This window comes from Pseudomonas sp. IPO3747 (assembly GCF_013385245.1).
GTDB classification, from domain to species: Bacteria; Pseudomonadota; Gammaproteobacteria; order Pseudomonadales; family Pseudomonadaceae; genus Aquipseudomonas; species Aquipseudomonas edaphica.
On the sequence record NZ_JACAQL010000026.1, the window covers coordinates 1 to 114,398 of the forward strand.

Below are 114,398 nucleotides of genomic sequence, written 5' to 3' on the forward strand. Positions count from 1 at the left end.
TGGCCGCTGGTTTTGCAGCAGCGGTTTTAGCAGCTGGCTTGGCCGCTGGTTTTGCAGCAGCGGTTTTAGCAGCTGGCTTGGCCGCTGGTTTTGCAGCAGCGGTTTTAGCAGCTGGCTTGGCCGCAACCTTGGCTGGAGCTTTCGACGCGGCAGCTTTTGCCGGTGTGCGGGCGCCCAATACTTTAGCCACAGCTTCTTTCACTCGACCAACGCCCTGGGCCAGTTTCAGGCTTTCCTGAGCATCTTTTTTGAGTTGGGAAATGTAAGTGCGGGTTTCAGCTTGGCGATCCTTGAGAGCGTCCAGCAGGTCCTCAAGTTCTTTGACCGCGTCTTTGGCTTTGGCTTGTGCCTTGGCTTTGCCGGCAGTCGCGGCGTCTTGCAGTTTGGTGCGGGATTTGTGCAGCTTTTCTTGCGCTTTACCGCGTTGTTTTTCCAGTTTGGCGAGCAGTTTTTCTGCATCGGCCAACGCTTGGGAACATGCGCTTTCCAGATGTTCGAGCAAGCTGCCCGAAAGTTGTTGGAGTAAATGCAACGGGGTATTAACAGGCTTCTGTTTGGCCGACATGGTTTACCTCCTGGCTGACGTGGGTGCGGCTCATACTAGCCCTCTGCTCTTACCGCCGCTAGGGCATGTTGACAGTATCGTTTGCCTTGCGTTGCACCGTGAGTAAATTCTTATCGATATAACAAAAAACTGCGGCACTTTTTGCCCACTCACACTGGCATAATCCGTCGCACTTTCGGCGGGAGAAACAGCATGTCGCGTTATCTTTTTTTAGTGCTTGGCTTGGCGATTGGCGTGGCCAATGCAGGCGAGCAATCGCCGTCCAAAACCACCGCCCCAGACCCACACGACCTTGCCTACAGTTTGGGCGCAAGCCTCGGCGAGCGCTTGCGCCAGCAGGTTCCCGACCTGCAGATCCAAGCCCTGCTCGATGGCCTCAAGCAAGCCTATCAGGGCAAGCCATTGGCGCTGGACGATGCACGCATCGAACAGATCCTTGCGCAACACGAAGCACAAAACGCTGCCGACGCCGAGGTTCCACAAAGCGAAAAAGCCCTCGCTGCCGAACAGCAGTTTTTAGCCAAGGAAAAATCCGTCAGCGGCGTGCGTGAACTGGCAGATGGCATCCTGCTAACCGAGCTGGCACCCGGCAACGGCAGCAAACCGCTGGCCAGTGATGAGGTGCACGTAAATTACGTAGGACGGCTGCCCGATGGGACAGTCTTCGACAAGAGCACTCAGCCCCAATGGTTTCGCCTGGACAGTGTGATCAGTGGTTGGAGCAGCGCGCTGCAGCAGATGCCGGTAGGCGCGAAATGGCGCTTGGTAATTCCCTCCGCCCAGGCCTATGGTGCCGACGGTGCGGGTGAGTTGATCCCGCCGTATACGCCACTGGTGTTCGAGATCGAATTGCTCGGCACTCGCCACTGACCCAATAAAAAACGGTGCGCCATGGCACCGTTTTTTTATCTCACTCTGAGGGTCAAGCCTGGGCGGCCGACTCTTCTTTGTGAGCGTTGTGCAGCACTTCGATCAGGCAGTCTTCCAACTCGAAGCGCTCATGCAGCAACCCACCCAGCTCTTTGAATTTCTCAATGACACACTTGCCGGCATCACACAGGTCGTTAAAGGCAACGAGCTTCTCAGTGATAGCCTCCAAGCGCGGATAGATAGTATCAGCCAGCTCCAACCCTCGATCATCGCCAAAGGCTTTAGCCTCCTTGGTCAGTTGATCGTAGACACCAAAGTGGCCCGTAGATACGTAATCCATCAGCACGCCGCAGAACTCTTGCAACGGTTTGCGATTCTCAGCCAGTGCCTCGGGCTTGGCGCCAAGAGCATCAAAGGCTCGAACCAGTTCGTGACGTGCCTTCAACCAGCTGTCGATCAGCTTGTGCACTCCACCCCAGCGTTCCTGAGCATTCTGACAACTTTCCAGCATGGTGATCTCTCTTCCCTATAGGGGCGCTGCCGCCTGTGCCCGCGCAACACCTCAAACATTGAGGCGGGAGCCGGACAAGGCCGCATGTCACAAACGGTTTCTATAACGCGTGCGGGCCAGATTATGCCCGCATGACTATGGCTTCAAGGTACGCAGGAGAGAAAGTTCATACAAGTGTTTAATCCCGTCCTACACATTACGGCGAATTTTCAATACCTCGCAGGGTGCAAGCGACGGCCCGGCAACAATCGTGAAAACTGCATGATGCCGAGCACCAGCATCGCCAAAAAGAACAACAGGCTCCATTCGGGCAGGCTCAGGTCAAACAGTGTCCAGTTGAGCTCTACGCAGTCCACGGTGCCTTTTACAGTCAGTTGCAGTGCTTGCCATAACGACAGGTTTTCAATCATGTAGTGAAGACTGGGCCAGCAATCACTGGCCTGCTCCGGCGCGGCATTTTGTAGCAGCACCTGGCGTACCGCAGTGATGGCCCCGAGCATTGCGCAGCCCATGCTGGCCAACCCGTATAGGTAGACCCCTGAACGTTTTGGGTTATGAATCGCCGCAGCCAGGTTAATCAGAGTGAATGCGGCCAAAAAGATGCGCTGCACCTGACACAGGAAGCAAGGACGCAAGAGCGCGCCGAACTCAAGATAAAAAGACGCACCCAACGTCAGCGCACCAGCCAAGAACGCCAGGAGAAACAGAGAGCGTGAAGGGGCCAAAGACATTGTCATCCGTACCGCAGGAGATAGACCCTTACGGTAGAGTAAAGGCCTGACTCCTTTCAATACGCGCCAGAGCAGACAATTCCGCAACAGCCTGGGGATATGCCGTCAGAACCTGGATGACTTCAAGCAGTTGGCGGTAGGAATTTGCTACGTAGAGCTTTAGCGCCCGGGTTTTACGCGATAAAGAAAGGTTGGCCCTCAGAAAGGTCCGGCCAACCTTGACCTTCATTCCTACACTCGCGCAGGCACCGGCAGCGGTGATGCCAGCAAGCGGCTGTCCAGAAGCCCCAGACCTTCCTGGAACAACTGGTTGCTGCGCTCGGTGTCGCCCAGTTGGGCCAGCAAGCGCGCCAGCTCAGCACAGGCTTCGGGATTACGCTGCACTTGCAGGCTGCTTTCCAGATAGTCGCGTGCTTTGCCCCACAGACTGTTTTGCAGACACAGGCGACCCAGTGTCAACAACAGGCTGGCATCCCCCGGATGGTCTTTGAGCCAGCCTTCGGCAAATTTCAGCTGACGGCCCGGGTCACTGCCACGCAACAAACCGTAAAGCCGGATCAGATGGCTGTCATAGCCGCGCTTGATTGCGCCACGCAGCACTTCTTCGGCCTTGGCGTCAGCACCCAGCCGACGCAGTTGCTCAGCGTAAGCCAACACCAGTTGCGGTTCCTGGCGCTGGGCGGAGGTCAGTTGCTCCCACGCTCTCTCCAAAGACTGCAACCCGGCTTCGCCCTGCTGTTCACGCTCGACCGCCAGCCCAAGGTTTTCACCCCAGGCACGGCGCTCAAGCTCAGCCAGCTCGGGAGCGGGAAGTACTTTGTCCTTTCGCAGTTCGGGTAACAAGCGAATCACCGACGGCCAATCGCCCCGCTGCTGATGCAGACGCTGCAATTGGCGCAAGACCTGCGCGTTATGTGGGTGACGCTCGTACATCGCTTGCAACGTCACCAGCGCACCTTCAGTGTCGCCACGGTCCATCTGCAGTTGCGCATGGCTCAGGGCCACAGCCAGTTCCGCCTGTGGCTGGCGTTCCAAGGCACGCTCCAGCAAACCGTCGGACTCCGCATACCGGCCCAGTTCGTTGGCAGCACGTGCGGCGCCGAGGTAGTACAACAACGGCTGACGCTCGGCTTCAGCAGCGCGATGCAGGTGACGTTCGGCGCTGGCCCAGCGGCCCTCGGCGAGGTCCATCTGGCCTTGCTCGATGGCTATCTGCACACGACGGCTGCGGTTACGCCGCGACCATGGGTTGACTACGCCACCGGAGGTGGTGAGCAAGCTGAGCAGCACACGCAGCAGGTAGATCACCAGAAAGACGGCAAACACCGCCACCAGCGTGGCCCACAGGCTAGATTCGTAATGCAGCAGATGGGGATAGGTAATCAGCACGTAGCCGGTGTGTTTCGAAATACCCACGCCCAGTGCCAGAGCGATCGCAACCGCCAACACCAGGATCACATAAAAACGCTTCATCGGCTCTACTCCTGGGTCGCCGGCGTGCCCGCCGACGCCTTGGCTTCATCGGCAGACAGATGACGGCGCTCAAGATAGGCCTGCACTGCGGCCAGGCTGCTGGCCAGGTCCGGCGTCACCACCGAAACCGCCTTGGGCTCGAGCTCGGCAATGCGCGCCAGCATCGCCTTGCTCTGCGGGTTGTCCTGATTGAAGTTGTCCTGCAGCACGCTGCGCGCTTCACCCAGCGAGCGGCTGTACACCGCCGTTTCGCCGTTAAGTGCGGCCCACTGGGCTTGCTCCAGCGCCAGGCTCAGCGCCAGGCGCACCTGATTCAGGCCTTGGCCGGCGAGCAACGGGCGAATGTTGTCATCGGGGTTGAAGTCGATTCGGAAGTAACGAGAGATCTGCTCCCACCACTGGCTCAGGCGATTTTCCGTATCGGTGGTCGAGCGCCCTTCGGATGCAGGTTCAGTGAGCTGATACTCCGGTGCGATAGCCGCAAGCGCTACGACCTGATCGCGCAGTGCCGCCAGTTGCAGGTACAAACCGGTGCGGTCGGGTTGCTCGGTACTGCGTAGCGCGGCAAGGCTCTTGGCCAACTGCTCGCGGGCGGCGTAGGCGCCTGGGTCACTCTGTTCGCGCAGAATTTCGTCAGCACCCTGGACCAGTGACTGGGCGCTGTTGATGTCCTGCAAGGCAGAGAGGCGCAAGCTGGCCAGGCGGATCAGGTGTTCGGCTTCAGCCAGGCGCCAGTCCTGGCGACTGGCGCCCAGCACGGTTTCAAGGCGTTGGCTCAGACGCTGCTGGTCACCCTGCAATTGGGCGACCAGGCGGCGGCGCTCCTCAAGCTCGTCCGCCCCAGGCAACTGCGCCAGGCGCGCCGCCAGCTGTTGCTGGCTTTGCTTGAGGGATTGGGATTGATCATCAAGGGTCTGTACCTGGCCCAACTGCTGCTGGTTGCTGGCTTGCAGGGCACGGACCTGCCAGATCCCCCAGCCACCGGCGGCGACGCCTGCGGCACCGAGCAACAGGGCCACAACCGCCAGGCCATTGCCACGGCGTGGCGCGGCGACCTGCGACTCTACCGGCGCATCAAGTGCGGGTTGGGTGTCATCTTTAGGCAAGGTTGTTTCGCTCACGTATCCGTCCTTTGCGTATCAGAGAGTGGGCGCCGCATGCCTTATGAGGCAGCGCTGCGCAACGCCACTAACAAAGCCGCGGCACTCGCGCCGCGACAATCCACAACTTTTTCTGCACCAGCGGCCCGCGCCATTTCAGACACGCGAGGGCTGGGCACGAACAACGGCAGCTGAGCCACCTTCGGCCAATCGGGGCCGGCCAGGGCTTGCAGGTGTAAAAAACCCTGCCCACTGCTGACCACCAGGCCGTTCAAGCGTTCCAACTGGATGCGTTGCATCAGCGCCCCGGCGGGGTAAGCCGGGAGGAAACGACGATACAACTCCAGATAATCGACACTAGCACCTTGCTCACGCAAACGCTCAGCCAGCAACTCCCGGCCGCCCTCGCCACGCAGGATCAACACCCGGGCACCGGGCTGCGCGGCAGCTTCGCGCAAGGCCGGCAATTGAAGCAAGGCCTCGCTGTCGTCGCCGGTTTGCGGATAGTGAACGTTGAGACCGTGATCGGCCAGTACCTGCGCAGTGGCAGCGCCCACACTGAACCACGGTAACGATGGCCAGGGCTGCTGCAATTGCTGCACAGCCAGGCGTGCAGCCGGTTTGCTCACCACAATCACCGCGCTATAGCGGCCCAGGTCAGCAAAAACAGCCCGTTGCTCGGGCGTGGCGGGCAAAGCTTCGGTATCCAGCAACGGCAGGCTGCTGCTGAAAATACCAGCTTGGGCCAACAACGCAGCCACGGCCGCCGACTCTTCAGCGGGCCGCGTCAGCAGCACGCGCCAATCGGTCACTGCGGGCCGGCCTCGCCGTAGACTTTTTGCAGAATGGCGCCGGCGCCCTTGCCCAGCAACTCTTCTGCGACCTGGATACCCAAGGCGGTCGCGTCACGTTGTGGCCCACGCACCTGGGCGGTGAGCAACGTGCCGCCGTCCGGATCACCGACCAAGCCACGCAGCCAGAGGTTTTCACCTTCAAGCACCGCGTAGCAGGCAATCGGCACTTGGCAGCCACCGTTGAGGTGCTTGTTGAGGGCACGTTCAGCAGTGACACGCACTTCGGTGTCGTGGTGGTCGAGGGGTTTGAGCAAGGCATGGATTTCGCTGTCGGCGGTGCGGCATTCAATGCCGACTGCGCCCTGCCCGCCGGCTGGCAAGCTGTCTTCGACGCTGATGGCTGAGGTGATGCGGTCTTCGAAGCCCAGGCGGATCAAGCCGGCAGCCGCAAGGATGATCGCGTCATATTCGCCGGCGTCCAACTTGGCCAATCGGGTGTTGACGTTGCCGCGCAAAAAACGAATCTGCAGGTCCGGGCGACGGGTCAGCAATTGCGCCTGACGACGCAGGCTGGAGGTGCCGACGACGCTGCCCAACGGCAGGTCATCCAGGGACACGTAGGTATTGGAGACGAAGGCATCACGCGGGTCTTCACGCTCGCAGATGCAAAAAAGGCCCAGGCCTTCGGGGAAGTCCATGGGCACGTCTTTCATCGAATGCACGGCGATGTCGGCTTGGTTTTCGAGCAGCGCGGTTTCCAGTTCCTTGACGAACAAGCCCTTGCCGCCGATCTTCGACAGGGGTGAGTCAAGCAGCTTGTCGCCGCGACTCACCATGGGCACCAGGGATACTTTGAGGCCTGGATGAGCCTGTTCAAGGCGTGCTTTGACGTATTCGGCCTGCCACAAGGCCAGGGCGCTTTTACGAGTGGCGATGCGGATTTCGCGAGAGGACATGGATCAATCCGTACTGAATAGATACGGCAGATAATAACAGCTCAGGCAAACACGCTTTGATTTGAATCAGCAAGTGCGGGGCCTCCCTGGCCACGTCGCACCGGGATATCGGAATGCAGGCCTCGCTACAGCCCTTGGGCTAAAGCTGCTGCATCATCTTGCGCACGCCGGCGACATGACGTCGGCTGACGATCAAGGCATCACCGTTAAGCCCTTTAAGGAACAACTGAAAATGCCCCAAAGGCGTGCGCTGCAAGCGTTCTATTCGCTCGCGCGCCACCAGTGCGTTGCGGTGGATGCGCACGAAGCGGTCGCCAAACTCATCTTCAAGGGCCTTGAGCGGCTCGTCGAGCAACACTTCGCCGGTCTCGTGACGCAGGGTCACGTACTTGTGATCGGCAATAAAGTAGACCACCTGGTCCAACGGGATCAGTTCGATGCCCTTGCGGGTCCGCGCGCTGATATGGCTGCGCGGCCCATTGCCACTTTGGGCGGCCGGCTGGGTCAGCGCAGCGAGTTGCACGCGGTTTGGTCGCTCGGCCTTCTTAAGGGCCTTGAGCAATGCTTCACCCGCCACCGGCTTGACGATGAAGCTGACACCGCTGGCTTCCAGGGTCTCGGTGGAAAACTCTTCTTGAGCGGCACACAGCACCACGGCAGGTGGCGATTCTCGCTCACTCAAACGGGCGGCGACTTGCAGGCCATCAAGGCCCGGCAAGCGGATATCGAGCAACACCACGTCCGGCTTGAGGCTGTCGATCAGCGTCAACGCCTCTTCGCCGTTGGTGGCGCTCGGTTCAAGGACTGTATAACCCTCGAGTTCACTGACCAAACGGCTCAGTCGCTCGCGGGCTTGGGGTTCGTCATCAACGATCAGGACATTCATATTGCGCTGGATTCCTGCGTGAGTCTCGCACAAGGATAGCGTAGACAGGTGCGGTGACTTGCGTCACAGCGATCCACGCTAAGACTAGCGCGAGCGGCAAAAAGTGCCCCGGCAGCGGCACCCAAATTTACCCGGACCTGTTCAATTGCGCCCAAGACCTGCTGCCTTTGGGCATCGTCGTAGGGTTTGCTGATACACAATCCGAATACCCCCCTTTTTTAATGGATAGTCTGGGCTATGACCGCATCACCCGACTTTGGTGCATTCACGCTCTATCAGTGCAACTGTAGACGCTCGCTGAGACGATATTGCTCAATCGTCAAATATCGTTTCAATTAACGCCTGCCCCCAGTCTCGTCCCGGATGCGTTCGGCGGCAAGGCACTTAGCCATCCTTGGCGCAAATAAAAATGCCGATCACCCGTAGCATCGCCTCAACGGGCAACCCTGTTATTATCGGCGGCACACCTCCACGCCTCTTTTTAAGCAGATCACGAGCGAATCCATGAGCACCGACAAGACCAACCAGTCCTGGGGCGGCCGCTTCAGTGAACCCGTCGACGCCTTCGTCGCGCGCTTCACCGCCTCCGTCACCTTCGACCAGCGCCTGTACCGCCACGACATCATGGGCTCGATCGCCCACGCCACGATGCTGGCCAAGGTCGGCGTGCTGACCGACGCCGAGCGCGACAGCATCATCGACGGCCTGACCACCATCCGCGGTGAGATCGAAGCCGGCACGTTCGACTGGCGCGTCGACCTGGAAGACGTGCACATGAATATCGAGGCGCGCCTCACCGACCGCATCGGTGTGACCGGCAAGAAACTGCACACCGGTCGCAGCCGTAACGACCAGGTGGCCACCGATATCCGCCTGTGGTTGCGTGACGAGATCGACCTGATCCTGGCCGAAATCACCCGCCTGCAAAAAGGTCTGCTGGAGCAGGCCGAGCGTGAGTCCGGCACCATCATGCCCGGTTTCACCCACTTGCAAACCGCGCAGCCTGTGACCTTCGGCCACCACTTGCTGGCCTGGTTCGAAATGCTCAGCCGCGACTACGAGCGCCTGGTGGACTGCCGCAAGCGCGCCAACCGCATGCCGTTGGGCAGCGCGGCATTGGCCGGCACCACTTACCCTATCGACCGCGAATACACCGCGCAGCTGTTGGGTTTCGACGCCGTGGGCGGCAACTCCCTGGACGGCGTGTCGGACCGCGACTTCGCCATCGAATTCTGCGCCGCCGCCAGCATTGCGATGATGCACCTGTCGCGCTTCTCCGAAGAGCTGGTGCTGTGGACCAGTGCGCAATTCCAGTTCATCGACCTGCCGGACCGCTTCTGCACCGGCAGCTCGATCATGCCGCAAAAGAAAAACCCCGATGTACCGGAGTTGGTGCGCGGCAAGAGCGGCCGTGTGTTCGGCGCGCTGATGGGCCTGCTGACCTTGATGAAAGGCCAACCTCTGGCCTACAACAAGGACAATCAGGAAGACAAAGAGCCGCTGTTCGACGCTGCCGACACCCTGCGCGATTCGTTGCGTGCGTTTGCAGACATGATCCCGGCGATCAAGCCCAAGCACGCGATCATGCGTGAAGCGGCATTGCGCGGTTTCTCCACTGCCACCGACCTGGCGGACTACCTGGTGCGCCGTGGCCTGCCATTTCGTGACTGCCACGAAATCGTCGGTCATGCTGTGAAGTACGGCGTGGACACCGGCAAGGACCTGGCGGAAATGAGCCTGGAAGAACTGCGCCAGTTCAGCGACCAGATCGAGCAGGACGTGTTCGCCGTGCTGACCCTTGAAGGCTCGGTGAATGCCCGTAACCACGTGGGCGGCACTGCGCCGGCGCAGGTCAAGGCAGCCGTTGTGCGCGGCCAGGCACTGCTCGCCAGCCGCTAAAAGCATCGCAGGCAAGCCAGCTCCCACACTTGAATGGGTTCACAATTCAAAATGTAGGAGCTGGCTTGCCTGCGATAGCGTCATCCCTGCCGCCAAATATCTACTTCTTGGCCGCAATCATCGCCATAAACGCCGGCATCGCTGCCTCCCTGTCCGCCGCCACCCTCTTGGCGTTGGGCATCTCATGCAAGCGCTCCAGCAAGGCCTTGGCCTTCGGCAACTGCGCCAGCAAATCCAGGCCAAACAGCTTCTCGCCCACCGCGCAGGCGAGGTTCACGCTGTACATGAAATACAGATCGGCAATCGTGAAGCTCTCACCCGCCACATACGGCGCGAACTTGCCGTGCCGGCCCAAAGAACCAACCCCCAGCAACAACTCAGCCTTGGTTTTGTCCTTGATCGCATCCGGCACCGGCATACCAAAGAACGCCTCGGCAAAACACGCGCGGGCGGGCAACTCGATATACAGCTCGATCTCCCGGCACAACGCCAGCACCTGGGCGCGCTGATACGGGTCGGCGGGTAGCAATGACGGGCCTTCCTGGGTTTGCTCGATGTACTCGAGGATCACGCTGGTTTCGTTGATAAAGCCTTGCTTGACGCCCAGCACCGGCACCTTGCCACGCGGGCTGACGGCCAGGGCTTCAGGGGTTTGGCCTGCGTAAAACGGCACTTCTTCGAACGGCAGGCCTTTCTCCAGCAGCGCCAGTTTGACCATGTTGTAGTAGTTGCTGACCGAAAATCCGTAAAGCTTGAGCATTGCGAATGCCTCCAGGCCGGGTGTGGGGTTGGCTGCAAGAGTTATAGATCCATGCAGGCCGCCTGACCAGCAGCATCAGTTGCCTGAATGGCGGTAGACTGGCGCCCTTTCCTTGAGGAGCCTGCCATGAGCGAGCCGACCGATATCGACAGCGACGAAGAAGAGTTCACCGAAAATACACTGATCGAAGCGATCGAAAATCAGATCGAAAGCGACAACCCGCCTGCCGCCAAGGCTACGTTCAACAAACTGACCCTGGTGGGTTATGAGCGTGAAGAGATCCTGAATCTCATGGCTCACGTGCTGGCTTTCGAGATCGACGCGATGCTGGACGAGGATCGCGCATTCAATACCGAATGGTACGAAACAGCACTGCGGGCGCTGCCTGAGTTGCCGCCGGAAAAGGAATAGTCCGGGCACGCAGCAACACGCTGGACAGTTCGGCAAAGTGCGTTCACCTTATGGCCTGCTAGCCTCTAATAAATTTTAGAAAGTCTGGAGTCCTTATGTCGTATACCCCTGAGTTGGTTGCCGAACTGGAAATCCTTGTACTCTTCCCCTTGGACAGCACCAAGGAAGGTCTGAAAGTCCACCAGACCGCCGCGCCTACTGCCATCGCCGCTGCCAAACGCCTTCATGCCAAAGGCCTGATCGACCAGCCGGATGGGGGCTACCTGACCAGCCTCGGCCGCGACGCTGCCGAGCAAGCGCAAACCCTGCTGACTATCCTGACTACCGCCACTACCAAAGAAGCTGCCTGACACCTTACTGTCGCCCATGGGGTCCGCCTGCTGCGGATTCCGAGGGCGTTGCTGTGGGCCGCACAAAATTCTGACGCCAAAAAGCCACATATCATCTAAACCTCCTACGCTTCTGGCTGTAAACTCCTACACGGCCGCCCACGTCGGGCTCTGCGAGCCAACGACCCAGAAATGACCCGCACCCATGAAATCCGCCCCGACTTGGACGAAGGCATCGACCGCAAGGTGCTGGCCCAGTTGCGTGCGCGCTTCATGGCCCTCAATGCAGGCCGCATGGCCCGCGCCGTCGAAGGGCTGACGCCGCGCCAACAAAGCGTGCTGACCCTGCTGCCGTTGTTTTTCCACGTCAACCACCCGCTGTTGCCCGGCTACGTCTCGAGCAGCACGCCGGCAGGCTTGTCGAATTTCGAACCCGACGCCCAGGCCCTCACCGAAGCCCAGCGCCTGACCCGCTCGTTCTCCTATAAGCCGCGCCATGGCAACCCGCCGCGGCCGATCCATGGCCTGTTCCTGATGGGCAGCCTTGGCACCCTGGCCCAGGCGGACCAGAGCGACATGGACGTGTGGGTCTGCCACGCTGCGGACCTTGGCGAGAACGAACTGGCCGAGCTGCGCAAAAAGTGCCAGTTGCTGGAAGCCTGGGCACTGACCATGGGCGCCGAGGCGCATTTCTTTCTGATCGAGCCGACGCGCTTTGTTTCAGGCGAGCGCGATACGCAACTGAGCTCTGACGATTGCGGCACCACCCAGCATTACCTGTTGTTGGATGAGTTCTACCGCACCGCCATCTGGCTCGCCGGGCGCACGCCCATCTGGTGGCTGGTGCCGGTCTATGAAGAAACCCGCTACGCCGAGTTTACCCACGCGCTGATCTCCAAACGTTTTATCCGCGCCGATGAAACCCTCGACCTCGGCCACTTGGCGCACATCCCGCCGGGCGAATTTATCGGCGCGGGGTTGTGGCAACTGTTCAAGGGCATCGAGTCGCCTTACAAATCGGTGCTCAAGCTGCTGCTGACCGAGGTGTACGCCAGCGAACACCCGAACGTGCACTGCCTGAGCCTGCGCTTCAAACGTGCGGTGTTTGCCAACCAGATGGACCTGGATGAGCTGGACCCGTACATCGTGGTCTACCGCCGCATCGAGGAATACCTCAGGGCGCGCAATGAACCCGATCGCCTGGAGCTGGTACGCCGCGCGCTGTACCTGAAGGTCAATCGCAAGCTCAGCGCCGGCCAACGCAGCACCAGCTGGCAGCGGCTGTTGCTGGAACGCCTGGCCCATGAATGGGGTTGGGACCAGCGCCAACTGGCCTTGCTGGACAGCCGCAGCCAGTGGAAAGTGCGCCAGGTGGCTTCCGAGCGCCGCGCATTGGTCAGCGAACTCAATTACAGCTACCGCTTTCTCACCCAGTTCGCTCGCACCGAGCAGACCGTCAGCCTGATCAACAAGCGCGACCTCAATGTGCTGGGTCGGCGCCTGTATGCCGCGTTTGAGCGTAAAGCCGGCAAGGTCGAGTTCATCAACCCCGGCATCGCCCCGGACCTGGCCGAAGACACCCTGACCCTGGTGCAATCGCCCAACCGCAAAGAGCCCGGCCAGCACCACTGGGGCTTGTACAACGGCAACCTCACGGCGCTGGAATGGGAGCACTTCGCGCCGATCAAGCGCAGCCGCGACCTGTTGGAAATGCTCACCTGGTGCCATCGCAACGGCGTAATCGACAGCAGCACGCGCCTGGCCTTGCACCCAGGCGTCAGCGACATGACGGAATTCGAGCTGTTCAACCTGCTGGGCTGCCTGCAACAGACCATCGCCCTGCCCCTGGCCAGCGTTGATGAAGACCGCCTGTTGCGCTCGGCGGTGCCGGAAGAGGTGCTGTTGCTGATCAACGTCGGCGTCGACCCGCTCAAGCACCACCGCGACTTGAATATCCTGATGACCACCGAGCGCACTGACTCCCTGAGCTACGCCGGTGTGCGCGACAACCTGGTGCTGACCCTGGATCAGGTCACGCTCAACAGTTGGAACGAGGTATTGGTCAGCCGCTACGACGGCCCCCATGCACTGCTCGACTGCCTGCGCGACTACCTCAACCAACTGCCGCCGAACCACCTGCCACGCCTGCGGGTGCGCTGCTTCTGCCACAACCGTGCGCAATTCATTGCCCAGCGGGTGGAAGAAATCTTCGATACCGTACAGAACCTGCTGCTGAGCCAGTCCAATCACCGCTACCTCCTGCAGGTGCAGCAGCACTATCACGTGATGGAACTGACGCCGGGCCAGGCCACTCACGTGCCACTGCTGACCCAGGATGCGCTGATCGCCTACCTCAGCGAAGAACTGGCCAGCTACAGCCCGCTGCACCTGGACGCCATGGCGCTGGAAGACCACGACCTGGCCCTGCTGCTGCCCATGGGCGTGGCTGATTGTGTGCAGGTGTTCTACCGGGTCAATGAAGGCTTCGCCGAGCTGTATGTGCTGGATGAGTTCAATGCGCTGTGGCAGCAACGCTTGCCGTTTCATGATGAGCAAAGCCTGCTGGCGCCACTGCAGCGATTCCTGCAGTCAATCATCTATCGCCGCGAAGCGCTGGCACCGCTGGACACGCAACAGCCGCTGGGTGAAGTGCAGATTTTGTATTACCAACTGTTGCCGTCAGGCAGCCACCGCGCCCGCGGCATCGAGCCTCGGCCGGTGCCGCAAAACCCGGCCAACAAGCCGTTTTATGACGTGCAGGCGATTATCGGCAAGGCCGCACCCGGCCAGGTCGGCATCACGCTGTATTGCAATCAACGGGAGTTTTCGGAGTTGGAGTTCGGCGACCAACTGTTTGCCGTGGTCGCCCAGGAAATCGTCGGGCAACGCCGGGAGACCGAGCTTTACCGCTGCTACATCACCGACCTGGACCTGTCCGGCCTGCTCGGTGATGTGCAAAGCCCGAGCAACTTGTATCTGCGTTACAAGGCCGAGCTGGAGTTGTCGCTGAATGCGGCGCTGAGCCAGATTTAGAGAGGGAAGGCGCCGCCATCTTTGGGCTGGCCTTCGACGCTGAGCAATTCAAGCTTGAGGGTTTTGCCGCCCGGCGCCGGCCAGTCGATGTGCTGGCCCACTTGCAGGCCAAGCAAGGCGCTGCCTACCGGAGCCATGATCGAAATTTTGCCTTCATCGGCGTTCGCGTGCTTCGGGTACACCAGGGTCAGGTGGTAGTCCTTGCCGCTGCCTTGCTCACGGCAATGCACGCTGGAGTTCATGGTCACGACACCCGCAGGCACTTCATCGTGGCCAACCACGTCTTCGGCGCGGTCGAGTTCGGCTTGCAACGCTTCGGCGCCGGGAGAGTCGTCGCCCAAGCGGTCGATCAATTGCTCCAGACGCTGCACGTCAAGACGGGTAAGAATGATGGAAGGTGCGGTCATGATTCAGGCAGACTCCTTTTTTCTGCACAAAAAAGCAAAACCCCGCCAGGAAAAGGCGGGGTTCTCACGGGCCTCGATGAGTTGAGGCGTACCCGGACACTACCACAGCGTCACAAATAAACAAGACGGCCTCAGGCGCGCGCCCTGCGTTGTTCGGCCTCGGCGCAGATCACCCGGCGCCGGGCATCGTCGGCGGAGCGCCATTCACGGATGTCTTCCACGTGCCGGTGGCAGCCGAGGCAGACTTTTTGCTCGTCCAGGCGACACAAACTGATACAAGGTGACGGCACTGCCGGGCTGACATTGCTGAACAGCGGCTTGGGTGGGCGTACAGGTGCAGGCTGGGTCACGATCAGATCTCGTCGAAGTCCAGCTCAGCGCCGGCTTGTTCCTGGACCAGGCGTGCGAGCATTTCGCTTAACAGCTCATCGCTGGTATCGCACTGCCAGTTTTTGTCTTCTTCGTTGTAGTCGAAGTGAAAACCACCCGAACGCGCCGCCAGCCATAGCTGACGCAGCGGCTCCTGACGGCTGAAGATCAGTTGGGTGCCGTTTTCAAACTTAACGGTCAGCACGCCAGCCGAGTTCTCCAGGTCCACATCCAGGCCGCTGTCGTCGAAAATATCTTCCAGCGCCTGCTGGGTCGAATCCACCAGGTCGTGAAAACGGGCTTCGGTCAAACTCATTGTGGGAACCTCGAAAAGTGTCTGGTCACGCTCAAGCGGCGCACGATACGGACGCGCCATGATGATTGCAAAGGATACCGATTTCATTACCCGCAGCCGCGTGAAATATCCTCATTTAGCGTAGGCCGAATCGCGACATGCTCGGCAAACCCCCGCCGGACGGGTATTACGGCGCATAGGCAAGCTGCCGGGTGGTCGGTATACTCGGGCGCAATTAATGCATATTCAAGGATTTCGCCATGAAGCGCCTGATCTCTTCCCTTGCTGCGCTCGTCGCGGTCGCTTGCCTCGTTAGTGCCTGTGGTCAAAAAGGCCCGCTGTACCTGCCCGATGACAGCAAAGACCCGAACGACCAGGCACAGTCGTCGCAAAAAGCTGCGAAAGCGCATAAGCACGACACTTACTAAGGGAACATCATGGACGCTTTTAACTACCGGGACGGCGAGCTGTTCGCGGAAGGCGTGGCGCTGTCCGCGATTGCCGAGCAGTTTGGCACCCCGACCTATGTGTACTCGCGTGCGCACATCGAAGCCCAATACCGCTCGTTCACCGACCCACTGGAAGGCGTTCCACACAGGGTGTGCTACGCGGTCAAGGCCAACTCCAACCTGGGTGTACTGAATGTCCTGGCGCGTCTTGGCGCTGGTTTTGACATCGTTTCCCGTGGCGAGCTGGAACGTGTTCTGGCTGCCGGCGGCAAGGCTGACAAGATCGTCTTCTCGGGCGTCGGCAAAAGCCGCGAAGACATGCGCCGCGCGCTCGAAGTGGGCGTGCATTGCTTCAACGTCGAATCCACCGACGAGCTGGAGCGCCTGCAAGTGGTCGCCGCCGAGATGGGCGTTCGCGCGCCGATCTCCCTGCGCGTCAACCCGGACGTCGATGCCGGCACGCACCCGTATATCTCCACCGGTCTCAAAGAGAACAAGTTCGGCATCGCCATTGCCGACGCCGAGGACGTGTACATCCGTGCCGCACAGCTGCCGAACCTGGAAGTGCTGGGTGTCGACTGCCATATCGGCTCGCAACTGACCACCCTGCCGCCGTTCCTGGACGCCCTTGATCGCCTGCTGGCGCTGACCGATCGCCTTGGCGAGTGCGGCATCTACCTGCAACACATCGACCTCGGTGGTGGCGTGGGTGTGCGTTATCGCGATGAAGAGCCGCCGCTGATCGCCGATTACATCAAGGCTGTGCGTGAGCGCACCGAAGGCCTCGGCCTGACCCTGATGTTCGAGCCGGGCCGTTACATCGTTGCCAACGCCAGCGTGCTGCTGACCCAGGTCGAGTACCTCAAGCACACCGAGCACAAGGATTTCGCCATTGTCGATGCAGCAATGAACGACCTGATTCGCCCGGCGCTGTACCAGGCATGGATGGACGTCACTGCCGTAACCCCGCGCGAGGGCGAAGGCCGCGCCTACGATATCGTCGGCCCAATCTGCGAAACCGGCGACTTCCTGGCCAAGGATCGTCAGCTTGCGCTGGAGGAAGGCGACCTGCTGGCCGTGCATTCGGCCGGTGCCTACGGGTTTGTCATGAGTTCCAACTACAACACCCGCGGCCGTGCCGCCGAGGTGCTGGTGGACGGTGATCAAGCGTTTGAAGTGCGTCGCCGCGAGACGGTAGCCGAGTTGTTTGCTGGCGAAAGCCTGCTGCCGGAGTAAGCCATGCTGCTGCGTTTTACCAAGATGCACGGGCTGGGTAATGATTTCATGGTCCTGGACCTGGTCAGCCAGCACGCGCACATCCTGCCTAAGCACGCCAAACAGTGGGGCGACCGGCACACCGGCATCGGTTTCGACCAGTTGCTGATCGTCGAGGCGCCGAGCAACCCGGAGGTGGATTTCCGTTACCGGATCTTCAACTCCGACGGCTCCGAAGTGGAACAGTGCGGCAACGGTGCGCGCTGCTTTGCGCGCTTTGTGCTGGACAAACGCTTGACTGCCAAGCGCCAGATTCGTGTCGAGACCAAAAGCGGCGTGATCGAGCTGGACATTCGCAGCGACGGCCAGATCAGCGTCAACATGGGCGCGCCACGCCTGGTGCCAGCGGATATTCCGTTTCAGGCCACCGAGCAGGCCGCCAGTTACGCGCTGGATGTAGAAGGCAAAATCGTCGACATCGCTGCCGTCTCCATGGGCAACCCCCATGCGGTACTGCGGGTCAACGACATCAACAACGCCCCGGTGCATGAGCTGGGGCCGAAGATCGAGCATCACCCGCGCTTTCCGGCACGGGTCAATGTGGGCTTTTTGCAGGTGATCGACCGTACCCGTGCGCAACTGCGTGTATGGGAACGCGGCGCCGGCGAAACCCAGGCGTGCGGCACCGGTGCTTGCGCCGCAGCCGTCGCCGCGATCAGCCAGGGGTGGATGGATTCGCCCCTATTGATCGACCTGCCGGGTGGGCGTTTGTCCATCGAGTGGGCAGGGCCTGGCCACCCGGTGATGATGACCGGGCCGGCCTCGCGTGTATACGAAGGACAGGTCCGTCTATGAGTGAGCCAAGCTAATGACCGATAAGCCTCAAGTACCCGCCCAAGCAACCCCAAGCGAAAGTCTGGAGGCCGCTGCTGTCGCGGCGTACCTTGAGGCTAATCCGGACTTCTTCGTCGAACACGAAGAACTGCTGCCCGCCCTGCGCATCCCCCACCAGCGTGGCGATACCGTGTCGCTGGTGGAGCGGCAGATGAAGATCCTGCGCGAGCGCAATATCGAAATGCGCCATCGGCTTTCACACCTGATGGATGTGGCCCGCGACAACGACCGCTTGTTCGACAAGACCCGCCGCCTGATACTGACCCTGATGGACGCCAACAGCCTGGAAGAAACGGTCATCGCCGTGGAAGACAGCCTGCGCCAGGACTTTCAGGTGCCGTTTGTCAGCCTGATTTTGTTCAGCGACAACCCGATGCCGGTGGGCCGCTGGGTCAGCGGCAGCGACGCGCAAACCGCAATCGGCGGCCTGCTCTCGGAAGGCAAGACCATCAGCGGCACCTTGCGTGAACACGAGCTGGATTTCCTGTTTGGCGCCGAACAGCGCAAGCAGATCGGCTCCACCGCCGTAGTCGCCCTCAGCCATCAAGGCTTGCACGGCGTGCTGGCGATTGCCAGCCGTGACCCTGCGCACTACAAAAGCTCGGTGGGCACGCTGTTCTTGACCTACATCGCCGAAGTGCTGGGCCGCGTCTTGCCCCGCCACACCACCACCCTGCGCGCGGTGCGCTAGCCATGGAACGGCAACTGGACGCTTATTGCGCTCACCTGCGCAACGAGCGCCAGGTGTCGCCTCACACCCTGGAAGCCTATCGACGGGACCTGAACAAGGTCCTGGCGTACTGCGAAAAACAACAGATCACCAGCTGGAAGGCGCTGGATATCCAGAGCCTGCGCAGCCTGATCGCGCGCCTGCACCAGGCGGGCCAGTCTTCGCGCAGCCTGTCGCGCCTGCTCTCAGCGGTACGCGGCCTCTATCACTACCTCAACCGTGAAGGCCTGTGCGACCACGACCCGGCCAACGGCCTGTCGCCGCCCAAGGGCGAACGGCGCCTGCCCAAGACCCTCGACACCGACCGCGCCCTGCAACTGCTGGACGGCGCCGTTGAGGATGACTTCCTGGCCCATCGTGACCAGGCGATTCTTGAGCTGTTTTATTCCTCGGGCCTGCGTTTGTCGGAGCTGACCGGCCTGAACCTGGATCAGTTGGACCTGGCGGACGGCCTGGTACAAGTGCTCGGCAAGGGCAGCAAGACCCGTGTGCTGCCGGTGGGCAGGAAGGCCCGCGAAGCCTTGCAGCTGTGGTTGCCGCTGCGCCTGTTGACCAACCCGGCCGACGATGCGGTGTTTGTCAGCCAGCAAGGCCGACGCCTGGGGCCACGGGCGATTCAGGTGCGGGTCAAGGCGGCCGGCGAGCGCGAACTGGGGCAAAACCTGCACCCTCACATGCTGCGACATTCTTTTGCCAGCCATATGCTGGAGTCGTCCCAGGACCTGCGCGCCGTGCAGGAGCTGCTCGGCCACTCCGATATCAAGACCACGCAGATCTATACCCACCTCGACTTCCAGCACCTGGCGACGGTATACGACAGCGCCCATCCACGGGCCAAACGCATCAAGGGCGGCGACTCATGAGTATCAAGCTGATCACCTTCGACCTGGACGACACGCTCTGGGACAACGTACCCGTCATCATCAACGCCGAGGCGTCGATGCGCGAATGGCTGGCACTTAACGCCTCCAAGGTTGGCGACTTGCCTCTGGAACATTTCGCCAGCCTTCGCCAGCAGGTGTTGGAGCGCCATCCAGAGCTTAAATATCGCATCAGCATCCTGCGTCACAAGGTCCTGATGCACGCGTTTGAAGAGGCGGGTTACCCACAGCCTGAGGCCACGCAGATGGCGGATGTGTGCTACGAGGCGTTTATTCACGCCCGTCACCAGCTCACGCCGTTCCCGGAAGCGGAGCCCATGCTAAAGGCGCTGCGCCAGCACTTCCTGCTGGGCGTGATCACCAACGGCAATGCCGATGTGCAACGCGTGGGGCTGGCGGATTACTTCCACTTTGCCCTGCGCGCCGAGGATATCGGCATCGCCAAGCCGGATGCGCGGCTGTTTCAGGAAGCCTTGCAGCGCGGTGGCGTGGATGCAAATCAGGCCGTGCATATTGGCGATCATCCTGGCGATGACATCGCCGGTGCGCAGCAGGCCGGGCTTCGCGCGGTGTGGTTCAACCCGACGGGCAAGGCGTGGGAAGCGGATAAGCAGCCGGATGCAGAGATTCGTAGCCTGACAGAGTTGCCGGGGCTGCTGCGCAGCTGGCAGTCACACTGAAGATTCAAAGTGGGAGCTGGCTTGCCTGCGATAGCGGTCTGTCTGACCCACCGCTATCGCAGGCAAGCCAGCTCCCACAGGGCTATGCAATGAATTTTAAGAATTTGTTTCAGGCATGAAAAAGCCCGCAGCGACGGCGGGCTTTTTCTTACAAGCAGTCTGCTGACCTCAGATAGGTCGGCTGCCGTACTTGTTATCCGGCTTCTTCGGTGGGTCTGCCACCACGTTGGCCTCGACTTCCTGCACTTTGCCGCCTTTAGCGAGGAATTCTTCCATCGCACGGGCCAGCGCATCGCGCTCTTTGTTCTTGGCTTCAACGCTCGGCAGTTCGTCTACCGAGACAGCGGCCTTGGCTTTGCCTTTGGCTGCTTTGGCAGGTGCGTCATCGCCGCCGTCATCGCCCTCGTCAGCAACGTCTTCGACTGCCGCTTCAAGACCTTCTTCAGCCTCGTCGTCGTCGCCTACTTCAAGGTCGTCGTTTTCCAGATCATCGTCGCTCATGTTCTACCTCATGACTTGCGAAAAGCAGATTAGTTATAGCCCAGCTTCACCCTCTGTCGAGGTCGCCGGAAAAAAATCACATCCACTGGATAACCAGTGGCTTATGCCCCATCACCGTGCAAGGTGGCGAGGACTTTACGAGCACCGCCATGATCACGGTGCTCGCCCAGATAAACACCTTGCCAAGTCCCTATCGCCAAGCGGCCGGCCTTGACCGGCAAACTCAACTGGCAGCCCAGCAGACTGGCCTTGAAGTGCGCCGGCAGATCATCCGGACCTTCGTCGTTATGTTCGAACCCTGCACGCCCTTGCGGCACCAGCGAGTTGAAGAAACGCTCGAAGTCACGGCGAACCGCCGGGTCGGCATTCTCGTTTATGGTCAACGAGGCCGAGGTGTGCTGCAGCCACAAATGCAACAGGCCTACTCGGCAAGCCTTTAACTCAGGCACGCCGGCAAGCAACTCATCCGTTACCAGGTGAAAGCCCCGGGGCTTGGCCCGCAGGGTAATCAGGGTCTGTTGCCACATACAGTTCTCCGCCCATCGGCGCGCATTCTAGCGCGGTCTGGGAAAAAACAAAGTGTCGAATACGCCTACATGCATGTAAGACTTTCGCATCCTCAAAAGTGCCGTGTGGATCCCATCACAAACTCGGCAAAAAACCCATCCGCCTTTAGCCACAGACAAACACCAGACAAAAAAATGCCCGGCAAGCCGGGCATCTTTTTTTCGCGTACTTACAAGTTGTAGCCGCGTTCGTTGTGTTGCGCCAGATCGAGGCCCACCGCCTCTTCTTCGTCGGTCACCCGCAGGCCCATCACCATGTCCAGCACCTTGAGGATGATGAAAGTCACGATGGCCGTGTAGATCACGGTGAAGCCCACGCCTTTGCACTGGATCCAGACTTGCGCCGCGATGTCAGTGGTGGCCGCGTTGAAGCCGCCCAGCGAAGGCGCTGCGAACACGCCGGTGAGGATCGCGCCAAGGATACCGCCGATACCGTGCACACCGAAGGCGTCCAGGGAGTCGTCGTAGCCCAGTTTGCGTTTCAGGGTCGTGGCGCAGAAGAAGCACACCACGCCCGCTGCCAGGCCGATGACCAGAGCGCCCATCGGGCCAACAGTGCCGGCAGCCGGAGTGATTGCAACCAGACCGGCTACTACGCCCGAGGCAATGCCCAGTGCGCTTGGCTTACCGTGGGTGACCCACTCGGCGAACATCCAGCCCAGTGCCGCAGCAGCGGTAGCGATCTGAGTGACCAGCATCGCCATACCGGCAGTACCGTTGGCCGCCGCAGCAGAACCTGCGTTGAAGCCGAACCAGCCAACCCACAGCATGGCTGCACCGACCAGGGTGTAACCCAGGTTATGCGGTGCCATCGGGGTGGTCGGGAAGCCTTTACGCTTGCCAAGTACCAGGCACGCCACCAGGCCAGCCACACCGGCGTTGATGTGCACCACGGTGCCGCCTGCAAAGTCCAGCACACCCCAGTCGCCCAGCAACGAGCCCGGACCGCCCCACACCATGTGGGCAATCGGCGCATAGACCAGGGTGAACCAGACGCCCATGAAGATCAGCATCGCGGAGAACTTCATACGCTCGGCGAACGCACCGACGATCAGCGCAGGGGTAATGATCGCGAAGGTCATCTGGAAGGTGACAAACACCGCCTCAGGGAACAGCGCCGCAGGGCCGGTGATGCTCGCCGGGGTTACACCCGACAGGAACAGTTTGGACAGGCCGCCCACGAACGAGTTGAGGTTGACGACGCCTGCTTCCATACCGGTGGTATCAAACGCCATGCTGTAGCCGTAAACGAACCACAGGATGGTGATCAGGCCGGTGATGGCGAAGCACTGCATCATCACGGAAAGAATGTTTTTGGAGCGCACCATGCCGCCGTAGAACAGCGCCAGGCCCGGAATGGTCATGAACAGTACCAGCGCGGTGGATGTGAGCATCCACGCTGTGTCGCCGGAATTGAGGACTGGAGCAGGGGCTGGGTCCGCCGCCAATGCCAGGGCCGGCATTACGAGGGACAACAGGGCTCCTAGCCCTGCGAATTTACGCAGAGTCATATTGTTTTCTCCTGGGGCGTTGGGGGTTTGGCGGCTTAGATAGCGTCGGTATCGGTTTCGCCGGTACGGATGCGAATAGCCTGTTCCAGATTGACCACGAAGATCTTGCCGTCACCGATCTTGCCGGTGTTGGCCGCCTTGGTTATCGCCTCGATAACCCGGTCAAGATCCTTGTCGTCAATGGCGACATCAATCTTCACCTTTGGCAGGAAATCGACCACGTATTCCGCGCCGCGATACAGCTCGGTGTGACCCTTCTGCCGACCGAAGCCTTTGACCTCAGTAACGGTAATGCCCTGCACGCCGATCTCGGACAGTGACTCGCGTACATCGTCCAACTTGAACGGCTTGATGATGGCAGTGACTAGCTTCATGAAAACTCTCTCCCGAATTGGTGGACTTGCCCCAGGAAAACAAACCCGTCTCAAGTCTAAGCGCAGTGCCTGGCTTTGTAACGCGTCGTCGCCTCGGCATTTGCCGTTGCGACGCCAGCGAACCACTGGTGACGAAACCTGTACCCCTGATCCGTCGGCGCACTGCATTCGTCACAGCGACTGCATCAGTGCATGGGTCATGATCGTCTAAGCAGAAACCTTGCCAGCTCCGTAAAAATCACTGAAATCAGTCCTTTGCCCACTTATGCCCACCTGCGGGGCGTATTGGCGGCTGCAATGCGCACAAAAACAGTGCGTAGCCGCCCAGCCCTCTGCGCGAAAAGCGTGCGCTCGCGGCCGTGAAAGGACTATAGACGCTGCGTGATACACTGCCGGCCAACAGTTTTCCGGAATATTTCCCATGCTCGCGCCCAAAGACCTCCTCGACGCCCTGAGCGGCCACGCCTCTCGCCTGTTCAGCGGCGAAACCCCGCTGCCCCGCAACGAAATCGAAAGCCAGTTCAAGGCGCTGCTGCAAAGCGGCTTCAGCAAGCTTGACCTGGTCAGCCGGGAAGAATTTGACAGCCAGATGGTCGTACTGGCCCGCACGCGTGCGCGGCTGGAGAGTCTGGAAGCGAAGGTAGCGGAGCTGGAAGCGCGGTTGACGCCACCCGCTGCTGAATAAACCCGGCCCCTGTGGGAGCTGGCTTGCCTGCGATAGCGGTGTTGAATTCACTGGCGCTATCGCAGGCAAGCCAGCTCCCACGGTGTTCTGCGTCGCTCTTTGGATACGTTCAGTAAAACCTCCCGCCCTCGAAAGCATCTCACCTCGTCTACCCTTGAAAAACCCGCAGGAAGCGGCCTCCCACTCAAGGAACGAGCATGTCCCTCGCCATCGTCCACAGCCGTGCCCAAATTGGCGTAGAAGCCCCCGCCGTTACCGTCGAAGTGCATATGGCCAATGGTCTTCCATCGCTTACCTTGGTGGGCCTGCCGGAAACCGCCGTCAAGGAAAGCAAGGACCGCGTGCGCAGCGCCATCCTCAACTGCGCGCTGCAATACCCGGCCCGCCGTATCACCCTCAACCTGGCGCCCGCCGACCTGCCCAAGGATGGTGGGCGTTTTGATTTGGCGATTGCCTTGGGCATCCTGGCCGCCAGCGTGCAGGTGCCGGCATTGATGCTCGATGACGTGGAATGCCTGGGGGAATTGGCCCTGTCCGGTGAGGTGCGGGCGGTCAAAGGTGTGCTGCCGGCCGCGCTGGCCGCACGCAAGGCCGGGCGCACCGTGATAGTGCCGCGGGCAAATGCCGAGGAGGCGTGCCTGGCGTCGGGGTTGAAGGTGATTGCAGTGGACCACCTGCTGCAAGTGGTGGCGCACCTGAATGGGCTGGTGCCGATTGAGCCGTATAAATCCGACGGCTTGCTGTACTTGAACAAGCCCTACCCGGACCTGAGTGAGGTGCAAGGCCAGCTTGCCGCCAAGCGCGCACTGCTGATTGCGGCGGCGGGCGCGCACAACCTGCTGTTCAGCGGGCCACCCGGCACCGGCAAGACCTTGCTCGCCAGCCGCCTGCCTGGTTTGCTGCCGCCCTTGAGTGAGCAGGAAGCCCTGGAAGTGGCGGCCATTCAGTCAGTGGTCAGCCTGGCGCCGTTGAGCCATTGGCCGCACCGTCCGTTTCGTCAACCGCACCATTCAGCGTCGGGGCCGGCGCTGGTGGGCGGCGGGTCAAAACCGCAGCCGGGGGAAATTACCCTGGCCCATCATGGCGTGCTGTTTCTGGATGAGCTGCCGGAGTTTGATCGCAAGGTGCTGGAAGTGCTGCGCGAGCCGCTCGAATCCGGGCATATCGTGATCTCCCGCGCCCGCGACCGGGTGAGTTTTCCGGCACGTTTTCAATTGGTGGCCGCCATGAACCCCTGCCCTTGCGGCTATTTGGGCGAACCCAGCGGGCGCTGTCGGTGTACGCCGGAGCAGATTCAGCGTTATCGCAACAAGCTCTCAGGGCCGTTGCTGGACCGGATCGACTTGCACCTGACCGTGGCACGGGAGACCACTGCGCTGAACCCGACCCAACACACTGGCGATAATACGGCGACGGCTTCGGCGCAGGTGGCAGAGGCTCGAGAACGCCAGCAAAAGCGCCAGGGCTGCGCCAATGCCTTTCTGAATCTGCCGGGGTTACGCGAGCACTGCACACTGGCAAAAGCCGATGAAGGCTGGCTGGAAAGCGCCTGCGAGCGACTGACCTTGTCCCTGCGCGCAGCCCACCGGCTGCTCAAGGTAGCGCGCACCCTGGCGGACCTTGAGCGGGTTGAAAACATTGCCCGGCATCATTTGCAGGAGGCCTTGCAGTACCGGCCTGCGGCAGTCGGCTAGCGCTTAATGAACGCAAATTCTGTGGCATGTGGGCTTTTGTGGCGAGCGGGCTTGCCTCGCGTTGGAGTGCGAAGCGCTCCTGATCCGGCCAATACGATTCAACCGGTAGAGCCGGGGCCGCAGCGCAGCCCAACGCGGGGCAAGCCCGCTCGCCACAGTGAAATGGTGTAAATACCGAGCCCTTATGCGGAGAAACCCAACAGCAGCTGCGCCACTTCCATGACCTCATCCAGTACCGCCTCGGCCGATTCCACAGACGGCTTGAGCATCAGGTCATCGGCATACCCCATCGCCAACGCGAAGATTTGCCGGGCCGCGCGTTGCGGCGAGTCGCAGCGAAAAATCCCCTCAGCCACGCCTCGCTCAATCACCTCAGCCAGCATGCCTTGCCACTGCGCGTTGATCACCAGATACGCCTGGGCCATTTGCGGGTCGTGCATGGCTTCGTCCCAGGCATCCAGCCACAACGCCCAGCCGGCATCAGCGGTGCTCGGCAGGCAATCACCTAAAAAACCCACCAGCGCCTCAAGTGGCGGAGCATCTGCCAAGGGCTCGCGCACTTCATCCAATTGCTCATTGGCAAAGCGCACAAAGGCTTCGCGACGCAGTTCGTTCCAGTCGCTGAAGTAGTGATAGACGTGGCTGCGCGACAAGCCGGCATGCTCGGCCAGGTCGCGGGTGGACACATCGGCAAAGCCCTTGCTGCGAAACAGCTCCAGGGCAGCGGCGATGATCTGGTCTTTACGGTCGATACGCGACATGGGCAATTCCTTTGGGCGCCGGTAGATAAGCGGCGCTTGCTTTTTGAGCGATCGCTCAAGGATACTTGAGCAGTCGCTCAATAATAGCGTCTATCACTCCTTTGGTGCACCCATGTCATCCGTGACCCCGCAAATCCTGATTGAAGAAAGCAAGAAAATCGGCCAGCAATCCGCCGGCCAAACGCTCAAGGCGATCGCCAAGGCATACCCCGGCAAGCTGTTCTGCACACTGTCACTGGTGGCGCTGGAGAATGCGCTGCTGTTGGCCTACCCGTTGTTTGCCGGGTTTGCGGTGGACTCGATTATCCGTGGCGATGCCACCAGCGCATTGTTCTATGCGTTGGTGGTGATGGCGTTCTGGGTGGTCGGCGCGGCGCGGCGGGCGCTGGATACGCGCACTTTTACGCGGATCTATGCCGACCTTGCGGTGCCGGTGATTCTCAACCAACGCCAGCAGAACCACAGCACCTCAAAATCCGCCGCGCGGGTGGTGCTTGCGCGCGAATTCGTCGACTTCTTTGAAAAACACGTGCCGATTATCGCCACCGCGTTGGTCTCGATTATTGGCGCAGCGGTGATGCTGATCGTGATTGAGCCGTGGGTCGGCCTGGCGTGCCTGGCCGCCCTGCTGCTGTGCGTGACGCTGCTGCCACGCTTTGCCCAGCGCAACCAGGAACTGCATGAGCGCCTGAATGATCGCCTGGAGAAAGAAATCGGCCTGGTGGAAAAAGTCGGCGCACCCACCTTGCGTCGCCACTACCACGTGCTGTCACGCCTGCGCATCTGGCTGTCTGACCGCGAGGCCGCCGCGTACCTGTTTCTCGGCACGCTGGCAGCCCTGCTGTTTGTGGTCGCGATAAGCCAGCTGGCTTTGTCGCCGGCGGTCAAGGCCGGCCACATCTACGCGGTCATGACCTACCTGTGGACCTTCGTCACCAGCATGGACGAGGCGCCTGGGATGGTCGACCAACTGGCGCGCCTCAAGGATATCGGCAAGCGCGTGGACCCAGGCCTGGGCGAGCATTAAGCCTTAACGAAAACGGTCGACCTCCTGCCGCAAGCCTGCCGCCAGGGTTTCCAGTTCCTTGGCGGTAATGGCCAGGTTCGACACCACTTCGCGCTGTTCGCTGTTAGCCAATGCGATGCTTTGCAAGTTGCTGCTCAGCACGTTGGCCGTGCTGCTCTGCTCCTGGGTCGCGGTGGTAATGGCAGCAAATTGCTGGCCTGCCGAACGGCTTTGCTCGTCGATGCGCGCCAGGGCCGAAGCGACGTCGGCGTTGCGCGACAGGCCTTCCTGCATCAACACGTTGCCGTGCTCCATGGTGCTGATGGCGTTGCCGGTTTCCTGCTGGATGCTTTGGATCATCACCGAGATTTCGTCGGTGGCCTGGCGCGTGCGCGAGGCCAGGTTGCGCACTTCGTCGGCAACCACCGCAAAGCCCCGGCCTTGTTCACCGGCCCGCGCCGCCTCGATGGCGGCGTTGAGCGCCAGCAGGTTGGTTTGCTCGGCAATCGAGGTGATCACGCCGACGATCCCGCCAATTTCCTGGGAGCGCTGGCCCAAGGTGTTGATCACCGTGGCCGTGCTGTTGAGGGCGGTGGCGATATGCTCCAGCGATGACGATGCCTCTTGCATCGAGGTGCGGCCAATACGCGTCTGCTGGGCGTTTTCCTGGGCCAATCGCTCGGTATTGCCCATGTTGTCGGCAATGTTCAGCGAGGTCGCGCTGAACTCTTCCACTGCGCCAGCCATGCTGGTGATTTCGCCGGACTGCTGCTCCATGCCCTCATAGGCACCACCCGACAGGCCGGACAACGCCTGAGCCCGGCTGTTGACCTCTTCGGCCGCTTTACGGATGTGCGAGACCATGGTCGACAGCGCTTCGCCCATCTGGTTGAAGCTGCTCGCCAACTGGCCGATTTCGTCATGGCTGGACACATTCAAGCGTGCGCTCAAATCGCCGGCGCCCAAGGCTTCGGCCTGGCGCACCAGGTCGCTCAAAGGCTGCAATTTGCTGCGCAGCAACCACACCGCTGCGCCTACTGCCAGCAACATCGCCAGCACGCTGCCGATCACCAGGCGAATGCCGACCGCCCAGGTGACTGCACGAATTTCGGACTTCGGCATGCTCGCCACCACCGACCACGGGCCGCCTTCGAACGGCACCGCGACACTGTAGAAATCTTCGTCCTTGTCGCTCCAGAAGCGGCCTTTGCCTGGGTTCTTGGCCAGATCAAGTATCACCGGGACCGCCTGATCCAACGCCTGCACACCCGCCGGTGGCACCAGCCAGTGCTTCTGTTCGTCCAGCAAGGCAAGCGAGCCAGTCTGGCCGATACGGAAGCGCTTGAGGTTGTCGAACTGGGCCTTTTGCTCATCGGTGTAATCAAAGCCGATAAACAACACGGCGATCACCTTGCCGGCGGCATCGCGCACGGGGCTGTACTGGGTCATGTAGGCGCGATCGAACAACACCGCCCGCCCGATGTAATTCTGCCCGGCCAACAGGCGCTGGTAGGCCGGATGCTGGTGATCCAGCACAGTCCCGATGGCGCGATTGCCATCTTGTTTGGTCAGGGAGGTACTGATGCGAATGAAGTCTTCGCCACTGCGCACAAACACCGTGGCCACCCCGCCGGACATCTGCTTGAACTCGTCCACCTCAGCGAAGTTGTTGTTCAACACCTCATCGCCCAACAACAGACTCGGGGTCTGCACACCGGCCACGGCGACTTGCTGGTCCGGGCGCACACTCAAGCCGGCGCCAAAGCGCTTTTCAAACAGCCCGCTCAATCGCTGAGTGCTCTCGCGCAAGGTGCTGTGGAAGGTGTTGAGTTGATCGGCCAGCAAGCGTGCCTCGCTGGCCAGGTGTTCCTCGCGGGTGTCGAGGTTGGCCGAATCCAAGGAACGCAGGGCAAAAACAGTACTGCCGCTGATGACGACCGCCAAAATAACGGCCAAGGCGAGGCCTAACTGGGAGGCGATCCGAGCGCGAGGTTGAGACATGACAGCTCCTGGCCGAGGCCAGGATCATCCTGATCTCTTAGCGCAGCTCGGCAAATTATCTGGTGGGAAACGCTGGAAAATAAGGGTTCCAGCACACCTTATTCGGCAAGCGCAGACAATACTTGAGCGATTTACAGGGGTACCGCGCAAACGATTGCACCGAAGCGCTAGGCCAGGCGTTCAACCTGGGGCAATTCCATGGCATTGACTTCGCCTTGAAGAAACTCCGCCAATCGCCGCAAACGCTCGCCACCGGGACGGGTTTTCGGCCACACCAGGTAGTAATTTTCCCCACTGGCCACCGCCGTCGGCCACGGCAGGCTCAAACGGCCCTGGGCCACATCTTCGGCCACCATCAGCAAATCGCCCATGGACACGCCGTAACCCCGCGCGGCGGCGATCATGCCCAACTCCAAGGTATCGAACACCTGCCCACCCTTGAGCGACACCTGGGACGACAACCCCATGTGCTCCAGCCAATTGCGCCAGTCACGGCGGTCGGGTGTGGGGTGCAGCAGCTCGGCGCTTGCCAGACGCGGGACGTCCCACGGCCCGTCATTGAGCAGGTTGGGCGCACCCACCGGGATCAGCAGTTCGGGGAACAGGTAGCAGGCCTCCCAATCCGCCGGAAAGTGCCCGTAGCTCAGTAATACAGCGCAGTCGAAGGGTTCCTGGTTGAAGTCCACTTCATCCACGCTCATCCATGCACTGGTCAGTTGCACTTCATTGCCAGGCTGCAAGGCGCGAAAGCGACTGAGCCGCGCCAGCAACCAGCGCATGGTCAGGGTCGATGGCGCCTTCATGCGCAGGATGTCGTCTTCGGCGTTCAGGGTGTGGCAGGCGCGTTCCAGCGCCGCGAAGCCTTCGCGCACGCCGGGCAACAGCAGGCGCGCCGCTTCGGTGAGCTGCAGGTTGCGGCCACTGCGCTGGAACAGGCGGCAGGCGAAGTGCTCTTCGAGCGTGCGGATATGCCGGCTGACAGCACTTTGCGTGATGGAAAGCTCATCCGCCGCACGGGTAAATGAGTTGTGCCGGGAGGCGGCTTCAAAGGCGCGCAAGGCATACAGCGGCGGTAGACGGCGTGCCATAGAAGAACCCCCTCAGATCAATACCCAACCCTACCATGAGTTTTAATCATGCGAATGATCGCTTTTATCCTTTTGTGTAATGCCTCGGGAGCGCCGAGAATCAGCCCTTTCCCAACCCTCTGACTTTTTGAGTGTGATGATCATGCAACATCCGGTGCGTACTGAACTCTGGGCCATTCTGCGGCTGTCGGGGCCGTTGATTGCCTCACAGTTGGCGCACATGCTGATGGTGCTGACCGACACGCTGATGATGGCCCGCCTGAGCCCCGAAGCCCTGGCCGGTGGCGGCTTGGGCGCGGCGAGCTATTCGTTCGTCGCGATCTTCTGCATCGGTGTGATTGCCGCCGTCGGCACGCTGGTCGCCATCCGTCATGGCGCCAGTGACATCGAAGGCGCCACTCGCCTGACCCAAGCAGGTCTTTGGTTGGCGTGGTTGATGGCGTTGGTGGCCGGCTTGCTGTTGTGGAATCTCAAGCCCGTGCTGCTGATGTTCGGCCAGACCGAAACCAACGTGCAGGCGGCTGGGCAATTCTTGACCATCCTGCCGTTCGCCCTGCCCGGCTACCTGAGCTTCATGGCCTTGCGCGGTTTCACCAGCGCCATCGGCAAGGCAACGCCGGTGATGGTGATCAGCCTGGGCGGCACGGTACTCAACTACTTGCTCAACCATGCCTTGATCGAAGGCATGTTCGGTCTGCCGAAGCTCGGCCTGATGGGCATCGGCCTGGTAACAGCGATCGTCGCCAACAGCATGGCCCTGGCGCTGATGTGGTACATCCGCAGCAACCGGGCTTACGCAGCCTACCCGCTCGGCGCGGGCCTGCTGCGCCTTAACACTCAGTATCTGCGTGAGCTATGGCGCCTGGGCCTGCCGATTGGCGGCACCTATGCAGTGGAGGTCGGTTTGTTTGCCTTCGCGGCGTTGTGCATGGGCACCATGGGCAGTACGCAATTGGCAGCGCATCAGATTGCCCTGCAAATCGTTTCGGTGGCGTTCATGGTGCCGGCGGGGATGTCCTACGCGATTACCATGCGCATCGGCCAGCATTACGGCGCCGGGCAATTGCTGCAGGCGCGCATGGCCGGGCGGGTCGGCATCGGTTTTGGCGCGTTGGTGATGTTGGGATTTGCCGTTGTGCTGTGGCTGTTTTCCGATGCGCTTATCGGGCTGTTTCTGGACCATAACGACCCAGCCTTCCACGACGTCATCGTGCTGGCGGTCAGCCTGTTGGCCGTGGCGGCGTGGTTTGAGTTGTTCGACGGCGTGCAAACCATTGCCATGGGCTGTATTCGCGGGCTGAAGGACGCCAAGACCACCTTCCTGGTGGGTTTGGGTTGCTATTGGCTGATCGGCGCGCCGTCTGCTTGGTTGATGGCGTTCACCCTGGGCTGGGGCCCAACGGGCGTGTGGTGGGGTTTGGCGCTTGGGCTGGCGTGTGCGGCCGTCAGCCTGACGTGGGCGTTTGAGGCGAAGATGAAGCGGATGATTCGGCAGGAGCCTGAAGTGCGCACGCAATTCCCGGCCATGCAACCAGACTAGAGAATGTACTCGGCCAATGTGGGAGCTGGCTTGCCTGCGATGGCGGTGTGTCAGGTGCCAAATTGGCTGGCTGGCCCACCGCTATCGCAGGCAAGCCAGCTCCCACATTTTTGATTGGGTTTACAACCTTCAGCCCAGCAGCGCCTGCTGGCTCTTGCCGAACGTCAAATACTCCACCAGCTCCGGCAACGGCAACGGCTTGCTGATCAGGTAACCCTGGGCCTGATCACACCCAAACAGCCGCAACAACGCCAGCTGTTCAGGGGTTTCCACCCCTTCGGCCACCACTTCCAGGTTGAGGTTGTGGGCCAGGTTGATCATGGCATGCACCAGCTTGCGGTTTTCTTCGCGCTCTTCCATGCCGCCGACGAAGCTCTTGTCGATCTTCAGCAAGGCAATTGGCAGGCTGTTGAGGTGCACGAATGAGGAAAAACCGGTGCCGAAATCATCCAGGGAAAACCGCACACCCAAACGGCCAAGGGCGTCCATGGTCTGCTTGACCAAGTCACTGCGGCGCATCACGGCGGTTTCGGTCAGCTCGAATTCCAGCCACTGGGCTTCGACACCACGCTCGGCGATCAGCCGGCTCAACGTCGAAAGCAACTGGCTGTCCTGGAATTGGCGAAACGACAGGTTGACCGCCATATGCAGCGGCGGCAGGCCGCGTTCGCGCAGGTCTTGCATATCGCGCAAGGCCCGCGAGATCACCCAGTAACCCAATGGCACAATCAGGCCACTCTGTTCGGCCAAGGGCACGAATTCGCTGGGTGGCAACAGGCCACGCTCGCCGTGGCGCCAGCGCACCAGCGCTTCCAGGCCGACGATATGCCCGTCGTCCAAATCCAGGCGCGGCTGGTAATGCAGCTCCAGTTCGTCGCGGCGCAGAGCACGGCGCAGCTCACTTTCCAGGTCGGCCAGGCTGCGGGCGTTGCGGTTGATGCGTTCGTTGAAGATGTGAAAGGTACAGCCCTGGGTACTCTTGGCCTGCTGCATGGCGATGTGCGCGTGCCACATCAGCGGGTCGGCCCCGGCGCGGGCACGGGCATGTGCCACGCCCAGGCTGCAGCCGATCAGCAGGCTTTCGCCATCCACCCAATACGGCTCGGCCATGGCTTCGGTAATGCGCTCGGCCATCCACTCGGCGCGCTGGGGCGCACGGCGGGTGTCGATCAGCAGGGCGAATTCGTCGCTGCCCAGGCGCGCCAGTTGGTCACCGGCTTCGAGTTGGCTCTTGAGCCGCGAGACCACTTGCAGGATCAAACGATCGCCGGCCTGATGGCCCAAGGCGTCGTTGGCGTGACGAAAATTGTCGAGGTCCAGATGGCCGAGGGCCAGGCCACGGCCTTCGTTTTCAGCCAGGCGCGCCGCCAGCAAGGTCTGGAAACCCTGGCGGTTGGCGATACCGGTCAGCGGGTCCTGTTCGGCCAGGCGCTGCAGGGTGTTTTCCAGCACGCCGCGCTCACGCACGTGGCGCAGGCAGCGGCGCAAGGTATCGGTATCCAATGCACCAAAGACCAGCCAATCGCTCACACCCAGCGGTGAAACCAGCGGTTCCTGCTCCAGCAGCAATATGCACGGCAGGCTGCAACGGCCTGGGCCGGGTTGCAGGCTGGGCGTGGTCAATAACACGGCACTGTGGTCGTCATCGAACAGACGACTCACCGAGTCCCAGTTGGGCGCGCTGACCAGCACAGCCCCATCGCCCATCGGCGCCAGGCACTCGCGCAACAACGCTGCCCACGCTGGCTCATCGGCCAGTAGCAGCAAACGCAAGGGTTCGACAGGCGTAGACAAGCTAGCTCCCTAGACTCTGCAAAATTTTTTGGCGGCGGGCATTATGACGCGCGGCCTGATAATCACCAATGATAAGGGTTATCAAATACGCTAACGGTATACATTCGCTGCAGTTACCCGTCACATCCTGCGGCAAAGTATCAAAACCGGCAAATTTAGATCGAGTGGTACGTCACACCGTCGTTCTAAAGCAGCAGAATCTTGCCAGCCTGTTAAAATGCCCGCCCTTTTGAACAACGACTCCCTGATTTCTGTATGTCCCGACTCAATCCCCGGCAGCAAGAAGCCGTGAACTACGTCGGCGGCCCTCTATTGGTGCTCGCCGGTGCTGGCTCCGGCAAGACCAGCGTGATCACCCGCAAGATCGCGCACCTGATCCAGAACTGCGGCATCCGTGCCCAGTACATCGTCGCCATGACCTTTACCAACAAGGCCGCGCGCGAAATGAAGGAGCGTGTCGGCACGCTGCTCAAGGGCGGCGAAGGCCGTGGCCTTACGGTGTGCACGTTCCACAACCTGGGCTTGAACATCATCCGCAAGGAGCACGTGCGGCTGGGCTACAAGCCGGGCTTCTCGATCTTCGACGAGACCGATGTGAAGTCGCTGATGACTGACATCATGCAGAAGGAATACGCAGGCGACGACGGCGTGGATGAGATCAAGAACATGATCGGCGCCTGGAAAAACGACCTGATCCTGCCGCCCCAGGCCCTGGAAAACGCGCGCAACCCCAAGGAGCAGACCGCCGCCATCGTCTACACCCACTACCAGCGCACGCTCAAGGCGTTCAACGCGGTGGACTTCGACGACCTGATCCTGCTGCCGGTAAAGCTGTTCGAGGAACACGCCGACATCCTCGAAAAATGGCAGAACAAGGTGCGCTACCTGCTGGTGGACGAATACCAGGACACCAACGCCAGCCAATACCTGCTGGTGAAAATGCTCATCGGCACGCGCAACCAGTTCACCGTGGTAGGCGACGACGACCAGTCGATCTACGCCTGGCGTGGCGCGCGCCCGGAAAACCTGATGCTGCTCAAGGACGACTACCCGTCCCTGAAAGTGGTGATGCTGGAGCAGAACTACCGCTCCACCAGCCGTATCCTGCGCTGCGCCAACGTGCTGATCTCCAACAACCCCCACGAGTTTGAAAAACAACTGTGGAGTGAGATGGGCCATGGCGACGAGATCCGCGTGATCCGCTGCCGCAATGAAGACGCCGAAGCCGAGCGCGTGGCCGTGGAAATCCTCAGCCTGCACTTGCGTACCGACCGGCCCTACAGCGATTTCGCGATCCTGTATCGCGGCAACTACCAGGCCAAGCTGATCGAGCTGAAACTGCAGCACCATCAGGTGCCGTATCGCCTGTCGGGCGGCAACAGCTTTTTCGGACGCCAGGAAGTAAAAGACCTGATGGCCTACTTCCGGCTGATCGTGAACCCGGATGACGACAACGCCTTCCTGCGCGTGATCAACGTGCCGCGTCGAGAGATCGGCTCCACCACCCTGGAAAAGCTCGGCAACTACGCCACCGAACGCAAGATCTCGATGTACGCCGCCACCGACGAAATCGGCCTGGGCGAGCACCTGGACACGCGCTTCACCGATCGCCTGTCGCGCTTCAAACGCTTCATGGACAAGGTACGCGAGCAGTGCGCCGGCGAAGACCCGATCAGCGCCCTGCGCAGCATGGTCATGGACATCGACTATGAAAACTGGCTGCGCACCAACAGTTCCAGCGACAAGGCTGCGGATTACCGCATGGGCAACGTCTGGTTCCTGATCGAGGCGTTGAAAAACACGCTGGAGAAGGACGAAGAAGGCGAGATGACCGTCGAAGACGCCATCGGCAAGCTGGTGTTGCGCGACATGCTTGAGCGCCAACAGGAAGAAGAAGACGGCGCCGAAGGCGTGCAGATGATGACCCTGCACGCGTCCAAGGGCTTGGAATTCCCTTACGTGTTCATCATGGGCATGGAAGAGGAAATCCTTCCGCACCGCTCCAGCATTGAAGCTGACACCATCGAAGAAGAACGGCGCCTGGCCTACGTGGGCATTACCCGCGCACGTCAGACACTGGCCTTCACCTTCGCCGCCAAGCGCAAGCAATACGGCGAAATCATCGATTGTGCCCCCAGCCGGTTCCTGGATGAACTGCCGCCGGACGATCTGGCCTGGGAAGGCAATGACGACACCCCGACCGAGGTGAAGGCCGTTCGCGGCAACACCGCCTTGGCGGACATACGCGCGATGTTAAAGCGCTAGAATCGACTACTTTTTAATCTACTTTCGGCGCACACCGCGCCATTAGAGGAAGCTTTCCGTGGAAGCACTGCACAAGAAAATTCGCGAAGAAGGCATCGTGCTTTCCGATCAGGTCCTCAAGGTTGATGCCTTTCTGAACCACCAGATCGACCCGGCACTGATGAAGTTGATCGGCGACGAATTCGCCGCGCTGTTCAAGGACTCGGGCATCACCAAGATCGTCACCATCGAAGCCTCGGGCATCGCCCCGGCGATCATGACCGGCCTGAACCTCGGCGTACCGGTGATCTTCGCCCGCAAGCAACAGTCTCTGACCCTGACTGAAAACCTGCTGTCGGCCACTGTGTATTCCTTCACCAAGAAGGTCGAAAGCACCGTGGCGATTTCCCCACGTCACCTGACCAGCAGCGACCGCGTGCTGGTGATCGACGACTTTTTGGCCAACGGCAAAGCGTCCCAGGCGCTGATCTCGATCATCAAGCAAGCCGGCGCGACCGTTGCAGGCTTGGGGATTGTGATTGAGAAGTCGTTCCAGGGTGGCCGTGCGGAGCTGGACGCGCAGGGTTATCGGGTTGAGTCGCTGGCGCGGGTGAAGTCGCTGGCCGGTGGCGTCGTCACCTTCATCGAGTAATCACTGCCTGAACTCGATTAAAAATGTGGGAGCTGGCTTGCCTGCGATGAGGGCCTGACAGTCGACAACTCTGTCGACTGACACTCCGCTATCGCAGGCAAGCCAGCTCCCACATTTGATTTTTGGTGCCTGTCAGTGCGCGGTGGCTTGGAGGCCAGCAAGCAGCAAGCGCTGATACAGATCCTCTTTCAACCCCTCCGGCTGATCCAGCCGCATGCGCTTCAAATGCTCGGGAAACGCCTCCGGCTCCGGTGCATCCAGTGCCGCCCGGCCCAATTCCAGAATCTCCGTCAGCTTGAATTTGCTCTTGAGCCAGTTAAGGGCGCGCAACAGGTCCCGTTCCTCATCGGTAAAATCAGTGCCCAACGGATATTCCGGAAACAACCGGCGATGCCGCGCCTGAATGCCCTTGAGCCGCTCCGGCGTATTCTCAGTAAAACGTGGGTCCAGTTCGAAGTCCTTGGCCAGCTTGCCAGCCTTTTGCGCCTGTTCGATCAGGTCGTTCTGGAAGCGCGAGTCGGTGACCTTGAGCAAGGCCTCGATCACCTTGGCATCCGTCTGACCGCGCAAGTCGGCAATGCCGTATTCGGTAATGACGATATCCCGCAGGTGCCGTGGGATGGTGCAGTGCCCGTACTCCCAGACTATATTGGAACTGACCTCACCCGCCGACTCGCGCCAGCTGCGCAGAATCAGGATTGAACGCGCGCCCTCCAGCGCATGGCCTTGCGCAACAAAGTTGTACTGCCCGCCCACGCCGCTGAGTACGCGACCGTCTTCGAGCTGGTCGGCCACGCCCGCACCGAGCAGCGTCACCATGATCGCGCTGTTGATAAAGCGCGCATCCAGGCGTTGCAGACGCTTGAGTGCTTCCTGCCCGTACAGCTCGTTGATGTAGCTGATGGCGGTCATGTTGAATTCGAGGCGTTTGGCGTGAGTCATTTCCTGCAAACGCTGGTAAAAGCTGCGCGGCCCGAGGAAGAAACCGCCGTGAATGGAAACACCGTCGGGCTGCGCGGCGTCATCCAGGGTGCCGGCGTTGGCCTGCTGCTGGGTCGTCACATCCGGGTAGACCTTGCGCCGAATAATCCCGGCATCGGCCAGCACCAGCAGGCCGTTGACGAACATTTCGCTGCATCCATAAAGGCCACGCGCAAAGGGCTCGACACCGCCTTCGCGGCTGATCAAAGGCGCCCACTGGTAAACATCCAGATCCGTCAGCAACAACCGGTAGGCTTCGTTATCGGCCTGGCGCGCCAGTAAGGCGGCGGTCAGCGCATCGCCCATAGAGCCAATGCCAATCTGCAACGTGCCGCCATCGCGCACCAGGGTGCTGGCATGCAAGCCGATAAAGTGGTCTTGAAAGCCGACCGGCATATTCGGTGTGGAGAACAACGTGGTGCTGTCCTTCTCGTCGATCAGGTAATCGAAGGCGTCCATACCCAGTTCGGCATCGCCGGGCATATAGGGCAAATCGCTGTGAACCTGGCCGACGACGAGGATGGTTTCGCCTGCTTCGCGGCGCTTGGCGATCATCGGCAGCAGGTCGAGGGTGATATCGGGGTTGCAGCTCAAGCTCAGCCGGTCGGGGTGTTCGGCGCTGCTGGCGACCAATTGCGCCACCAGGTTCAAGCCGGCGGCGTTGATATCGCGGGCAGCGTGGCTGTAGTTGCTGCTGACGTAGTCCTGCTGCGCCGACGCGCTATGCAGCAGGCTGCCGGGCTGCATGAAGAACTGCTGCACACGGATGTTCTTTGGCAGGCTGTCCTTGTGCAAATCCGCCAGGAAATCCAGCTCGGGATAGTCGCCGAATACCCGCTCGATAAAGGGTTCGAGAAAGCGCTTCTGCAAGCCGTCACCCATGGTCGGGCGGCCCAGGGCCAGTGCGGTATAGATCGTCAGCTCGCGCTCCGGCAGCTTGGCGATACGCCGGTACAGCGCATTGACGAACAGGTTGGGCTTGCCCAGACCGAGCGGCATGCCCATGTGGATATGCGCCGGCAAGCGTGCCAGTACGTCGTCAACTGCTTGCTCGATTGAACACAACTGCACCATCCGACCCTCCTGAACATTCCGTGATTAGGGGTTGGACCGAGCTTGCCGGGTCTTTGCTGCAATGAACAGCAATCAATTTGATAAGGCCATCCCTGTGCGCATGAAGAAACTGCCAAATAAAAGCCTAATTAAAACAGAAACATATCATAAAGGTTTAACCCGAGATTACGACCAAAGAAAAGCCTTACGACTCATTGAATAAAAGCCCTACGTTCATTTAGGACAAGATCAAAACACAAATTATATCCACGCACTAATATCGATTTCAGTATGAAACCGTCTTCAAAAGGCTATACACCTAACGAATACAAATACCCAAGGAAACGCAATGAAAAACATTAATCATATAATAATTATCGGTTTCGGAAGCGTCGCACAAGGCCTGCTCCCACTATTATCAAGGCATTACAATGGAGTGAAAGTGACAATTTTTGAGAAACACCTAAACGAGAGCCTTATCGAAATCACCACCGAATTTTCAGCCACCCTGGAAGAAAAGGCCATAACCGCTGAAAACTTCAAACCCATACTCTCGCCGTACTTAAACGGAAATACTTTTTTAGTGAACCTCGCAGTATCTGTCTCAAGCCTGGAGCTTTTAGAACTGGCTCAAAAGTATGACTCACTTTATCTAGACACCTGTATAGAGCCGTGGGCCTACAAAGACGAAAAATACCAGGCGCTTATCACAAACTATCAGCTTCGCGAGGTAATGAAAACGTATCAACAGAAAACTACTGGCCCAACCGCTGTTGTCGCCCATGGCGCAAATCCTGGTTTCATCTCAATTTTATTAAAGAAAGCTTTAGTAGAAATGGCCGCAGCAAACAACATAGTAGCAGAACCGAAAAACCAGATTGAATGGGCAGCGCTTGCCAACATCCTTGAAATACAAGTTATACAAATCTCCGAGCATGACTCCCAAGTCAGTGCATCAGCCCGCGCCCCCCTAAACTTCGTCTCCACATGGTCTGTGGACGGTCTCGTTACCGAATGCCTGCAAGCAGCAGAATTGGGCTGGGGCACACACGAAACAGAAATTCCTTACGGCGCAAGGAAAAATGGATATGCACTAGAAATGCTAGAGCAAGGGTGTAACGTTAGAGTTAAAAGCTGGTCACCTAACTATTTGGAATTTTCTGCCTATTTACTAACCCATAACGAAGCACTGTCAATTGCTGAATATTTGACTTTAGGCGACCCCGAGAATCCTACCTACCGCCCAACTGTTTACTATGCGTATGAACCTTGTGATCAGACACTCGATTCAATGCAACTTTTGGGTCAGAGTGAGCAATCAGAAAAAATCAAAAAAACGATTATGAAAGACGAAATTATTTCGGGAATAGATGAGCTTGGCGTTTTCCTAATCAGCAAAAAATTCCGCGCCTTCTGGTTAGGGTCAAATCTATCAATTGGTAAAGCCAGGAAAATGGCCAACTACAACAGTGCGACAAGCTTACAGGTTGCCTCCAGCATAATTGGCGGCATGAAATGGGCAGAATACTTTCCAAACGCTGGCGTTATAGAGTCGGAAAATTTGGATTGGCGTTACGTATACGACATCACTGTTAACTATTGGGAGCCCATCGTCAGTCAACAGACAGACTGGAAACCATCGGATGTCGACCACACGCTGTCTTTCAGTAACTTTTTAGTATGAAGCCGTCTACCTGAAAAATAACTTTACCAAAAGGCCGCTATCATGAATAACATGCAGAGCACCTCTAATACGCCGAAAAAATCAAGCAATGCGTCTTCAATTCTCAAGGATTTTTGCTTTCCTCCGTTAACGCTTAGCAAGGCAGAGAAGGCTACTTGGAAAGAAATTTTCTTCGACTCAATAATTACCGAATACGATGCAAGGAGGCTTTATTGGCATATCGCTGATCAGAATCCAGCTTGCATCTCTGAATTGGCAAATATCTTAAAGCCTTGGCTTAGAGATGAAATCGATCACGCGTATGGCTTCTCTCTGATTTATTCAGCCTACACAGGAATTCCGCTTGACGTTGTAGCAATGGAAGTTGAAACAAGACAATCCGACTTCAACAGCCTAGCCCCCTTTATGCAGGACCCACTTAGACTTCTCATCTTGCTTGCGTATGACGAGATAATCACGACGCACGTCTATCAGCGCAGCATAAAAAATTACGACAACTTTAGTTCCTCGCAATTGTCAGTCTGGATCAGAAAAACCAAAAGAGATGAAGCTAAGCATTTTTTCTTTTTCATAGAACAAGCTAAACAGCTATTCCCGAATAGGCTTCAAGAAGCCCCGTCCATACTTAAAGAACTTTTCACATTAGATTTTGAAAAAAAAGAATACACAGGAACCTTTGTGTTAGACCACAACACGCTTGATTATCCAATCACTAAAAAAGAAATACAAGAATCAATAATCCCAGCCATCATCAAAAAATTGGGCCATGACACTCACACATCAAACGGAGCGAAAAAATGAAACCTCCCTTCCTCAATAAGCGTCATTGGAGCTCTAGAGCGCTATTCAAAGAAATCGCCAATAGCGACTGGGTCAATCCCGGCATTGACCCAAAATACGAGGATTTCTTTTTGGCTGACTTAGTCTCTGAGTACGACGCGATAAACCTGTATCACTACCTTTATCCGAGACGCTCTGAGTTTTCCCCATACTTCGTGCAATATTTAGACTTATGGTTTTTAGATGAAAAAAATCATGCCGACGGCTTTATAGAACTGAATCGTTTGATATTTAATACAGACGAAGAAACTATCTTGGACAATTTAAAATCAAGAAACAGCGACTTTAAACCCTTTGAAGAAATTTTATCAAACGAACTAAGCTTACTTACTGTGTTTGCGTACGATGAATACATTTCAGTCAAAACATACAAGAAAGATACGTTCTATAATCAGTTTGGGCACTCGGGCTTCGACACATGGATTTGTAACTTAATCGCCGACGAAGCAACCCATTTCGCAAACGCTATAAAATTATTAAGAAACAACCACTCATCTTGTCTAGAGCTGATTGAAAAAACCTTAAACCGTATTATTCAACTTGAAAGTACCCCTTACAGAAATACTTTCTTGCTCGATCATGACGGGCCACACTTTCTTCTAGGCAATAGTGATTATGCGGAAGCTGCCGCGAGTGAAATACTAGACATCCTAACTAGAGATAAATAATGAAAAACAGTCACTATTTAATAGCCTCCATGGTGCTCATGGTGTTTGGCGAAATCCTAACTATCTATAGTGAAGTGTATGCCTCAAAACTTTCTGGACGAGTTATAGAAAACCCTGAACTTTTTATAAAACCTATTTTACTCATATGCATTGCCGGCATAAGCCTGATATTCGCTTATTGGTTAGGTTACCAAGGCACAGGGAATATATGGATCGTGACAGTGGTGTCACTCACACTGCTGCTTATATTAGAACCCATCGTCATTTATGCGATGCTAAAGGAACTACCGGGGCGCGGGGCACTCATCGGATTCATTCTTGGAGCCGTAGGGCTACTGGCGACCTTGGTACTTTAAAATATGCGAAAGCGCTCTTGTTACCCAAAGGTTAGCCCACTTTGCGGGCTAACCTTTTGTAAAGGCTTAACTTTTTACTTCAATCCAGACATCTTCTCGATTGCACCTTTAAGCTCGTCATCCGAGCAATCGGCGCATGTGCCTTTTGGCGGCATGGCGTTCAAGCCGGTGATCGCCTTGGCCAGCAGGCCGTCGAGGCCGCCCTGGTGGTCGGCGCGGTCTTTCCAGGCCGCGCTGTCACCGATCTTCGGTGCGCCCAGCAAACCCGTGCCGTGGCACGCATTGCAGTGCTTGGCAATCACGTCATCCGGCGTCTTCGCGCCACCGCCGCCGCCCGCCGCCACGGCCACTTCCATCCCTTTGCATTCCTGGCCCTGAACACAGACTTGGCCGACAGGCTCCAGGCGCTTGGCAATTTCATCATTGGTCGCAGCTTGAGCGCTGACAGCCCATAGGGCCAGTACGGTTGCTGGTGCAGCCAGCATTTTCATAATTAGGTTCACGCGTTCACCCTCAATGGTGGCTATTCACGCCTGCGGCCACGGTTTCGCAGGCGGCGAAAGTATAACGGTTAGCCCGTCATGCCGAAACAACCCTATTAAATAAAGGGAGATTCGGCCTCACGGTTACAGCAACGGGTGTGTCTGCAACGCTGGCAGCACGCCTCTTCTGTCAAAAGTTCGCAGGTGTGGCTGCGCTGATTAGCCGCGCCGGCACGTCGAACGGGTTGCGAAAACGATGCGGCTTGGTGCTTTCAAAGTAGTAGCTATCGCCGGCTTCGAGCACAAAAGTTTCAAGACCGACCACCAACTCCAGGCGACCTTCCACCAGGATCCCGGTTTCTTCGCCTTCGTGGGTGAGCATTTCTTCGCCCGTATCGGCGCCCGGCGGGTAGATCTCGTTAAGAAACGCAATCGCCCGGCTGGGGTGCGCGCGCCCGACGAGTTTCATGGTGACGGCGCCGTCCGAGATGTCGATCAGCTCATTGGCTTTATAGACGATCTGCGTCGGTTTTTCCTGGAGGATCTCTTCGGAAAAGAACTCGACCATGGACATGGGGATGCCGCCCAGCACCTTGCGCAAGGAACTGATCGAGGGGCTGACACTGTTTTTTTCGATCATCGAAATGGTGCTGTTGGTGACACCCGCGCGCTTGGCGAGCTCACGCTGGGAAAGACCTTTGAGTTTACGGATGGATTGCAGTCGTTCGCCGACGTCCAATGCAGGAGCCTCCTAGGATTCAGGCTTTGTTGTAGTTGAGCGTTATCATGGCGACAGCGTTCAGTATTTACAACACTTGGACCTAAATCCCGGTGGGCTCTGCTCGTAGGCGCTGCTTAAGCCCCGCAATAGAGCCTTGGTACGCGGCGCAGGTTGCAGAAAATCTGGTAGGGGATGGTCTCGGCAGCCGCCGCCACGTCACTGGCAAGGATATTTTTGCCCCACAGCTCCACGGTGGAACCGAGGCCGGCCTGGGGCACGTCGGTGAGGTCAACGCAGAGCATGTCCATGGACACTCGGCCCAGCAACTGGCTGCGCTGGCCTGCCACCAGCACTGGCGTGCCGGTCGGTGCATGGCGCGGGTAGCCGTCGGCATAGCCCATGGCAACCACGCCGACGCGCATCGGTTTTGGCGTGATGAACTTGGCGCCGTAACCGATCGGCTCACCGGCCGGCAATTCACGCACGCAGATGACTTTCGATTCCAGGGTCATCACCGGCTGCAAACGCGCAGCGATGGCCTGGTCCTCACCAAACGGCGTGGCACCGTAGAGCATGATGCCTGGGCGCACCCAGTCGCTGGACATATTCGGCCAGCCCATCACCGACGGCGAATTACGCAGACTGACCTCGGCCGACAACCCTTGGCGGGCCGCTTCAAACACCGCCACTTGCTCGTCACTGCGCACGCAATCGAGTTCATCGGCGCGGGCGAAGTGGCTCATCAGTACGATCCTGGCCACTTTGCCGCTGGCCAGCAGGCGCTGGTACGCCTCGTGGTAATCCTTGGGGTGCAGGCCTACGCGGTGCATGCCCGAATCGAGCTTGAGCCAAATGGTCAGCGGTTTGCTCAGCCGGGCTTGTTCGATGGCTTCCAACTGCCACAACGAATGCACCACGCACCAAAAATCATGTTCGATGATCAGCGGCAGTTCGTCAGCTTCGAAAAAACCTTCCAGCAGCAATACCGGCGCACGAATCCCGGCAGCCCGCAGCTCCAATGCCTCCTCGATGCACGCCACCGCAAACCCATCCGCCTCGGCTTCCAGCGCCTGGGCCACACGTACGGCACCATGGCCATAGGCATCCGCCTTGACCACGGCGAGGGCTTTGGCTCCCGTGACTTCACGGGCCAGTTGGTAGTTATGGCGCAGGGCTTGGAGGTCGATCAGGGCACGGGCAGGACGCATGGCGGCAGGCTTCTAGGCGGTAAAGTGAAGAAAAACCGGCGCCGACTATCAGCCACGGCGCCGGGGGAAAAAGCTACGTTTAAGGCAGCGCAGCCACCACGGACAGCTCTACCAGAATTTCCGGTTCGCACAGTTTGGCCTCAACCGTGGCACGGGCCGGGGCCACGCCTTTAGGCAGCCACTTGTCCCACACCGCGTTCATGCCGGCGAAATCGGCATCGATGTCTTTGAGGTAGATCGTCACCGACAGCAACTTGGTTTTGTCGGTGCCGGCCAGGTCCAGCAAACGCTCGATATTGGCCAGGGTTTCGCGGGTCTGCTGTTCAATCCCGGCATTCATGTCGTCGCCGACTTGGCCTGCCAGGTACACCGTACCGCTGTGAACAACGATCTGGCTCATGCGCTCATTGGTGAGCTGGCGCTGGATTGACATGTTTTGCGGACTCCTGGTGGTTACTGCCGTAACGGGAAATATCGAGACCTTCGGCGCTGATCTGCGGCGTTTTTTTCGCCATCAGGTCAGCCAGCAAACGGCCAGAGCCGCACGCCATGGTCCAGCCAAGGGTGCCGTGGCCGGTGTTCAGGAACAGGTTCTTGAACGGGGTGGCACCGACAATCGGCGTGCCGTCGGGTGTGGTCGGGCGCAGGCCGGTCCAGAAAGTGGCTTCGGTCAAATCGCCGCCCTGAGGATAAAGGTCGTTGACGATCATCTCCAGGGTTTCACGTCGACGAGGGTTCAGCGACAGGTCAAAACCGGCTATTTCAGCCATGCCGCCGACGCGGATGCGGTTGTCGAAACGGGTGATCGCGACCTTGTAGGTTTCATCAAGAATGGTCGAAGTCGGCGCCATCGCCGGGTTGGTGATCGGCACGGTCAGCGAGTAACCCTTGAGCGGGTACACCGGCGCCTTGATCCCCAGCGGCTTAAGCAACTTGGGCGAGTAACTGCCCAGGGCCAGTACGTAACGGTCGGCGGTTTCCAGCTTGCCATCGATCCACACGCCATTAACGCGATCACCGGCATAATCAAGGCGCTGGATGTCCTGTTCGAAACGGAATTCCACGCCCAATTGCTTGCACATGTCCACCAGACGCGTGGTGAACATCTGGCAGTCGCCGGTCTGGTCGTTGGGCAGGCGCAGGGCGCCGGCGAGGATATCGGTGACGCTGGCCAGGGCTGGCTCAACGCGGGCAATGCCGGCGCGGTCGAGCAGCTCGAACGGCACGCCGGATTCTTTCAATACGGCGATGTCTTTGGCCGCACCATCCAATTGCGCCTGGGTGCGGAACAACTGGGTAGTACCCAGGCTGCGGCCTTCGTAGGCGATGCCGGTTTCGGCGCGAAGTTCGTCAAGGCAGTCACGGCTGTATTCGGACAGGCGCACCATGCGCTCTTTGTTCACCGCGTAACGGCTCTGGGTGCAGTTGCGCAGCATCTGCGCCATCCACAGGTACTGATCGATATCGGCGGTGGCTTTGATCGCCAGTGGCGCGTGGCGTTGCAGTAACCACTTGATGGCCTTGAGCGGCACGCCTGGCGCGGCCCAGGGCGAGGCATAACCCGGCGACACCTGGCCTGCGTTGGCGAAACTGGTTTCCATGGCAGCGGCGGGCTGACGGTCGACCACAACCACTTCAAAGCCGGCCCGCGCCAAATAGTAGGCACTGGTCACCCCAATGACGCCGCTACCCAAGACCAGAACGCGCATTTTTATATCCTCATCACGGGCTTAGCCGCTGACGTGTGTTATTCGAGCAATGATGGGCGCAGTGTAAAAAACAATGACCAGTGCATTTCACTATATAAATGCCTATATTTGGCGACAATTCTCGGCAAAAACCCTTTTCACAGAGGCGTATCCCCTATGCGTACCAACACCCAGACCAAGCGGGAGCTGGACAAGATCGACCGCAATATCCTGCGCATCCTGCAAACCGATGGGCGTATTTCGTTTACGGAGCTGGGGGAAAAGGTCGGGCTGTCGACCACGCCGTGCACCGAGCGGGTCCGCCGCCTGGAGCGCGAAGGGATCATCATGGGCTACAACGCTCGGCTCAACCCGCAGCATTTGAAGGGGAGTTTGCTGGTATTTGTCGAGATCAGCCTGGATTACAAGTCGGGCGACACCTTTGAGGAATTCCGCCGCGCCGTGCTGAAGCTGCCCCATGTGCTGGAGTGCCACTTGGTGTCAGGCGACTTCGACTACCTGGTGAAAGCGCGGATCTCCGAGATGGCCTCGTACCGCAAATTGCTCGGCGATATCTTGCTCAAGCTGCCGCATGTGCGCGAGTCCAAGAGCTATATCGTGATGGAAGAGGTGAAAGAGAGCCTGAACCTGCCGATCCCCGACTGACCAAATGACACAATTCGGTCAAATGTGGGAGCTGGCAAGCCAGCTCCCACATTTTTTTGATCCAGTACATCCGTCAGACCAGTACTTGCCGAGTGCTCGCCATGTATTCGTGAATTTGCTTCTCAACCCTAGGGTGAATCAACTCCACCGGCCGCCGCCCATTCGGGCACGGCAACGTCTTGGTAGTGCCAAACAGCCGGCAAATCAGCGGCCGCTCGTCATACACGGTGCAGCCATTCGGCCCCAGGTGCACGCAGTTCAGCTCGTCCATGGCCGCCTCCTGCTCGGCGGCAGTCTTGCGTGGCAGGCGCGACATTTCCTCGGGTGAGGTGGTCACCGGCCCACAGCAGTCGTGGCAGCCGGGGACGCACTCGAACGAAGGTATCTGCCTGCGCAGCGCGCTGATTTTCTGGCTGTTGCAACTCATCGAAACACTTACCGAACGGCGAATAGGCGTGGATTCTGACGCAAAACGTGCTGCGCAGACAGCTTCGTCCGACCGCTGTATCCTGCGTCAAATTTTCCAAACAGGGATGCTCCCCATGACCGCCAGCGCCCGGCACACCGCTTCCTACTACGCCGCCAGCAGCGTTTCACAGCCCGACTACCCGGCGTTGATGGGCGAAGTGCGCGCCGATGTGTGCGTGATTGGCGGCGGCTATTCCGGCATAAACACAGCGCTTGAGCTGGCCGAGCGTGGCTTTAGCGTGGTGCTGCTGGAAGCGCGCAAGCTCGGCTGGGGCGCCAGCGGCCGCAACGGCGGCCAGCTGATTCGCGGTGTCGGCCACGGCCTGGACCAGTTCAGCAACGTGATCGGCAGCGACGGCGTGCGCCAGATGAAGCTGATGGGCCTGGAAGCCGTCGAGATCGTGCGCGAGCGAGTCGAGCGCTATCAGATCCCCTGCGACCTGACCTGGGGTTACTGCGACCTCGCCAACAAACCCCGCGATCTGATCGGCCTGGCCGAAGACGCCGAAGAACTGCGCAACCTCGGTTATCGCCATGAAGTACGTCTGCTGCAAGCCAACGAGATGAGCAGCGTGATCGGCTCCGAGCGCTATGTAGGCGGCATGATCGACATGGGTTCCGGCCATTTGCACCCGCTGAACCTGGCCCTCGGCGAAGCCGCCGCCGCGCAGCAGCTGGGCGTGAAGCTGTTTGAGCAGTCCGAAGTGACGCGCATCGACTACGGCCCCGAGGTCAACGTGCACACCGCCAATGGCAACGTGCGCGCCAACACCCTGGTGCTGGCCTGTAACGCCTACCTCAACGGCCTGAACCCGCAATTGAGCGGTAAGGTGCTGCCCGCCGGCAGCTACATCATCGCCACCGAACCCTTGAACGAAGCCCAGGCCGCCTGCCTGCTGCCGCAGAACATGGCGGTGTGCGATCAACGCGTGACCGTGGATTACTTCCGCCTGTCCGCCGACCGCCGCCTGCTGTTCGGCGGAGCCTGCCACTATTCCGGCCGCGACCCGCAGGACATCGGCGCCTATATGCGCCCCAAAATGCTCAAGGTGTTCCCGCAACTGGCGGACGTGAAGATCGACTACCAATGGGGCGGCATGATCGGCATCGGCGCCAACCGCCTGCCGCAGATTGGCCGGCTGGCCGACCAGCCCAACGTGTATTACGCCCAGGCCTACGCCGGCCATGGCCTCAACGCCACGCACCTGGCAGGCAAGCTGCTGGCCGAAGCCATCAGCGGCCAACAGCAGGGGCGTTTTGATTTGTTCGCCCAGGTGCCGCACATCACCTTCCCCGGCGGCAAACATCTGCGCTCGCCGCTGTTGGCGCTGGGGATGCTCTGGCACCGCTTCAAAGAGCTGCTCTGATCAGTCGCGCCAGAACGGCTTCATGCCTTCCTGGCGCGCCTGTTCGGCAGTCAACCCGACGTCACGCAGTTGCTCACCGGTCAGGTGCAGCAAGGCTTTGCGCGTGTAGCGGCGGTGCCAGAACAGACTCCAGCGGCTGATATCGCGCGGCGCCTTCGCCCGCTCCTGCCCTGCCTGCAATTGCTGACTGTGTAACATCAGCCGCACATCGCTCATGCCGTTCATCGTGTTGCCCCTCATTTGCCTGTTGCCATGAGTGACTAGGATGGGCGCGCGGGCAAAACCATTACAGATTCAACCAATCTTTATTAAATCCATACAGATACTGCCCATGAAGGGCTGAATCCTGTATTTTGCGCCTATCTGTACTGGTCCCCTCGGAGCGATCACCATGACCCTCTACGTCAACCTCGCCGAATTACTGGGCACGCGCATCGAGCAGGGCTTCTATCGCCCCGGCGATCGTTTGCCGTCCGTGCGGGCCTTGAGTGTGGAACACGGGGTGAGCCTGAGCACCGTGCAACAAGCCTATCGCTTGCTCGAAGACAACGGCCTGGCAATGCCAAAGCCCAAGTCGGGCTACTTTGTGCCGGTCGGACGCGAGTTGCCGGCGCTGCCGGAAATCGGCCGTCCGGCACAGCGTCCGGTGGAAATCTCGCAGTGGGACCAGGTGCTGGAGCTGATTCGCGCCGTGCCGCGCAAAGACGTCATACAGATGGGCCGTGGCATGCCCGATGTATTGTCGCCGACCATGAAGCCCCTGCTGCGCAGCCTGGCCCGCGTGAGCCGCCGCCAGGACCTGCCGGGGCTGTATTACGACAATATCCTTGGCTGTATGGAATTGCGTGAGCAGATCGCCCGACTGTCTCTGGATTCAGGCTGCCAGCTGACTGCCGAAGATATCGTCATCACCACCGGCTGCCATGAGGCGCTGTCCGCCAGCATTCACGCGATTTGCGAGTCTGGCGATATTGTTGCGGTCGACTCGCCAAGCTTTCACGGCGCGATGCAAACCCTCAAAGGTCTGGGCATGAAGGCCCTGGAAATCCCCACCGACCCCATCACCGGCATCAGCCTCGAAGCACTGGAGCTGGCACTGGAACAGTGGCCGATCAAGGTCATCCAGCTGACCCCCAACTGCAATAACCCGCTGGGTTACATCATGCCCGAGGCACGCAAACGCGCACTGCTAACCCTGGCCCAGCGCTTTGACGTGGCGATTATTGAAGACGATGTGTACGGCGAATTGGCCTACAGCTACCCGCGTCCGCGCACGATCAAATCTTTCGACGAAGATGGCCGTGTGCTGCTGTGCAGCTCGTTCTCGAAAACCCTGGCGCCCGGCCTGCGCATCGGCTGGGTAGCGCCAGGGCGCTATCTTGAGCGGGTGTTGCACATGAAATACATCAGCACCGGTTCCACAGCGACGCAACCGCAGATCGCCATCGCAGAGTTCCTCAAAAACGGTCACTTCGAGCCGCATTTGCGGCGGATGCGCACCCAATACCAGCGCAATCGCGACTTGATGCTCGATTGGGTCAGCCGCTATTTTCCGGCCGGCACCCGTGCCAGTCGGCCCCAAGGCAGCTTCATGCTATGGATCGAGCTGCCGGAAGGCTTTGATACCTTGAAGCTTAACCGTGTGCTGATGGAACAAGGCGTACAGGTGGCGGTGGGCAGCATCTTTTCCGCCTCCGGCAAATACCGTAATTGCCTGCGCATGAACTACGCTGCCAAGCCAACGCCGCAGATCGAAGAGGCAGTGCGCAAGGTCGGGGCCGCCGCGATGAAGATGCTTGCCGAGGTGACCGACTGACCTTTCCCCGCAATCTGCCGTCATATCCCACAACCGCCCTGACCTGGAAGCAGTGCCTTTGATGATTCGACGGCTTTTACCGTTTTTGCTGCTGGGCGCCCTGACGCTGAGTGGCTGCGCCACGGTCGATGCACCGCGCATCCCCAGCGACGCCCTGCCTGCGGCGCAATCCTCGTTCGGGCGCTCGATCCAGGCCCAGGCGGCGCCGTACCAAGGTCGTTCGGGCTTTCGCCTGTTGCCCAACAGCAGCGAAGCCTTCATGGCCCGTGCCGAACTGATCCGCAATGCTCAGAGCAGCCTCGACCTGCAGTACTACATCGTGCACGACGGCATCAGCACGCGCATGCTCGTGGATGAACTGCTCAAGGCCGCCGACCGTGGTGTGCGCATCCGTATCTTGCTGGACGACACCACCAGCGACGGCCTCGATCAGGTTATCGCCACCCTCGCCGCCCACCCGCAGATCCAGATTCGCCTGTTCAACCCGCTGCACCTGGGCCGCAGCACCGGCGTGACACGGGCGATGGGCCGGCTGTTCAACCTGTCGCTGCAACACCGGCGCATGCACAACAAGCTGTGGCTGGCGGATAACAGCGTGGCCATTGTCGGCGGGCGCAACCTGGGCGATGAGTATTTTGATGCCGAGCCCAATCTCAACTTCACCGATATCGACATGCTCAGCGTCGGCCCGGTGGCCGAGCAGCTCGGGCACAGCTTTGATCAGTACTGGAACAGCGCGCTGAGCAAGCCCATTGACGACTTCGTCTCAAGCACCCCGTCCAAGGGTGACCTGAACGCCGCACGCGCACGCCTGCAAGACTCGTTGGCTGAGTCGCGCCAGCAGAACCACGCCCTCTATAACCGCTTGCGCACTTACCAGACACAACCGCGCATGGACATCTGGCGCCGCGAGCTGATCTGGGCCTGGAACCAGGCGTTGTGGGATGCGCCGAGCAAGGTGCTGGCCAAGGCTGACCCCGATCCACGCTTACTGCTAACCACTCAGCTGGCGCCGGAGCTGGAAGGCGTCAGCCATGAGCTGATGATGATTTCGGCGTATTTCGTGCCGGGGCAACCCGGGCTGGTGTACCTGACCGGGCGCGCCGATGCGGGCGTGTCAGTCAGCCTGCTGACCAACTCCCTCGAAGCCACCGACGTGCCTGCCGTACACGGCGGCTACGCGCCCTATCGCAAGGCGTTGCTGGAACACGGCGTGAAACTCTATGAGCTGCGCCGCCAACCGGGCGATGCGGGCGGTGGCAGTGGCCCACACCTGTTTCGCCGAGGCGCCTTCCACGGCTCGGACTCCAGCCTGCACAGCAAGGCGATGATCTTTGATCGGCAAAAGTCGTTTATCGGCTCGTTCAACTTCGACCCGCGCTCGGTGCTGTGGAACACCGAAGTCGGGGTGCTGGTAGACAGCCCCGAACTGGCGGAACACGTGCGCAACCTGGCGCTGCAAGGCATGGCGCCAGCGTTGAGCTATGAGGCGAAACTGCAGAATGGCCAGGTGGTGTGGGTGACCGAGGATAACGGCCAATTGCACACACTGACACGGGAGCCGGGCAGTTGGTGGCGCAGGTTTAATGCGTGGTTCGCCACCAGTGTTGGCCTGGAGCGCATGCTGTAAGAACAACAGGGTCAACTGTGGGAGCCGGGCTTGCCCGCGATAGCGGAGTATCAGGCGCCATTTGGGCAAGCTGACACACCGCTATCGCAGGCAAGCCAGCTCCCACAGTTGATTGCATTTCAAATGCTTAGGCAGGCTGTGCGGCGCCGAATGCGCCCTGGCGCAGTAGCAACACCACCAGCCCCAGCGCCCCGGCCGCCATCAACAGCGGCAGCGCATGCCCGCTGATCCATTGGCTGCCCGCGCCCGCTACCAGAGGCCCGATCAGGCAACCGATGCCCCACAGCTGCGCTACGTGAGCATTGGCACGCACCAGCGCATCGTCGCGATAACGCTCACCGATCAGGATCAGCGACAAGGTGAACAACCCACCGGCACTCGCGCCAAAGATCACCCACACCGGCCAGATCAACTGCGTATGCAATAGCAAAGGAATCGCCAGGCTTGAGGCCAGCAACAACACCGCGCAGCTCAAGAACAAGGTGCGCCGTGGCAAGTAATCGGCCAAAGCGCCAATGGGCAATTGCAACAGCGCATCACCGACCACCACGGTGCTGACCATGGCCAAGGCAATCTCGGCGGTGAAACCCTGCTGCAGGCAATACACCGGCAGCAGCGTCAGAATCATCGCCTCGAACGCGGCGAACAAGGCGACCGCCCAGGCAATTGCCGGCAGCGTCAGGCAGAAACGCCACAGATCACTGAACGTCACGCTGAAGGACTCGGCGGTTGGGGCACCGGAACGCCCCAGCAGCAACAGCGGCGCGACCACCAACAAGCCAACGCCCACCCAGAAGCCATAGTCATGGTCAGTGCCCAGTACGCCCAGCAGCAACGGGCCCGACAATTGGCTCAAGGCATAGCTGCAACCGTACAGCGCCACCAGGCGGCCACGCCATTGCTCGACCACCAACTGGTTGATCCAGCTTTCACCCAGGATAAACACAATGGTCAGGATCACCCCGATCATCAGCCGCAGCACCAGCCACACCGGGTAGCTGGGTAGTATTGCCAGCAAGCCGATGGAGATGGCACCGGCCCACAGGCACAGCCGCATCAGGTTGGCAGTGCCCAGCCACGAGGCCAGCCGGCTGGAGACCTTCGCGCCGAGCAGTACGCCAAAAGCCGGCATGGCGGCCATCACGCCAATGGCGAAGCTGCCATAACCCCAGCCTTCGAGACGCAGGGACACCAGCGGCATGCTGACGCCCAGGGCCAGGCCGACACTGAGGACAGAGGCCAGCACGGCGAAATAAGTCGCCCAACGCATTTCCACGCTCCTGTGGATAATTATCAAGATCACACAAAACAGTGTGGGAGCGGGCTTGTGTGGGAGCCGGGCTTGCCCGCGATGCAGACACCTCGGTTTATCTGTTACACCGAGTTGATGCTATCGCAGGCAAGCCAGCTCCCACACAAACCGGCTCCCACATTTGACCTGCGGTGTTGCTTACAGCTTGATCCAGGTCGATTTCAGCTCGGTGTACTTGTCGAACGCGTGCAGCGACTTGTCGCGACCGTTACCCGACTGTTTGAAACCACCAAAGGGTGCGGTCATGTCGCCGCCGTCGTATTGGTTGACCCACACGCTACCGGCGCGCAAGGCCTTGGCAGTCAGGTGTGCCTTGGAGATATCAGCGGTCCACACGGCTGCGGCCAGGCCATAAATGGTGTCGTTGGCAATAGCGACCGCCTCTTCGGCGCTGTCGAATGTGATCACCGACAGCACTGGGCCGAAGATTTCTTCCTGGGCGATCTTCATGGCGTTGGTCACGCCGTCGAAAATCGTCGGCTCCACATAGGTGCCACCAGTTTCTTGCAGGGTGCGCTTGCCGCCCGCCACCAGCTTGGCACCGTCGGCATGGCCAGCTTCGATGTACGACAGCACGTTATTCATCTGCTGGGTGTCCACCAGGGCACCGACGTTGGTCGCCGGGTCCAGCGGGTTGCCTGGCTTCCAGCCCTTGAGAGCCTCGATCACCAGCGGCAGGAATTTATCCTTGATGGAGCGCTCGACCAGCAGGCGCGAGCCGGCGGTGCAGACCTCGCCCTGGTTGAAGGCGATGGCGCCCGCGGCAGATTCGGCGGCGGCTTGCAGGTCCGGCGCATCAGCAAACACGATATTCGGGCTCTTGCCGCCCGCTTCCAGCCATACACGCTTCATGTTCGACTCGCCGGAGCGGATCAACAGTTGCTTGGCGATTTTCGTGGAACCGGTAAACACCAGGGTGTCGACGTCCATGTGCAGCGCCAGCGCGTTGCCGACGGTGTGGCCGTAGCCCGGCAGCACGTTCAACACGCCTTTAGGGATGCCGGCCTCAACGGCCAGGGCCGCGATGCGGATGGCAGTCAGTGGGGATTTTTCGGACGGTTTGAGGATCACCGAGTTACCGGTGGACAGCGCAGGGCCGAGTTTCCAGCAGGCCATCATCAGCGGGAAGTTCCACGGCACGATGGCGCCTACTACGCCGACCGGCTCGCGGGTCACCAGACCCAACTGGTTGTGCGGGGTGGCGGCGACTTCGTCGTAGATCTTGTCGATCGCCTCGCCGCTCCAGCTAAGGGCGTTGGCGGCGCCAGGCACATCAATTCCCAGGGAGTCGGTGATCGGCTTGCCCATGTCCAGGGTTTCGAGCAGCGCCAGTTCTTCGGCATTGGCGTTGAGCAGCGCGGCGAAACGGATCATGACGGCTTTGCGTTTGGCCGGCGCCAGGCGCGACCAGACACCGGAATTGAACGTAGCGCGGGCGTTCTCGACAGCGCGCTGGGCGTCGGCGGCGTCGCAGCTGGCAACGGTAGCCAGCAGACGGCCATCGACCGGGCTGATGCATTCGAACGTGTCACCGGAAACAGCAGCGGTGTACTCACCATTGATGTAGGCGCGGCCTTCGATCTTCAGATCCTTGGCGCGTTGTTCCCAATCGGCACGGGTCAGGGTGGTCATGCGAGTGTCCTCCTCTTATTGAATACAAGGGCCAGGTGATGTCCCCCGGCAGCCTCAAAGAATTCTTGCCCGGCCAGCCTGCTGTTCGGCTCAAGGCAGCTGCCACCCTAAACCAGCGGCTGGGGGTGTTTCAATATATTTGACATAACGGCGGTAAACGCCCTTGCGATGTTCATTTTAATAAACATAGACTTTGGGCTCTCCAACCGCAGGCCAGACGGGACACGCACATGAGCATCCAGGATATCGTCGACTTCAGCCAAGCCAACACCACCCCGGACCGCTACCGCCCGGCCGCCGAAAAAATCCTCAAGGGCGATCCCGAGCAGACCATTTATAACCACTACAACAGCCCGTGCGGCCAGATGAACGCCGGCGTGTGGGAAGGTGAAGTCGGGCAGTGGAAGGTCAATTACAGCGAGCATGAGTATTGCGAGATTGTGCAGGGGGTTTCGGTACTGCGTGATGCCGATGGCAATGCCAAGACCTTGCGTGCCGGCGACCGTTTCGTGATTCCTGCCGGGTTCAGCGGCACCTGGGAAGTGCTGGAGCCGTGCCGCAAGATCTACGTGGTGTTCGAGCAGAAAGCCTGATCAGCACATTTCAGGCAAAAAAAAGCCCATCTCGTGAGAGACGGGCTTTTTTTCACAAGGAAGAAAATCAATTACTTGATTTTGCCTTCTTTGTAGATCACGTGCTTGCGAACGCGCGGGTCGAACATTTTCTTTTCGAGCTTGTCCGGGGTAGTACGCTTGTTCTTGTCGGTAGTGTAGAAGTGACCAGTACCGGCGCTAGAGATCATTCGAATCAATTCACGCATGATAAAGCTCCTTAAATCTTGCCAGCGGCGCGGATTTCGGCCAGCACGACAGTGATGCCACGCTTGTCGATGATACGCATGCCTTTGGCAGATACACGCAGGCGAACAAAACGTTTCTCTTCTTCAACCCAGAAGCGGTGATGCTGCAGGTTCGGCAGGAAACGACGACGGGTTTTGTTATTTGCGTGGGAAATGTTATTCCCAGTCACCGGACCCTTACCGGTAACTTGACAGACTCTCGACATGCCTCAGCCCTCTAAAACCACATGCCCAACCCGGCATGGGTTGGCCGCTTAATCTCTCAGTCATTTGGCGCCAGGCGCCGCGTTTCTTTAAGGGTCTTACCGGCTACACCTACAGTGAAGGAACCGGGCCCCTAGAAAAGAGCGCTGCTTTATACCAGAAAGACCCCAATGCAACAACAGCCCGTGTGTTTTTACCGGCGTAAATCTTGGCAATAGACGCCCGAACCGTTGCCAGGAGGGGCCGCTGTAACAGCCGACCACTCGTCGCACAGAATGATTTACCGCGCTCGCCCGCACACAAAAGTACAAGGCGAAACGCGCTGAGGCGCCATCAAAACAGCATTTGCGCCAAAAGCACAGGCAAAAATGGGCTAGTCATTTATCAATCAGACCACTACGGTAGGCTTTTTCCAGACTGCACTCGCAGATGGGCCTTCGATCTGCAAAGGAAACCGAATATGCGCCTCGCTGCCCTACCGCTATTGCTCGCCCCTCTATTTATCGCGCCGCTGGCCTCTGCCGCCACCAATCTGAGCGTTTGCACCGAGGCCAGCCCCGAAGGGTTCGATGTGGTGCAGTACAACTCGCTGACCACCACCAACGCCTCGGCCGACGTGCTGATGAACCGCCTGGTGGACTACGACGCCACGGCCGGCAAGCTGGTGCCGAGCCTGGCGGACAGCTGGCAAGTGTCGCCCGATGGTCTGACCTACACCTTCAAACTGCACCCGAACGTGAAGTTCCACCGCACCGAGTACTTCAATCCAAGCCGCACCCTGACTGCCGAAGACGTACGCTTCAGCTTTGAACGCATGCTCGACCCGGCCAACCCATGGCACAAGATCGCCCAGAGCGGCTTCCCCCATGCGCAGTCGCTGCAACTACCCGCATTGGTCAAGAAGATCGATGCTCTCGACCCATTAACCGTGCGCTTCACCCTGGATCACGCCGACTCCACCTTCCTCGCCGCCTTGAGCATGGGTTTTGCCTCGATCTACCCGGCCGAATACGCCGACAAACTGCTCAAGGCCGGCACGCCTGAAAAACTCAACAGCCAGCCAATCGGCACCGGCCCGTTCGTGTTTGTACGGTTCCAGAAGGATGCCGTGGTCCGCTATAAAGCCAACCCGGATTACTTTGCCGGCAAACCGGCTGTGGATAACTTGATCTTCGCCATCACCCCGGATGCCAACGTGCGCCTGCAAAAGCTGCATCGCGATGAATGCCAGATCGCCCTGTCGCCCAAGCCACTGGATGTGAGTGAAGCCGAGAAAGATCCTGCACTCAAAGTAGAAAAAACCCCGGCCTTCATGACCGCATTCGTCGCGATCAACAGCCAGCACCCGCCGCTGGACAAGCCCGAAGTGCGCCAGGCAATCAACCTGGCCTTCGACAAAGACAGCTACCTCAAGGCCGTATTTGAAGGCACCGCCGAAGCAGCCAATGGCATTTACCCACCCAATACCTGGAGTTACGCCAAGGACTTGCCAGGTTATCCACAGAACATCGCCAAGGCCAAGACGCTGCTGGAGCGCGCCGGACTCAAGAACGGCTTCAAGACCACAATCTGGACTCGCCCCACTGGCAGCCTGCTGAACCCCAACCCCAACCTCGGTGCCCAGTTGCTGCAAGCGGACCTGGCCAAAGTCGGCATCCAGGCCGAGATTCGCGTAATCGAATGGGGCGAACTGATCCGCCGCGCCAAAGCCGGCGAACATGACCTGCTGTTCATGGGCTGGGCCGGCGACAACGGCGACCCGGATAACTTCCTCACCCCGCAGTTCTCGTGCGCAGCGGTAAAATCCGGCACCAACTTCGCCCGCTACTGCGACCCGGCCCTGGACAAGCTGATCAGCGCCGGCAAGACCACCAGTGAACAAGGCGTGCGCAGCAAGTTGTACCAACAGGCCCAGGCTCAGATTCAGCAGCAGGCATTGTGGCTGCCATTGGCACACCCCACCGCATTCGCCCTGACGCGCAAGAATGTTGACGGCTACCAGGTGAGCCCGTTTGGGCGCCAGGATTTCTCCAAGGTCAGCGTCAAGCCCTAAGCTGCAAGCTGCAAGCTGCAAGCCGCTTGTGGCTTGCAGCTTCAACCTTGCAGCTGCTCCCATCCTACAACCAGCCGTATTCCGCCATCGACAGCGGGTCGCCATCTCCCACGATGATGTGGTCGAGCACCCGCACATCTACCGACACCAAGGCCTTTTGCAATATTTTGGTTAATTTTCGATCAGCCGCACTTGGCTCGACGCTCCCGGACGGATGGTTGTGGCACAGGATAAGAGCCGCCGCGTTGTAAGCGAGCGCGCGCTTGACCACTTGTCGCGGATAAACGATGGCCGCGTCGATGGTGCCCTCAAATAGCGCCTCAAAGCCCAGCACCCGGTGCTTTGAGTCAAGAAACAGGCAGCCGAATATTTCGTGGGGCTCGTGGCGCAGCAAGGCCTTGAGGTACTCACGTACGGCCAGCGGGCTTTCCAGCACCGAGTCGGCACGCAAGCGTTCGGCCATATGCCGCCGAGACATTTCCAGCACCGCCTGCAACTGGGCAAATTTCGCCGGCCCCAGCCCCAAGTGCTGGCTGAACAGCGTCTGGCTGGCCTCCAACAACGGGCGCAGGCCACCGAATTGCGCCAATAGATGGCGCGCCAGGTCGACTGCGCTTCTGCCGGAAACCCCGGTACGCAAGAAAATCGCCAACAACTCGGCATCCGACAGACTCGCCGCGCCCCATTCCAAAAGCTTCTCCCGTGGGCGTTCCGCCACAGGCCAATCGCGAATACTCATCCCGCCTCCCTCTGCACGTGCGCCGCTGTTGCCTGGCGGTCGCTGTGTTATCTTAAGCCCTCTTTTTTGCATGTGATTTCCCCTGGGGAGGGGGCATCGCAGGCGTCACTGAACTGGCATCACTGAACTGGAAAGGCAAACCAATGCAGCGTCTGTATCGGAAACGCATCGTTCTCGGCGTCGGCGGCGGCATTGCCGCCTACAAGAGCGCAGAACTGGTTCGCAGGCTCCTGGACCAGGGCGCCGAAGTGCGCGTGGTCATGACCCGTGGTGGCAGTGAGTTCATCACCCCGCTGACCATGCAGGCCTTGTCTGGGCACCCGGTTCACCTGGACCTTTTGGACCCGGCGGCCGAAGCTGCCATGGGCCACATCGAGCTGGCAAAATGGGCCGACCTGGTGTTGATCGCCCCGGCCACCGCCGACCTGATCGCCCGCCTGGCCCAAGGCATCGCCGATGACCTGCTGACCACTCTGGTACTGGCCACCGACGCCACCGTCGCCATCGCACCGGCCATGAACCAGGCCATGTGGCGCGACCCGGCCACCCAGGCCAACACCCAGCTCCTGCAAAGCCGCGGCCTTAAAGTGTTTGGCCCGGCTTCCGGCAGCCAAGCCTGTGGCGACGTGGGCATGGGCCGCATGCTTGAGGCTACTGACCTCGCGCTGTGTGCCGCCGAGTGCTTTCAGCACCTGGCTCTCACGGGCAAACATGTGCTGATTACCGCCGGCCCGACCCAGGAAAACATCGACCCGGTGCGTTACATCACCAACCATAGCTCAGGAAAAATGGGCTTTGCCTTGGCGGAAGCCGCGGTCGAGGCAGGCGCACGCGTCACCCTGATCACCGGCCCGGTGCACTTGCCAACCCCTGATCGCGTCACGCGAATCGACGTAGTCAGCGCCCGGGACATGCTGGCGGCCTGTGAAGCGGCCATTCCCTGCGACCTGTTTATCGCCTCGGCAGCGGTTGCAGACTACCGCCCGGAAGTTGTCGCCCCGCAAAAGCTTAAGAAAGACCCTACAAGCGGCGACGGCCTGCTCCTGCAAATGGTGCGCAACCCGGACATCCTGGCCACCATCGCCACGCGCCCGGACCGCCCGTTCAGTGTCGGTTTCGCCGCCGAAACCGAGCACTTGCTGGACTACGCCGCACGCAAATTGAAAGACAAAAACCTCGACCTGATCGTTGCCAATGATGTCGCCAACCCGAGCATCGGCTTCAACAGCGAGGAAAACGCCTGCAGCGTGATCGACCGCGAGCTGCACGCCACCCTTTTCGCCCAGACCAGCAAGGGCAAGATTGCCCGCCAACTGATCTCATTTATCGCCCAACGGCTGAACCAGGTTTAATTTACATGCACGCTTTGCAAGCCAAGATCCTCGACCCCCGCATCGGCAACGAATTTCCTCTGCCGGCCTATGCCACTCCGGGCTCCGCCGGCCTGGACCTGCGCGCCATGCTCAAGGAAGACACCGTCCTTGAGCCAGGCCAGACAATCCTGATTCCTACCGGCCTGTCGATCTACGTCGGCGACGCAGGCCTGGCGGCATTGATCCTGCCGCGCTCCGGCCTGGGCCACAAACATGGCATCGTGCTGGGCAACCTCGTAGGCCTGATCGATTCGGACTATCAGGGCGAATTGATGGTGTCGTGCTGGAACCGTGGCAACACCGCGTTCAACATCGCTGTCGGCGAGCGCATCGCCCAGTTGGTGCTGGTACCGGTGGTACAGGCACACTTCGAACTGGTGCAGGAGTTCGACGAAACTCAGCGCGGCGCTGGTGGTTTTGGGCATTCCGGCAGCCACTGACTAAGCTGAACCTTGCCGGATGCAGTTGTCCGGCAAGACGCCACCGCATGGCTATTCAGGATGAAGAATGTGCGGATTTATTCAGCGAGATTTCCACAATGAAATCAATGCATTACGCGTTTTCCCAAAGTGCCTCGGCACGCCGATGGCATTTTTGCACCACGAACTCTCTGCCGAAAACACCGTCATACCCTTCAGTTTGAGCCTGCCGGTCAGCCACTTTAAGGCCAGCTTTGCCCCCCTTCAGATGGAGTTCACCCCCGCGATGAGTACCGCAGCCCGAGTAGCCCCGACATTCCCCGACAGCATCTTCCGCGCCTACGACATTCGTGGCGTGGTGCCCAAGACCCTGACCGCCGAAACCGCCTACTGGATCGGCCGCGCCATCGGTGCCCAGAGCCTGGCCCAGGGCGAACCTAATGTCTCGGTAGGCCGTGATGGCCGCTTGTCCGGCCCGGAGCTGGTGGAACAACTGATCCAGGGCCTCGCCGACAGCGGTTGCCACGTCAGCGACGTCGGCCTGGTGCCGACACCAGCGCTGTACTACGCGGCCAACGTACTGGCCGGTAAGTCCGGGGTGATGCTCACCGGCAGCCATAATCCCTCGGACTACAACGGCTTCAAGATCGTGATTGCCGGTGACACCCTGGCCAACGAACAGATCCAGGCCCTGCACGACCGCCTCAAGACCAACGACCTGACCAGCGGCAAAGGCAGTGTCACCAAAGTCGACATTCTGCAGCGCTACTCTGACCAGATCACCGGCGACGTCAAATTGGCCCGCCGCCTGAAAGTGGTGGTGGACTGCGGCAACGGCGCGGCTGGCGTGATCGCTCCGCAACTGCTCGAAGCCCTCAACTGTGAAGTGATCCCGCTGTTCTGCGACGTCGACGGCAACTTCCCCAACCATCACCCGGACCCAGGCAAGCCGGAAAACCTGGTGGATTTGATCGCCAAGGTCAAGGAAACCGGCGCCGACGTGGGCCTGGCGTTCGACGGTGACGGCGACCGTGTTGGCGTGGTGACCAACACCGGCGAAAACGTGTTCGCCGACCGCCTGCTGATGCTGTTTGCCCGTGACGTGGTGGCGCGCAATGCCAACGCCGAAATCATCTTCGACGTGAAGTGCACCCGCCGCCTCACGCCGCTGATCAAGGAATATGGCGGGCGCCCGCTAATGTGGAAGACCGGTCACTCGTTGATCAAAAAGAAAATGAAGGAAACCGGCGCGCTGTTGGCCGGTGAAATGAGCGGCCACGTGTTCTTCAAAGAGCGCTGGTTCGGTTTCGACGACGGCATTTACAGCGCCGCCCGTCTGCTGGAGATCCTCAGCAAGGAAAAATCCACGGCACAGGAGCTGTTTCAGACCTTCCCGAATGATATTTCTACGCCAGAGATCAATATACATGTGACCGAGGAGAGCAAATTCAGCATCATTGACGCACTGCACGATGCGCAATGGGGTGAAGGCGCCAACCTGACCACCATTGATGGTGTGCGAGTCGATTACGCCAAAGGCTGGGGCCTGGTTCGCGCGTCCAACACCACACCGGTGCTGGTCCTGCGTTTCGAGGCGGATACCGAGGCTGAGTTGCAGCGCATCAAGGACGTGTTCCACGCCCAGTTGAAACGTGTTGCCCCTGATCTCCAATTACCGTTCTGATTTTTTACCGGAGCCCTGAATGACCCTCGAACGCGAAGCCGCTGCCAACACTGCCAAGGTCCTGTCCGAAGCGTTGCCTTACATTCGACGCTACGTCGGCAAGACGCTGGTGATCAAGTACGGCGGCAATGCCATGGAAAGCGACGAGCTGAAAACCGGTTTTGCCCGCGACATCGTGTTGATGAAAGCCGTGGGGATCAACCCGGTGGTCGTCCATGGTGGCGGCCCGCAAATCGGTGACCTGCTCAAGCGCTTGTCGATCGAGAGTCACTTCATCGATGGCATGCGCGTCACGGACGCGCAAACCATGGACGTGGTGGAGATGGTCCTTGGCGGCCAGGTCAACAAGGACATCGTTAACCTGATCAACCGCCATGGCGGCAGTGCCATCGGCCTGACCGGCAAGGACGCGGAACTGATCCGCGCGAAAAAACTGACGGTGACCCGCCAGACGCCGGAAATGACCCAGCCGGAAATCATCGACATCGGCCAGGTCGGCGAAGTGATCGGCATCAACACCGACTTGTTGAACCTGCTGGTCAAGGGCGATTTCATTCCGGTGATCGCGCCCATCGGCGTGGGCGCCAACGGTGAGTCCTACAACATCAACGCCGACCTGGTTGCCGGTAAAGTGGCTGAAGCACTGAAAGCCGAGAAGCTGATGCTGCTGACCAACATCGCCGGGCTGATGGACAAGGAAGGCAAGGTATTGACCGGTTTGACCACTCAACAAGTGGACGAGCTGATTGCCGATGGCACCATCTACGGCGGCATGCTGCCGAAGATCCGTTGCGCGCTGGAAGCCGTGCAAGGCGGCGTGGGCAGTTCGCTGATTCTGGATGGCCGCGTGCCGAATGCGATCCTGCTGGAAATCTTCACCGATACGGGTGTGGGTACGCTGATCAGTAACCGCAAGCGGCCTTAAACGCCAAAAACCAAAAGGCCCCGCTCAATCCAATTGAGCGGGGCCTTTTTTGTTTTCACAGTTCCAATGTGGGAGCTGGCTTGCCTGCGATGACGGCGGCACATTCAAGAACTGCACCGCCTGACATACCGCTATCGCGGGCAAGCCCGCTCCCACAGGGGTTCGGTGTCAGACGCCGAACTGCTCACGGTACGCACGCACTGCAGGCAAATGCTGCTTGAGCTGCGCGTCATCTTCCAGGTATTGCAGCACCTGGTTCAACGAAACAATGCTCACCACCGGAATACCGAAATCACGCTCCACTTCCTGGATTGCCGACAACTCACCGTTGCCGCGCTCCTGGCGGTTCAGCGCGATCAGCACGCCGGCGGCCTTGGCACCTTCCTGGGACGCGATGATCTGCATCACTTCACGGATGGCGGTGCCGGCGGTGATCACATCGTCGATGATCAGCACGTCGCCCTTGAGTGGCGCACCGACCAGGCTGCCGCCTTCGCCATGAGCCTTGGCCTCTTTGCGGTTGAAGCACCATGGCAAATCCAGCTCATGATGTTCAGCCAGGGCCACGGCCGTAGCGGCCGCCAGAGGGATGCCCTTGTAAGCTGGCCCGAACAACACGTCGAAGGAAATACCGCTATCGACGATGGCTGCCGCATAGAAACGACCCAGCTGAGCCAGGGCCGAACCCGAGTTGAACAGGCCTGCATTGAAGAAGTAAGGGCTGGTGCGCCCGGACTTCAAAGTGAACTCACCGAAGCGTAAAACGCCGCGATCGATGGCAAAACGAATGAAATCGCGTTGATACGCCTGCATGAAAAAAGCCTCAGATACCACGGATTTAGCTAATTAGGTAGACGGCGTGTATCATACACGCACGCGATTTTTGGGGCCATTTATGCGGATCATCAGTGTGAACGTCAATGGTATTCAGGCTGCAGTCGAGCGTGGTTTGCTCAGTTGGCTGCAAGCACAGAATGCCGACGTCATCTGCCTGCAGGACACCCGCGCCTCCGCCTTTGAACTGGACGACCCAGCCTTCCAACTGGATGGCTACTTCCTTTATGCCTGTGATGCCGAAGTCCCTGCCCAAGGTGGCGTGGCTCTGTACTCACGGTTGCAACCCAAGGCGGTCATCAGCGGCCTCGGCTTCGAGACAGCCGACCGCTACGGGCGCTACCTGCAAGCCGATTTCGACAAGGTCAGCATCGCGACCTTGCTGCTCCCTTCGGGGCAGAACGGCGATGAAGACTTGAACCAGAAGTTCAAGCTAATGGACGATTTCGCCCGTTATCTGGATAAACAGCGACGCAAACGTCGCGAGTACATTTACTGTGGCTCGCTGTACGTGGCGCAACAGAAGCTGGATATCAAGAACTGGCGTGACAGCCAGCAATCACCGGGTTTCCTGGCGCCGGAACGGGCCTGGATGGACGAGATTGTCGGCAACATGGGCTATGTGGATGCCCTGCGCGAAGTCAGCCGTGAAGGCGACCAGTACAGCTGGTGGCCGGATAACGAACAGGCTGAGATGCTCAACCTGGGCTGGCGTTTTGACTACCAGTTGCTGACCCCAGGTCTGCGCCGGTTCGTTCGCAGCGCACGTCTGCCGCGTCAGCCGCGTTTTTCGCAGCACGCGCCGCTGATCGTGGACTACGACTGGACGCTGACCATCTAAGGTCTTTTTCCGGGCACAAAAAAACCGACATCGCTGTCGGTTTTTTTGTGCCTGCTCATTATTTGACCACTCGCCAGGTCAAGGGGTAGCGATAGGCAATCCCCTTGTTGGCCTTGATGCTACCGATGATCGTCAGCACCACCGTGGCGATTGCCAGGGCAAACATCAGGAAAAACCCGATCACCGCGAAGGCCAGCACAATGCACACCATCCAGGCGATGGCTACGGTGATCTGGAAGTTCAGGGCTTCCTTGCCCTGATCATCAATGAACGGGTCCACTTCCTTCTTCATCAGCCACAGGATCAGCGGCCCCACGACACTGCCGAAAGGGAACACAAACCCCAGAAACGCCGCGAGATGACACAACATGGCTCCCTGGCGCACTTCGTAGGAAGGCGTAGGTACGGGCATTTGGCTGTCATTCATGGCGCTTCTCCTTGAGGCAGGCTCAGTCGGCCAGTGCGGCGTTCTGCAGTTCGAAGATTTCGGTCATGCCTTTCTGGGCCAGGGCGAGCATGGCGTTCAGGTCGGCTGGCTGGAATGGCGCGCCTTCGGCGGTGCCCTGCACTTCGATGAAACCACCGGTGCTGGTCATCACTACGTTCAGGTCGGTCTCGGCGGCCGAATCTTCCAGGTAGTCCAGGTCCAGCACAGGCTCGCCCTGATACATGCCAACCGACACAGCGGCGATCATCTGCTTGAGCGGGTCGCCGCCTTTGAGGCCGCCGCGCTTCTTGATCACTTTAAGCGCATCTACCAGGGCCACCATGGCGCCAGTGATGGAGGCGGTGCGGGTGCCGCCGTCAGCCTGGATCACGTCGCAGTCGACGTACAGGGTCACGTCGCCCAGCTTGGACATGTCCAGGGCTGCGCGCAGCGAGCGGCCGATAAGGCGCTGGATTTCCAGGGTGCGACCGCCTTGCTTGCCACGGCTGGCTTCACGCTGGTTACGCTCGCCGGTAGCGCGCGGCAGCATGCCGTACTCGGCAGTCAACCAACCCTGACCTTGGCCTTTAAGGAAGCGCGGCACGCCGTTTTCGACGCTGACGGTGCAGATCACTTTGGTATCGCCAAACTCGACCAGTACAGATCCCTCGGCGTGTTTGGTGTAGTTGCGGGTAATGCGGATCGAGCGGAGCTGATCGGCAGCGCGACCACTTGGACGTTTCATAGGGGATACCTGTACGAAGGACGAAAAACTGCCGAGCATTATAGAGCCGCGAACCGTTTCGGGGCACTTCTAAAAAATTCGGTTACGAATGGCCTGGTCGGCGCCCATTGTTTGGGCGCGCTCGCCCCACTGCGCTACAATCCTGCGCCTTCGCAGCCTGTCGGCTTCAAAATTTACCCATCAGCCCGCATTTGCGGGTCTGCATCGCGAGGTACTTCCATGGTGCACAGCATGACCGCCTTCGCCCGCGTCGAAAAAGCCGGCGCCCAGGGCACCCTGAGCTGGGAACTGCGCTCGGTCAACAGCCGCTACCTGGAGCCGCACCTGCGCCTGCCGGAATCCTTCCGCGACCTCGAAGGCGCCGTGCGTGAAGCGTTGCGCCAGGGTATCTCGCGGGGCAAGCTGGAATGCACCCTGCGTTTTACCGAAGAAACCACCGGAAAGCCGCTGCAGGTCGACCGCGATCGCGCCGCGCAACTGGTAGCCGCCGCCGAAACCATCGCCAGCCTGATCAAGCAACCGGCCGCGCTGAACCCGTTGGAAGTGCTGGCCTGGCCCGGCGTACTGGTGGCCGACGCCACCGACCCGCAAGCCCTCAATGCCGAAGCCCTCGCCCTGTTCACCCAAGGCTTGAAGGAACTCAAGGCCGGCCGCGAGCGCGAAGGCGCCGAACTGGCCCGCCTGATCAATGAGCGCCTGACTTCGATCGAAGAAGACGTGGTCACCCTGCGTGAGCTAGTGCCGCAGATGCTCGCCACCCAGCGCCAGAAGGTTCTGGACCGCTTCACCGACATGAAGGCCGACCTCGACCCGGTGCGCCTGGAACAGGAAATGGTGCTGCTGGCGCAAAAGAGCGACGTAGCCGAAGAACTCGACCGCCTGAGCACCCACATCCTCGAAGTGCGCCGCGTACTCAAATCAGCGGGTGCCGCCGGTCGGCGCCTGGACTTCCTGATGCAGGAACTCAACCGCGAAGCCAATACACTGGGTTCCAAGGCGTTTGATCCGCGCAGCACCACGGCTGCGGTCAACCTCAAAGTGTTGATCGAGCAGATGCGCGAACAAGTACAGAATATTGAGTAAGGCAACTTCCATGACCCACAGCACCGGCACCCTTTACATCATTTCTGCGCCATCGGGCGCGGGCAAGAGCAGCCTGGTCAAAGCCTTGACCGACGCCGACGAGCAAATCCGCATTTCGGTCTCGCACACCACCCGCGCCATGCGCCCAGGTGAAGTGAACGGCGTGCACTATCACTTCGTCGAGCGCACAGAGTTCGTCAAGATGATCGAACACGGCGACTTTCTGGAGCGCGCGGAAGTGTTCGGCAACCTCTATGGCACCTCGCAAAGCCACCTGCAGCAGACGCTGGACGAAGGCCACGACCTGATCCTGGAGATCGACTGGCAGGGCGCCGAACAAGTGCGCCAACTGATGCCCAAGGCGCGTTCCATCTTCATCCTGCCGCCGTCTTTGGAAGCGTTGCACCAGCGCCTGACCAACCGCGGCCAGGACAGCGACGAGATCATCGAAGGCCGCATGCGCGAAGCCGTCAGCGAAATGAGCCACTACGTCGACTACGACTACCTGATCATTAATGACGATTTTGCCCACGCACTGGATGACTTGAAGGCGATTTTTCGCACCAATCAGCTCCAGCAAAAGCGCCAACAGCAGCGTTTTGGCAAATTACTCGCTGAACTGCTTGGTTGATTGGCGCTTCCCAAAACCGCTGCAAGGGCTTTACATTGGCACTTGTAGCGGTTTTGCGAGGGCGCGGGGAAAATCAGCGCTTCCCTAAACGCTGGTGATTTTTTAAACTGTTTAGTCCGCTCGCCCAACCGGGCAGCGCGCATCTTGCATTCGCTCCGAGGAATACCATGGCCCGCGTAACCGTTGAAGACTGCCTAGAACACGTGGATAACCGCTTTGAGCTGGTCATGCTCTCTACCAAGCGTGCCCGTCAACTGGCCACCGGCGGCAAAGAGCCCCTGGTCCAGTGGGAAAACGACAAGCCTACCGTTGTAGCCCTGCGTGAAATCGCTGAAGGCCTTATGAGCTACGAGTTCATCGCCAACGCTGAAATCGTTGAAGACGAACCGCTGTTTGCAGCGTTCGAGGACGAGTCCAACGAGGCCGTCTAAGCCTATGCCTGGTCGACGTAGCACGGCGCGGGGTCACAGCCAACGGCAGGAGTTCATACTTTGCCGAGCATAGACGCCCTCGCCGATCGCTTATCGGCCTACCTCGGCCCAGACCAGGTCAACCTGGTCCGCCGAGCGTATTTCTACGCCGAACAAGCCCACGACGGCCAGCGCCGCCGAAGCGGCGAGGCGTATGTCACCCATCCTCTTGCGGTGGCAAATATTCTTGCCGACATGCACATGGACCATCAGAGCCTGATGGCCGCGATGCTGCATGACGTGATCGAAGACACCGGCATCGCCAAGGAAGCGCTTAGCGCGCAATTTGGTGAAACCGTGGCCGAACTGGTCGACGGGGTCAGCAAACTGACCCAGATGAACTTCGAGACCAAGGCTGAAGCCCAGGCAGAAAACTTCCAGAAAATGGCCATGGCCATGGCGCGGGATATCCGTGTGATTCTGGTCAAGCTGGCCGACCGGCTGCACAACATGCGCACGCTGGAAGTGCTGTCCGGCGAAAAACGCCGGCGCATCGCCAAGGAAACCCTGGAAATCTACGCCCCCATCGCCAATCGGCTGGGCATGCATGCCATTCGTATCGAATTCGAAGACCTCGGCTTCAAGGCCATGCACCCGATGCGCTCGGCGCGCATCTACCAGGCGGTCAAGCGCGCACGGGGCAACCGCAAGGAAATCGTCAACAAGATCGAAGAGTCGCTGAGCCACTGCCTGGCGATCGACGAGATTGAAGGCGAAGTCAGCGGCCGGCAGAAGCACATCTACGGCATCTACAAGAAGATGCGCGGCAAGCGCCGGGCCTTTAACGAGATCATGGACGTGTACGCGTTCCGGATCATCGTCGACAAGGTAGACACCTGCTACCGCGTGCTGGGTGCTGTACATAATTTGTACAAACCCCTGCCGGGGCGCTTCAAGGACTACATCGCCATTCCCAAGGCCAACGGCTATCAGTCGCTGCATACCACGCTGTTCGGTATGCACGGGGTGCCGATCGAGATCCAGATCCGCACGCGGGAAATGGAAGAGATGGCCAACAACGGCATCGCCGCCCACTGGCTATACAAATCCAGCGGTGACGAACAGCCAAAAGGCACCCACGCCCGTGCTCGCCAGTGGGTCAAAGGCGTGCTGGAAATGCAACAACGTGCCGGCAACTCCCTGGAATTCATCGAAAGCGTGAAGATCGACCTGTTCCCGGACGAGGTCTACGTGTTCACGCCCAAAGGCCGAATCATGGAGCTGCCCAAAGGCTCCACGGCGGTCGACTTTGCCTACGCGGTGCACACCGACGTCGGTAACAGCTGCATTGCCTGCCGGATCAACCGTCGCCTCGCGCCGCTGTCCGAACCGCTGCAAAGCGGCTCCACGGTCGAGATCGTCAGTGCTCCCGGCGCGCGCCCGAACCCGGCCTGGCTCAACTTCGTGGTCACCGGTAAAGCGCGGACACACATCCGCCACGCCCTGAAGTTGCAACGCCGCTCCGAATCCATCAGCCTCGGCGAACGCCTGTTGAACAAGGTCCTCAACGGTTTCGACAGTGCCCTGGACAAAATTCCGACAGAGCGCGTACAAGCGATGCTCCACGAGTATCGCCAGGAAACCATCGAAGACCTGCTGGAAGATATCGGCCTGGGCAACCGCATGGCGTATGTAGTCGCTCGCCGCCTGCTCGGCGAAGGCGAACAATTGCCAAGCCCGGAAGGTCCGCTGGCGATTCGCGGCACCGAAGGCTTGGTGCTCAGCTACGCAAAATGCTGTACGCCGATCCCGGGCGACCCGATTGTCGGCCACTTGTCGGCGGGCAAAGGCATGGTGGTGCACCTGGACAACTGCCGCAATATCACCGAAATCCGCCACAACCCGGAGAAATGCATCCAGCTCTCTTGGGCCAAGGATGTCACCGGCGAATTCAACGTCGAGCTGCGTGTGGAGCTGGAGCATCAGCGCGGCCTGATCGCACTGCTTGCCAGCAGCGTCAACGCGGCCGACGGCAATATCGAAAAAATCAGCATGGATGAACGCGATGGTCGCATCAGCGTGGTCCAGTTGGTGGTCAGCGTGCACGACCGCGTGCACCTGGCCCGCGTGATCAAGAAACTGCGCGCCCTGACCGGAGTGATCCGCATCACCCGTATGCGTGCATAGCCCCTCTCTTACAAGGAGCAACTCATGACCAAGACTGTTATCACCAGCGACAAAGCCCCGGCCGCCATCGGCACTTACTCCCAGGCGATCAAGGCGGGCAACACCGTCTACATGTCCGGCCAGATTCCGCTGGACCCAAAGACCATGGAACTGGTTGAAGGCTTCGAAGCACAAACCGTACAAGTCTTCGAAAACCTGAAATCCGTAGCCGAAGCCGCCGGCGGTTCGTTCAAGGACATCGTCAAGCTGAACATCTTCCTCACCGACCTGAGCCACTTCGCCAAGGTCAACGAGATCATGGGCAAATACTTCGAACAGCCGTACCCAGCCCGCGCTGCCATCGGCGTTGCTGCGCTGCCAAAGGGCGCACAGGTTGAGATGGACGCGATTCTGGTCATCGAGTAAAACACCCGGCGCAGCCTCAACAGGCTGCGCCGACTTCGTTTCAGAAGGATTTCATGATGCGCAAAGCGCTTGTAGCCACTTCGTTGCTCGCCCTGTTGCTCGGCGGCTGCGCCAGCAACCCCGCCGACCTGGATGTGAGTGGCACCTGGATCAACCAGGCCGCCATCAACGCGGCAGCCAAGGGCGGCCCTTTGCGCGAAGCGCTGCAGAGTTTTGGCCCGAACCTCGAATGGGAGGTCAATACCAAGGCTTTGCAGGCGCGCTACTACAACGGCTTTGAAGTCGCCGAAGGCAAGTTGCTCGGGGATAAATCCGGCGCCTGGAACGTCGAGTTCTACGGCAGCTCCGCCACCGAACTCAAGCGCAAAGGCAAACAACTGCTGCAAGTGGCCAACGATAACGAGCCCGAGCAACTGTTCGCCCGTGCCAAGGATCCCGCCCCGGAAGGTGCGCCACTGGGCGCCAACTTCGAACGGGCACTGTATGCAGCCTATATGGGCGGCGACTGGAAGATTACCGACGGCAACGGCGACGGTTCCACAGTGCAGTTCCAGGCCGACGGAAAGGTCGCCGGCCTGCCAGGCGTCGACCGCTACTCGCTGTGTCTGGCGGGCGACTGCGCCTCTATGAGCGGCGGCTACGACAGCATCTGGCTGCAATTGAACGGCCAGGGCAACCCCTGGATCTTCACGCGCAAAGGCAAGCAGTTGGCGATATTCCAAGCGATCAACACCGCGCTGGCCGACGAGGTGCCGCAGTTCACGCCCGGCCCGCGCCAATGGCTGCTTGAGAAGAAATAACCAGCATCACCCTGAAGCAAATGTGGGAGCTGGCTTGCCTGCGATGACGGTGGCTCAGTCGAGATAGAGGTCGACTGATACTTCGCTATCGCAGGCAAGCCAGCTCCCACATTTTTTGACTGCGTTTCAGCCCTTGAGAATCGCCGCATACCCTTCGCGATAAGTCGGGTAGGTCGGCACCCAGCCCAACGCCTTAGCCCGGGCGTTGCTGCATTGTTTGCTGCCGGCACGCCTTACACTGGCGTCATCCGCCCACTCCGTCACGCCCAGGTACTCGCGCAACCAGCCCACCACCTCCGCCAATGGCGCTGGGGCATCGTCGACCCCGATGTAGATTTTTTCCAGCGAGCCACCCTGCTCTACATGACGCAGCAAAAAGGCCAGCAAACCTGCCGCATCATCCGCGTGAATCCGGTTGCCATACAACGGCGGATCGATCGCCACGCGATAGCCCTGGCGTACCTGGGTCAGCAGCCATTCGCGGCCCGGGCCGTAAATCCCGGTCAAGCGCACGATACTCGCTGGGATCCCACTGTTGAGCGCGACCTGCTCGGCCTCCAGCATGACCTGGCCGGAATAGCCCGTCGCCCTGGTATCAGATGTTTCGTCGACCCACTCACCATTCTGCTGGCCATACACGCTGCTGCTGGAAACAAACAGCAGGTGCCTGGGCGCCTGGCCGTAGTCACTCAGCCACTCCAACACATGCTGCAACCCTTGCACGTATGCCGCGCGATACCCGGCCTCATCGTGGTCGGTGGCGGCCGCGCAATACACCAGGTAATCCACTGCGCCGATCGGCCAGGTCTCAGGACAATCCTTTTTGAACAGGTCGCCGGCAATGCCGATCACGCCATCGGGGAGCTTTGAAACATCACGGCGCAGGCCATGAACCTCCCAATTCGCGCCGAGCAATTGGCTAGCCAGCCGGCTCCCCACATCGCCGCAACCGGCAATCACAACAGAAGGCGCAGACATCATAAAACTCCGTTCTTAAAGGTCTAGATTAGCCCTCGCAGATGACGAGCGGCCAGAAAAAGCACAAATAAAGTTACTGTATTACTTCTGTTAACAAGAATTACTTGCAATAATAACCGCCCATTTGTCCTCGACCCTCAAGGGTCTGGCAGGACGATCACTCAATTTTTCCTCTCAGGTCCGGCCAGCATGACACGTAATACAAACCCCGCTTCGCCAACCAAGCTTCACAGCCCATCCCGCGCCTGGCGTGCGATTGCTGCGCTGCTGTTCAGCGTACTGCTGGCACCGACCGCTGCCTTCGCTGATGCCACCGCCCCAGCCGCACCGGCTGCTGCCGAGCACACCGGCGCTACGCCAGCTGCTCCTGTTGCCGCCCCGGTTGCCACAGACCCGGCCCAGGCTGCAGGCGACGTCGCACCTGCCGACGAAACCGGTGTAGTGTTGGAAGAAGACAACAGCCTGGGCATGGCCCATGACCTGTCGCCGTGGGGCATGTACCAGAACGCTGACGTCGTGGTAAAAGCCGTGATGATCGGCCTGGCCATCGCCTCGATCATCACCTGGACCATCTGGATCGCCAAGGGCTTCGAGCTGCTGGGCGCCAAGCGCCGTCTGCGCGCTGAGATCGTCCACCTGAAAAAAGCCACCACCCTCAAGGAAGCCAGCGAGAGCGCGACCAAGAAGGGCACCCTGGCCAACCTGCTGGTACACGACGCTCTGGAAGAAATGCGTCTGTCGGTCAATACCCGCGAAAAAGAAGGCATCAAGGAACGCGTCAGCTTCCGTCTCGAACGCCTGGTTGCAGCATGCGGCCGTAACATGAGCAGCGGCACCGGCGTGCTGGCCACCATCGGTTCCACCGCACCGTTTGTCGGCCTGTTCGGCACCGTGTGGGGCATCATGAACAGCTTCATCGGCATCGCAAAAACCCAGACCACCAACCTCGCCGTCGTCGCCCCCGGCATCGCCGAAGCCCTGCTGGCAACCGCGCTGGGCCTGGTTGCAGCAATCCCTGCGGTGGTGATCTACAACGTCTTCGCCCGTTCGATTGCCGGCTACAAGGCCCAGGTATCGGACGCGTCGGCAGAAGTCCTGCTGCTGGTCAGCCGCGACCTCGATCACCTGCCTACCGAGCGCAGCTCGCAACCGCACATGGTGAAAGTGGGGTAATCGGCCATGGGCCTGCATTTGAATCAAGGCGACGACGAACTCGTCGAGAACCACGAGATCAACGTCACGCCGTTTATCGACGTAATGCTCGTGCTGCTGATCATCTTCATGGTGGCCGCGCCGCTGGCGACCGTGGATATCAAGGTCGACCTGCCCGCGTCCAGCGCCAAGCCTGCGCCGCGGCCGGAGAAGCCGATTTTCCTCAGCGTCAAGGCGGACCAACGCCTGTTCCTGGGCGAAGAAGAAGTCAAAGCTGAAACCCTGGGCCCGGTGCTCGACGCCAAGACCCAAGGCAAGAAAGACACGACGATCTTCTTCCAGGCCGACAAAGGCGTGGACTACGGCGACCTGATGAGTGTGATGGATGCCCTGCGGGCAGCCGGCTACCTCAAGGTAGGCCTGGTCGGACTTGAGACGGCAGCCAAGAAATGATCACGACGCGCCACAAACTGACGCGTTATGGCACCAGCCTCGCCGTCGTGCTGGGCGTGCATGCCGTCGCGATCATCATCGCGCTCCAGTGGTCCGCGCCGCATCCGGTAACACTGCCACCGGCGGCGATGGTCATCGACCTCGCGCCGATGCCTGCACCGCCGCCGCCAGCTCCACCCAAGGTTGTCACACCGCCGCAGCCGCCTGCCCCCGTGGAAGAGCTGCCCCTGCCAAAACTGGCTGAGGCACCTAAACCAACGATCCAGGTGCCCAAGCCGGTCAAGCCAAAACCGAAGCCGCAGCCGCCCAAGCCGGTGGAAAAGAAGCCCGAGCCGCCCAAGGAAAAACCTTCCGAAGAACCGCCGAGCGAATCGCCACAAAACAATGCGCCAGCTGAAAAGTCTGCCCAGCCGGTTCCGGGCCCGTCGCCACAACAGGTCGCAGCAAAAGCGTCCTGGGAAGGCGCCCTGCTGGCGCACTTGCAGAAGTACAAGAAGTACCCGCCAGGTGCCCAACAGCGAGGCAAGGAAGGCTTGAACCGCCTGCGCTTTGTGGTCGATGCCGAAGGCAACGTGCTGTCCTACGAGTTGGTGGGCCGCTCCGGCAACGCCGATCTGGACCGTGCGACCCTGGACATGATCCGTCGAGCCCAGCCACTGCCCAAACCACCGGCCGATATGTTGAAAGGCGGCAGCGTCGAAATCGTCGCGCCATTTGTTTACAACATTGAGAAGCGCCGCCGGTAAGCGGCAAACGGTAGCCGGCTGGTGTGGGAGCTCCCACACCAGCCAGCTCCCACATTTGGTTTCACCACTTCAGCAAAATCCTCAACATTCCCCGCTCAATCCCCATCAAAGTTCTGATAACGTGCGTCTATCGATTGCAGCCGGTATGCTTGGCCCGCAACCTCATGGACGCCCGCTATGACTCTTACAGAATTACGCTACATCGTGACCCTCGCCCAAGAGCAGCACTTCGGCCACGCGGCCGAGCGTTGCCATGTCAGCCAACCGACGCTGTCGGTGGGTGTGAAGAAGCTTGAAGACGAACTCGGTGTGCTGATTTTTGAGCGCAGCAAGAGCGCCGTGCGCCTCACGCCGGTGGGCGAAGGCATCGTCGCCCAGGCCCAAAAGGTACTGGAGCAAGCCCAAAGCATCCGCGAGCTGGCCCAGGCCGGCAAGAACCAGCTGACTGCACCGCTCAAAGTCGGCGCCATCTACACCGTCGGCCCGTACCTGTTCCCGCACCTGATTCCGCAACTGCACCGCGTTGCGCCGCAGATGCCGCTGTATATCGAAGAAAACTTCACCCATGTACTGCGCGACAAACTGCGCAATGGCGAGTTGGACGCGATCATCATCGCCCTGCCGTTCAACGAAGCAGACGTGCTGACCCTGCCGCTCTACGACGAACCGTTCTACGTGTTGATGCCGGCCTCCCACCCGTGGACGCAAAAGGACACCATCGACGCCGGCCTGCTCAACGACAAGAGCTTGCTGCTGCTGGGCGAAGGTCACTGCTTCCGCGATCAGGTACTGGAAGCCTGCCCGACCCTGACCAAGGGCAACGACGGCGCCAAACATACCACCGTGGAATCCAGTTCCCTGGAAACCATTCGCCATATGGTCGCTTCCGGCCTGGGTATTTCGATCCTGCCGCTGTCGGCAGTGGACAGCCATCACTACGCCCCCGGCGTGATCGAAGTGCGCCCACTCACGCCGCCGGTGCCGTTCCGTACTGTGGCGATTGCCTGGCGCGCGAGCTTCCCGCGCCCGAAAGCCATTGAGATCCTGGCCGACTCGGTCCGTCTGTGCTCGGTGGCCAAGCCGAATGCTGCGAGCTGATTAACGGTATGACAGAGCTGTCGCAGGTGTCGGTCACCGCACTCAAAGGTGTCGGTGACGCCATGGCCGAAAAGCTGGCCAAGGTCGGCCTGGAGAACCTCCAGGACGTGCTGTTCCACCTGCCCCTGCGCTACCAGGACCGCACGCGTGTGGTGCCCATCGGCCACTTGCGCCCTGGGCAGGATGCTGTGGTCGAAGGCACCGTCAGCGGCGCCGATGTGGTGATGGGCAAGCGCCGCAGTTTAGTCGTGCGCCTGCAGGACGGCACCGGCGGCCTGAGCCTGCGTTTCTACCATTTCAGCAACGCGCAAAAGGAAGGCCTCAAGCGTGGCACCCGCGTGCGTTGCTACGGCGAAGCCCGCCCCGGTGCATCCGGCCTGGAAATCTACCACCCGGAGTACCGCGCAATCACCGGCGACGAGCCGCCTCCGGTCGATACCACTCTCACGCCGATCTACCCGCTGACCGAAGGCCTGACCCAACAACGCCTGCGCCAGCTGTGCATGCAAACGCTGACGATGCTCGGCCCCAAAAGCTTGCCCGACTGGTTGCCTCTGGAGCTGGCGCGCGACTACCAACTGGCGCCGTTGGACGATGCGATTCGCTACCTGCATAACCCACCCGCCGACGCCGACGTCGACGAACTCGCACTGGGCCATCACTGGGCCCAGCATCGCCTGGCCTTTGAAGAGCTGCTGACGCACCAACTGTCCCAGCAGCGCCTGCGCGAAAGTATGCGCTCCCTGCGCGCGCCGGCGATGCCCAAGGCCACGCGACTACCTGCGCAATACCTGGCCAACCTCGGCTTTGCGCCAACGGGGGCCCAGCAACGCGTGGGCAATGAAATCGCCTACGACCTCAGCCAGCACGAACCCATGCTGCGGCTGATCCAGGGCGACGTGGGCGCAGGTAAAACCGTGGTGGCCGCCCTCGCCGCCTTGCAGGCGTTGGAAGCCGGTTACCAAGTGGCGCTGATGGCGCCCACCGAAATTCTCGCCGAACAGCACTTCATCACCTTCAAGCGCTGGCTCGAACCGCTGGGCCTGGAAGTGGCGTGGCTGGCCGGCAAGCTCAAGGGCAAGACCCGCGCAGCGGCGCTGGAGCAGATTGCCGGTGGCGCACCGATGGTGGTGGGCACTCACGCATTGTTCCAGGACGAAGTGCAGTTCAAGAACCTCGCCTTGGTGATCATCGACGAACAGCACCGCTTCGGTGTGCAACAGCGCCTGGCCTTGCGCCAGAAAGGCGTGGGCGGGCGCATGAACCCGCACCAGTTGATCATGACCGCCACACCAATCCCGCGCACCTTGGCGATGAGCGCCTACGCCGACCTCGACACGTCGATCCTCGATGAGCTGCCGCCCGGCCGCACGCCGGTCAATACCGTGCTGGTCACCGACACGCGCCGCGTCGAGGTCATCGAACGCGTGCGCGGCGCCTGCGCCGAAGGCCGTCAGGCGTATTGGGTGTGCACGCTGATCGAAGAATCCGAAGAGCTGACCTGCCAGGCCGCCGAGACCACGTTTGAGGACCTCACCAGTGCCCTGGGCGAGCTGAAGGTCGGGCTGATCCACGGGCGCATGAAGCCTGTGGAAAAAGCCGCGGTGATGGCCGAGTTCAAAGCTGGCAACCTGCAACTGCTGGTAGCCACCACGGTGATTGAAGTCGGCGTGGACGTGCCCAACGCCAGTTTGATGATCATCGAAAACCCCGAGCGCCTGGGCCTGGCCCAACTGCACCAACTGCGCGGCCGTGTCGGCCGGGGCAGCGCCGCCAGCCACTGCGTGCTGCTGTACCACCCGCCGCTGTCCCAGATCGGCCGTCAGCGCCTGGGCATCATGCGCGAGACCAACGACGGTTTTGTCATCGCCGAAAAAGACCTCGAACTGCGCGGGCCCGGCGAAATGCTTGGTACTCGCCAGACCGGCCTGCTGCAATTCAAGGTCGCCGACCTGATGCGCGATGCCGACTTGCTGCCCGCTGTGCGTGATGCGGCGCAAGCGCTGCTGGAGCGTTGGCCGGAACATGTCAGCCCCTTGCTCGATCGCTGGCTCAGGCATGGGCAGCAATACGGCCAAGTGTGACGCCTGACTCACTTATCCAACCAACAGTTGTATCAAGCTGGTTATACTTCGGTGACTGTACGAAATTGGATCAGGCCATGTCAGAAGTTGCCCTCGCCACAGCCCGAATGACCGCCCCGCCGGTCATTCGGGCTCTGCTCGCAAAACTCGCCATCCCCTACACGGAAGTGACCGAACACGCCGGCCTGAATCCCGCACAAAAAGTCCAGGCAGTACTGCTGGAAGATGCCGTGGGCGCACTCATGGTGCTGTTCCCGCAAAGCCAGTTACTCGACCTCAACCGCCTGGCTGAACTCACCGGCCGCCGCCTCACGGCCGTGTCGCCGGACCGCATCGAGCGCATGCTGGCCAAGCACGACTTGAGCCTGTTGCCCGGCCTGCCGGTACTGACCAGTTCGCCGTGCCTGTATGAAGGCAGCCTGCTCAGCGAACCCAGCCTGTTGGTGCATTCCGGCGAAGCCGGGCTGCTGCTGGAAATCGCCAGCATCGATTTCAAGACCATGCTCACCAAGGCCAGCGCCGGGCACTTCGGCGAACCGCTGAGCAACATCCGCCCCAACCTCGATCGCCCGAACGATGACCGCGAGGAAATCACCCAGGCGATGCAGGCGTTCACCGCCCGCCGAATCCAGCAGCGTCTGGAAGCGACCATCGAGATTCCGCCGCTGGCCGACACCGCGCAGAAAATCATCAAGCTGCGCGTCGACCCCAACGCCACCATCGATGACATCACCAGCGTCGTCGAAACCGACCCAGCCCTCGCCGCCCAAGTGGTGAGCTGGGCAGCGTCGCCGTACTACGCCTCGCCGGGCAAGATTCGCTCAGTGGAGGACGCCATCGTGCGCGTGCTGGGCTTTGACCTGGTGATCAACCTGGCGCTGGGCCTGGCCCTGGGCAAAACCCTGAGCCTGCCCAAGGACCACCCGCACCAGTCCACGCCGTACTGGCACCAGTCGATCTATACCGCTGCTGTGATCGAAGGCCTGACCCGCGCCATGCCCCGCGCCCAGCGCCCGGAAGCTGGCCTGACCTACCTGGCCGGCCTGCTGCATAACTTCGGTTACTTGCTGCTGGCCCATGTGTTCCCGCCGCACTTCTCGCTGATCTGTCGCCACCTGGAGGTCAACCCGCACCTGTGCCACAGCTATGTCGAGCAGCACCTGCTGGGCATCAGCCGCGAGCAAATCGGCGCCTGGCTGATGCGCTACTGGGACATGCCGGACGAACTGTCCACCGCCCTGCGCTTTCAGCACGACCCGACCTATGACGGGCAATATGCTGAATATCCCAACCTGGTGTGCTTGGCGGTACGTTTGCTGCGCAGTCGTGGAATTGGTTCCGGGCCGGATGAGGCGATACCCGACGCCCTGATCGAACGTTTGGGCTTGAGCCGGGAAAAGGCTGAGGAAGTGGTCGGCAAGGTACTGGATGCCGAGGTGCTGCTACGCGAACTCGCGTCCCAGTTCAGCCAGGCATAAGTCTGTCGCCTGCTCCATAGCTTTCGCAGGCAAACCAGCTCTCACACTTAACTGCGTTCCAACTGTAGAACGCGGTCGAATGTGGGAGCGGGTTGCCCTGATCTGGATGGTCTGATCCTGAATCGCATCATAATGCCAGTTAATTACTCCTCGCCTTTTGAGCGGCGAAGGCGAAAGTGACATACCTACCCAACGAAATCATGGCACTCTAACAACTTACAAATATAAAGTAACATCTGATACGGAACTGTCCCGCCCAACTAATCCACATAGAGCATGTCGGTAAGTTTTCTTACCATTAAAACTCTGGATTCTGCCTATGTCTATTTCATCCACCGTTAGCAACTTTATAACTAACAACCCAATAAGCGCCTACCCTTCACCTACAGCTACCGAACCCTCTGTAAACATCAACGGCAGTCTTACACCTCGCAGAGACCAATATGGGACCGTACTGGTTGTAACGACGCCTGACCCAGGCGCACCACAAAACGTCAATGGCCGCACTTATCACCCCGCCTCCGAAGTAAGAATTTATACGGGACATGCGGATGATAAAATCGATATAAAAGTTATTAATGATCGCGTCGTCGCCATTATCAATGGGCAAGCCGTCAAGCTGGACATCGACGCCTCTAACCCCGAGGGCAATCAAGGCAAACTGTTCATAGACAGCGGCGGTGGCGATGACAGTGTAAAGATAGCCCCTGACGTCAAGACCAGTGTAACCATTCACACTGGCCCAGGCAAAGACACCGTGAGCACGGGTGGCGGCTACGCTCAAGTATATCTGGGCGACGGCAATGATACCGCTGAACTAGCCTATGGCGGCGGAGAATTATACGGTGAAAACGGCGATGATACCTTGGCAGGAGGCACAGGCAGTAACTTCATTAATGGTGGCGCGGGAAAAAACACTATAAGGGGTGGTACGCCCAGCGATTCATCTCGAACGGCGATCTCCGCCGAAGGTACAAGTGACACTATTATTGGCCGCTCTGACAACACGTATATCCAGACCAAGGCCCAATTCACCTCTATAAAACTTTACCGGCAATTTGATAGCGAAGTCGACATTCATGAAAGTGCCGGAAATACCGAAACCAACGAATATAAGAGCCGGCAACATGTGACCGATGGAGACATACGGTTTTCAGGCAGATTCGACCCAGCCAAAGACCGTCGTATACGTGTGAACCAAGAGGACTAACGACCTACTTACAGGCGCTCTCCTCGGGGTTTTCAGTGCCCCGAGGACTCCAGAAAGCTAACCAGCTGTTTTTTTACGCGGCTTCAAATACTTGGTCAGCCCCTGGAACCAGATCACCAACGCCGGGTTGCCCTTGATCTGGATCGACTTGTCCTGAATCCCCGTCATGAACGCCAGTTGCTTGTTCTTCGCCTGCATCGTGGCGAAGCCGTAGGCGGCATCTTTAAAGGCGATAGCAAAGGCTGGCGCCGGGTGAACACCTGAGCGGCTGGTGATGCGCTGGTCTTTGACGATGAAGTGACGGGCAACCTTGCCGTCGAGGGTCTGCAACTGGAACGCCAGGTCTTTATCACCCAGCTGTTGCTGAAAGGCAGGATTGGTGCGGCTGGCTTTGCCCATCATCAGGCCCAGCACCCACAGCAGAAGACGAAATTTCATGCACACAGCCTCAGTGTATTTATTAAGTGGCCGCAGCAGTGTAACGATTTACCGGCAGAACGCCACCGATCTCGCGCTTTAGCAGGAGATCGGCAGGCGTTTAACGCTTATAGCAACATGTTGCTTAAACGTTAGGGCACGGCACTGGCGCCCAGTCGGCCAGGTTCGGATCGCGGCAGGTGCCTTCGATCTGCGCCTTGCCAGCGCTGGCGACCTGCTTGCTTTCAGCCTGCTTGGTTTGCACGGTCTGAATACTCTTCTCGGTGGTCACCGCTTCTTTCGGCACGGTTGGCAGCACCGGTTTTTTGGCGACTTTGGCAGGCGTCTTGCCTTTCTTCGCCGGCACCACCTGCGGCGTCGTGTCGGCCTGGGCCACGGTCACTACGTCAGCACGCTGCACACCCACTTGTTTCAGGTCTTGCTCGTAAGCCTGGGTGTAGTTGTTCAAGTCTTCGCTGGCCTTGCCGTTCACTGCAACGATCAGGTCATTGGACTCTTTCAAGCCAGCCACGATTTCCGCCAGGCGCTTGCGGCCTTCAGTGTCGTTAACGGTCTTGGCCTTGCGGTCGGCCACCAGCTTGGTGAATGCGCTCTGATAGCACTGCTGGGACGCCTTGGCGTAGGCCGTGCTGCGGTCGATGTCGGACGCGCTTTTATTGAAGTCGGTGGAGTAGGACGCGATGCGCTGGTTGTCATCGGTGATCTGCTTCTGACGCTCGGTGTAGTAACCCGCTGCGCCACCCGCCAGGGCGCCGCCCGCTGCACCGATGGCGGCATTACGGCCACGCTTGTCGGAGTCGCCGGTCAACGCGCCCAGCAATGCACCGCCGGCTGCGCCAAGCGCCGCACCGGTGACGACCGACTTGGTCATGTTCGAATCGGTTGCACGCAAGTGCTGCACCGGCTCGTAGCAGTTGGGGTAGTACTCGACCTTGGTGCTCGACGCGACCTTGGAAGCCGGCGACGTGGCGCAACCTGTCAACACGGTGCTGAAACCTGCTGCGATCAGCAGCAGGTGACGCTTGGAAACCGCCTTACGGGAAAAAAGCATAGGTGTGTTCTCTTTTAAGTTTGACTTGCCCAGCACGGCCCACCGCCGCCTGAGTCCTTTCCAAGCTCGCCATACAACCAGCGGTCAAGACCGCTGACCGCTCGCTGCGAGCAATTCCTTCAAGATCGTTGCCGGGTCGGCCCGCTGTTGCTTGCGGTAGTTGCCGACATGGCGAACGAACAGTGTCGCGCGCGTCACCAGGCTCTTGCCGAGCACTGGCTTGCGATCCAACTCTTCCTTGATCCTTTGAAACTGGGCCTGGATCACCGCATCGGTGTAGCGCGTGCCGGTGGCCAGGTTGTCGATGTAAATCGCCACTGCGCCGTCGAGGGCGCTGCGGCCATTGGTGATGGCCATGTCGAACAGCTGCGCGCTGGCCTCATCCTTGTTGTCTTTGGCCTGTTGGCGGCTCTTCTGCAAGTTGGCCAGGCGGATGTTGTAATTGCTGATGGTCTCGGCCACCAACGCGGCCGACTGGATCAGGTTGCCCGCGGCCTCTTCGCGCTGCTGGGCGATCAATGAAACGTTGCGTTTCAGCTCTTCGTTGACCAGGCCGAGTTCGGCTTGCAGCTTGGGGTCGACACTGGCGGCAATGATGCTGTCCAGGCGCTTGGTCGGGTCCTGGGCGTCATCGATGGCGTCAGTCAGCGACGCCAGGCGGCCTTCTTTCTGCCACTGGGCGAACAGCTCCTTGTAGCGCGAGCGCGGCGCCGACAACGCGCCGATCGCTACGCGAAAACCGGTGGTTTCGTTGCTTTGTTCGGTGCCGTCAGCGGCGAATAACGGGTACTCACGGCGCATGCCGGTAAACAGCGTGCCCTCGCCTTCCAGGTAGTTGCCGCCCTTGACCACAAAGCCCCCGTAGGTGCCCTGGCGGCGCCCGGCATGCACCAGCTGGAACGATTCCTGGACCATTTCCGCTGCGTTGCCGATCACGTCAAACAGGCCGATGGGGTTGGGCAATTTGGTGCCGATGGGCATCAAGCGCGCAGCCTGACCGGTGCCGCCGGCGACCTGGTTGAACACCGCGTAATCACCCAGCGGGCCGTCGCTCTCGCTGCCGTCGACGCGGCGCGGGAACAGTCGCCCTTCCAGTTCCTGACGGCTCACCGCCTGGCCACCGCGTGCGGCGTATTCCCATTCCACTTCGGTGGGCAGGCGCACAAAACCCAGGCCGCCGTCGTCGGCCGAAGAGCCGCGGCCGCTCACCGGCAGCAGCTCACGGTGGTATTTCATCAGCCAGGCGCTGTACACCGCCGAGAAACGTTCAGCTTCGAAACGCGATAGTTTTACCTTGGGCAAACGCGCGGCCATGCCGGTCGGCGCATCACAGGCTGGAGCTGGTTCGCCGCTGGCCAGCGACTGCGCCTGGGACATCACCTGCGCATACTGGCGGGCAGTCACTTCGTACTTGCCGATGAAATACAGCATCGGCTTGAGCGGAGTTTTGGCGTCGGTTTTCGGCATCAACGGCGCGATGACTTTGTTCCAGTCCTTGGGCAGATCCTTGAGCGTGAACTGGCCGTTGATAAAGTCGCGGCGGTAGCCGGAAATAAACGATTGCTGATAACCCGCCTCGCCTTCGGCAAAGGGGTAACCGAGGCTGATCTCGCGGTCATCCAGCGTGCCTTGGGCCAGCACGTAGGCGTAGCGGAACACCATATTGCCTTCGCAGGGCAGCGGCAGGCTCACGTCATCCGGCAACGGCTTGGGGTTATCCAGTTTGTCACTCGCTTCATCGGCCCAGGCCAACGAGGCCAGGCTCAGCGCCACACAGGCGCCCAGTAACTTATACATCTCTGATTCCTTCAGAAGCCTGGATCCGCGCCACTCGCCAACCGCCACAGGCCGCCGCCACGGCGCTGACGCCGAGGATTGCAACCAGGGCCAGGACGTAGTGACGCGCCAGCAGGTGACTGGCATATTCGCCCGCCCCTTGCACAAATAGTTTATTCAAAGCAGCCTCGGCCAGGCCATACAGCCCGGCGCTTAGCACGGCGGCAAACCCCGCGCTGTAGAGCGCCTGCAACACCACAAACAACAACAGTGCGCCGGTGGAAAACCCCAACAGGCGCAACACCGACAATTCCCGCCGCTTGCGCGCGACAGCCGCCAGCGCCCCGGCGAAGATCGCTGCAAACGCCCCGACCAAGGCCAGCCCGGCAATAATCCAGAACACCAACGACAGGTTACGGCTCAACGACTGCACCTGGGCGATGGTCTGTGCCTGGGTCGACACCAACAGATTCTGCCCGGCGAAATACACCCGCAGCGGCTCCACATCAGTAAGGTTGCGTGCGTAAAGACGAAACGCCGGGTACACACGCTGCTCGTTCAACCCGACCTCATCCCCGTCCCAGCCCAACACCGGCACGGCACGGCCATCGCGGTAATCTTCCGCCGCTTCCAGCAAGCCCAAATCAGCAAACAAGCCGTCACGGGCGAAGGCTTCCAACGGCAACACCGCCAGCACCTGCAGGCGCGCGTTGCGGGCTTCGACGCGCCCCGCCACTTGCCGCGCAAAGCGGGTTTCCAGCCAATCCCCAGGCCGCGCCGCAAGCTTTTCGGCTGCGGTGTGGCTCAGCACGATCTGGTCCAGGCCCTTGGGCATTGGCAAACCACTGAGCAACGGGTCACCCGCCGCCGTCGGCAGCATTTCCAACGCCAGCGTGCCCACCTGCGCGGTCGCCGCAATTTGTCGGGTACGCGGCACGGCAAAGGCCACATCGCTGCGCCGACCTAGCTGCTGGATAAATTCGCTGCTGAATCGACCACCGCCCAATGGGATAATTTCACGGGTGGCCGGATCGGTCTCCAAGCGTTCGGTCAAACTGCCAACCAGTCCAAATTTCAGGCCGAATAACACCAGCAGCGGCGCGATCACCGCCACCAGCGCCAGCACCGAACAGGCCGACAGCCAGGCGTCATTGCGGTAATCCTGCCAGGCCAGCGAGGCCACCAAGCCGATGCGCATCAGCACACCTCCCCGAGCGTGGCCGTGACGCCGCCATCAGGGTCGCGGCGGCAACCGATGCGCCGTACCTGCAAGCCGCTGGCGCGGGCCAGGGGTTCGTCATGGGTGGCGATCACGCAGGCGGCACGGTGTTCGCGGGCCTGGGCCAGCAACGCCTGCATCACGCGCTCGGCATTCAGTGGGTCCAGCGACGCGGTCGGCTCATCCGCGAGCACCAATTGCGGCGCATGGGCCAAGGCACGGGCGCAACTCACGCGCTGGCGTTGGCCTACCGACAGGTCCGCCGGTTTCTTCGCCAACTGGTCACTGATCTCCAGCTGTTCAGCCAGGCGCGCCACGCTGCCGTCATCCTTCAAACCCAGCAATTGCCGCGACAAGGCGATATTGCCGCGCACATCGAGAAAACCCAGCAGGCCGCCGGTTTGCAGCACGTAACCCAAGTGCTGGCTGCGCAGCGCAGCCAGGGTAGATTGCTGATCGGCACGCCATAGCCCGCCGATATCGGTGTTGTCGAATTCAAACCGGCCCACCTGATCCGGCGCCAACACCAGCGCGAGCAAATCCAGCAAAGTGCTTTTGCCGCAGCCACTGGGCCCGATAATCGCCAACTGCTCACCGGCACGCAGCTGCAAGGCCGGAATCACCAGGCTGTAACGCTGGCTCCCCGTGCCCCGGCTTTTGTGCACCGCGCTCAAGTTCAGCATTACGGCAGCGTCGACAACGGTACGCGGTACAACGCATCGCCCGGCTCGGCATCGCCGAAACGGACCCAGTTGGCCACATCATTGTGAAAGGTTTCGTAGAGCCGGATTTTCGAATCCAGCTCGTCGATAAAGTCTTCCTGCTCGGCCACACTCAGCGACAACCACAAGTCCTGGGTCATGTTCAGCGACTTGCTGCGGTACGGCAGGCCTTCCAGGTACTCACCGAGCAGGCCGCCATCGGCCAGGTTACCGCCCTTGCGCAGGGCCTGCGGGTCACGGCTCATATAGGCTGAAGCGCTGGCAATTTCCTGGAAGAAATCCTTGGGCGAGGTCTGGGTTTTACGCGCGGCATCCACGATCAGTTTCAGCGATTGCTGCAGGTCGTTTAGCTGCAATTTTGTGAGCATCACGCACACCTGGAACGCCGGCAGCGCCGGGTTGGTCAGGTCACGATCGGCGGTCCAGGCGCTGACCAGTTGCGGCGCCTGGCTGGCGGTTTTACGGCCGAGGAAGTCCATGTGCATGGCGTAGCCGACTGCTGCGGATTTATCCGCCAGGCTCGGCGCGCTACTCAGCAGCGGAACCGGTTGCGGCGTGTCGCTACGGACCTGGTGCACCAGGTTGGCGAACACTGTGCCAATCTCATCAACCCGCTCGCCCAGCTTGTGTACATCACCCCCGGGCACCGGCGTGTAAAGGTCGCCGATCTGCGGGTTGGCGTCTGCGGTCAGCACGCGGTACTGGGTTTCGGCACCGGCGTGGGTTTTCTTGCCGGCATCGGTACGCAGGTGCAGGGCGTAAATCTTGATCTGCTTGCCGAGTGCCGCCTGGCGCACTTCGGCTTCGTTCATCTGGGTGGCGGCGAACGGGTCGTTCTTGCGCAGCGCGCCGGCATCGGTGACCAGCAAAATGATGCGCCCGCCGTAGCCAGACCAATCCATGCCATCGACCGCCTGCATCACCCCGGCAAACGCGTCCTCATTGAACGAGTGACTGGACACCGTGGACGCTTTGACCTGACGCGCCATATCGAGGAAGCGCTGCGGGTCGCGGCCCTGATCAAGGCTGATGAGCGTCTTGGCGACGTATTCCAAACCAGGGGTTTTCTTGATGCTGTTACGAAAGCCCACCAGCCCGAAGCTCACGCTATCAAGCTCACCGCGCTCGGCAATGCGAGTTTGCAACTCATGCACCACATCGCGAACCTGGTCGATGTAAGGCTGCATCGAAACCGTCGTGTCGACCACCAACACCACGGCCGTGCGGAAAGCGTCTGCGGCGATTGCTTTGGTGGCCGGCTTGGCCGCCGCGCTGCCCGGGTCGATGGACGCCACATTGAGCAACTGCACCGGCTGGCCGTTTTCGTCGAAGCTCTCTTTGGAATCAAAAATCGGCAGCAGGTAAAACTGGTTTTGCGGCACAGCACTGGCTGTCGGCTCAAGCGCCAGCACCTGTTGATTGTCTTCGCGGTTCTTCTGCGCCTTGGCCAACACGTTTTTGGCGGCGGCGGGATCAGCCAACAGCTTTTCCACCTCCGCCGATTGGCGCAGGAACATCACCGGCGCCCGGCCCGAGCGCTCGGTAAACTTAAGCACCAGGCTTTGCTTCCAGTCGCTGACTTGAGCGGCGGGCAACCAACCATCGCTGCGCCCATCGGTTGCGGCGCCGACACGCACCCACGGGCTGCCGTCGATGTCTTTGCGCTGGTAAACATAGAGCACCGAAAACGCCGGCAGGGCTTCGTCTGCTGCACCACCGGCATCATGGGACAGCTTGGCGCCCGGCTTGCTGAGCACGCGCTGGAACAAGGTCTTTTTACCGGCCATCAGCAACGGCCGCTGGCCGCCATCCGCCTCGGCCACCACCGGCTTTACCTCCGGCGGTGGCGTGGTCTTGGGCACCACGGCGACAGGCGGTTTGGCAGGTTCATCGCTGCCGCTCAGCCACCAGTAACTGGCGCCACCAATAGCCAGTGCAACCGCCACAGCGACAGCGGCCAGGGCCAGCACCGGGCCACGGCGCTGCTCGGACACGGCGCGGTGTTGCGTGGGAGTTACCACCGGTCGACGCACCGGTTGCGGCTGGGGTTTGTCGGTCGGAATCTCGATGGACACTGGCGTCATTCCGGCCAAGTCAAAACTCAGCGGAATCGGTAACGGCCGCACCAGCGTGGCTTCCGGCGAATCTGCGGGCAGTTGGTCGAGCGCGCGCAGCAACGCCGCCGCATCCGGAAAACGCTCGGCCGGGTCTTTGGCCAACAGCTTGCGCAGCACCTCCTGATAACGCCCGTGGTGCACCGGCAGTTCCGGCAGCGGCTCGGTCAGATGCGCCAGCGCAGTGGACAGCGCATCGGTGCCGTTGTACGGCAACTTGCCGACGAGAATTTCGTAGAGCACCACGCCCAACGCATACAGGTCGGCGCGGCCATCAATTTCCTGGCCACGCGCCTGCTCCGGGCTCATATAGCTCGGCGTGCCCACGGCAAAACCGGCTTGGGTGAACTGGGTGCGATCGTCCAGGGACTTGGCGATGCCGAAGTCCGACAGCACGGCGGTACCGTCAGCGCGAAACAGAATGTTCGCTGGTTTGACGTCGCGGTGTACCAAACCCTGTGCATGCGCATAGCCCAACGCCGAAGCGATTTGGCGAATCAGCGTCACGCCCTGCTCCGGCGTCAGGCCGGCGGCGATACGCTCCTTCAGCGTGCCGTTGGGCAGGTATTCCATGGCCATGTAGTACAGCTCACCGACATTGCCGATGTCATGGATGGTCACCGTGTGCGGATGCGACAGGCGCGCCAGGGTCTTGCCCTCGCGCAGGAAGCGCTCGCAGAAGCTCGGGTCGGCCGCCAGCGCCGCCGCCATCACCTTCAAGGCCACCTTGCGCTCCAGCGAGCGCTGGGTCGCCAGGTACACGCTGGCCATGGCGCCTTCGCCGATCTCGCCTTCGATGTCGTAGCCAGGGATCACAATGTTCATGGCGAGACCTTCACGACAATGGCAGTGATATTGTCCGGCGCGCCACGGTTGAGCCCCAGGTGCACCAGGCTGCGCACGATTTCGTCCGGCGCGTCGTGGCTCAGCACTTCACGTATTTCATGGTCTTCGACGGTCTTGTTCAGGCCATCGCTGCACAGCAGGTAGCTGTCGCCGGGGGAAATCAGCAGGTCAGTCACCGCCACTTCCAGCTGCGCCTCCACGCCCACGGCGCGGGTGACGATATTGGCGCGAGGATGCACGCGCGCGTCGGCTTCGCTGAGCAGGCCGCTGTCTTGCAGGTCCTGCACGTAGCTGTGATCGCGCGAAATGCTGTCCAACTGCCCTTCGCGCAGGCGGTACAGGCGACTGTCGCCGGCCCATAAACACACGCCACGTAGGCCACGTGCGGCGAGCACCACCACGGTGCTGCCCATCATGCTCACGCCACGGTTGGCGGTTTCTTCACGCACCGTGGCGTTGATGCGGATCAGGTCATTGCGCAAGGCCGCCGAGTATTCATCGAGAGAGCGCCCCACCGGCACGTTGCGCAGACTGTCGACGATCAAGCTGCTGACGTAATCGCCGGCCGCATGCCCGCCCATGCCATCGGCTACCACCCACAGGCGGTTTTCCGGCAGGTCCAGGCACGCGTCTTCATTGACCTGGCGCACCATGCCCACATGGCTTTTGCTCGCGGATTTAAACGTCGCCCCCATCTACACCACACCTTCTTGTCCGAGCAAAAACTGCGCAAAATCGCCGGCAGCCGGCAAACCCTGGCACCGCAATAAACCTGGGGAAATACGTTGTGAGCCACGGCCCCACCACAGGCTGGCACCCTCACAAGCCTGCTCGGCCAGTGCGGTCATGCGGCTGTGGGGCACGGTGGCGGCGACCCGCTGCAGGCCCGCGAAGCGACTGTCTACCGCGCGCGGTTCACTGGCCGGGATGCCCAGGCTGTCAACGCCATCGTTAAAGCCTTCAAACGTAGCGCCAGTATCCAGGGTGCTGAGCAACAGCTCTTCAGCCTGCTCAAACCACGTATCCGGGCCACCCACCAATGACGCCGGGTTAGTGTCGTGATCAAGCAACGCCACCACGGCCAACGGGAAATAGCGCCCGACCCGATCAATACTCGGCATCACCACGCCTGCCGCCGCGTCCGGCCCGCACACGCCCGGCGCCAGCACAAAACGCCACAACGGGCTGACCAGATAGACATTTAGCCAATCGCCACCCAGGCTGCTCTGGCTGGCGAGCAAACCTGCGGCCAGCCAGCTGTCCCACGGGCCGATAAAACTCTGGGGCAAGGCGCGGCTGACAAAGTCACCGCGGCTGGCCAACTTGCCGTAGAAGCCCAGCGTGTTCATAGCCGCTCCGGCAGGCTGAAGCCACTGAGTACGCGGCTCTTGAACGGGTTGAAGGCGCTGTTGGCGCGCAACTCGTAGGCGATGCTCGCGCCATCAACCCGCAAACGCAGGTTGAAGCGGTCCGGCGAATTGCCGGCGCTCAGGTCCGATTGCTCCAGCAGACGGAACCATGCCCATGGGCCGTCCAGGGTCACGCCGGAACGGCCACTGGCCGACGGCGGCGTGATCGAAATACGCACCACGCCAATGCTGCCGGGGTTGGGCCATTGCATCGCCACCGGGCGGCTTGGGCCGTGGTCGTAGCTCAGTTGCTGGCCGTCGAGGTCGAGCAGGAACTGGGTGATGGTCGGGTCCATCGACACCGGCTTGAGCTCGAAACGCACGATCGGCTGGGTGCCCCCCAATCTAAAGAACGCGTCACGAATAGCCGCCGCACGCTGGAAGGTTTGCAGCACGCCCGGCGCGATCCCAAGCTTCTGCGCCGCGCCCGGCTGCCAGCGCCAGGTCTGTGCGGACGTATCCACGTAAGGCTGCAGGTATTTGCGGAAATAGTTATCCATCACCCCGCCAACGCCGAAGAACTGGCCGAAGTCATCGAGCGTGGCGTCCCGCGCGCTGCCCGGCGACATCGGATAACGCCCCGCCAGAGACTGGCGATACACGTTGACCACTTCACTCACCCACGCCGCATTCAGCTGGTTACGCACCCCGCCCATCATGCTGTTGGTGGTGGAGTTGACCACCGACTTGACCATGCCCTGCACCAGCGGCGGCTGGCGCTCGGCATTCAAGCTGACCCGCGTGGCCGCAGCGGCCGCCTGGTTCTTGGCCTCGCCAAGCAAGGCGTCGCCACTGGCGCCGACCATGGCGCTGACTTGCACATACAGCGCGTTCATGTCCGCCAACAGGCCGTCGATGGCCGCCGGTTCGCCTTCGTTTTTGCTGACGATGCTATTGAGTTCGGCAAAGTGCGCGGTCACCGGATCGTCCGCCGCTTGCGGTGCATTAGCGCTTGGTTGCTCCTGGCCGAGCAGGCTGCCGAGACGTTCCTTGAGCTTGTCGACACCGCCTTCCACCGGCACGCCTTTGGCGGCCAATTGGCGTTCTTCAGCTTGCAGATCGGTCTCTTTGGCCACGGCTACCAGCAGCTTTTTAAGCGGCGAAGTGGGGCCGGAAATCACCCGCAGCACATCGGCCGCCTGGGCCACGCTGGTGATCGGCACAAAGTCGATGTCCGCGAGCAAGGCGTCCCATTGGCGCTGGTAGTCCTGGAAGTACAGGCGGCGCACGTCGGCGGCCAGGCTCACCACGTTCTGCTGATCGGCTTGCTCACGGCCCAACACCCATTGTTCTTCCGCGAGCGTGCCAGTCTGGTTCAGGCTGCTGAGCAGGAACGCCTGACGATAGCCTTTGGCAGTGAAGAACCCACTCAACGGTTCGCCCAATGGCTTTCCGCTTTTACGGCTGAACACCAACGCAGCATCACGGCCGGCGGCTTCGTTGAGGCGAAAGTCGGGGATGCCCTCGGGCAGCTTCTGGCGCTTGACCCGGTCGTACACGCGTTGCGCCACCGGCAGCTGTTGCAGTTGGCGACGCAGGTCATCGATCAGGCGTGGGTCCAGCCGCGCATTCGGCGGGTGACGGTCGAACAGCGCCTGCAAGTGCCCGGTCAACGCCTGGCGCTGATCGGCCGGCAGGTCACGCGGCAGGTTGCGGTCCCAATCCAGGGCGACCCAGGCCTTGATGAAGTCCGGGTCGTAGTGCTCGTTATCGGCGAGCATCAGGTAGGCCTTGAGGCCCTCGTAGAGGAAGTCGGAATTGCCGCCGCCATGCAGTTGCTCTTCGATGCGCGTCACTAGTCGCGGCGCGAACACGGCGATCAAGAGCTTGCGATAGACACTGGCAGATTCGGCTTCGAGCATATCGCCCTGATACAGGCCCAGGCCTTCGGACCAGCTCGGCGAATCGCCCGAGAGGTTCTTCACCGCGTTGAGCAGCGGCAACACTGCCAGCACTTCACGCTGCGCCGGGCTGAGGTTTTGTACGGTCTGGCCCAGCGGCGCAACCTTCTGGTCAACCTGGGCGATATACGCCTGGTTGGCACGATAACTCACCCACCACAGGCCACTGACCACCACCACAAGGGCGATGGTAGCGGCCAGCACACCGCGTGCAATCCACTTGCGGCGGCGCTCGACTTTCGGGTTCACACCCACCAACCCACGCTCGGCAAACGCCACGGCGGTGAACAACTTTTCGATGAAATAACTGCGCCCGGTGCCGCTCTGTCGTGCCAGGTGCTGGCGGTCCAGGTTCATGCTCTGGGCCATGGCGCCGATCAAGCGATCAATCGGGCTGCCTTCCTGGGTGCCGCTGGTGAAATAGACTCCGCGCAGCAACACGCGCTCTTCGAAGGCGTTGGGTTTGAACACGCCTTCGAGGAAACCTTGCAGGCAATCTTTCAACGCACCGAACTGCTGCGGGAAGCCGTAGATCAGGTCACGCCGCGCCGGGTCACGCTCCTGTTGCAGGCGCTCCACCAGCCGTTCATTCAGGCGCTGCTCAAGACCCGCAAACTCGCTTTGCAGATGGGCCAGCGGGCTGTCGCTGTTTTTGCCGTCGTCCAGGGCGAAGGTCATGCCCCACACCTGGGCGCGGTCTTCCTTGCTCAGGTTGTCGAAGAACTCCATGAAGCCCGGCACCAGGTCGAGCTTGGTCAGCATCAGGTAGATCGGGAAACGCACGCCCAATTGGGTGTACAGCTCCTGGATCCGCAGGCGAATCGCCGCCGCATGGGCGGCGCGTTCGGCCTCCGTACCGAGCAGCAGATCCGAGAGGCTGATGGCGATAAACGCGCCATCAATGGGCCGACGCGAACGCTGCTTTTTCAACAGATCGAGAAAGCCCAGCCACGCGGCTTTATCCACTGTGGAGTTGCTGTCCTGGGTGGTGTAGCGGCCAGCGGTATCGAGCAAAACGGCCTGGTCGGTAAACCACCAATCACAATTGCGCGTACCGCCAACGCCGCGCACAGCACCGGCGCCCAACTGCGCAGCGAGTGGAAAGTGCAGGCCGGAATTGACCAGCGCGGTGGTCTTGCCCGAACCCGGCGGCCCGATGATCACGTACCACGGCAGCTCATAGAGATTGCGGCGCTCATCACCGCCGAGCTTGGCCTTTTTCAGCAATGCCAGGGCTTCGTCCATGCGCTGGCGCAAGGTCGACAACTCTTCGGCCGTGGCGACGCTGTTGGGGTCGGCCGGGGTTTCGGCGGCGAGGCTGCGCATCACTTCGGCGGCCTGGCGGCGCGCCTGGATAATGCGCACTACGCGGTAGGCGATCCACAGCGCAAACACCAAGATAATCAACACCCAGCGCCGCCCTTCCGGCACCAGCACATCGAGCAACGGCCCCACAAACCAGATGATCAGGCTCAGGGCAATCAGGCCCAGCACGGGGATCACCCAGCGAATCATGAAACTGAAAAACGCCTTCACTCGACGCCCTCCGCCAATACGGTGATTTCAACCCGACGATTGCGGGCACGGCCTTCGGCGGTGGCGTTGGTCGCCACCGGCTCGGTGTCGCTGCGGCCTTCAGCGCTGAAGCGATCCGCCTGGCCGGTCTTGGCCGCCAGGATGTCCAGCACCGACTTGGCCCGCGCTTCGGACAATGCCCAGTTGGACGGGAAGCGCAGCGTGGCAATCGGGCGGTTATCGCTGTGCCCGGTCACGCGGACCTGGCCCTTTACCTTACGGATGGCGTCAGCGATGCGCAGCATCAGTGGCTCGAAGTCATCGCGGATGCTGGAGCTGGCAGACGCGAACAGTTCATCGCCGCGAATCGTCACCACGGAGCGGTCGACCTTGTCTTCCACGGCCACGCGGCCCGCCTTGATGTCTTCCACCAGGAAGCCGGCCAGACGCGGCCGCTCGATGACCTTGGGCTGCGCCACCGGGCGGTCGATGGCCTGCACCGGAATCTCGCCCAGGGCATGGATATTCTTGAATACCGGCTCCGCATCCGACGCCAGTTTCATGCGCAAGCCAAACAGCAACGCCAGCAGCAGCGCCAGGCCGATGGCCACAGCGATCCACGGCGGCATGAATTGCGCGAGGCGATCACGTGCCACCGTCACGCCGCGCCAATGCGGCGAGAGTTCGCGTTCGTGCTCACCACGCGCACTGCGAATCGCTGCGGCGGTGCGTTCACGCAAGGCTTCCAGCTGGCTGCGACCGTCATTCATCACGCGGTAGCGGCCTTCAAAACCCAGACACATGCACAGGTACAGCAGCTCCAGCAGGTACAGGCGCTCACGCGGGCTTTGCAGGCAATGGTCGAGCAACTGGAAGACTTTTTCGCCGCCCCAGGCTTCGTTGTGCACGGTGATCAACAAGCTCTGCTTGCCCCAGTCACTGGCACTGCCCCACGGCGTGCTGAGCACGGCTTCATCGAGCGCCGTACACAGCGCGTAACGCGCCAGCAGCACTTCGTTGCGCGCCACACCGGCGGCTTCGGCGCGCTCTTCGAACTGGCGCAGGTAGGCCAGCAACTGCGCACGCAAACTGGCCGGCGCCGGATGGGCGATGGTGTTGCGCAGGCGCGTCAACAGCGCCAACAGCGGCCCGGCGGCGCTTTCCAACGGGTTCAGGCCCTGGCTTTTGCCGGTGAGGATCGGCGCGGCCGGCATCGACAAAGGCGCCGGTTCGGCACGTGCAGGTTCCGGTGCACGACCACCTGGGCGAGGCATGAACTGGGTGCGGTCATCATCATTAGGATGCATCGCCAATTATCCTCGGATCGCCCAGAAGGCCAGGTTCAAGCCCGGGAACTGCCCGGCGATATGGAAGGCAAACCCGCCGGAGTTGTTCAGTTGCTGCCAGTGCTCGCTGCCACGGTCCAGCTCGTAATAGGTGCTGCCTGCGTGGTACGGGATCTGGCGTGGCGCAACCGGCAACGGCAGCAGGCCGATACCTGGCAATTGCAGGTTGACCATGTCGCGGATGTGCTCCACCGAGCCGACTTTGCTCTGCTGGCCGAAGCGCGCGCGCAGGGTTTCGCCGGGCACGTCGGCGCGTACCACGAGGATGAAACTGGCGCTGTCGAGCAGGGTTTTGTCGGCGAGCATGGCCACGTGGATGCCATAGGCTTTTTCCACAATCGGGATCGGCGTGGCTTTGCTGTCGATCAGCATCGACAGCGCTTCACGCAGGGCCGCCATCACCGGGGCGAAACTCAGGATCAGGTCATCGTGCTGGTATTGCGGGTATTCCTGAGGGCGGCGACCCGAGGTTGAGAAGGTCGAAAACTCACCGGCCAAGCTCACCAGCTCGCTGAAAAACCGCTCAGGGTGCAGCGGGCTTAACTGGCTCAAATGCTGGATCAGCGGCTGCGCCCGGTTGACCAACTGCAGCAGCATGAAGTCGGCAATTTCCGAAGCACCACCCGCGCCCGAGGCGACCACGCGGCCCGCCAGGGCTTCGCCGCGCTGGTGCAGCAGGCCGAGCAGTTCACTGCGAAAGGCGGTGAGTGGTTTGCTCGCGGCCACGTCCAAAACCGGTGGGATATACGTGTCGTCGAGCACCAATGCACGGTCGGCACGCTTTTCCTTGATGCGCACCAGGCCGATGGCGGCGTAGTCACTGATGCCATCCTGCGCGGTCAACAGGCGCAGCGCTCGGGAACCCACAGCCACTGGCGCGCGGTTTTCAAACGGCGCGTTGTCGTCGCGTACTTCGCGCACCTGGCTGACGTACCGTGCCGCTTCCAGCGCTTCGCCTTCATCCACCGTGTCTCGCGCACCGGCGCGCTTGAGCGGCAAGGCCAGGTACACCAGGCCGTCGCGCAGGTTGTCGTCGATATTCAGCGGGCTCGGCGCCAAGTCGTCCTGGGGAATATTGAACGGCGTGCCGTCGGGCAACAGGCCACGCGCCGACACGATCGCCAGCTTGCCCTGGGCCAGCAGGCCCTGATCAATAAGCAACTCGGAAAAGCCCCAGGCACCGGCGGACAACGGTCGGCTGCGCGCGTCGATGAGGTTTTCCAGGTAACGGTCATGCTGCTGGAAGTGCTGCGTTCCGATGAACATGCCTTCCGACCAGACCACGCGATTGTTCCAGGACATGGGGGCTCCGAGGGTTTTATTGGGCAGGGCTGGATGGGGGAACCACGACGTCGGCGCGTACGGCGCGCACATCGAGGCTGATCTGATATTCGGTGTATTGGCGCGCCGGAACCGTGAGCACCGTGCGCCATTGCGCGCGGTCCAGCTCGCGATAGCCCACCAACAAGCCGATCTGGCGTGTGGAAGGGTCAAGGTCGCGCTGGATGCTCAGTTGCTGGCCGGGTTGGATCATCACTTCATCCTGGTCCAGCAGGTCCAGGCCAAGGGTGGATTGCGCGCGATCGGCCAAGGCGAAGTAGTCGGAGCGACTGAAGGTGGCGGCGTTTTTCAGTTCGAAAATGCGCACCCGCACCGGAGCAGCCTGGCCGTTGGCGCCGGGGTTGAGCCCGGCAATGGCGTGAAAGTGCAGCTCGACGGCGGCAGTGCCCGCTTCGGCTTCAGCGGCAACCTCGGGTTTGACCGCGTCCTTGGCACACGCCGTCAGCAACAGCGCGGTGGCGGCTGCGAGTAAAAACCTGGGAATCATCCTGCGTCCTCAATGACGTACTTAGCTATCCGTTTTATCCATTATTGCGGCGCGTTTTAGCGTCGCTGTCGTGCGCTGTGTTCTTCGTATGCTCGGCTGAATTCGCGACCGAACAGGTCCTGGAAATCTTCCTGGGCCTCACGGGAAATATTGCTGTAGAGCTCGGTGAACTGCTGCCAGTACTGCGCCTGGCGAGAGCCGTTGAACAGGCTCGACAGCCCGGCGGGCTTGCCCATGCGCTCTTCCAGCTGTGCCGGTTCAAAACGCGTGAGCAGGTGTTTGATCGCCGCTTCCACACCGGCCATTACCGCCAGTTGGTGAGCGCGCAGGTCGTCGAAACTCTCGCGCACGGCGACGTCCGGCGCCATAAACGCTTGGTTGCCATGACGAAGCAGCAGCAGCAAGGCTTCGTCAGCATTCGGCGCAAATTTCAACGGATTGTTTTCAGCCGGCTGGATCATCGTCTGCTGCATGCGGAACTCGCCCTTGAGGCTCGCGCGGGCACGCAACACGTCGATCAGGCCTTCGACCATAAGGCGGTAGCTGCGGCCGATGCTTTCCATTTGTGCTTCGGCTTGAGCCTTGTCGAGGCGCAATTGGTCCAGCCCGGCGCCGCGCAGGAAGGCTTGCAGCAAGTCGGGCTGTTGGGTGATGGCCGGGGCGGTTGGCTGGACGACCGGCGCTGCTGGCGGTTCAGGTGGTGCAACCGGCTGTGGCGCTGCAACAACGGGCGCGGGCGTGTCGCCGAACAAATCCCAGTCTTCAGGAATAACCGAGCCCGACACCACGGGTTGCTCGACCACAGGCACCGCGACCGGCGTTGGCGGACGAAAATCGTGCTGCTCGCTGGGTACGTGGTCCGCCACAGTTGGCGGCGGCACGGTGGTCGGAGTGAGGAAGTCGAACAGGTCCGGCAGCGTGTCCATCGACGAGGCGCCCTGGAACTGCGGCGCGATCACAGGTGCAGGTGCAGGCTTGTTCGCCACCGCGCCCATCAGCGCTTCAAAACTGTTCGGCGAATCGCCGCTGAACGGCTGGCTATCAAGCGCCTGCACGTTGAAGTCGATACGTGCCTGGATCTCGTAATCGCCGATGCGGATCAACTCGCCATCTTGCAACGGCTCGCTGTTCCCTCTACGCATTCGGATGCCGGCGTTAACCAGCTCCACTCCGTTCGTACTGTTATCGGTTAGGTAGTAACGGCCATCTTTGTATTGAATAACGCAATGTTGCGAGGAGACTAACCGCTCTGGGTCAGGCAGTACCCAGTCATTGTCGGAATTGCGGCCAATAGCCATCACGCCCTGATCCATGGACTTTTCAGGGCATTGCCCAGGGGTAATCTTGTGATAACTAGTGATAGTCAAACACAGCGACATCTTGCCTCCTTGCTGATACATCGCGCGCGGCCTATTCCAAGGGAGGGCGCCTCCCGCAAGCGCCCTGCCAAGTCGTGCAAACGACCGTAAAATCTGCTTTTGTCAGCATGATTGCTGATCTTAACCGGCTTCTGTGACAAAAACCCTGTCCTGGGCCGCCGTCAGACCCGTCAGTCGCGCAGTGTGTTAAACACCGCACATCTGTCACAGAGGGCGAGTAGCTTACCTTGACAACGCGTAACTACTACACCAAAAATGCACAACTTCTTGAACATAAGTGATGGCGCAATAGTGGCGCACTGAGTATATGACCAAGAAAACATGCAAAGTTCATTGCGTAACTTATGCATGCATTGCCCGCCGTCTAACGGGCTGATAAGGAGATCGAATCAAGTGGATGTGCCGTTGCTGCTCGCCGCCGTTTCCGCGACTTCGCCCTGTGGTGAAGACATGGAATATGACGCGCAATTCCTTCAATTGGAACGTGACGCCAAGGGCCAACCCGAGCGCAGCATGGGCGACTCGATCCTGCCCGCCGAACCCCCGCAGTGGCGTAGCATCCAGCAGCAAAGCCTCGATTTGTTGCAACGCAGCAAAGACCTGCGCATCACCCATTTCCTGTTGCAAAGCTCCCTCTCCCTCCAGGGTGTGGCCGGGCTTGCCGAAGTCCTTACGTTGATCAACGCGCTGCTGCGCGAATACTGGGCCGACCTGTACCCGCGCCTGGATGCCGACGACGATAACGACCCCACCGTGCGCATCAACGCCCTGTCCGGCTTGACCAGCGACGCAACCATACGCTTGCTGCGCGAGAGCATCCTCACGCGCTCGCGCACGTTTGGGCCAGTGAGCCTGCGCGCGGCGCTCAACGCCAGCGGCCTGTCGAACTTCCCGGATGAACAACTCGGCGCCCAGCAACTCAACGCCGCGTTCCTCGACAGCGACCCCGAGCAGCTGCAAGCCACGCGCGACGCCTTGAGCGCCGCGCGTGCCGCCTGCGAGGCCATCGAACAACAGGTCAGCGACCAGGTCGGCTCGGCCCAGGGCGTGGACCTGAGCCTGCTGAAGCAACCGCTCAAGCAGGCGCTGCAGATCCTCAATCAAGCCGTACCCGACCCTGCAGGCAGCAGCGAACCCGAGGCTGTCAGTGAAGACAATGCCCCCTCGGTCGATTTCGCCGCCGCCCCCGCAGCACCGCGCCCAACGGGCGACATCGCCACCCGCGATGACGTGCTGCGCAGCCTCGACAAGATCCTTGCGTACTACACCCGGCACGAGCCTTCGAGCCCGCTGCCGGTGCTGTTGAACCGGGCGAAGCATCTGGTGCACGCCGACTTTGCGGCCATCGTGCGCAATCTGATCCCCGACGGCATGTCCCAATTTGAAAACCTGCGCGGCCCGGAAAGCGAATAAGCCGCCGGACTGTGCAGTAACAACACCGTCGCTCAAGCGACCAGGAGCAGCAACGTGGCGAAGCAAAGTTCTCAGAAATTCATCGCGCGCAACCGTGCGCCTCGAGTGCAGATCGAGTACGACGTCGAGCTTTACGGCGCCGAGAAAAAGGTCCAGTTACCCTTCGTGATGGGCGTGATGGCCGACCTCGCCGGCAAGCCTGCCGAGCCGCTGGCGCCTGTGGCTGATCGCAAGTTCCTTGAGGTAGACGTCGACAACTTCGACTCGCGCCTCAAGGCCATGCAGCCACGCGTAGCCTTCCACGTACCGAATGAGCTGACCGGCGAAGGCAACCTGAGCCTGGACATCACCTTCGAAAGCATGGACGACTTCAGCCCGGCCGCTGTGGCCCGCAAAGTCGATTCGCTCAAGCAACTGCTCGAAGCCCGCACCCAGTTGGCCAACCTGCTGACCTACATGGACGGCAAGACCGGCGCTGAAGAAATCATCATGAAGGCGATCAAGGACCCGGCACTGCTTCAGGCACTTGCCAGCGCGCCTAAGCCAGCAGGGGACCAGTAATCATGACCGACAATACCGCCCGCGAAGGCAGCCAGATCCTGGGTGCTACCGAAGAAGCCAGCGAGTTCGCCAACCTGCTGCTGCAAGAATTCAAACCCAAGACCGAGCGTGCCCGCGAAGCCGTGGAAACTGCCGTGCGTACCCTGGCCGAACAGGCTCTGGCGCAGACGGACCTGGTCTCCAATGACGCGATCAAATCGATCGAATCGATCATCGCCGCCATCGACGCCAAGCTCACCGCCCAGGTCAACCAGATCATCCACCACCCGGATTTCCAGCAGCTGGAAAGCGCCTGGCGTGGCCTGCACTACCTGGTCAACAACACCGAAAGCGACGAGCAACTGAAGATTCGCGTGCTCAATATCGCCAAACCTGAACTGCACAAGACCCTGAAGAAATTCAAAGGCACGGCGTGGGACCAGAGCCCGATCTTCAAGAAGATGTACGAAGAAGAATACGGCCAGTTCGGCGGCGAACCGTACGGTTGCCTGGTGGGCGATTACTACTTCGACCAGTCTCCACCGGACGTCGAGCTGCTGGGTGAGTTGTCGAAGGTCTGCGCCGCCATGCACGCGCCATTCATTGCCGCTGCTTCGCCCACCGTGATGGGCATGGGTTCGTGGCAGGAACTGTCGAACCCGCGCGACCTGACCAAGATTTTCACCACCCCGGAATACGCTGGCTGGCGCTCGCTGCGTGAATCGGAAGACTCGCGCTACATCGGCCTGACCATGCCGCGCTTCCTGGCGCGCCTGCCGTATGGCGCCAAGACCGACCCGGTGGAAGCCTTCGCCTTCGAAGAAAACACCGACGGCGCCGACAGCTCCAAGTACACCTGGGCCAACGCCGCCTACGCGATGGCGGTGAACATCAACCGCTCGTTCAAACACTACGGCTGGTGCTCGCGCATCCGTGGCGTGGAATCCGGCGGTGAAGTGGAAAACCTCCCGGCCCATACGTTCCCTACCGATGACGGTGGCGTGGATATGAAGTGCCCGACCGAAATCGCCATCAGCGACCGCCGTGAAGCAGAGTTGGCGAAGAACGGTTTCATGCCGCTGCTGCACAAGAAAAACACCGACTTCGCCGCGTTCATCGGCGCCCAGTCGTTGCAGAAACCGGCCGAATACGACGACCCGGACGCCACCGCCAACGCCAACCTGGCCGCGCGCCTGCCGTACCTGTTCGCCACCTGCCGCTTCGCCCACTACTTGAAGTGCATCGTGCGCGACAAGATCGGTTCCTTCAAAGAGAAGGACGAGATGCAGCGTTGGTTGCAGGACTGGATCCTCAACTACGTCGACGGCGACCCTGCGCACTCCACCGAAACCACCAAGGCCCAGCACCCGTTGGCCGCCGCCGAGGTGATCGTGGAAGACGTCGAAGGCAACCCGGGTTACTACAACTCCAAGTTCTACCTGCGCCCGCACTACCAGCTCGAAGGGCTGACCGTGTCGTTGCGCCTGGTATCGAAACTGCCTTCGGCAAAAAGCGCATAACTAACGGTTGAACCGGCTCTTCTGTGGGAGCCGGGCTTGCCCGCGATGCAGGCACCTCGGTTTGTCAGTCAGACCGCGGTGATGCAATCGCAGGCAAGCCAGCTCCCACAGAACAGCATTGCCCCTTTGGGCATCACCAAATTCAGTGGCCCGTGCCACACAGGGAGAAAACATGGCTGTTGATATTTTCATCAAGATCGGCGACATCAAGGGCGAGTCCATGGACAAGGCCCACAAGGACGAAATCGACGTGCTGAACTGGAGCTGGGGCATGGCCCAGTCCGGCAACATGCATGTGGGCGGCGGTGGCGGCGCGGGCAAGGTGAATATCCAGGACCTGTCGCTGACCAAGTACGTCGACAAGGCTTCGCCCAACCTGATGATGCACTGCGCCAGCGGCAAGCACATCGACAAGGTCAAGCTGACCGTGCGCAAGGCCGGCGGCGAAAGCCAGGTCGAGTACATGGTGATCAACCTGGAAGAAGTGCTGGTCACGTCCCTGAGCACCGGCGGCTCGGGCACCGATGATCGCCTGACCGAAAACGTCACCCTGAACTTCGCCCAGGTGATGGTCGACTACCAGCCGCAGAAAGCCGACGGCACCAAAGACGGCGGCGCGATCAAGTTTGGCTGGAACATCCGTTCCAACACCAAGCGCTGACAGCCCTGGCGGCCGCAGCACCGTGCTGCGGCCCCTGGCACCTTGTCCCTCTCTTAGCCCGTCCGTGGAGCTGCTTTGGTGGTAACTGAAATCGCTTCCCGCGACCGTCTGCAACCGTCCCTGCTGGACCGGCTGACCGACGATGACCCGACCAACCTCAAGGAAAGCGCCGACAAACGCGTGCTGTCCCTGACCCAATTAAAAGCCTCGGTGCTGCGTGACCTGGCGTGGTTGCTTAACACCACGTCGCTCCTCGACGCCGATGCCACGTTGCACACCCCGGCTGGCACATCGGTGGTCAATTACGGCCTGCCTGCGCTGGCGGGCAACAGCGTTTCCAGTGTGGATATCAAAGCCCTGGAAGCCTTGATCTACCAGGCGATTGCCACTTTTGAACCACGTATTTTGCGCCACACGCTGCGCGTAAAAGCCCGCGTGGGCCATGGCGAGATGAACCACAACGCGCTGAGTTTCGAGATTGAAGGCGACCTGTGGGCGCAGCCGGTGCCGTTGCGCCTGCTGCTGCAAACCGACCTCGACCTGGAGTCCGGGCATGTGCGTGTGGTCAATGCCGACCAGCGGAGGCGCCCATGAACCCGCGCCTGCTGGAGCTGTACAACCAGGAACTGCACCACGTGCGCGAAAGCGCCGCCGAGTTCGCCAAGGAATACCCGAAGATCGCCAGTCGGCTGACGTTGTCCGGCATGGACTGCGCCGACCCGTACGTCGAACGCTTGCTCGAAGGCTTTGCCTACCTGACTGCCCGGGTGCAGCTCAAGCTCGACGCAGAGTACCCGACCTTCACCCATAACCTGCTGGAAATCGCCTACCCGCACTACCTGGCACCCACGCCGTCGATGACCGTGGTGCAAATGCAGACCGACCCCGACGAAGGCTCGCTGGCCAGTGGTTTCCTATTGCCGCGCGACACAGTGTTGCGCGCCGCCTTGGGCCGCGAAACCCAGACCTGCTGCGAGTACCGCACCGCGCACCCGGTGACGCTGTGGCCGTTGCAAGTCAGTAATGCTGAGTACTTCGGCAACCCCGCCGCTGTGTTGGGACGCCTGGCCGCCAGCGAGCCCAAAGCCAAAGCCGGCCTGCGCCTGACTCTGCGCACCGGCGCCGAATTACCCTTCAACAGCCTCGACCTCGATAACCTGCCGCTGTACCTCAGCGGTGCCGATGAGCAGCCGTTTCGGCTCTACGAACAGTTACTCGGCAACGCCTGCGCCGTGTTTGCTCGCAAACCCGGTGGTGATTGGGTCGAGCGCCTGCCGCAAGACACGCTGCGCTCCCGTGGTTTTGACGATGCCGATGCGGCCATGCCGGTGGTGGCGCGCGCGTTTCAGGGTTATCGGCTACTGCAGGAATACTTCGCCCTGCCCCACCGCTTCCTGTTCGTTGAATTCGCGCAGCTGAGCCGTGCGGTGAAACGCTGCGACGGCCAGGAGTTGGAGCTGATCGTGCTGTTCGACCGTCACGAGCCGAGCCTGGAAGGCAGCGTCGGCGCGGCCCAGTTCATGCCGTTCTGCACGCCGGCGATCAACTTGTTTCCCAAACGCGTGGACCGCATTCACCTGTCGGACCGTGTCAACGAACACCATGTCATCGCCGACCGCACGCGGCCGATGGATTTCGAAATTCACTCGTTGAGCGGCATCACCGGCCATGGCACTGGGCCGGAGCAGCCGTTCCTGCCGTTCTATGCGGTGCGTGATCCATCGCGTTATGGCCGCGACCAGGCGTACTACACCCTGCGCCGTGAACCTCGCGTGTTGTCCAGCGACCAACGCCGTAACGGCCCGCGCTCTACCTATGTGGGCAGCGAAACTTTCGTCAGCCTGGTCGACAGCCAGCAAGCGCCGTACCGCCATGATTTGCGCCAGCTCGGCGTGACCGCGCTGTGTACCAACCGCGATTTGCCGCTGTTCATGAGCGTGGGCAACGGCAAGACCGACTTCACCTTGGCCGACAGCGCGCCGGTGTTGTCGGTGCGCTGCGTGGCCGGGCCGAGTCGCCCGCGTGCCAGCCATGCCCATGACGCCAAGGCCTGGCGCCTGATCAGCCAGTTGTCGCTCAACTACCTGTCGCTGAGCGAACAAGGCCAGGGCGCCGGCGCCTTGCGCGAACTGTTGCGCTTGTATGGCGACAGCAACGACGCGGCGCTGCAATTACAGATCGAAGGTTTGCGTGAGGTCAGCAGCAAAGCGGTGACCCGGCGCCTGCCGATGCCCGGCCCGATCGTATTTGGGCGCGGTCTGGAAATCACCCTGGAATTCGATGAAAACGCGTTTCGCGGCACCGGCGTGTTCCTGCTCGGTGCGGTGCTGGAACGCTTCCTGGCACGTTATGTGTCGATCAACAGCTTTACCGAGACGGTGATCCGTACCACCGAACGCGGCGAGATCATGCGATGGAAAGCCAAGCCCGGTCGACGTCCGACCCTGTGAACACACTGGATGCGATGCATCAGGAGCCCTGGGAATACGATTTCTTCCAGGCGCTGCGACGTATCGAGTGCGAATCGCCAGCGCTGCCGCGCCTGGGCCATTCCCTGCGCCTGGCCGATGACCCGCTGCGCCTGGGGCAGCAGGCGGACTGCACCTTCGCACCGGCCACATTGGCCTCGGTCGACCCTGGCGGCGATGGCAAACCAGCGCGGCTGGAGCAATTCTTTTTCGGCCTCGGCGGCCCCAACGGCCCGTTGCCGCTGCATATCACCGAGTACGTGCGCGAACGCCAGCGCAACAACGCCGACAGCACCAGCAAACAGTTTTTGGATGTGTTCCACCATCGCCTGCTCAGCCTGTTTTACCGGGCCTGGGCCGAGGCGCGACCGACCGTCAGCCACGACCGCCCGGATGATGACTACTGGTCCGCGCGCCTCGCAGCGCTGTGTGGTCGAGGCATGCCGAGCCTGCTCAACCAGGGGTTGATTCCGGATACCGCGAAGCTGCACTACAGCGGTCACCTGTCGGCGCAAACCCGCTACCCGGACGGCTTGAAGGCCATTCTCAGCGAGTACTTCGGCCTGCCGGTAGAGATTGAAGAATACGTCGGCCAGTGGCTGGAACTGCCAGAGCGCAGCCGCGTGAGTGTCAGCGCCAACCAGTTGGGCGTGGACTTTTGCCTGGGCAGCCATGTGTGGGATCGCCAGCATAAATTCCGCATCCGCCTCGGCCCGCTCAAGCTGGACGATTACATGGGCATGCTGCCCGGCAGCCAGCCGTTCAACGAGCTGGTGGCGTGGGTGGCCGAGTACCTGGGCCATGAACTGGACTGGGACTTGAACCTGGTTTTGCAACAACCCGAAGTCCCAAAGCTGCAACTTAATGGCCAATTCCGCCTGGGCTTCAACACCTGGCTCGGCCAACCCGAGCATGACGCCAACGACCTAATCCTGGCCCGGCATTACGCCGATCACGCCACTACCTCAAGGAATCCAGAGCATGGGTGAAATCAGTCGCGCCGCACTGTTCGGCAAACTCAACAGCGTGGCCTACAAGGCCATCGAAGCCGCCACCGTGTTCTGCAAACTGCGGGGCAACCCGTATGTGGAACTGGCCCACTGGTTTCACCAGTTGCTGCAACTGCAGGACTCGGACCTGCACCGTATCATCCGCCAGTTCAACGTGGAGCCGGCGCGTCTGGCCCGTGACCTGACCGAAGCGCTGGACCGCCTGCCGCGTGGTTCGACGTCGATCACCGACTTGTCGTCGCATGTGGAAGAAGCGGTAGAGCGCGGCTGGGTCTATGGCAGCCTGATGTTCGGCGAAAGCCAGGTGCGTACCGGCTACCTGGTGCTGGGTATCCTGAAGACGCCGAGCCTGCGCCATGCGCTGCTGGGCTTGTCCGCCGAGTTCGACAAGATCAAACCCGAAGCCTTGAGCGAGCGTTTTGACGAATACGTCGGCGACTCACCGGAGAATGCGTTGAGCGCCAGCGATGGCTTCAACGCCGGCGTGCCTGGCGAAGCCAGCGGTGCCATGGCGCCGAGTGCGATGGGCAAGCAGGAAGCGCTCAAGCGCTTCACCGTCGACCTGACCGAACAAGCGCGCAGTGGCAAACTCGACCCGATCGTGGGGCGTGATGAAGAGATCCGCCAACTGGTGGACATTCTGATGCGTCGACGTCAGAACAATCCGATCCTCACTGGCGAAGCCGGCGTGGGCAAGACCGCTGTAGTCGAAGGGTTCGCCCTGCGCATCGTCGCCGGTGACGTGCCGCCTGCGCTCAAGGATGTGGAACTGCGCAGCCTCGACGTGGGCCTGCTGCAAGCCGGTGCCAGCATGAAGGGCGAGTTCGAACAGCGCCTGCGCCAGGTCATCGAAGACGTGCAGGCTTCGCCCAAGCCGATCATTCTGTTTATCGACGAAGCCCACACCCTGGTAGGTGCCGGTGGCGCCGCCGGGACTGGCGATGCCGCCAACCTGCTCAAGCCTGCACTGGCCCGTGGCACCTTGCGTACCGTGGCCGCCACGACCTGGGCCGAGTACAAAAAACACATCGAGAAAGACCCCGCGCTGACCCGCCGCTTCCAGGTGGTACAGGTGGCCGAGCCGTCGGAAGACATAGCGCTGCTGATGATGCGCGGCGTGGCCTCGACCATGGAGAAACACCATCAGGTGCAGATCCTCGATGAAGCGCTGGAAGCCTCGGTGAAACTGTCGCATCGCTATATTCCGGCGCGCCAGTTGCCGGATAAATCCGTGAGCTTGTTGGACACCGCCTGCGCCCGCGTCGCCATCAGCTTGCACGCCGTACCAGCCGAAGTGGACGACAGCCGCCGTCGCATCGAAGCGCTGGAAACCGAGCTGCAAATCATCGCCCGCGAGCATGCCATCGGTATCGCCATTGGTGCGCGTCAAACCAATAGCGAAACCTTGCTGAGCGCCGAACGTGAGCGCCTGGCGACTCTGGAAAGCCGCTGGGCCGAAGAAAAAACCCTGGTTGATGAGCTATTGGCAACTCGCGCGACCTTGCGCGAAAAAGCTGGCGTGGTAGACAGCGGCAACGATGAGTTGCGCGCCCAACTGCTCGACCTGCAACAACGCCTCACTGCGCTGCAAGGCGAAACCCCGCTGATCTTGCCGACCGTGGATTACCAGGCCGTGGCCTCGGTGGTCGCCGACTGGACCGGCATCCCGGTGGGCCGCATGGCGCGCAACGAGTTGGAGACAGTGCTCAACCTCGACCAGCACCTGAAGAAACGCATCATCGGCCAGGACCATGCCTTGCAGATGATCGCCAAGCGCATCCAGACCTCCCGCGCCGGGCTCGATAACCCAAGCAAGCCGATTGGCGTGTTCATGCTCGCCGGCACCTCGGGTGTGGGCAAGACCGAAACCGCCCTGGCCCTGGCCGAAGCCATGTACGGCGGTGAGCAGAACGTCATCACCATCAACATGAGCGAGTTCCAGGAAGCCCATACCGTGTCCACACTCAAGGGCGCGCCACCGGGTTACATCGGCTACGGCGAAGGCGGCGTGCTGACCGAAGCGGTACGGCGTAAACCCTACAGCGTAGTGCTGCTGGACGAGGTGGAAAAAGCCCACCCGGATGTACACGAGATCTTCTTCCAGGTGTTCGACAAGGGCGTGATGGAGGACGGCGAAGGCCGGGTGATCGACTTCAAGAACACCCTGATCCTGCTGACCACCAACGCCGGTACCGAGCTGATTTCCCACGTGTGCAAAGACCCGGCGAACATCCCGGAGCCGGAAGAAATCGCCAAGGCGCTGCGCCAACCGCTGCTGGAGATTTTCCCGCCGGCACTGCTGGGCCGTCTGGTGACGATTCCGTATTACCCGCTGAGCGACGAAATGCTCAAGGCGATTACCCGCCTGCAACTGGGCCGCATCAAAAAGCGCGTGGAGAACACCCACAAAGTCGCCTTCGATTACGACGACGCTGTGGTCGATTTGATCGTCTCGCGCTGCACCGAAACCGAAAGTGGCGGGCGCATGATCGACACCATTCTCACCAACAGCCTGCTGCCGGACATGAGCCGTGAGTTTCTTACGCGCATGCTCGAAGGCAAGGCACTGGCGGGTGTGCGTATCAGCAGCCGGGATAATGAATTGCACTACGACTTCAGCGATTGACCTGACGAAACGCAATTCAACTGTGGGAGTGGGCTTGTGTGGGAGCTGGCTTGCCTGCGATAGCATCACCTCAGTGCGCCTGCCACACCGAGGTGCCTGCATCGCGGGCAAGCCCGGCTCCCACACAAGCCAGCTCCCACAGTTGGATTCGGTTTCTTCAGTTATTTAGGTATTTACGGGACTACCGATGCTATTCAACCAAGCCTCACGCCTGGCCAAGATCACCAGCCCGCTCGGGCCGGATGTGCTGCTGCTCAATGAAATGGGCGGCGGCGAAGAGCTGGGCAGGTTGTTCAACTATGAGCTGCGACTGACCTCTCTGGACGCCAACATCGACCTTAACCAGTTGCTGGGCAAGCCGATGAGCGTTGGCGTGCAGCTGGCGGACGGTGGCGAGCGGCACTTCCACGGCATCGTTGCGCGTTGCAGCCAGAATATCGACCAAGGCCAGTTCGCCAGTTATCAGGTGACCCTGCGCCCATGGTTCTGGCTGCTCAGCCGCACCTCGGACTGCCGGATTTTCCAGAACCTGAGCATCCCGCAGATCATCAAGCAAGTGTTCCGCGACCTGGGCTTCTCCGACTTCGAAGACGCGCTGAGCCGCCCTTATCGCGAGTGGGAATACTGCGTGCAGTACCGCGAGACCAGCTTCGATTTCGTCAGCCGCTTGATGGAACAGGAAGGTATCTACTACTTCTTCCGCCATGAACAGGACCGTCATGTGCTGGTGTTGGCCGATGCTTATGGCGCCCACACCACGGTGCCGGGCTATGCGTCGATCCCGTACTACCCCAAGGACGAGCAGCAGCGCGAACGCGACCATATGCACAACTGGCACCTGGCGCAGGAAGTGCAGCCTGGGTCGCTGGAGCTTAACGACTACGACTTCCAGCGCCCCAGCGCCAGTATCGACGTGCGCTCGGCCATGCCGCGCCCGCACACCGCCGGCGACTACCCGCTGTACGACTACCCCGGCACCTACGTGCAAAGCGCCGACGGCGAACACTATGCGCGCACCCGCATCGAAGCCCTGCAAACCCTGCATGAGCAGATCGAGTTCAACGGTAATGCGCGGGGCTTGGGCTCAGGCCATTTGTTCAGCCTCACCGGTTTCAGCCGCCAGGACCAGAACCGCGAATACCTGATCGTCGGTTGCCGCTATGCCATCGTCCAGGAAAGCCTGGAAAGCGGCGGCGGCTCGGGGTCGGCGCAGTTCGAAAGCAGCCTCACCTGTATTGACGCCCAACAAAGCTTCCGACCGCTGGCCAGCACCTATCGGCCCATCGTCAAAGGCCCGCAGACTGCGCTGGTGGTCGGCCCCAAGGGCGAGGAAATCTGGACCGACCAGTACGGCCGCGTGAAGGTGCACTTCTACTGGGACCGTCACGACCAATCCAACGAAAACAGCTCGTGCTGGATTCGTGTGTCGCAGTCCTGGGCCGGCAAGAACTGGGGTTCGATGCAAATCCCACGGATCGGCCAGGAAGTGATCGTGAGCTTTCTGGAAGGTGACCCGGACCGCCCGATCATCACCGGCCGTGTCTACAACGCCGAACAGACCGTGCCTTACGACCTGCCGGAAAACGCCACCCAGAGCGGCATGAAAAGCCGCTCCAGCAAAGGCGGCACGCCGGCCAACTTCAATGAAATCCGTATGGAGGACAAGAAGGGGCTGGAGCAGCTGTATATCCACGCCGAGCGCAATCAGGACATCGTGGTGGAGGTGGATGAAAGCCACTCGGTGGGGCATGACCGCAACAAGAGCATTGGGCATAACGAGACGGTGATGATTGGTAATAACCGCACGCGCATGGTCAAGCAGGAGGATGTGCTGGTGGTGGGCCAGCGCAAGACCGACAGCATCAGCCAGAGCTACGTGATTGAAGTGGGGGAAAACCTGCGCCTTGTGTGCGGCGAAAGCATCCTGGAGTTGAATGCCAGCGGGCAGATCAACCTCACTGGGGTGAATATCAGCTTTTATGCCAGCGGCGATGCAGAGTTCAACACCAAGGGCGTACTGCACCTGAACAACGGCCACGGCCCCGGCGCCACCCCCGAGGGCCAGGGCAACAAAAAAAGCATCGACGCCAATATAAAAGCGGTCTTCCCCGCGCCTAAAAGCTCCTGACGAGACCTGTTTGCCATGACGTACCGAATCAACGAATTCCAGTTTCAACTGCCGACCACCGAGCTGCTGGACGCGACGATCAATATCCTCAAGTTCCCCGAGCTAGGCACCTCCTTGATCATCAGCCGCAGCATGCTCACCGAAGGCGAAACCCTGCACAGCAACTTCGACGACCAGCTCAAGCGTCTGGAAAAACAGGTGCAGGACTTGCGCTGCCAGCCCGGCATCGATGTGCGCCTAGGTGCGGCACAGGAAGTCGACGCTATCGAGCTGCGCAGCCAGTTCAACAAGGGCAATGACAAGGTTTTCCAGTATCAGCTGGCGTTGGTAATACCTGGCACCCGCAAGATGCTCGCCTTGAGTTACGTAAAGGCGCAGGCGCTCGGCGATGCCGAGGCGGCGCACTGGGCATTGATAAAAAGCTCGTTGTCGTTCGACGCCATTTCTTGATGAGCCACCTGTATGTCTGACCCGTTATGGGCAGCCCGGATGGGCGATGCGCTGTCCCACACTTCGATGATGGCGGACATCCTCGGCGGTGTGCTGGAGGTGGCGGCCAATATCGCGATCACGGCTGCGGCGACGGTTGCCGTGGTGGCGGTCACCGGTATCACCGTCGCCACAGGCGGGCTTGGGTGCATCCTGCTCGGCGCGGTGGTGGGCACGATTGTCGGCCTGCTGATGAGCAAGAGCGGAGCAGACAAAGGGCTGACCCATTTATGCGACGCTTTTAGCAACGCCCTGTTTCCGCCCACGGTGCAGGCGAACATTCTCACCGGCTCCACCAACACCCTGACCAACAAGATGCCAGCCGCCCGCGCTGCGGGAGCAATCAGCTCCCATGTCGAACCGGCCGGTACCGAGCTGGAAGCCCCCCCGCCCGCACCAGAACCCAGCTTCCTGGACATGGCCGAGGGGTTCTTCTCGCAGATGTGGCGTCCTACCGTTGCCACCCCTGCGCCAGGCGCTGTGCCCAAGCCGTTGGACCTGGTGGTGTGTATGAAGCACCCGCCCATGCCGCCGCAGTTTCTGGCCGAGGGGTCGGAAAAAGTCACGGTCAACGGCCAACCCGCCGTGCGCAGTGGTGATCGCAGTACCTGCGATGCGACGGTGGTGTCGTCCGGGCTGATTTCCTCCAACGTGACCATTGGTGGCGGTTCGGTGGTGGTGCGTGAGATTCGCAGTGGCAAGACGCCCGGAGTCGGGCTGGCGGTTGCAGCGCTGTTGATGCTCAAGGGTGGCAAGGGCAAGTTCTTCAGCAAGTTGCCGTGCATGTTGGTCAGCGGCGCGACGTCGATGGCCATCAGCAGCGCGATGGGCGCTGCGGCCAACGCCGCGATGGGCTCGTCGAATCCGGTGCATGCCGCGACGGGCGCGAAGGTACTGGGTGATGTCGACGACCTGGATTTTGTGCTGCCGGGTATCCTGCCGATTGACTGGCAGCGCTTCTACAACAGCCGCGATGAACGCCCGGGCAGCCTGTTTGGCGCCGGTTGGAGCGTGCCCTACGAGGTGTGCGTCGACATTCAGCCGCATCCCGAGGGCGGAGAAACGCTGGTCTATACCGATGAGCAGGGGCGGCCCATCGACATGGGCTCGATTCCGTTGGGCGGCGCGGTGTTCAGCGCCGGTGAAGGGCTTGCGGTGCGGCGACACCTCAATGGGCAATTGCTGATCGAAAGCGACGACGGCATGTACCGCTTGTTCGAAGCTGCGCCAGCAAACCCGTCGCAACTGCGTCTGAGCCAACTGGGTGATCGTAACGACAACCGCATCTACCTCGACTATGACGAAGCCGGCCACCTGGTGCGCCTGCGCGATACGTTCGATCTGGTTCAGGTTGAGCTGATCCGCGATCAGGGCTATCTGAGCCGCATCGAACGCCTGTACCCGGATCAACGTCGCGAAGTGCTGGTGAGCTACGGCTACGACGCGGCGGGCAATCTGGCGCAAGTGCGTGATGCAACCGATCAAGTGCAGCGGCGTTTTGCCTACGATGCCGGGCGCCGAATGGTGGAGCATCAATTACCCACCGGATTGCGCTGTTTCTATGAGTGGGCGTTGATCGAAGGCCTGGAATGGCGCGTGGTTCGGCATTGGACCGATGAGGGCGACGCTTACCAGTTCGACTATGACCTGCAGGCTGGCCTCACGCGCATCATCGACGGCCTGCAGCGCGTGAGCACGCGGTACTGGAATACTCAGCATCAGATCATTCAGTACAGCGACAACCTCGGCCAGACTTGGCTTTTCGAATGGAACGACGAACGTCAGTTGCTCAGCGCGACTGATCCGCTGGGTGGGCGCTATGAGTACAGCTACGACGAGAGCGGCAACGTAATCGGCGAAACCGACCCGTTGGGCCGTAGTGATTCGACCTTGTGGCTGGAGCATTGGGCTTTGCCGCTGGTGGAAACCGACGCTGCCGACAACAGCTGGCAGTATCGCTACGACCCTCGCGGCAATTGCATCGCCGAGACCGATCCGCTGGGCTATATCACCCGTTACCGCTATGACGCCCACGGCCAGCCAGTAGAAATCATTGATGCCACTGGCAAAAGCAAACAACTGCGCTGGAATCCGTTTGGGCAGTTGGTCGAACATATCGACTGCTCGGGCTACCCGACGCGTTTCAGCTACGACGACCGTGGCTATTTGCAGGTCATCACTGATGCCTTGGGTGAACGCACGCAGTTCAGCTACGACGCCCAGGGGCGTTTGCTCAGCAGCCAATTACCGGATGGGCGCACCGAGCAGTATCAGCGCGACGCCAGCGGGCAGTTGGTGGGCTACACCGACCCCGCCGGGCACACCACACTCTACCAACACAACCGGCGAGGCCAGGTACGCCAACGCACCGATGCCCATGGGCGGCAAGTGCAGTTTGGGTATGACAGCTACGGGCGGTTGCAAGCGCTGGTCAATGAGAACGGTGAAAGCTATCGGTTTGCGTGGGACGCCGGGGATCGGCTGACCGAGCAGCAAGACCTCGACGGCAGCGCCAAACGCTACGACTACGACTTGCTCGACAACATCACGACGGTGACTGCTCATCCTGCACCTTATGGCAATGGACTGGCGGTGGTGCCCGAGACGCCACCCGCGCCCATCGTTCATCGGCTGGAGCGTGATGCGGTCGGCCGACTGGTCGCCAAAACCACCGACGATGGCCGCACCGACTACCGCTACGATGCGGTAGATCAGCTCACGGCTGTGACCTTCACTGATCTGCAAGGCAATTCCCAAGCCTTGGGTTTCGCCTACGACGCTGTCGGCCAGTTGCTTGCCGAACAGAGTGAAGGTGGCAACCTGCAACACCACTACGACGAACTCGGCAACCTGATCCAGACCCAGCTGCCGGACGGCCGCTGGCTCAACCGCCTGTACTACGGCAGCGGCCACCTGCACCAGATCAACCTCGACGGCCAGGTCATCAGCGATTT

106 protein-coding genes and 1 pseudogene (1 of these 107 running past the window's edge) are annotated in these 114,398 nt (G+C 60.5%); 56 read left to right on the plus strand and 51 right to left on the minus strand.

All coding sequences use genetic code 11. The annotated features are described in order from the left end of the window. Positions 1 to 565, minus strand: a 565-nt coding sequence (locus HX790_RS26785) for an AlgP family protein (protein WP_218174739.1), incomplete at its 3' end; no start/stop codon positions are given. A gap of 192 nt (positions 566 to 757) precedes the next feature. On the opposite strand from HX790_RS26785, the gene HX790_RS26790 reads away from it, so the two are divergent. Beyond that, positions 758 to 1,435, plus strand: a complete 678-nt coding sequence (locus HX790_RS26790; protein WP_017135008.1) for an FKBP-type peptidyl-prolyl cis-trans isomerase — start codon at positions 758 to 760, stop codon at positions 1,433 to 1,435. Between the two features lie 52 nt (positions 1,436 to 1,487). On the opposite strand, the gene HX790_RS26795 is transcribed toward HX790_RS26790, so the two are convergent. The 8 genes from HX790_RS26795 to HX790_RS26830 form a co-directional block, all read right to left on the minus strand. Further along, positions 1,488 to 1,946 carry an Rsd/AlgQ family anti-sigma factor gene (locus HX790_RS26795; protein ID WP_017135007.1) on the minus strand — a complete coding sequence of 153 codons (459 nt, stop codon included), beginning with the start codon at positions 1,944 to 1,946 and terminating at the stop codon, positions 1,488 to 1,490. Between the two features lie 209 nt (positions 1,947 to 2,155). Beyond that, entirely contained in the window at positions 2,156 to 2,677 is a 522-nt protein-coding gene (locus HX790_RS26800; protein WP_017135006.1) for a disulfide bond formation protein B, read from the minus strand. 28 nt (positions 2,678 to 2,705) lie between these two features. Beyond that, the gene (locus HX790_RS26805) at positions 2,706 to 2,906 is read right to left on the minus strand and encodes a hypothetical protein (protein WP_032865418.1); all 201 of its coding nucleotides are present in this window, start codon (positions 2,904 to 2,906) and stop codon (positions 2,706 to 2,708) included. A 2-nt stretch (positions 2,907 to 2,908) separates the two neighbouring features. Further along, positions 2,909 to 4,150, minus strand: coding sequence for a heme biosynthesis protein HemY (locus HX790_RS26810; RefSeq protein ID WP_017135005.1), 1,242 nt, complete (start codon positions 4,148 to 4,150; stop codon positions 2,909 to 2,911). Between the two features lie 5 nt (positions 4,151 to 4,155). Next, positions 4,156 to 5,271, minus strand: coding sequence for a uroporphyrinogen-III C-methyltransferase (locus HX790_RS26815; protein WP_099550279.1), 1,116 nt, complete (start codon positions 5,269 to 5,271; stop codon positions 4,156 to 4,158). Between the two features lie 41 nt (positions 5,272 to 5,312). Next, the gene (locus HX790_RS26820) at positions 5,313 to 6,062 is read right to left on the minus strand and encodes a uroporphyrinogen-III synthase (RefSeq protein ID WP_138451795.1); all 750 of its coding nucleotides are present in this window, start codon (positions 6,060 to 6,062) and stop codon (positions 5,313 to 5,315) included. Next, positions 6,059 to 7,000: a hydroxymethylbilane synthase gene (gene hemC / locus HX790_RS26825; RefSeq protein ID WP_017135003.1), complete on the minus strand. Its 942-nt coding sequence runs from the start codon at positions 6,998 to 7,000 to the stop codon at positions 6,059 to 6,061. The genes HX790_RS26820 and hemC overlap by 4 nt, the downstream gene beginning before the upstream one ends. A gap of 139 nt (positions 7,001 to 7,139) precedes the next feature. Next, positions 7,140 to 7,886, minus strand: coding sequence for a LytTR family DNA-binding domain-containing protein (locus HX790_RS26830; RefSeq protein WP_017135002.1), 747 nt, complete (start codon positions 7,884 to 7,886; stop codon positions 7,140 to 7,142). Positions 7,887 to 8,390: 504 nt separating this feature from the next. Here HX790_RS26830 and argH point away from each other — a divergent pair. After that, complete coding sequence (argH, locus tag HX790_RS26835; RefSeq protein ID WP_008439335.1) at positions 8,391 to 9,785, plus strand: argininosuccinate lyase; 1,395 nt, start codon at positions 8,391 to 8,393, stop codon at positions 9,783 to 9,785. A gap of 100 nt (positions 9,786 to 9,885) precedes the next feature. Here argH and HX790_RS26840 read toward each other — a convergent pair whose 3' ends face one another. Continuing rightward, positions 9,886 to 10,545 (minus strand): glutathione S-transferase family protein, encoded by a 660-nt coding sequence (locus HX790_RS26840; protein WP_099550276.1) that lies wholly within the window; start codon positions 10,543 to 10,545, stop codon positions 9,886 to 9,888. 126 nt (positions 10,546 to 10,671) lie between these two features. Between HX790_RS26840 and HX790_RS26845 the strand changes: the two genes are divergently transcribed. The 3 genes from HX790_RS26845 (at position 10,672) to HX790_RS26855 (ending at position 14,318) form a co-directional block, all read left to right on the plus strand. Beyond that, a complete protein-coding gene (locus HX790_RS26845) occupies positions 10,672 to 10,956 on the plus strand; it encodes a hypothetical protein (RefSeq protein WP_017135000.1) in 285 nt (94 codons plus the stop codon). Between the two features lie 95 nt (positions 10,957 to 11,051). After that, positions 11,052 to 11,306: a TIGR02647 family protein gene (locus HX790_RS26850; protein ID WP_010207442.1), complete on the plus strand. Its 255-nt coding sequence runs from the start codon at positions 11,052 to 11,054 to the stop codon at positions 11,304 to 11,306. 171 nt (positions 11,307 to 11,477) lie between these two features. Then, a complete protein-coding gene (locus tag HX790_RS26855) occupies positions 11,478 to 14,318 on the plus strand; it encodes a class I adenylate cyclase (protein ID WP_176992490.1) in 2,841 nt (946 codons plus the stop codon). On the opposite strand, the gene rnk is transcribed toward HX790_RS26855, so the two are convergent. The 3 genes from rnk to cyaY form a co-directional block, all read right to left on the minus strand. After that, the gene (gene rnk / locus HX790_RS26860) at positions 14,315 to 14,725 is read right to left on the minus strand and encodes a nucleoside diphosphate kinase regulator (protein ID WP_017134998.1); all 411 of its coding nucleotides are present in this window, start codon (positions 14,723 to 14,725) and stop codon (positions 14,315 to 14,317) included. The two genes, HX790_RS26855 and rnk, sit on opposite strands and share 4 nt — an antisense overlap. 131 nt (positions 14,726 to 14,856) lie before the next feature. Next, positions 14,857 to 15,075, minus strand: a complete 219-nt coding sequence (locus HX790_RS26865; protein WP_017134997.1) for a DUF1289 domain-containing protein — start codon at positions 15,073 to 15,075, stop codon at positions 14,857 to 14,859. A 2-nt stretch (positions 15,076 to 15,077) separates the two neighbouring features. Next, complete coding sequence (gene cyaY / locus HX790_RS26870) at positions 15,078 to 15,410, minus strand: iron donor protein CyaY (protein ID WP_099550435.1); 333 nt, start codon at positions 15,408 to 15,410, stop codon at positions 15,078 to 15,080. 239 nt (positions 15,411 to 15,649) lie between these two features. On the opposite strand from cyaY, the gene HX790_RS26875 reads away from it, so the two are divergent. From HX790_RS26875 to HX790_RS26900, 6 genes are read left to right on the plus strand one after another with little or no spacing between them, the layout of a single operon-like run. After that, the gene (locus HX790_RS26875; protein WP_017134995.1) at positions 15,650 to 15,817 is read left to right on the plus strand and encodes a lipoprotein; all 168 of its coding nucleotides are present in this window, start codon (positions 15,650 to 15,652) and stop codon (positions 15,815 to 15,817) included. 9 nt (positions 15,818 to 15,826) lie between these two features. Next, the gene (gene lysA / locus HX790_RS26880) at positions 15,827 to 17,074 is read left to right on the plus strand and encodes a diaminopimelate decarboxylase (RefSeq protein WP_017134994.1); all 1,248 of its coding nucleotides are present in this window, start codon (positions 15,827 to 15,829) and stop codon (positions 17,072 to 17,074) included. Between the two features lie 3 nt (positions 17,075 to 17,077). After that, positions 17,078 to 17,908: a diaminopimelate epimerase gene (gene dapF, locus HX790_RS26885; protein WP_017134993.1), complete on the plus strand. Its 831-nt coding sequence runs from the start codon at positions 17,078 to 17,080 to the stop codon at positions 17,906 to 17,908. Positions 17,909 to 17,921: 13 nt separating this feature from the next. Then, entirely contained in the window at positions 17,922 to 18,638 is a 717-nt protein-coding gene (locus HX790_RS26890; protein ID WP_056860805.1) for a DUF484 family protein, read from the plus strand. 2 nt (positions 18,639 to 18,640) lie between these two features. Continuing rightward, positions 18,641 to 19,540, plus strand: a complete 900-nt coding sequence (gene xerC / locus HX790_RS26895; RefSeq protein WP_017134991.1) for a tyrosine recombinase XerC — start codon at positions 18,641 to 18,643, stop codon at positions 19,538 to 19,540. After that, complete coding sequence (locus tag HX790_RS26900; RefSeq protein ID WP_176992491.1) at positions 19,537 to 20,238, plus strand: HAD family hydrolase; 702 nt, start codon at positions 19,537 to 19,539, stop codon at positions 20,236 to 20,238. Before xerC ends, HX790_RS26900 begins: the two co-directional genes overlap by 4 nt. A gap of 168 nt (positions 20,239 to 20,406) precedes the next feature. On the opposite strand, the gene sutA is transcribed toward HX790_RS26900, so the two are convergent. The 4 genes from sutA to glnK form a co-directional block, all read right to left on the minus strand. After that, the gene (sutA, locus tag HX790_RS26905; RefSeq protein ID WP_176992492.1) at positions 20,407 to 20,739 is read right to left on the minus strand and encodes a transcriptional regulator SutA; all 333 of its coding nucleotides are present in this window, start codon (positions 20,737 to 20,739) and stop codon (positions 20,407 to 20,409) included. Between the two features lie 101 nt (positions 20,740 to 20,840). Further along, positions 20,841 to 21,266: a secondary thiamine-phosphate synthase enzyme YjbQ gene (locus HX790_RS26910; protein ID WP_017135898.1), complete on the minus strand. Its 426-nt coding sequence runs from the start codon at positions 21,264 to 21,266 to the stop codon at positions 20,841 to 20,843. Positions 21,267 to 21,475: 209 nt separating this feature from the next. Next, positions 21,476 to 22,816: an ammonium transporter gene (locus tag HX790_RS26915; RefSeq protein ID WP_017135897.1), complete on the minus strand. Its 1,341-nt coding sequence runs from the start codon at positions 22,814 to 22,816 to the stop codon at positions 21,476 to 21,478. Between the two features lie 35 nt (positions 22,817 to 22,851). After that, entirely contained in the window at positions 22,852 to 23,190 is a 339-nt protein-coding gene (gene glnK, locus HX790_RS26920) for a P-II family nitrogen regulator (protein ID WP_002555808.1), read from the minus strand. 421 nt (positions 23,191 to 23,611) lie between these two features. Here glnK and HX790_RS26925 point away from each other — a divergent pair, with 421 nt between their 5' ends. Beyond that, positions 23,612 to 23,875 carry an accessory factor UbiK family protein gene (locus HX790_RS26925; protein WP_058421153.1) on the plus strand — a complete coding sequence of 88 codons (264 nt, stop codon included), beginning with the start codon at positions 23,612 to 23,614 and terminating at the stop codon, positions 23,873 to 23,875. A gap of 197 nt (positions 23,876 to 24,072) precedes the next feature. Further along, on the plus strand, positions 24,073 to 25,569 hold the full coding sequence (locus HX790_RS26930; protein ID WP_138452421.1) for a YifB family Mg chelatase-like AAA ATPase: 1,497 nt from the start codon (positions 24,073 to 24,075) through the stop codon (positions 25,567 to 25,569). 182 nt (positions 25,570 to 25,751) lie between these two features. Here the strand turns inward: HX790_RS26930 and HX790_RS26935 are convergent, their stop codons facing one another. Next, entirely contained in the window at positions 25,752 to 26,330 is a 579-nt protein-coding gene (locus tag HX790_RS26935) for a TetR/AcrR family transcriptional regulator (RefSeq protein WP_176992493.1), read from the minus strand. 112 nt (positions 26,331 to 26,442) lie between these two features. Between HX790_RS26935 and HX790_RS26940 the strand changes: the two genes are divergently transcribed. After that, the gene (locus tag HX790_RS26940) at positions 26,443 to 27,357 is read left to right on the plus strand and encodes an ABC transporter six-transmembrane domain-containing protein (RefSeq protein ID WP_169988058.1); all 915 of its coding nucleotides are present in this window, start codon (positions 26,443 to 26,445) and stop codon (positions 27,355 to 27,357) included. A 3-nt stretch (positions 27,358 to 27,360) separates the two neighbouring features. On the opposite strand, the gene HX790_RS26945 is transcribed toward HX790_RS26940, so the two are convergent. Then, positions 27,361 to 29,337, minus strand: coding sequence for a methyl-accepting chemotaxis protein (locus HX790_RS26945; protein WP_176992494.1), 1,977 nt, complete (start codon positions 29,335 to 29,337; stop codon positions 27,361 to 27,363). Positions 29,338 to 29,504: 167 nt separating this feature from the next. Then, positions 29,505 to 30,425: a LysR substrate-binding domain-containing protein gene (locus tag HX790_RS26950; RefSeq protein ID WP_176992495.1), complete on the minus strand. Its 921-nt coding sequence runs from the start codon at positions 30,423 to 30,425 to the stop codon at positions 29,505 to 29,507. Between the two features lie 136 nt (positions 30,426 to 30,561). Between HX790_RS26950 and HX790_RS26955 the strand changes: the two genes are divergently transcribed. Then, positions 30,562 to 31,965 (plus strand): NorM family multidrug efflux MATE transporter, encoded by a 1,404-nt coding sequence (locus tag HX790_RS26955; RefSeq protein ID WP_176992496.1) that lies wholly within the window; start codon positions 30,562 to 30,564, stop codon positions 31,963 to 31,965. Positions 31,966 to 32,094: 129 nt separating this feature from the next. Here HX790_RS26955 and HX790_RS26960 read toward each other — a convergent pair whose 3' ends face one another. Continuing rightward, entirely contained in the window at positions 32,095 to 33,759 is a 1,665-nt protein-coding gene (locus HX790_RS26960) for a bifunctional diguanylate cyclase/phosphodiesterase (protein WP_017135872.1), read from the minus strand. Between the two features lie 255 nt (positions 33,760 to 34,014). Between HX790_RS26960 and rep the strand changes: the two genes are divergently transcribed. Continuing rightward, entirely contained in the window at positions 34,015 to 36,024 is a 2,010-nt protein-coding gene (gene rep, locus HX790_RS26965) for a DNA helicase Rep (protein ID WP_017135871.1), read from the plus strand. A gap of 58 nt (positions 36,025 to 36,082) precedes the next feature. Then, positions 36,083 to 36,655, plus strand: a complete 573-nt coding sequence (locus tag HX790_RS26970; RefSeq protein ID WP_010207474.1) for a xanthine phosphoribosyltransferase — start codon at positions 36,083 to 36,085, stop codon at positions 36,653 to 36,655. A gap of 132 nt (positions 36,656 to 36,787) precedes the next feature. On the opposite strand, the gene HX790_RS26975 is transcribed toward HX790_RS26970, so the two are convergent. Continuing rightward, positions 36,788 to 38,710 carry an acetyl-CoA hydrolase/transferase C-terminal domain-containing protein gene (locus HX790_RS26975; RefSeq protein ID WP_017135870.1) on the minus strand — a complete coding sequence of 641 codons (1,923 nt, stop codon included), beginning with the start codon at positions 38,708 to 38,710 and terminating at the stop codon, positions 36,788 to 36,790. A 328-nt stretch (positions 38,711 to 39,038) separates the two neighbouring features. Between HX790_RS26975 and HX790_RS26980 the strand changes: the two genes are divergently transcribed. The 4 genes from HX790_RS26980 to HX790_RS26995 are packed head-to-tail and all read left to right on the plus strand — an operon-like array spanning position 39,039 to position 42,237. After that, on the plus strand, positions 39,039 to 40,373 hold the full coding sequence (locus tag HX790_RS26980) for a saccharopine dehydrogenase C-terminal domain-containing protein (protein WP_176992497.1): 1,335 nt from the start codon (positions 39,039 to 39,041) through the stop codon (positions 40,371 to 40,373). Positions 40,374 to 40,415: 42 nt separating this feature from the next. Beyond that, positions 40,416 to 41,174 carry a ferritin-like domain-containing protein gene (locus HX790_RS26985; RefSeq protein ID WP_218174740.1) on the plus strand — a complete coding sequence of 253 codons (759 nt, stop codon included), beginning with the start codon at positions 40,416 to 40,418 and terminating at the stop codon, positions 41,172 to 41,174. Then, positions 41,171 to 41,881 carry a hypothetical protein gene (locus tag HX790_RS26990; protein WP_244973003.1) on the plus strand — a complete coding sequence of 237 codons (711 nt, stop codon included), beginning with the start codon at positions 41,171 to 41,173 and terminating at the stop codon, positions 41,879 to 41,881. Before HX790_RS26985 ends, HX790_RS26990 begins: the two co-directional genes overlap by 4 nt. After that, positions 41,881 to 42,237 (plus strand): hypothetical protein, encoded by a 357-nt coding sequence (locus tag HX790_RS26995; protein WP_176992498.1) that lies wholly within the window; start codon positions 41,881 to 41,883, stop codon positions 42,235 to 42,237. The genes HX790_RS26990 and HX790_RS26995 overlap by 1 nt, the downstream gene beginning before the upstream one ends. Positions 42,238 to 42,311: 74 nt before the next feature. On the opposite strand, the gene HX790_RS27000 is transcribed toward HX790_RS26995, so the two are convergent. From HX790_RS27000 to dadA, 5 genes are all read right to left on the minus strand, one after another. Continuing rightward, positions 42,312 to 42,728, minus strand: coding sequence for a cytochrome c5 family protein (locus HX790_RS27000; RefSeq protein WP_017135865.1), 417 nt, complete (start codon positions 42,726 to 42,728; stop codon positions 42,312 to 42,314). A gap of 181 nt (positions 42,729 to 42,909) precedes the next feature. After that, positions 42,910 to 43,458, minus strand: a complete 549-nt coding sequence (locus HX790_RS27005) for a cupin domain-containing protein (protein WP_017135864.1) — start codon at positions 43,456 to 43,458, stop codon at positions 42,910 to 42,912. A 116-nt stretch (positions 43,459 to 43,574) separates the two neighbouring features. After that, complete coding sequence (alr, locus tag HX790_RS27010) at positions 43,575 to 44,648, minus strand: alanine racemase (protein ID WP_176992499.1); 1,074 nt, start codon at positions 44,646 to 44,648, stop codon at positions 43,575 to 43,577. 79 nt (positions 44,649 to 44,727) lie between these two features. Further along, the gene (locus HX790_RS27015; protein WP_017135862.1) at positions 44,728 to 45,081 is read right to left on the minus strand and encodes a RidA family protein; all 354 of its coding nucleotides are present in this window, start codon (positions 45,079 to 45,081) and stop codon (positions 44,728 to 44,730) included. Next, entirely contained in the window at positions 45,053 to 46,357 is a 1,305-nt protein-coding gene (gene dadA, locus HX790_RS27020) for a D-amino acid dehydrogenase (RefSeq protein WP_017135861.1), read from the minus strand. The genes HX790_RS27015 and dadA overlap by 29 nt, the downstream gene beginning before the upstream one ends. Before the next feature lie 156 nt (positions 46,358 to 46,513). Between dadA and HX790_RS27025 the strand changes: the two genes are divergently transcribed. Continuing rightward, entirely contained in the window at positions 46,514 to 47,002 is a 489-nt protein-coding gene (locus tag HX790_RS27025; RefSeq protein WP_003176896.1) for an Lrp/AsnC ligand binding domain-containing protein, read from the plus strand. A 73-nt stretch (positions 47,003 to 47,075) separates the two neighbouring features. On the opposite strand, the gene HX790_RS27030 is transcribed toward HX790_RS27025, so the two are convergent. Beyond that, the gene (locus HX790_RS27030) at positions 47,076 to 47,429 is read right to left on the minus strand and encodes a YkgJ family cysteine cluster protein (RefSeq protein ID WP_017135860.1); all 354 of its coding nucleotides are present in this window, start codon (positions 47,427 to 47,429) and stop codon (positions 47,076 to 47,078) included. A gap of 115 nt (positions 47,430 to 47,544) precedes the next feature. Here HX790_RS27030 and HX790_RS27035 point away from each other — a divergent pair, with 115 nt between their 5' ends. Further along, a complete protein-coding gene (locus tag HX790_RS27035) occupies positions 47,545 to 48,837 on the plus strand; it encodes an FAD-binding oxidoreductase (protein WP_017135859.1) in 1,293 nt (430 codons plus the stop codon). Here HX790_RS27035 and HX790_RS27040 read toward each other — a convergent pair whose 3' ends face one another. After that, positions 48,838 to 49,062 (minus strand): DUF1127 domain-containing protein, encoded by a 225-nt coding sequence (locus HX790_RS27040; protein WP_017135858.1) that lies wholly within the window; start codon positions 49,060 to 49,062, stop codon positions 48,838 to 48,840. Between the two features lie 166 nt (positions 49,063 to 49,228). Here HX790_RS27040 and HX790_RS27045 point away from each other — a divergent pair, with 166 nt between their 5' ends. Together HX790_RS27045 and HX790_RS27050 are read left to right on the plus strand one after the other, a co-directional pair. After that, entirely contained in the window at positions 49,229 to 50,653 is a 1,425-nt protein-coding gene (locus HX790_RS27045) for a PLP-dependent aminotransferase family protein (RefSeq protein ID WP_017135857.1), read from the plus strand. Between the two features lie 61 nt (positions 50,654 to 50,714). Continuing rightward, complete coding sequence (locus HX790_RS27050) at positions 50,715 to 52,283, plus strand: phospholipase D family protein (RefSeq protein WP_032865471.1); 1,569 nt, start codon at positions 50,715 to 50,717, stop codon at positions 52,281 to 52,283. A 127-nt stretch (positions 52,284 to 52,410) separates the two neighbouring features. On the opposite strand, the gene HX790_RS27055 is transcribed toward HX790_RS27050, so the two are convergent. Both HX790_RS27055 and HX790_RS27060 read right to left on the minus strand, forming a co-directional pair. After that, positions 52,411 to 53,553: an MFS transporter gene (locus HX790_RS27055; RefSeq protein WP_017135855.1), complete on the minus strand. Its 1,143-nt coding sequence runs from the start codon at positions 53,551 to 53,553 to the stop codon at positions 52,411 to 52,413. A 180-nt stretch (positions 53,554 to 53,733) separates the two neighbouring features. Continuing rightward, positions 53,734 to 55,227 (minus strand): aldehyde dehydrogenase, encoded by a 1,494-nt coding sequence (locus HX790_RS27060; protein WP_017135854.1) that lies wholly within the window; start codon positions 55,225 to 55,227, stop codon positions 53,734 to 53,736. A gap of 230 nt (positions 55,228 to 55,457) precedes the next feature. On the opposite strand from HX790_RS27060, the gene HX790_RS27065 reads away from it, so the two are divergent. Then, positions 55,458 to 55,820: a cupin domain-containing protein gene (locus HX790_RS27065; protein ID WP_017135853.1), complete on the plus strand. Its 363-nt coding sequence runs from the start codon at positions 55,458 to 55,460 to the stop codon at positions 55,818 to 55,820. Between the two features lie 71 nt (positions 55,821 to 55,891). Here HX790_RS27065 and rpmG read toward each other — a convergent pair whose 3' ends face one another. Further along, entirely contained in the window at positions 55,892 to 56,047 is a 156-nt protein-coding gene (gene rpmG / locus HX790_RS27070; RefSeq protein WP_003176906.1) for a 50S ribosomal protein L33, read from the minus strand. 11 nt (positions 56,048 to 56,058) lie between these two features. Then, positions 56,059 to 56,292, minus strand: a complete 234-nt coding sequence (gene rpmB, locus HX790_RS27075; protein WP_003176907.1) for a 50S ribosomal protein L28 — start codon at positions 56,290 to 56,292, stop codon at positions 56,059 to 56,061. A 458-nt stretch (positions 56,293 to 56,750) separates the two neighbouring features. Between rpmB and HX790_RS27080 the strand changes: the two genes are divergently transcribed. Then, a complete protein-coding gene (locus tag HX790_RS27080) occupies positions 56,751 to 58,343 on the plus strand; it encodes an ABC transporter substrate-binding protein (protein ID WP_017135852.1) in 1,593 nt (530 codons plus the stop codon). A 64-nt stretch (positions 58,344 to 58,407) separates the two neighbouring features. Here HX790_RS27080 and radC read toward each other — a convergent pair whose 3' ends face one another. Further along, positions 58,408 to 59,082: a DNA repair protein RadC gene (gene radC, locus HX790_RS27085; protein WP_176992500.1), complete on the minus strand. Its 675-nt coding sequence runs from the start codon at positions 59,080 to 59,082 to the stop codon at positions 58,408 to 58,410. Positions 59,083 to 59,225: 143 nt separating this feature from the next. On the opposite strand from radC, the gene coaBC reads away from it, so the two are divergent. From coaBC to argB, 4 genes and pseudogenes are all read left to right on the plus strand, one after another. Continuing rightward, a complete protein-coding gene (gene coaBC / locus HX790_RS27090) occupies positions 59,226 to 60,434 on the plus strand; it encodes a bifunctional phosphopantothenoylcysteine decarboxylase/phosphopantothenate--cysteine ligase CoaBC (RefSeq protein WP_015886530.1) in 1,209 nt (402 codons plus the stop codon). Positions 60,435 to 60,439: 5 nt separating this feature from the next. Beyond that, complete coding sequence (gene dut / locus HX790_RS27095) at positions 60,440 to 60,895, plus strand: dUTP diphosphatase (RefSeq protein ID WP_017135850.1); 456 nt, start codon at positions 60,440 to 60,442, stop codon at positions 60,893 to 60,895. A gap of 241 nt (positions 60,896 to 61,136) precedes the next feature. Next, positions 61,137 to 62,558 (plus strand): annotated as a pseudogene (locus tag HX790_RS27100) (phosphomannomutase/phosphoglucomutase); the annotation flags it as partial. Between the two features lie 19 nt (positions 62,559 to 62,577). After that, the gene (gene argB / locus HX790_RS27105; protein ID WP_015886532.1) at positions 62,578 to 63,483 is read left to right on the plus strand and encodes an acetylglutamate kinase; all 906 of its coding nucleotides are present in this window, start codon (positions 62,578 to 62,580) and stop codon (positions 63,481 to 63,483) included. 168 nt (positions 63,484 to 63,651) lie between these two features. Here the strand turns inward: argB and pyrE are convergent, their stop codons facing one another. Then, positions 63,652 to 64,296 (minus strand): orotate phosphoribosyltransferase, encoded by a 645-nt coding sequence (pyrE, locus tag HX790_RS27110; RefSeq protein ID WP_017135848.1) that lies wholly within the window; start codon positions 64,294 to 64,296, stop codon positions 63,652 to 63,654. Between the two features lie 82 nt (positions 64,297 to 64,378). Between pyrE and HX790_RS27115 the strand changes: the two genes are divergently transcribed. Then, positions 64,379 to 65,158, plus strand: a complete 780-nt coding sequence (locus HX790_RS27115) for an exodeoxyribonuclease III (protein ID WP_003176915.1) — start codon at positions 64,379 to 64,381, stop codon at positions 65,156 to 65,158. Between the two features lie 58 nt (positions 65,159 to 65,216). Here the strand turns inward: HX790_RS27115 and HX790_RS27120 are convergent, their stop codons facing one another. Beyond that, positions 65,217 to 65,585, minus strand: a complete 369-nt coding sequence (locus HX790_RS27120) for a DUF4870 domain-containing protein (RefSeq protein WP_176992501.1) — start codon at positions 65,583 to 65,585, stop codon at positions 65,217 to 65,219. A gap of 22 nt (positions 65,586 to 65,607) precedes the next feature. Continuing rightward, the gene (rph, locus tag HX790_RS27125) at positions 65,608 to 66,330 is read right to left on the minus strand and encodes a ribonuclease PH (RefSeq protein ID WP_003213280.1); all 723 of its coding nucleotides are present in this window, start codon (positions 66,328 to 66,330) and stop codon (positions 65,608 to 65,610) included. 219 nt (positions 66,331 to 66,549) lie between these two features. On the opposite strand from rph, the gene HX790_RS27130 reads away from it, so the two are divergent. The 6 genes from HX790_RS27130 (at position 66,550) to HX790_RS27155 (ending at position 71,846) form a co-directional block, all read left to right on the plus strand. Then, a complete protein-coding gene (locus tag HX790_RS27130; protein WP_017135846.1) occupies positions 66,550 to 67,413 on the plus strand; it encodes a YicC/YloC family endoribonuclease in 864 nt (287 codons plus the stop codon). Between the two features lie 10 nt (positions 67,414 to 67,423). After that, positions 67,424 to 68,044 (plus strand): guanylate kinase, encoded by a 621-nt coding sequence (gene gmk, locus HX790_RS27135; protein WP_010168203.1) that lies wholly within the window; start codon positions 67,424 to 67,426, stop codon positions 68,042 to 68,044. Positions 68,045 to 68,211: 167 nt separating this feature from the next. Then, entirely contained in the window at positions 68,212 to 68,475 is a 264-nt protein-coding gene (gene rpoZ, locus HX790_RS27140; protein ID WP_003176920.1) for a DNA-directed RNA polymerase subunit omega, read from the plus strand. A 60-nt stretch (positions 68,476 to 68,535) separates the two neighbouring features. Beyond that, a complete protein-coding gene (gene spoT, locus HX790_RS27145; protein WP_016975931.1) occupies positions 68,536 to 70,641 on the plus strand; it encodes a bifunctional GTP diphosphokinase/guanosine-3',5'-bis pyrophosphate 3'-pyrophosphohydrolase in 2,106 nt (701 codons plus the stop codon). Between the two features lie 24 nt (positions 70,642 to 70,665). Continuing rightward, complete coding sequence (locus HX790_RS27150) at positions 70,666 to 71,046, plus strand: RidA family protein (RefSeq protein WP_003176922.1); 381 nt, start codon at positions 70,666 to 70,668, stop codon at positions 71,044 to 71,046. Between the two features lie 56 nt (positions 71,047 to 71,102). Further along, positions 71,103 to 71,846, plus strand: coding sequence for a hypothetical protein (locus tag HX790_RS27155; RefSeq protein ID WP_017135845.1), 744 nt, complete (start codon positions 71,103 to 71,105; stop codon positions 71,844 to 71,846). Positions 71,847 to 71,972: 126 nt separating this feature from the next. Here HX790_RS27155 and HX790_RS27160 read toward each other — a convergent pair whose 3' ends face one another. Then, positions 71,973 to 72,824, minus strand: a complete 852-nt coding sequence (locus tag HX790_RS27160) for an SDR family oxidoreductase (protein WP_017135844.1) — start codon at positions 72,822 to 72,824, stop codon at positions 71,973 to 71,975. Between the two features lie 189 nt (positions 72,825 to 73,013). Between HX790_RS27160 and exbB the strand changes: the two genes are divergently transcribed. From exbB to HX790_RS27195, 7 genes are all read left to right on the plus strand, one after another. Next, entirely contained in the window at positions 73,014 to 73,997 is a 984-nt protein-coding gene (gene exbB, locus HX790_RS27165) for a tonB-system energizer ExbB (protein WP_017135843.1), read from the plus strand. 6 nt (positions 73,998 to 74,003) lie between these two features. Then, positions 74,004 to 74,429, plus strand: a complete 426-nt coding sequence (gene exbD / locus HX790_RS27170) for a TonB system transport protein ExbD (RefSeq protein ID WP_003195519.1) — start codon at positions 74,004 to 74,006, stop codon at positions 74,427 to 74,429. Continuing rightward, positions 74,426 to 75,175 (plus strand): energy transducer TonB, encoded by a 750-nt coding sequence (locus HX790_RS27175; RefSeq protein ID WP_017135842.1) that lies wholly within the window; start codon positions 74,426 to 74,428, stop codon positions 75,173 to 75,175. The genes exbD and HX790_RS27175 overlap by 4 nt, the downstream gene beginning before the upstream one ends. A gap of 177 nt (positions 75,176 to 75,352) precedes the next feature. Beyond that, positions 75,353 to 76,273: a hydrogen peroxide-inducible genes activator gene (locus HX790_RS27180; protein WP_017135841.1), complete on the plus strand. Its 921-nt coding sequence runs from the start codon at positions 75,353 to 75,355 to the stop codon at positions 76,271 to 76,273. An 8-nt stretch (positions 76,274 to 76,281) separates the two neighbouring features. Continuing rightward, positions 76,282 to 78,357 (plus strand): ATP-dependent DNA helicase RecG, encoded by a 2,076-nt coding sequence (recG, locus tag HX790_RS27185; protein ID WP_026013586.1) that lies wholly within the window; start codon positions 76,282 to 76,284, stop codon positions 78,355 to 78,357. Between the two features lie 77 nt (positions 78,358 to 78,434). Beyond that, positions 78,435 to 79,835 carry an aminoacyl-tRNA deacylase and HDOD domain-containing protein gene (locus HX790_RS27190; protein ID WP_176992502.1) on the plus strand — a complete coding sequence of 467 codons (1,401 nt, stop codon included), beginning with the start codon at positions 78,435 to 78,437 and terminating at the stop codon, positions 79,833 to 79,835. A gap of 319 nt (positions 79,836 to 80,154) precedes the next feature. Beyond that, a complete protein-coding gene (locus HX790_RS27195; protein ID WP_176992503.1) occupies positions 80,155 to 81,045 on the plus strand; it encodes a hypothetical protein in 891 nt (296 codons plus the stop codon). A gap of 57 nt (positions 81,046 to 81,102) precedes the next feature. Here HX790_RS27195 and HX790_RS27200 read toward each other — a convergent pair whose 3' ends face one another. From HX790_RS27200 to tagH, 13 genes are all read right to left on the minus strand, one after another. Further along, positions 81,103 to 81,483 (minus strand): hypothetical protein, encoded by a 381-nt coding sequence (locus tag HX790_RS27200; RefSeq protein ID WP_017135837.1) that lies wholly within the window; start codon positions 81,481 to 81,483, stop codon positions 81,103 to 81,105. A gap of 124 nt (positions 81,484 to 81,607) precedes the next feature. Further along, positions 81,608 to 82,534: a type VI secretion system-associated lipoprotein TagQ gene (gene tagQ, locus HX790_RS27205; RefSeq protein ID WP_017135836.1), complete on the minus strand. Its 927-nt coding sequence runs from the start codon at positions 82,532 to 82,534 to the stop codon at positions 81,608 to 81,610. Between the two features lie 84 nt (positions 82,535 to 82,618). Then, complete coding sequence (locus HX790_RS27210; protein WP_138452936.1) at positions 82,619 to 84,331, minus strand: SUMF1/EgtB/PvdO family nonheme iron enzyme; 1,713 nt, start codon at positions 84,329 to 84,331, stop codon at positions 82,619 to 82,621. Further along, a complete protein-coding gene (locus HX790_RS27215; RefSeq protein ID WP_017135834.1) occupies positions 84,324 to 85,508 on the minus strand; it encodes an ABC transporter permease in 1,185 nt (394 codons plus the stop codon). Before HX790_RS27215 ends, HX790_RS27210 begins: the two co-directional genes overlap by 8 nt. Beyond that, positions 85,508 to 86,212, minus strand: coding sequence for an ABC transporter ATP-binding protein (locus tag HX790_RS27220; protein ID WP_099550254.1), 705 nt, complete (start codon positions 86,210 to 86,212; stop codon positions 85,508 to 85,510). The genes HX790_RS27215 and HX790_RS27220 overlap by 1 nt, the downstream gene beginning before the upstream one ends. After that, positions 86,212 to 89,190, minus strand: coding sequence for a serine/threonine-protein kinase (locus HX790_RS27225; protein WP_176992504.1), 2,979 nt, complete (start codon positions 89,188 to 89,190; stop codon positions 86,212 to 86,214). Before HX790_RS27225 ends, HX790_RS27220 begins: the two co-directional genes overlap by 1 nt. Next, positions 89,187 to 89,906, minus strand: a complete 720-nt coding sequence (locus HX790_RS27230; RefSeq protein ID WP_017135831.1) for a PP2C family serine/threonine-protein phosphatase — start codon at positions 89,904 to 89,906, stop codon at positions 89,187 to 89,189. The genes HX790_RS27225 and HX790_RS27230 overlap by 4 nt, the downstream gene beginning before the upstream one ends. Beyond that, positions 89,907 to 90,560: a type VI secretion system-associated protein TagF gene (gene tagF, locus HX790_RS27235; RefSeq protein WP_017135830.1), complete on the minus strand. Its 654-nt coding sequence runs from the start codon at positions 90,558 to 90,560 to the stop codon at positions 89,907 to 89,909. Further along, positions 90,557 to 94,057, minus strand: a complete 3,501-nt coding sequence (gene tssM, locus HX790_RS27240) for a type VI secretion system membrane subunit TssM (RefSeq protein WP_176992505.1) — start codon at positions 94,055 to 94,057, stop codon at positions 90,557 to 90,559. The genes tagF and tssM overlap by 4 nt, the downstream gene beginning before the upstream one ends. Next, the gene (locus tag HX790_RS27245) at positions 94,054 to 95,343 is read right to left on the minus strand and encodes a DotU family type VI secretion system protein (RefSeq protein ID WP_017135828.1); all 1,290 of its coding nucleotides are present in this window, start codon (positions 95,341 to 95,343) and stop codon (positions 94,054 to 94,056) included. The genes tssM and HX790_RS27245 overlap by 4 nt, the downstream gene beginning before the upstream one ends. A gap of 6 nt (positions 95,344 to 95,349) precedes the next feature. Then, positions 95,350 to 96,684 carry a type VI secretion system baseplate subunit TssK gene (tssK, locus tag HX790_RS27250; RefSeq protein WP_017135827.1) on the minus strand — a complete coding sequence of 445 codons (1,335 nt, stop codon included), beginning with the start codon at positions 96,682 to 96,684 and terminating at the stop codon, positions 95,350 to 95,352. Between the two features lie 16 nt (positions 96,685 to 96,700). Continuing rightward, positions 96,701 to 97,210: a type VI secretion system lipoprotein TssJ gene (tssJ, locus tag HX790_RS27255; protein ID WP_099550251.1), complete on the minus strand. Its 510-nt coding sequence runs from the start codon at positions 97,208 to 97,210 to the stop codon at positions 96,701 to 96,703. Positions 97,211 to 97,266: 56 nt separating this feature from the next. Next, positions 97,267 to 98,589 carry a type VI secretion system-associated FHA domain protein TagH gene (gene tagH, locus HX790_RS27260; RefSeq protein WP_017135825.1) on the minus strand — a complete coding sequence of 441 codons (1,323 nt, stop codon included), beginning with the start codon at positions 98,587 to 98,589 and terminating at the stop codon, positions 97,267 to 97,269. Between the two features lie 393 nt (positions 98,590 to 98,982). On the opposite strand from tagH, the gene tssA reads away from it, so the two are divergent. The 11 genes from tssA to HX790_RS27315 all read left to right on the plus strand — a co-directional run. Continuing rightward, a complete protein-coding gene (tssA, locus tag HX790_RS27265) occupies positions 98,983 to 100,002 on the plus strand; it encodes a type VI secretion system protein TssA (protein ID WP_176992506.1) in 1,020 nt (339 codons plus the stop codon). Positions 100,003 to 100,056: 54 nt separating this feature from the next. Further along, complete coding sequence (tssB, locus tag HX790_RS27270; RefSeq protein WP_017135823.1) at positions 100,057 to 100,563, plus strand: type VI secretion system contractile sheath small subunit; 507 nt, start codon at positions 100,057 to 100,059, stop codon at positions 100,561 to 100,563. 2 nt (positions 100,564 to 100,565) lie between these two features. After that, positions 100,566 to 102,062 carry a type VI secretion system contractile sheath large subunit gene (tssC, locus tag HX790_RS27275; RefSeq protein WP_017135822.1) on the plus strand — a complete coding sequence of 499 codons (1,497 nt, stop codon included), beginning with the start codon at positions 100,566 to 100,568 and terminating at the stop codon, positions 102,060 to 102,062. Positions 102,063 to 102,234: 172 nt separating this feature from the next. After that, positions 102,235 to 102,723: a type VI secretion system tube protein Hcp gene (locus HX790_RS27280; RefSeq protein ID WP_005792512.1), complete on the plus strand. Its 489-nt coding sequence runs from the start codon at positions 102,235 to 102,237 to the stop codon at positions 102,721 to 102,723. A gap of 78 nt (positions 102,724 to 102,801) precedes the next feature. Next, a complete protein-coding gene (gene tssE, locus HX790_RS27285; protein ID WP_026013585.1) occupies positions 102,802 to 103,317 on the plus strand; it encodes a type VI secretion system baseplate subunit TssE in 516 nt (171 codons plus the stop codon). Further along, positions 103,314 to 105,173 carry a type VI secretion system baseplate subunit TssF gene (tssF, locus tag HX790_RS27290; RefSeq protein ID WP_017135820.1) on the plus strand — a complete coding sequence of 620 codons (1,860 nt, stop codon included), beginning with the start codon at positions 103,314 to 103,316 and terminating at the stop codon, positions 105,171 to 105,173. Before tssE ends, tssF begins: the two co-directional genes overlap by 4 nt. Further along, on the plus strand, positions 105,137 to 106,180 hold the full coding sequence (gene tssG, locus HX790_RS27295) for a type VI secretion system baseplate subunit TssG (protein WP_017135819.1): 1,044 nt from the start codon (positions 105,137 to 105,139) through the stop codon (positions 106,178 to 106,180). Before tssF ends, tssG begins: the two co-directional genes overlap by 37 nt. Next, the gene (gene tssH / locus HX790_RS27300; RefSeq protein ID WP_176992507.1) at positions 106,173 to 108,827 is read left to right on the plus strand and encodes a type VI secretion system ATPase TssH; all 2,655 of its coding nucleotides are present in this window, start codon (positions 106,173 to 106,175) and stop codon (positions 108,825 to 108,827) included. The genes tssG and tssH overlap by 8 nt, the downstream gene beginning before the upstream one ends. Positions 108,828 to 109,014: 187 nt before the next feature. Beyond that, positions 109,015 to 110,955, plus strand: coding sequence for a type VI secretion system Vgr family protein (locus tag HX790_RS27305; RefSeq protein WP_176992508.1), 1,941 nt, complete (start codon positions 109,015 to 109,017; stop codon positions 110,953 to 110,955). Between the two features lie 15 nt (positions 110,956 to 110,970). Next, entirely contained in the window at positions 110,971 to 111,405 is a 435-nt protein-coding gene (locus tag HX790_RS27310) for a DcrB-related protein (protein ID WP_169988095.1), read from the plus strand. Positions 111,406 to 111,417: 12 nt separating this feature from the next. Next, positions 111,418 to 114,398: the 5' portion of an RHS repeat-associated core domain-containing protein gene (locus HX790_RS27315; protein ID WP_176992509.1), read on the plus strand. 1,408 nt of this gene lie beyond the right edge of the window; only the first 2,981 of its 4,389 coding nucleotides appear in the window; it begins with the start codon at positions 111,418 to 111,420; its stop codon lies beyond the right edge, outside the window.

Bases quoted from the DNA above. Each gene is read 5' to 3' on its own strand.
- HX790_RS26790 (WP_017135008.1), top strand. From the start codon at position 758: ATGTCGCGTTATCTTTTTTTAGTGCTTGGCTTGGCGATTGGCGTGGCC.
- HX790_RS26795 (WP_017135007.1), bottom strand. From the start codon at position 1,946: ATGCTGGAAAGTTGTCAGAATGCTCAGGAACGCTGGGGTGGAGTGCAC.
- HX790_RS26800 (WP_017135006.1), bottom strand. From the start codon at position 2,677: ATGTCTTTGGCCCCTTCACGCTCTCTGTTTCTCCTGGCGTTCTTGGCT.
- HX790_RS26805 (WP_032865418.1), bottom strand. From the start codon at position 2,906: ATGAAGGTCAAGGTTGGCCGGACCTTTCTGAGGGCCAACCTTTCTTTA.
- HX790_RS26810 (WP_017135005.1), bottom strand. From the start codon at position 4,150: ATGAAGCGTTTTTATGTGATCCTGGTGTTGGCGGTTGCGATCGCTCTG.
- hemC (WP_017135003.1), bottom strand. From the start codon at position 7,000: ATGTCCTCTCGCGAAATCCGCATCGCCACTCGTAAAAGCGCCCTGGCC.
- HX790_RS26830 (WP_017135002.1), bottom strand. From the start codon at position 7,886: ATGAATGTCCTGATCGTTGATGACGAACCCCAAGCCCGCGAGCGACTG.
- argH (WP_008439335.1), top strand. From the start codon at position 8,391: ATGAGCACCGACAAGACCAACCAGTCCTGGGGCGGCCGCTTCAGTGAA.
- HX790_RS26840 (WP_099550276.1), bottom strand. From the start codon at position 10,545: ATGCTCAAGCTTTACGGATTTTCGGTCAGCAACTACTACAACATGGTC.
- HX790_RS26845 (WP_017135000.1), top strand. From the start codon at position 10,672: ATGAGCGAGCCGACCGATATCGACAGCGACGAAGAAGAGTTCACCGAA.
- HX790_RS26850 (WP_010207442.1), top strand. From the start codon at position 11,052: ATGTCGTATACCCCTGAGTTGGTTGCCGAACTGGAAATCCTTGTACTC.
- HX790_RS26855 (WP_176992490.1), top strand. From the start codon at position 11,478: ATGACCCGCACCCATGAAATCCGCCCCGACTTGGACGAAGGCATCGAC.
- rnk (WP_017134998.1), bottom strand. From the start codon at position 14,725: ATGACCGCACCTTCCATCATTCTTACCCGTCTTGACGTGCAGCGTCTG.
- cyaY (WP_099550435.1), bottom strand. From the start codon at position 15,410: ATGAGTTTGACCGAAGCCCGTTTTCACGACCTGGTGGATTCGACCCAG.
- HX790_RS26875 (WP_017134995.1), top strand. From the start codon at position 15,650: ATGAAGCGCCTGATCTCTTCCCTTGCTGCGCTCGTCGCGGTCGCTTGC.
- lysA (WP_017134994.1), top strand. From the start codon at position 15,827: ATGGACGCTTTTAACTACCGGGACGGCGAGCTGTTCGCGGAAGGCGTG.
- dapF (WP_017134993.1), top strand. From the start codon at position 17,078: ATGCTGCTGCGTTTTACCAAGATGCACGGGCTGGGTAATGATTTCATG.
- HX790_RS26890 (WP_056860805.1), top strand. From the start codon at position 17,922: ATGACCGATAAGCCTCAAGTACCCGCCCAAGCAACCCCAAGCGAAAGT.
- xerC (WP_017134991.1), top strand. From the start codon at position 18,641: ATGGAACGGCAACTGGACGCTTATTGCGCTCACCTGCGCAACGAGCGC.
- HX790_RS26900 (WP_176992491.1), top strand. From the start codon at position 19,537: ATGAGTATCAAGCTGATCACCTTCGACCTGGACGACACGCTCTGGGAC.
- sutA (WP_176992492.1), bottom strand. From the start codon at position 20,739: ATGAGCGACGATGATCTGGAAAACGACGACCTTGAAGTAGGCGACGAC.
- HX790_RS26910 (WP_017135898.1), bottom strand. From the start codon at position 21,266: ATGTGGCAACAGACCCTGATTACCCTGCGGGCCAAGCCCCGGGGCTTT.
- HX790_RS26915 (WP_017135897.1), bottom strand. From the start codon at position 22,816: ATGACTCTGCGTAAATTCGCAGGGCTAGGAGCCCTGTTGTCCCTCGTA.
- glnK (WP_002555808.1), bottom strand. From the start codon at position 23,190: ATGAAGCTAGTCACTGCCATCATCAAGCCGTTCAAGTTGGACGATGTA.
- HX790_RS26925 (WP_058421153.1), top strand. From the start codon at position 23,612: ATGCTCGCGCCCAAAGACCTCCTCGACGCCCTGAGCGGCCACGCCTCT.
- HX790_RS26930 (WP_138452421.1), top strand. From the start codon at position 24,073: ATGTCCCTCGCCATCGTCCACAGCCGTGCCCAAATTGGCGTAGAAGCC.
- HX790_RS26935 (WP_176992493.1), bottom strand. From the start codon at position 26,330: ATGTCGCGTATCGACCGTAAAGACCAGATCATCGCCGCTGCCCTGGAG.
- HX790_RS26940 (WP_169988058.1), top strand. From the start codon at position 26,443: ATGTCATCCGTGACCCCGCAAATCCTGATTGAAGAAAGCAAGAAAATC.
- HX790_RS26945 (WP_176992494.1), bottom strand. From the start codon at position 29,337: ATGTCTCAACCTCGCGCTCGGATCGCCTCCCAGTTAGGCCTCGCCTTG.
- HX790_RS26950 (WP_176992495.1), bottom strand. From the start codon at position 30,425: ATGGCACGCCGTCTACCGCCGCTGTATGCCTTGCGCGCCTTTGAAGCC.
- HX790_RS26955 (WP_176992496.1), top strand. From the start codon at position 30,562: ATGATCATGCAACATCCGGTGCGTACTGAACTCTGGGCCATTCTGCGG.
- rep (WP_017135871.1), top strand. From the start codon at position 34,015: ATGTCCCGACTCAATCCCCGGCAGCAAGAAGCCGTGAACTACGTCGGC.
- HX790_RS26975 (WP_017135870.1), bottom strand. From the start codon at position 38,710: ATGGTGCAGTTGTGTTCAATCGAGCAAGCAGTTGACGACGTACTGGCA.
- HX790_RS26980 (WP_176992497.1), top strand. From the start codon at position 39,039: ATGAAAAACATTAATCATATAATAATTATCGGTTTCGGAAGCGTCGCA.
- HX790_RS26985 (WP_218174740.1), top strand. From the start codon at position 40,416: ATGAATAACATGCAGAGCACCTCTAATACGCCGAAAAAATCAAGCAAT.
- HX790_RS26990 (WP_244973003.1), top strand. From the start codon at position 41,171: ATGAAACCTCCCTTCCTCAATAAGCGTCATTGGAGCTCTAGAGCGCTA.
- HX790_RS26995 (WP_176992498.1), top strand. From the start codon at position 41,881: ATGAAAAACAGTCACTATTTAATAGCCTCCATGGTGCTCATGGTGTTT.
- HX790_RS27000 (WP_017135865.1), bottom strand. From the start codon at position 42,728: ATGAAAATGCTGGCTGCACCAGCAACCGTACTGGCCCTATGGGCTGTC.
- alr (WP_176992499.1), bottom strand. From the start codon at position 44,648: ATGCGTCCTGCCCGTGCCCTGATCGACCTCCAAGCCCTGCGCCATAAC.
- HX790_RS27015 (WP_017135862.1), bottom strand. From the start codon at position 45,081: ATGTCAATCCAGCGCCAGCTCACCAATGAGCGCATGAGCCAGATCGTT.
- dadA (WP_017135861.1), bottom strand. From the start codon at position 46,357: ATGCGCGTTCTGGTCTTGGGTAGCGGCGTCATTGGGGTGACCAGTGCC.
- HX790_RS27025 (WP_003176896.1), top strand. From the start codon at position 46,514: ATGCGTACCAACACCCAGACCAAGCGGGAGCTGGACAAGATCGACCGC.
- HX790_RS27030 (WP_017135860.1), bottom strand. From the start codon at position 47,429: ATGAGTTGCAACAGCCAGAAAATCAGCGCGCTGCGCAGGCAGATACCT.
- HX790_RS27035 (WP_017135859.1), top strand. From the start codon at position 47,545: ATGACCGCCAGCGCCCGGCACACCGCTTCCTACTACGCCGCCAGCAGC.
- HX790_RS27040 (WP_017135858.1), bottom strand. From the start codon at position 49,062: ATGAACGGCATGAGCGATGTGCGGCTGATGTTACACAGTCAGCAATTG.
- HX790_RS27045 (WP_017135857.1), top strand. From the start codon at position 49,229: ATGACCCTCTACGTCAACCTCGCCGAATTACTGGGCACGCGCATCGAG.
- HX790_RS27050 (WP_032865471.1), top strand. From the start codon at position 50,715: ATGATTCGACGGCTTTTACCGTTTTTGCTGCTGGGCGCCCTGACGCTG.
- HX790_RS27055 (WP_017135855.1), bottom strand. From the start codon at position 53,553: ATGCGTTGGGCGACTTATTTCGCCGTGCTGGCCTCTGTCCTCAGTGTC.
- HX790_RS27060 (WP_017135854.1), bottom strand. From the start codon at position 55,227: ATGACCACCCTGACCCGTGCCGATTGGGAACAACGCGCCAAGGATCTG.
- HX790_RS27065 (WP_017135853.1), top strand. From the start codon at position 55,458: ATGAGCATCCAGGATATCGTCGACTTCAGCCAAGCCAACACCACCCCG.
- rpmG (WP_003176906.1), bottom strand. From the start codon at position 56,047: ATGCGTGAATTGATTCGAATGATCTCTAGCGCCGGTACTGGTCACTTC.
- rpmB (WP_003176907.1), bottom strand. From the start codon at position 56,292: ATGTCGAGAGTCTGTCAAGTTACCGGTAAGGGTCCGGTGACTGGGAAT.
- HX790_RS27080 (WP_017135852.1), top strand. From the start codon at position 56,751: ATGCGCCTCGCTGCCCTACCGCTATTGCTCGCCCCTCTATTTATCGCG.
- radC (WP_176992500.1), bottom strand. From the start codon at position 59,082: ATGAGTATTCGCGATTGGCCTGTGGCGGAACGCCCACGGGAGAAGCTT.
- coaBC (WP_015886530.1), top strand. From the start codon at position 59,226: ATGCAGCGTCTGTATCGGAAACGCATCGTTCTCGGCGTCGGCGGCGGC.
- dut (WP_017135850.1), top strand. From the start codon at position 60,440: ATGCACGCTTTGCAAGCCAAGATCCTCGACCCCCGCATCGGCAACGAA.
- argB (WP_015886532.1), top strand. From the start codon at position 62,578: ATGACCCTCGAACGCGAAGCCGCTGCCAACACTGCCAAGGTCCTGTCC.
- pyrE (WP_017135848.1), bottom strand. From the start codon at position 64,296: ATGCAGGCGTATCAACGCGATTTCATTCGTTTTGCCATCGATCGCGGC.
- HX790_RS27115 (WP_003176915.1), top strand. From the start codon at position 64,379: ATGCGGATCATCAGTGTGAACGTCAATGGTATTCAGGCTGCAGTCGAG.
- HX790_RS27120 (WP_176992501.1), bottom strand. From the start codon at position 65,585: ATGAATGACAGCCAAATGCCCGTACCTACGCCTTCCTACGAAGTGCGC.
- rph (WP_003213280.1), bottom strand. From the start codon at position 66,330: ATGAAACGTCCAAGTGGTCGCGCTGCCGATCAGCTCCGCTCGATCCGC.
- HX790_RS27130 (WP_017135846.1), top strand. From the start codon at position 66,550: ATGGTGCACAGCATGACCGCCTTCGCCCGCGTCGAAAAAGCCGGCGCC.
- gmk (WP_010168203.1), top strand. From the start codon at position 67,424: ATGACCCACAGCACCGGCACCCTTTACATCATTTCTGCGCCATCGGGC.
- rpoZ (WP_003176920.1), top strand. From the start codon at position 68,212: ATGGCCCGCGTAACCGTTGAAGACTGCCTAGAACACGTGGATAACCGC.
- HX790_RS27150 (WP_003176922.1), top strand. From the start codon at position 70,666: ATGACCAAGACTGTTATCACCAGCGACAAAGCCCCGGCCGCCATCGGC.
- HX790_RS27155 (WP_017135845.1), top strand. From the start codon at position 71,103: ATGCGCAAAGCGCTTGTAGCCACTTCGTTGCTCGCCCTGTTGCTCGGC.
- HX790_RS27160 (WP_017135844.1), bottom strand. From the start codon at position 72,824: ATGTCTGCGCCTTCTGTTGTGATTGCCGGTTGCGGCGATGTGGGGAGC.
- exbB (WP_017135843.1), top strand. From the start codon at position 73,014: ATGACACGTAATACAAACCCCGCTTCGCCAACCAAGCTTCACAGCCCA.
- exbD (WP_003195519.1), top strand. From the start codon at position 74,004: ATGGGCCTGCATTTGAATCAAGGCGACGACGAACTCGTCGAGAACCAC.
- HX790_RS27175 (WP_017135842.1), top strand. From the start codon at position 74,426: ATGATCACGACGCGCCACAAACTGACGCGTTATGGCACCAGCCTCGCC.
- HX790_RS27180 (WP_017135841.1), top strand. From the start codon at position 75,353: ATGACTCTTACAGAATTACGCTACATCGTGACCCTCGCCCAAGAGCAG.
- recG (WP_026013586.1), top strand. From the start codon at position 76,282: ATGACAGAGCTGTCGCAGGTGTCGGTCACCGCACTCAAAGGTGTCGGT.
- HX790_RS27190 (WP_176992502.1), top strand. From the start codon at position 78,435: ATGTCAGAAGTTGCCCTCGCCACAGCCCGAATGACCGCCCCGCCGGTC.
- HX790_RS27195 (WP_176992503.1), top strand. From the start codon at position 80,155: ATGTCTATTTCATCCACCGTTAGCAACTTTATAACTAACAACCCAATA.
- HX790_RS27200 (WP_017135837.1), bottom strand. From the start codon at position 81,483: ATGAAATTTCGTCTTCTGCTGTGGGTGCTGGGCCTGATGATGGGCAAA.
- tagQ (WP_017135836.1), bottom strand. From the start codon at position 82,534: ATGCTTTTTTCCCGTAAGGCGGTTTCCAAGCGTCACCTGCTGCTGATC.
- HX790_RS27210 (WP_138452936.1), bottom strand. From the start codon at position 84,331: ATGTATAAGTTACTGGGCGCCTGTGTGGCGCTGAGCCTGGCCTCGTTG.
- HX790_RS27215 (WP_017135834.1), bottom strand. From the start codon at position 85,508: ATGCGCATCGGCTTGGTGGCCTCGCTGGCCTGGCAGGATTACCGCAAT.
- HX790_RS27220 (WP_099550254.1), bottom strand. From the start codon at position 86,212: ATGCTGAACTTGAGCGCGGTGCACAAAAGCCGGGGCACGGGGAGCCAG.
- HX790_RS27225 (WP_176992504.1), bottom strand. From the start codon at position 89,190: ATGAACATTGTGATCCCTGGCTACGACATCGAAGGCGAGATCGGCGAA.
- HX790_RS27230 (WP_017135831.1), bottom strand. From the start codon at position 89,906: ATGGGGGCGACGTTTAAATCCGCGAGCAAAAGCCATGTGGGCATGGTG.
- tagF (WP_017135830.1), bottom strand. From the start codon at position 90,560: ATGAACACGCTGGGCTTCTACGGCAAGTTGGCCAGCCGCGGTGACTTT.
- HX790_RS27245 (WP_017135828.1), bottom strand. From the start codon at position 95,343: ATGCATCCTAATGATGATGACCGCACCCAGTTCATGCCTCGCCCAGGT.
- tssK (WP_017135827.1), bottom strand. From the start codon at position 96,684: ATGTCCTGGAACAATCGCGTGGTCTGGTCGGAAGGCATGTTCATCGGA.
- tssJ (WP_099550251.1), bottom strand. From the start codon at position 97,210: ATGATTCCCAGGTTTTTACTCGCAGCCGCCACCGCGCTGTTGCTGACG.
- tagH (WP_017135825.1), bottom strand. From the start codon at position 98,589: ATGTCGCTGTGTTTGACTATCACTAGTTATCACAAGATTACCCCTGGG.
- tssC (WP_017135822.1), top strand. From the start codon at position 100,566: ATGACCGACAATACCGCCCGCGAAGGCAGCCAGATCCTGGGTGCTACC.
- HX790_RS27280 (WP_005792512.1), top strand. From the start codon at position 102,235: ATGGCTGTTGATATTTTCATCAAGATCGGCGACATCAAGGGCGAGTCC.
- tssF (WP_017135820.1), top strand. From the start codon at position 103,314: ATGAACCCGCGCCTGCTGGAGCTGTACAACCAGGAACTGCACCACGTG.
- tssG (WP_017135819.1), top strand. From the start codon at position 105,137: ATGGAAAGCCAAGCCCGGTCGACGTCCGACCCTGTGAACACACTGGAT.
- tssH (WP_176992507.1), top strand. From the start codon at position 106,173: ATGGGTGAAATCAGTCGCGCCGCACTGTTCGGCAAACTCAACAGCGTG.
- HX790_RS27305 (WP_176992508.1), top strand. From the start codon at position 109,015: ATGCTATTCAACCAAGCCTCACGCCTGGCCAAGATCACCAGCCCGCTC.
- HX790_RS27310 (WP_169988095.1), top strand. From the start codon at position 110,971: ATGACGTACCGAATCAACGAATTCCAGTTTCAACTGCCGACCACCGAG.